General features: G+C 48.1%; 110 protein-coding genes and 5 tRNA genes (1 of these 115 running past the window's edge). 69 read left to right on the forward strand and 46 right to left on the reverse strand.

Features of this window, described 5'->3' with window-relative positions; translation table 11 throughout:
• Positions 1-61: 61 nt before the first annotated feature.
• The 8 genes from fadE to cmoA form a co-directional block, all read right to left on the reverse strand.
• Positions 62-2,551 (reverse strand): acyl-CoA dehydrogenase FadE, encoded by a 2,490-nt coding sequence (gene fadE, locus B2X65_RS06495; protein ID WP_290611389.1) that lies wholly within the window; start codon positions 2,549-2,551, stop codon positions 62-64.
• 263 nt (positions 2,552-2,814) lie between these two features.
• Positions 2,815-3,576, reverse strand: coding sequence for a DUF3108 domain-containing protein (locus B2X65_RS06500; RefSeq protein WP_290611390.1), 762 nt, complete (start codon positions 3,574-3,576; stop codon positions 2,815-2,817).
• On the reverse strand, positions 3,560-4,210 hold the full coding sequence (purN, locus tag B2X65_RS06505; protein WP_290611392.1) for a phosphoribosylglycinamide formyltransferase: 651 nt from the start codon (positions 4,208-4,210) through the stop codon (positions 3,560-3,562). The genes B2X65_RS06500 and purN overlap by 17 nt, the downstream gene beginning before the upstream one ends.
• Positions 4,211-4,217: 7 nt before the next feature.
• Positions 4,218-5,261, reverse strand: a complete 1,044-nt coding sequence (purM, locus tag B2X65_RS06510; protein WP_290611393.1) for a phosphoribosylformylglycinamidine cyclo-ligase — start codon at positions 5,259-5,261, stop codon at positions 4,218-4,220.
• Between the two features lie 75 nt (positions 5,262-5,336).
• Complete coding sequence (locus tag B2X65_RS06515; protein WP_290611394.1) at positions 5,337-5,744, reverse strand: hypothetical protein; 408 nt, start codon at positions 5,742-5,744, stop codon at positions 5,337-5,339.
• An 8-nt stretch (positions 5,745-5,752) separates the two neighbouring features.
• Positions 5,753-6,640, reverse strand: a complete 888-nt coding sequence (locus B2X65_RS06520) for a LysR family transcriptional regulator (protein ID WP_290611396.1) — start codon at positions 6,638-6,640, stop codon at positions 5,753-5,755.
• Positions 6,641-6,663: 23 nt separating this feature from the next.
• Positions 6,664-7,629 carry a tRNA 5-methoxyuridine(34)/uridine 5-oxyacetic acid(34) synthase CmoB gene (cmoB, locus tag B2X65_RS06525; RefSeq protein ID WP_290611397.1) on the reverse strand — a complete coding sequence of 322 codons (966 nt, stop codon included), beginning with the start codon at positions 7,627-7,629 and terminating at the stop codon, positions 6,664-6,666.
• Between the two features lie 32 nt (positions 7,630-7,661).
• The gene (gene cmoA, locus B2X65_RS06530) at positions 7,662-8,387 is read right to left on the reverse strand and encodes a carboxy-S-adenosyl-L-methionine synthase CmoA (protein WP_290611399.1); all 726 of its coding nucleotides are present in this window, start codon (positions 8,385-8,387) and stop codon (positions 7,662-7,664) included.
• A 196-nt stretch (positions 8,388-8,583) separates the two neighbouring features.
• On the opposite strand from cmoA, the gene B2X65_RS06535 reads away from it, so the two are divergent.
• The 19 genes from B2X65_RS06535 to B2X65_RS06625 all read left to right on the forward strand — a co-directional run bounded on the left by B2X65_RS06535 (position 8,584) and on the right by B2X65_RS06625 (position 24,149).
• Positions 8,584-11,406 (forward strand): transporter substrate-binding domain-containing protein, encoded by a 2,823-nt coding sequence (locus tag B2X65_RS06535; protein WP_290611401.1) that lies wholly within the window; start codon positions 8,584-8,586, stop codon positions 11,404-11,406.
• A gap of 83 nt (positions 11,407-11,489) precedes the next feature.
• On the forward strand, positions 11,490-13,268 hold the full coding sequence (gene aspS, locus B2X65_RS06540; RefSeq protein WP_290611403.1) for an aspartate--tRNA ligase: 1,779 nt from the start codon (positions 11,490-11,492) through the stop codon (positions 13,266-13,268).
• A 109-nt stretch (positions 13,269-13,377) separates the two neighbouring features.
• Positions 13,378-14,124 carry a YebC/PmpR family DNA-binding transcriptional regulator gene (locus B2X65_RS06545; protein ID WP_290611405.1) on the forward strand — a complete coding sequence of 249 codons (747 nt, stop codon included), beginning with the start codon at positions 13,378-13,380 and terminating at the stop codon, positions 14,122-14,124.
• On the forward strand, positions 14,124-14,645 hold the full coding sequence (gene ruvC, locus B2X65_RS06550) for a crossover junction endodeoxyribonuclease RuvC (RefSeq protein WP_290611407.1): 522 nt from the start codon (positions 14,124-14,126) through the stop codon (positions 14,643-14,645). Before B2X65_RS06545 ends, ruvC begins: the two co-directional genes overlap by 1 nt.
• Positions 14,646-14,722: 77 nt before the next feature.
• Positions 14,723-15,340, forward strand: coding sequence for a Holliday junction branch migration protein RuvA (gene ruvA / locus B2X65_RS06555; RefSeq protein ID WP_290611409.1), 618 nt, complete (start codon positions 14,723-14,725; stop codon positions 15,338-15,340).
• 5 nt (positions 15,341-15,345) lie between these two features.
• Positions 15,346-16,356 carry a Holliday junction branch migration DNA helicase RuvB gene (gene ruvB, locus B2X65_RS06560; protein ID WP_290611410.1) on the forward strand — a complete coding sequence of 337 codons (1,011 nt, stop codon included), beginning with the start codon at positions 15,346-15,348 and terminating at the stop codon, positions 16,354-16,356.
• Between the two features lie 753 nt (positions 16,357-17,109).
• Positions 17,110-17,520, forward strand: coding sequence for a tol-pal system-associated acyl-CoA thioesterase (ybgC, locus tag B2X65_RS06565; protein WP_290611411.1), 411 nt, complete (start codon positions 17,110-17,112; stop codon positions 17,518-17,520).
• A gap of 1 nt (position 17,521) precedes the next feature.
• The gene (tolQ, locus tag B2X65_RS06570) at positions 17,522-18,196 is read left to right on the forward strand and encodes a protein TolQ (protein ID WP_414631412.1); all 675 of its coding nucleotides are present in this window, start codon (positions 17,522-17,524) and stop codon (positions 18,194-18,196) included.
• Entirely contained in the window at positions 18,196-18,621 is a 426-nt protein-coding gene (gene tolR, locus B2X65_RS06575) for a protein TolR (protein ID WP_097110104.1), read from the forward strand. Before tolQ ends, tolR begins: the two co-directional genes overlap by 1 nt.
• Positions 18,611-19,558, forward strand: a complete 948-nt coding sequence (tolA, locus tag B2X65_RS06580; protein ID WP_290611414.1) for a cell envelope integrity protein TolA — start codon at positions 18,611-18,613, stop codon at positions 19,556-19,558. The genes tolR and tolA overlap by 11 nt, the downstream gene beginning before the upstream one ends.
• On the forward strand, positions 19,558-20,907 hold the full coding sequence (gene tolB, locus B2X65_RS06585) for a Tol-Pal system beta propeller repeat protein TolB (RefSeq protein ID WP_290611415.1): 1,350 nt from the start codon (positions 19,558-19,560) through the stop codon (positions 20,905-20,907). Before tolA ends, tolB begins: the two co-directional genes overlap by 1 nt.
• A gap of 35 nt (positions 20,908-20,942) precedes the next feature.
• Complete coding sequence (gene pal / locus B2X65_RS06590) at positions 20,943-21,470, forward strand: peptidoglycan-associated lipoprotein Pal (RefSeq protein WP_290611416.1); 528 nt, start codon at positions 20,943-20,945, stop codon at positions 21,468-21,470.
• Positions 21,471-21,493: 23 nt separating this feature from the next.
• Complete coding sequence (ybgF, locus tag B2X65_RS06595) at positions 21,494-22,288, forward strand: tol-pal system protein YbgF (RefSeq protein WP_290611417.1); 795 nt, start codon at positions 21,494-21,496, stop codon at positions 22,286-22,288.
• A 139-nt stretch (positions 22,289-22,427) separates the two neighbouring features.
• Positions 22,428-22,503 (forward strand) — tRNA-Lys (locus B2X65_RS06600).
• A gap of 25 nt (positions 22,504-22,528) precedes the next feature.
• Positions 22,529-22,604, forward strand: a tRNA-Lys gene (locus tag B2X65_RS06605).
• Between the two features lie 17 nt (positions 22,605-22,621).
• Positions 22,622-22,697, forward strand: a tRNA-Lys gene (locus B2X65_RS06610).
• Positions 22,698-22,718: 21 nt separating this feature from the next.
• Positions 22,719-22,794, forward strand: a tRNA-Lys gene (locus B2X65_RS06615).
• 80 nt (positions 22,795-22,874) lie between these two features.
• The gene (gene nadA, locus B2X65_RS06620; RefSeq protein ID WP_290611418.1) at positions 22,875-23,933 is read left to right on the forward strand and encodes a quinolinate synthase NadA; all 1,059 of its coding nucleotides are present in this window, start codon (positions 22,875-22,877) and stop codon (positions 23,931-23,933) included.
• A gap of 126 nt (positions 23,934-24,059) precedes the next feature.
• Positions 24,060-24,149, forward strand: a tRNA-Ser gene (locus tag B2X65_RS06625).
• A gap of 163 nt (positions 24,150-24,312) precedes the next feature.
• Here B2X65_RS06625 and B2X65_RS06630 read toward each other — a convergent pair.
• Positions 24,313-25,260, reverse strand: coding sequence for a hypothetical protein (locus B2X65_RS06630; protein ID WP_290611420.1), 948 nt, complete (start codon positions 25,258-25,260; stop codon positions 24,313-24,315).
• A 590-nt stretch (positions 25,261-25,850) separates the two neighbouring features.
• Between B2X65_RS06630 and B2X65_RS06635 the strand changes: the two genes are divergently transcribed.
• From B2X65_RS06635 to B2X65_RS06645, 3 genes are all read left to right on the forward strand, one after another.
• Positions 25,851-26,255: a hypothetical protein gene (locus B2X65_RS06635; RefSeq protein WP_290611421.1), complete on the forward strand. Its 405-nt coding sequence runs from the start codon at positions 25,851-25,853 to the stop codon at positions 26,253-26,255.
• Positions 26,256-26,325: 70 nt separating this feature from the next.
• Positions 26,326-26,781: a hypothetical protein gene (locus tag B2X65_RS06640; protein WP_290611423.1), complete on the forward strand. Its 456-nt coding sequence runs from the start codon at positions 26,326-26,328 to the stop codon at positions 26,779-26,781.
• A 244-nt stretch (positions 26,782-27,025) separates the two neighbouring features.
• Positions 27,026-27,622, forward strand: coding sequence for a hypothetical protein (locus B2X65_RS06645; protein WP_290611424.1), 597 nt, complete (start codon positions 27,026-27,028; stop codon positions 27,620-27,622).
• A gap of 159 nt (positions 27,623-27,781) precedes the next feature.
• On the opposite strand, the gene B2X65_RS06650 is transcribed toward B2X65_RS06645, so the two are convergent.
• The 6 genes from B2X65_RS06650 to B2X65_RS06675 form a co-directional block, all read right to left on the reverse strand.
• A complete protein-coding gene (locus tag B2X65_RS06650; RefSeq protein ID WP_290611425.1) occupies positions 27,782-28,807 on the reverse strand; it encodes an AAA family ATPase in 1,026 nt (341 codons plus the stop codon).
• Between the two features lie 345 nt (positions 28,808-29,152).
• Positions 29,153-29,347 carry a helix-turn-helix transcriptional regulator gene (locus tag B2X65_RS06655; RefSeq protein WP_290611426.1) on the reverse strand — a complete coding sequence of 65 codons (195 nt, stop codon included), beginning with the start codon at positions 29,345-29,347 and terminating at the stop codon, positions 29,153-29,155.
• 93 nt (positions 29,348-29,440) lie between these two features.
• Positions 29,441-30,103 carry a hypothetical protein gene (locus B2X65_RS06660; RefSeq protein WP_290611428.1) on the reverse strand — a complete coding sequence of 221 codons (663 nt, stop codon included), beginning with the start codon at positions 30,101-30,103 and terminating at the stop codon, positions 29,441-29,443.
• The gene (locus tag B2X65_RS06665; RefSeq protein ID WP_290611430.1) at positions 30,104-31,345 is read right to left on the reverse strand and encodes a tyrosine-type recombinase/integrase; all 1,242 of its coding nucleotides are present in this window, start codon (positions 31,343-31,345) and stop codon (positions 30,104-30,106) included.
• A 385-nt stretch (positions 31,346-31,730) separates the two neighbouring features.
• Entirely contained in the window at positions 31,731-31,982 is a 252-nt protein-coding gene (locus tag B2X65_RS06670; RefSeq protein ID WP_290611431.1) for a hypothetical protein, read from the reverse strand.
• A gap of 197 nt (positions 31,983-32,179) precedes the next feature.
• Positions 32,180-32,509 (reverse strand): hypothetical protein, encoded by a 330-nt coding sequence (locus tag B2X65_RS06675; RefSeq protein WP_290611432.1) that lies wholly within the window; start codon positions 32,507-32,509, stop codon positions 32,180-32,182.
• Between the two features lie 120 nt (positions 32,510-32,629).
• Between B2X65_RS06675 and B2X65_RS06680 the strand changes: the two genes are divergently transcribed.
• The 5 genes from B2X65_RS06680 to bdpA all read left to right on the forward strand — a co-directional run bounded on the left by B2X65_RS06680 (position 32,630) and on the right by bdpA (position 36,183).
• The gene (locus B2X65_RS06680; protein ID WP_290611433.1) at positions 32,630-32,938 is read left to right on the forward strand and encodes a hypothetical protein; all 309 of its coding nucleotides are present in this window, start codon (positions 32,630-32,632) and stop codon (positions 32,936-32,938) included.
• Between the two features lie 115 nt (positions 32,939-33,053).
• On the forward strand, positions 33,054-33,425 hold the full coding sequence (locus tag B2X65_RS06685) for a hypothetical protein (protein WP_290611435.1): 372 nt from the start codon (positions 33,054-33,056) through the stop codon (positions 33,423-33,425).
• Between the two features lie 2 nt (positions 33,426-33,427).
• Entirely contained in the window at positions 33,428-34,036 is a 609-nt protein-coding gene (locus B2X65_RS06690) for a hypothetical protein (RefSeq protein ID WP_290611436.1), read from the forward strand.
• Between the two features lie 260 nt (positions 34,037-34,296).
• Positions 34,297-34,584: a ferritin-like domain-containing protein gene (locus B2X65_RS06695; protein WP_290611437.1), complete on the forward strand. Its 288-nt coding sequence runs from the start codon at positions 34,297-34,299 to the stop codon at positions 34,582-34,584.
• A 105-nt stretch (positions 34,585-34,689) separates the two neighbouring features.
• Positions 34,690-36,183 (forward strand): BAR domain-like protein A BdpA, encoded by a 1,494-nt coding sequence (gene bdpA, locus B2X65_RS06700; RefSeq protein ID WP_290611439.1) that lies wholly within the window; start codon positions 34,690-34,692, stop codon positions 36,181-36,183.
• Between the two features lie 94 nt (positions 36,184-36,277).
• On the opposite strand, the gene B2X65_RS06705 is transcribed toward bdpA, so the two are convergent.
• Both B2X65_RS06705 and B2X65_RS06710 read right to left on the reverse strand, forming a co-directional pair.
• Entirely contained in the window at positions 36,278-37,228 is a 951-nt protein-coding gene (locus tag B2X65_RS06705) for a tetratricopeptide repeat protein (RefSeq protein WP_290611441.1), read from the reverse strand.
• Positions 37,229-37,310: 82 nt separating this feature from the next.
• Positions 37,311-38,279: a tetratricopeptide repeat protein gene (locus B2X65_RS06710; RefSeq protein WP_290611442.1), complete on the reverse strand. Its 969-nt coding sequence runs from the start codon at positions 38,277-38,279 to the stop codon at positions 37,311-37,313.
• Between the two features lie 308 nt (positions 38,280-38,587).
• On the opposite strand from B2X65_RS06710, the gene B2X65_RS06715 reads away from it, so the two are divergent.
• Together B2X65_RS06715 and B2X65_RS06720 are read left to right on the forward strand one after the other, a co-directional pair.
• Positions 38,588-38,779 (forward strand): hypothetical protein, encoded by a 192-nt coding sequence (locus tag B2X65_RS06715; RefSeq protein ID WP_290611443.1) that lies wholly within the window; start codon positions 38,588-38,590, stop codon positions 38,777-38,779.
• Between the two features lie 87 nt (positions 38,780-38,866).
• On the forward strand, positions 38,867-39,574 hold the full coding sequence (locus B2X65_RS06720) for a DUF445 domain-containing protein (RefSeq protein ID WP_290611444.1): 708 nt from the start codon (positions 38,867-38,869) through the stop codon (positions 39,572-39,574).
• Between the two features lie 46 nt (positions 39,575-39,620).
• On the opposite strand, the gene B2X65_RS06725 is transcribed toward B2X65_RS06720, so the two are convergent.
• Entirely contained in the window at positions 39,621-40,871 is a 1,251-nt protein-coding gene (locus B2X65_RS06725) for a dipeptidase (RefSeq protein WP_290611447.1), read from the reverse strand.
• Between the two features lie 111 nt (positions 40,872-40,982).
• Here B2X65_RS06725 and B2X65_RS06730 point away from each other — a divergent pair, with 111 nt between their 5' ends.
• Both B2X65_RS06730 and B2X65_RS06735 read left to right on the forward strand, forming a co-directional pair.
• The gene (locus B2X65_RS06730; protein ID WP_290611682.1) at positions 40,983-41,342 is read left to right on the forward strand and encodes a cytochrome b562; all 360 of its coding nucleotides are present in this window, start codon (positions 40,983-40,985) and stop codon (positions 41,340-41,342) included.
• Between the two features lie 96 nt (positions 41,343-41,438).
• Positions 41,439-43,628, forward strand: a complete 2,190-nt coding sequence (locus B2X65_RS06735; protein WP_290611448.1) for a M3 family metallopeptidase — start codon at positions 41,439-41,441, stop codon at positions 43,626-43,628.
• 71 nt (positions 43,629-43,699) lie between these two features.
• Here B2X65_RS06735 and B2X65_RS06740 read toward each other — a convergent pair whose 3' ends face one another.
• Entirely contained in the window at positions 43,700-44,410 is a 711-nt protein-coding gene (locus B2X65_RS06740) for a YebC/PmpR family DNA-binding transcriptional regulator (RefSeq protein ID WP_290611450.1), read from the reverse strand.
• A gap of 221 nt (positions 44,411-44,631) precedes the next feature.
• Here B2X65_RS06740 and B2X65_RS06745 point away from each other — a divergent pair, with 221 nt between their 5' ends.
• Together B2X65_RS06745 and B2X65_RS06750 are read left to right on the forward strand one after the other, a co-directional pair.
• Positions 44,632-45,225, forward strand: a complete 594-nt coding sequence (locus tag B2X65_RS06745) for an HAD family hydrolase (RefSeq protein WP_290611452.1) — start codon at positions 44,632-44,634, stop codon at positions 45,223-45,225.
• Between the two features lie 91 nt (positions 45,226-45,316).
• Complete coding sequence (locus tag B2X65_RS06750; RefSeq protein ID WP_290611454.1) at positions 45,317-46,306, forward strand: GGDEF domain-containing protein; 990 nt, start codon at positions 45,317-45,319, stop codon at positions 46,304-46,306.
• Here B2X65_RS06750 and B2X65_RS06755 read toward each other — a convergent pair.
• The gene (locus tag B2X65_RS06755) at positions 46,303-49,371 is read right to left on the reverse strand and encodes a transglycosylase domain-containing protein (RefSeq protein WP_290611455.1); all 3,069 of its coding nucleotides are present in this window, start codon (positions 49,369-49,371) and stop codon (positions 46,303-46,305) included. The genes B2X65_RS06750 and B2X65_RS06755 overlap by 4 nt on opposite strands.
• 9 nt (positions 49,372-49,380) lie before the next feature.
• Complete coding sequence (hemH, locus tag B2X65_RS06760) at positions 49,381-50,466, reverse strand: ferrochelatase (RefSeq protein WP_290611456.1); 1,086 nt, start codon at positions 50,464-50,466, stop codon at positions 49,381-49,383.
• 173 nt (positions 50,467-50,639) lie between these two features.
• Between hemH and B2X65_RS06765 the strand changes: the two genes are divergently transcribed.
• Complete coding sequence (locus B2X65_RS06765) at positions 50,640-51,122, forward strand: hypothetical protein (protein WP_290611458.1); 483 nt, start codon at positions 50,640-50,642, stop codon at positions 51,120-51,122.
• Positions 51,115-52,275, forward strand: coding sequence for a PQQ-dependent sugar dehydrogenase (locus tag B2X65_RS06770; protein ID WP_290611459.1), 1,161 nt, complete (start codon positions 51,115-51,117; stop codon positions 52,273-52,275). The genes B2X65_RS06765 and B2X65_RS06770 overlap by 8 nt, the downstream gene beginning before the upstream one ends.
• A 63-nt stretch (positions 52,276-52,338) precedes the next feature.
• Here the strand turns inward: B2X65_RS06770 and B2X65_RS06775 are convergent, their stop codons facing one another.
• The 8 genes from B2X65_RS06775 to B2X65_RS06810 all read right to left on the reverse strand — a co-directional run bounded on the left by B2X65_RS06775 (position 52,339) and on the right by B2X65_RS06810 (position 60,225).
• Entirely contained in the window at positions 52,339-52,818 is a 480-nt protein-coding gene (locus B2X65_RS06775; RefSeq protein WP_290611460.1) for an FKBP-type peptidyl-prolyl cis-trans isomerase, read from the reverse strand.
• Between the two features lie 137 nt (positions 52,819-52,955).
• On the reverse strand, positions 52,956-53,756 hold the full coding sequence (trpA, locus tag B2X65_RS06780; protein ID WP_290611462.1) for a tryptophan synthase subunit alpha: 801 nt from the start codon (positions 53,754-53,756) through the stop codon (positions 52,956-52,958).
• On the reverse strand, positions 53,757-55,007 hold the full coding sequence (trpB, locus tag B2X65_RS06785; RefSeq protein WP_290611463.1) for a tryptophan synthase subunit beta: 1,251 nt from the start codon (positions 55,005-55,007) through the stop codon (positions 53,757-53,759).
• Positions 55,004-56,512 carry a bifunctional indole-3-glycerol-phosphate synthase TrpC/phosphoribosylanthranilate isomerase TrpF gene (gene trpCF / locus B2X65_RS06790; RefSeq protein WP_290611464.1) on the reverse strand — a complete coding sequence of 503 codons (1,509 nt, stop codon included), beginning with the start codon at positions 56,510-56,512 and terminating at the stop codon, positions 55,004-55,006. Before trpCF ends, trpB begins: the two co-directional genes overlap by 4 nt.
• On the reverse strand, positions 56,505-57,584 hold the full coding sequence (trpD, locus tag B2X65_RS06795; protein ID WP_290611466.1) for an anthranilate phosphoribosyltransferase: 1,080 nt from the start codon (positions 57,582-57,584) through the stop codon (positions 56,505-56,507). The genes trpCF and trpD overlap by 8 nt, the downstream gene beginning before the upstream one ends.
• Positions 57,581-58,174, reverse strand: a complete 594-nt coding sequence (locus B2X65_RS06800) for an aminodeoxychorismate/anthranilate synthase component II (RefSeq protein WP_290611468.1) — start codon at positions 58,172-58,174, stop codon at positions 57,581-57,583. Before B2X65_RS06800 ends, trpD begins: the two co-directional genes overlap by 4 nt.
• A 24-nt stretch (positions 58,175-58,198) precedes the next feature.
• A complete protein-coding gene (locus B2X65_RS06805) occupies positions 58,199-59,785 on the reverse strand; it encodes an anthranilate synthase component 1 (protein ID WP_290611469.1) in 1,587 nt (528 codons plus the stop codon).
• A gap of 260 nt (positions 59,786-60,045) precedes the next feature.
• Entirely contained in the window at positions 60,046-60,225 is a 180-nt protein-coding gene (locus B2X65_RS06810) for a DUF6435 family protein (RefSeq protein ID WP_290611470.1), read from the reverse strand.
• Positions 60,226-60,359: 134 nt separating this feature from the next.
• Here B2X65_RS06810 and rnm point away from each other — a divergent pair, with 134 nt between their 5' ends.
• The 6 genes from rnm (at position 60,360) to B2X65_RS06840 (ending at position 65,635) form a co-directional block, all read left to right on the forward strand.
• Positions 60,360-61,196, forward strand: a complete 837-nt coding sequence (gene rnm, locus B2X65_RS06815; protein WP_290611471.1) for an RNase RNM — start codon at positions 60,360-60,362, stop codon at positions 61,194-61,196.
• 144 nt (positions 61,197-61,340) lie between these two features.
• A complete protein-coding gene (locus B2X65_RS06820; RefSeq protein ID WP_290611472.1) occupies positions 61,341-61,961 on the forward strand; it encodes an L-threonylcarbamoyladenylate synthase in 621 nt (206 codons plus the stop codon).
• A gap of 6 nt (positions 61,962-61,967) precedes the next feature.
• On the forward strand, positions 61,968-62,789 hold the full coding sequence (locus B2X65_RS06825) for a segregation and condensation protein A (RefSeq protein WP_290611474.1): 822 nt from the start codon (positions 61,968-61,970) through the stop codon (positions 62,787-62,789).
• Positions 62,789-63,373, forward strand: a complete 585-nt coding sequence (gene scpB / locus B2X65_RS06830; protein ID WP_290611476.1) for an SMC-Scp complex subunit ScpB — start codon at positions 62,789-62,791, stop codon at positions 63,371-63,373. The genes B2X65_RS06825 and scpB overlap by 1 nt, the downstream gene beginning before the upstream one ends.
• Positions 63,373-64,353, forward strand: coding sequence for a 23S rRNA pseudouridine(2605) synthase RluB (rluB, locus tag B2X65_RS06835; protein ID WP_290611478.1), 981 nt, complete (start codon positions 63,373-63,375; stop codon positions 64,351-64,353). The genes scpB and rluB overlap by 1 nt, the downstream gene beginning before the upstream one ends.
• 187 nt (positions 64,354-64,540) lie before the next feature.
• Entirely contained in the window at positions 64,541-65,635 is a 1,095-nt protein-coding gene (locus B2X65_RS06840) for a WD40/YVTN/BNR-like repeat-containing protein (RefSeq protein ID WP_290611479.1), read from the forward strand.
• Between the two features lie 14 nt (positions 65,636-65,649).
• Here the strand turns inward: B2X65_RS06840 and galE are convergent, their stop codons facing one another.
• Entirely contained in the window at positions 65,650-66,666 is a 1,017-nt protein-coding gene (gene galE, locus B2X65_RS06845; RefSeq protein WP_290611480.1) for a UDP-glucose 4-epimerase GalE, read from the reverse strand.
• A gap of 71 nt (positions 66,667-66,737) precedes the next feature.
• Positions 66,738-67,037, reverse strand: coding sequence for a YciI family protein (locus tag B2X65_RS06850; RefSeq protein WP_290611481.1), 300 nt, complete (start codon positions 67,035-67,037; stop codon positions 66,738-66,740).
• Between the two features lie 207 nt (positions 67,038-67,244).
• Between B2X65_RS06850 and B2X65_RS06855 the strand changes: the two genes are divergently transcribed.
• Positions 67,245-68,684 (forward strand): sodium-dependent transporter, encoded by a 1,440-nt coding sequence (locus B2X65_RS06855; protein ID WP_290611484.1) that lies wholly within the window; start codon positions 67,245-67,247, stop codon positions 68,682-68,684.
• A gap of 74 nt (positions 68,685-68,758) precedes the next feature.
• Here B2X65_RS06855 and B2X65_RS06860 read toward each other — a convergent pair whose 3' ends face one another.
• The 3 genes from B2X65_RS06860 to B2X65_RS06870 all read right to left on the reverse strand — a co-directional run bounded on the left by B2X65_RS06860 (position 68,759) and on the right by B2X65_RS06870 (position 72,699).
• Positions 68,759-69,082, reverse strand: a complete 324-nt coding sequence (locus tag B2X65_RS06860) for a DUF6170 family protein (protein ID WP_290611485.1) — start codon at positions 69,080-69,082, stop codon at positions 68,759-68,761.
• Between the two features lie 94 nt (positions 69,083-69,176).
• On the reverse strand, positions 69,177-71,096 hold the full coding sequence (locus B2X65_RS06865; RefSeq protein WP_290611487.1) for a propionyl-CoA synthetase: 1,920 nt from the start codon (positions 71,094-71,096) through the stop codon (positions 69,177-69,179).
• A 67-nt stretch (positions 71,097-71,163) separates the two neighbouring features.
• Entirely contained in the window at positions 71,164-72,699 is a 1,536-nt protein-coding gene (locus B2X65_RS06870; RefSeq protein WP_290611489.1) for a bifunctional GNAT family N-acetyltransferase/carbon-nitrogen hydrolase family protein, read from the reverse strand.
• Between the two features lie 147 nt (positions 72,700-72,846).
• Here B2X65_RS06870 and B2X65_RS06875 point away from each other — a divergent pair, with 147 nt between their 5' ends.
• The 8 genes from B2X65_RS06875 to B2X65_RS06910 are packed head-to-tail and all read left to right on the forward strand — an operon-like array spanning position 72,847 to position 79,662.
• Positions 72,847-73,350 carry a Na+/H+ antiporter subunit E gene (locus B2X65_RS06875; RefSeq protein ID WP_290611491.1) on the forward strand — a complete coding sequence of 168 codons (504 nt, stop codon included), beginning with the start codon at positions 72,847-72,849 and terminating at the stop codon, positions 73,348-73,350.
• Positions 73,347-73,622, forward strand: coding sequence for a monovalent cation/H+ antiporter complex subunit F (locus B2X65_RS06880; RefSeq protein WP_290611493.1), 276 nt, complete (start codon positions 73,347-73,349; stop codon positions 73,620-73,622). The genes B2X65_RS06875 and B2X65_RS06880 overlap by 4 nt, the downstream gene beginning before the upstream one ends.
• A 23-nt stretch (positions 73,623-73,645) precedes the next feature.
• On the forward strand, positions 73,646-73,930 hold the full coding sequence (locus tag B2X65_RS06885) for a cation:proton antiporter (RefSeq protein WP_290611683.1): 285 nt from the start codon (positions 73,646-73,648) through the stop codon (positions 73,928-73,930).
• Entirely contained in the window at positions 73,927-74,886 is a 960-nt protein-coding gene (locus B2X65_RS06890) for a Na(+)/H(+) antiporter subunit B (RefSeq protein ID WP_290611494.1), read from the forward strand. The genes B2X65_RS06885 and B2X65_RS06890 overlap by 4 nt, the downstream gene beginning before the upstream one ends.
• A complete protein-coding gene (locus tag B2X65_RS06895; protein ID WP_290611495.1) occupies positions 74,879-75,205 on the forward strand; it encodes an NADH-quinone oxidoreductase subunit K in 327 nt (108 codons plus the stop codon). Before B2X65_RS06890 ends, B2X65_RS06895 begins: the two co-directional genes overlap by 8 nt.
• A complete protein-coding gene (locus tag B2X65_RS06900; RefSeq protein WP_290611497.1) occupies positions 75,202-76,620 on the forward strand; it encodes a complex I subunit 5 family protein in 1,419 nt (472 codons plus the stop codon). Before B2X65_RS06895 ends, B2X65_RS06900 begins: the two co-directional genes overlap by 4 nt.
• The gene (locus B2X65_RS06905; RefSeq protein WP_290611499.1) at positions 76,617-78,125 is read left to right on the forward strand and encodes a complex I subunit 5 family protein; all 1,509 of its coding nucleotides are present in this window, start codon (positions 76,617-76,619) and stop codon (positions 78,123-78,125) included. The genes B2X65_RS06900 and B2X65_RS06905 overlap by 4 nt, the downstream gene beginning before the upstream one ends.
• On the forward strand, positions 78,118-79,662 hold the full coding sequence (locus tag B2X65_RS06910; RefSeq protein WP_290611501.1) for a proton-conducting transporter membrane subunit: 1,545 nt from the start codon (positions 78,118-78,120) through the stop codon (positions 79,660-79,662). The genes B2X65_RS06905 and B2X65_RS06910 overlap by 8 nt, the downstream gene beginning before the upstream one ends.
• A 15-nt stretch (positions 79,663-79,677) precedes the next feature.
• On the opposite strand, the gene B2X65_RS06915 is transcribed toward B2X65_RS06910, so the two are convergent.
• Positions 79,678-81,768, reverse strand: coding sequence for a tetratricopeptide repeat-containing diguanylate cyclase (locus B2X65_RS06915; protein WP_290611503.1), 2,091 nt, complete (start codon positions 81,766-81,768; stop codon positions 79,678-79,680).
• A 200-nt stretch (positions 81,769-81,968) separates the two neighbouring features.
• On the opposite strand from B2X65_RS06915, the gene B2X65_RS06920 reads away from it, so the two are divergent.
• Positions 81,969-83,264, forward strand: coding sequence for a hemolysin family protein (locus B2X65_RS06920; protein ID WP_290611504.1), 1,296 nt, complete (start codon positions 81,969-81,971; stop codon positions 83,262-83,264).
• A gap of 51 nt (positions 83,265-83,315) precedes the next feature.
• Here the strand turns inward: B2X65_RS06920 and B2X65_RS06925 are convergent, their stop codons facing one another.
• A complete protein-coding gene (locus B2X65_RS06925) occupies positions 83,316-83,990 on the reverse strand; it encodes a DUF5610 domain-containing protein (protein WP_290611506.1) in 675 nt (224 codons plus the stop codon).
• 210 nt (positions 83,991-84,200) lie between these two features.
• On the opposite strand from B2X65_RS06925, the gene B2X65_RS06930 reads away from it, so the two are divergent.
• Positions 84,201-85,757 carry a peptide MFS transporter gene (locus B2X65_RS06930; protein WP_290611507.1) on the forward strand — a complete coding sequence of 519 codons (1,557 nt, stop codon included), beginning with the start codon at positions 84,201-84,203 and terminating at the stop codon, positions 85,755-85,757.
• An 83-nt stretch (positions 85,758-85,840) separates the two neighbouring features.
• Here B2X65_RS06930 and dinF read toward each other — a convergent pair whose 3' ends face one another.
• Positions 85,841-87,205, reverse strand: coding sequence for an MATE family efflux transporter DinF (dinF, locus tag B2X65_RS06935; protein WP_290611509.1), 1,365 nt, complete (start codon positions 87,203-87,205; stop codon positions 85,841-85,843).
• A 164-nt stretch (positions 87,206-87,369) separates the two neighbouring features.
• On the opposite strand from dinF, the gene B2X65_RS06940 reads away from it, so the two are divergent.
• From B2X65_RS06940 to B2X65_RS06955, 4 genes are all read left to right on the forward strand, one after another.
• A complete protein-coding gene (locus tag B2X65_RS06940) occupies positions 87,370-88,545 on the forward strand; it encodes an MFS transporter (RefSeq protein WP_290611510.1) in 1,176 nt (391 codons plus the stop codon).
• 88 nt (positions 88,546-88,633) lie between these two features.
• A complete protein-coding gene (locus B2X65_RS06945; protein WP_290611511.1) occupies positions 88,634-89,155 on the forward strand; it encodes an RNA polymerase sigma factor in 522 nt (173 codons plus the stop codon).
• Complete coding sequence (locus B2X65_RS06950; protein WP_290611513.1) at positions 89,148-89,690, forward strand: hypothetical protein; 543 nt, start codon at positions 89,148-89,150, stop codon at positions 89,688-89,690. Before B2X65_RS06945 ends, B2X65_RS06950 begins: the two co-directional genes overlap by 8 nt.
• 9 nt (positions 89,691-89,699) lie before the next feature.
• Positions 89,700-90,674, forward strand: a complete 975-nt coding sequence (locus B2X65_RS06955) for a DUF4097 family beta strand repeat-containing protein (RefSeq protein WP_290611515.1) — start codon at positions 89,700-89,702, stop codon at positions 90,672-90,674.
• Between the two features lie 55 nt (positions 90,675-90,729).
• On the opposite strand, the gene B2X65_RS06960 is transcribed toward B2X65_RS06955, so the two are convergent.
• The 3 genes from B2X65_RS06960 to B2X65_RS06970 form a co-directional block, all read right to left on the reverse strand.
• A complete protein-coding gene (locus B2X65_RS06960; protein ID WP_290611516.1) occupies positions 90,730-91,494 on the reverse strand; it encodes a pseudouridine synthase in 765 nt (254 codons plus the stop codon).
• A 166-nt stretch (positions 91,495-91,660) separates the two neighbouring features.
• Complete coding sequence (locus B2X65_RS06965) at positions 91,661-92,338, reverse strand: DUF4136 domain-containing protein (protein ID WP_290611517.1); 678 nt, start codon at positions 92,336-92,338, stop codon at positions 91,661-91,663.
• Between the two features lie 121 nt (positions 92,339-92,459).
• Positions 92,460-93,941, reverse strand: coding sequence for an OmpP1/FadL family transporter (locus B2X65_RS06970; protein ID WP_290611518.1), 1,482 nt, complete (start codon positions 93,939-93,941; stop codon positions 92,460-92,462).
• A 318-nt stretch (positions 93,942-94,259) separates the two neighbouring features.
• Between B2X65_RS06970 and B2X65_RS06975 the strand changes: the two genes are divergently transcribed.
• The 7 genes from B2X65_RS06975 to B2X65_RS07005 all read left to right on the forward strand — a co-directional run bounded on the left by B2X65_RS06975 (position 94,260) and on the right by B2X65_RS07005 (position 104,268).
• Positions 94,260-95,315, forward strand: a complete 1,056-nt coding sequence (locus tag B2X65_RS06975; protein ID WP_290611519.1) for an efflux RND transporter periplasmic adaptor subunit — start codon at positions 94,260-94,262, stop codon at positions 95,313-95,315.
• A 76-nt stretch (positions 95,316-95,391) separates the two neighbouring features.
• Positions 95,392-98,667, forward strand: coding sequence for an efflux RND transporter permease subunit (locus B2X65_RS06980; RefSeq protein WP_290611520.1), 3,276 nt, complete (start codon positions 95,392-95,394; stop codon positions 98,665-98,667).
• Positions 98,664-101,747 (forward strand): efflux RND transporter permease subunit, encoded by a 3,084-nt coding sequence (locus B2X65_RS06985; protein WP_290611521.1) that lies wholly within the window; start codon positions 98,664-98,666, stop codon positions 101,745-101,747. The genes B2X65_RS06980 and B2X65_RS06985 overlap by 4 nt, the downstream gene beginning before the upstream one ends.
• A 249-nt stretch (positions 101,748-101,996) precedes the next feature.
• The gene (locus B2X65_RS06990) at positions 101,997-102,557 is read left to right on the forward strand and encodes a TMEM165/GDT1 family protein (RefSeq protein ID WP_290611522.1); all 561 of its coding nucleotides are present in this window, start codon (positions 101,997-101,999) and stop codon (positions 102,555-102,557) included.
• 125 nt (positions 102,558-102,682) lie between these two features.
• Complete coding sequence (locus B2X65_RS06995; RefSeq protein ID WP_290611524.1) at positions 102,683-103,276, forward strand: hypothetical protein; 594 nt, start codon at positions 102,683-102,685, stop codon at positions 103,274-103,276.
• 34 nt (positions 103,277-103,310) lie between these two features.
• Positions 103,311-103,787, forward strand: a complete 477-nt coding sequence (locus B2X65_RS07000; RefSeq protein ID WP_290611526.1) for an NYN domain-containing protein — start codon at positions 103,311-103,313, stop codon at positions 103,785-103,787.
• A gap of 115 nt (positions 103,788-103,902) precedes the next feature.
• Positions 103,903-104,268 carry a DUF1622 domain-containing protein gene (locus tag B2X65_RS07005; RefSeq protein WP_290611528.1) on the forward strand — a complete coding sequence of 122 codons (366 nt, stop codon included), beginning with the start codon at positions 103,903-103,905 and terminating at the stop codon, positions 104,266-104,268.
• 101 nt (positions 104,269-104,369) lie between these two features.
• Here the strand turns inward: B2X65_RS07005 and B2X65_RS07010 are convergent, their stop codons facing one another.
• The 3 genes from B2X65_RS07010 to B2X65_RS07020 all read right to left on the reverse strand — a co-directional run bounded on the left by B2X65_RS07010 (position 104,370) and on the right by B2X65_RS07020 (position 107,711).
• Positions 104,370-105,542, reverse strand: a complete 1,173-nt coding sequence (locus B2X65_RS07010) for a lipase family protein (protein ID WP_290611530.1) — start codon at positions 105,540-105,542, stop codon at positions 104,370-104,372.
• An 18-nt stretch (positions 105,543-105,560) separates the two neighbouring features.
• The gene (locus B2X65_RS07015; protein ID WP_290611532.1) at positions 105,561-106,103 is read right to left on the reverse strand and encodes a carboxypeptidase-like regulatory domain-containing protein; all 543 of its coding nucleotides are present in this window, start codon (positions 106,101-106,103) and stop codon (positions 105,561-105,563) included.
• A gap of 111 nt (positions 106,104-106,214) precedes the next feature.
• The gene (locus tag B2X65_RS07020; RefSeq protein WP_290611534.1) at positions 106,215-107,711 is read right to left on the reverse strand and encodes a diguanylate cyclase; all 1,497 of its coding nucleotides are present in this window, start codon (positions 107,709-107,711) and stop codon (positions 106,215-106,217) included.
• Positions 107,712-107,901: 190 nt separating this feature from the next.
• Here B2X65_RS07020 and B2X65_RS07025 point away from each other — a divergent pair, with 190 nt between their 5' ends.
• Positions 107,902-108,675 carry an esterase/lipase family protein gene (locus tag B2X65_RS07025; RefSeq protein ID WP_290611536.1) on the forward strand — a complete coding sequence of 258 codons (774 nt, stop codon included), beginning with the start codon at positions 107,902-107,904 and terminating at the stop codon, positions 108,673-108,675.
• A gap of 231 nt (positions 108,676-108,906) precedes the next feature.
• Entirely contained in the window at positions 108,907-109,146 is a 240-nt protein-coding gene (locus B2X65_RS07030) for a hypothetical protein (RefSeq protein WP_290611538.1), read from the forward strand.
• A 24-nt stretch (positions 109,147-109,170) separates the two neighbouring features.
• Here the strand turns inward: B2X65_RS07030 and B2X65_RS07035 are convergent, their stop codons facing one another.
• Together B2X65_RS07035 and B2X65_RS07040 are read right to left on the reverse strand one after the other, a co-directional pair.
• The gene (locus B2X65_RS07035; protein WP_290611539.1) at positions 109,171-109,509 is read right to left on the reverse strand and encodes a YajD family HNH nuclease; all 339 of its coding nucleotides are present in this window, start codon (positions 109,507-109,509) and stop codon (positions 109,171-109,173) included.
• 33 nt (positions 109,510-109,542) lie between these two features.
• Positions 109,543-110,223 carry a glutathione S-transferase family protein gene (locus tag B2X65_RS07040; RefSeq protein WP_290611540.1) on the reverse strand — a complete coding sequence of 227 codons (681 nt, stop codon included), beginning with the start codon at positions 110,221-110,223 and terminating at the stop codon, positions 109,543-109,545.
• 176 nt (positions 110,224-110,399) lie between these two features.
• Between B2X65_RS07040 and B2X65_RS07045 the strand changes: the two genes are divergently transcribed.
• Together B2X65_RS07045 and B2X65_RS07050 are read left to right on the forward strand one after the other, a co-directional pair.
• Positions 110,400-111,035: an NAD(P)-binding oxidoreductase gene (locus B2X65_RS07045; RefSeq protein WP_290611541.1), complete on the forward strand. Its 636-nt coding sequence runs from the start codon at positions 110,400-110,402 to the stop codon at positions 111,033-111,035.
• 267 nt (positions 111,036-111,302) lie between these two features.
• A complete protein-coding gene (locus B2X65_RS07050; protein ID WP_290611543.1) occupies positions 111,303-113,147 on the forward strand; it encodes a M2 family metallopeptidase in 1,845 nt (614 codons plus the stop codon).
• 144 nt (positions 113,148-113,291) lie between these two features.
• Here B2X65_RS07050 and rhlP read toward each other — a convergent pair whose 3' ends face one another.
• The gene (gene rhlP / locus B2X65_RS07055) at positions 113,292-114,149 is read right to left on the reverse strand and encodes a rhombotarget lipoprotein (protein WP_290611545.1); all 858 of its coding nucleotides are present in this window, start codon (positions 114,147-114,149) and stop codon (positions 113,292-113,294) included.
• 128 nt (positions 114,150-114,277) lie between these two features.
• Here rhlP and B2X65_RS07060 point away from each other — a divergent pair, with 128 nt between their 5' ends.
• Together B2X65_RS07060 and B2X65_RS07065 are read left to right on the forward strand one after the other, a co-directional pair.
• A complete protein-coding gene (locus B2X65_RS07060) occupies positions 114,278-115,021 on the forward strand; it encodes a helix-turn-helix domain-containing protein (protein ID WP_290611546.1) in 744 nt (247 codons plus the stop codon).
• Positions 115,022-115,117: 96 nt separating this feature from the next.
• Positions 115,118-115,343, forward strand: partial view of a matrixin family metalloprotease gene (locus B2X65_RS07065; RefSeq protein ID WP_290611548.1) — the start only. Its footprint extends 692 nt past the window's final position; only the first 226 of its 918 coding nucleotides appear in the window; it begins with the start codon at positions 115,118-115,120; the stop codon falls past the right edge of the window.

Genomic DNA, 115,343 nt, shown 5'->3' on the forward strand with positions numbered 1-115,343 from the left:
GGTCAGCTTAACTGACCGGCATTAGCCAATTGGCAGGTTTTTTATTTTGTTTAAGCTAGCTTTACGCTGCTTTGGTTTTTTTGCTTTGTTGTTCATTCAATGCGTCAGCACCGTTAGGTTGCTGGGTCAGACTGTTGTCAGCAGCCAGATATTCCGGCTCAAAGTCATCAACATTAATCACAAATAACCGGCCTTCTTCTGCTAAGCGTAGTTTAGCCGCTTCGTCCTGGCTGATAACACCAAGTTCCAGTCCCAGGTCAGCGACTTCATGCAAGCGATAAAATGGCAGACGTTTGTTGGCAGCTTTGCTGACTTTATCGAACAGCGGTTCAGCGGCCAGAATGTCCAGCAGCACCTGTTCAACCCGACCTAACTGGTTACCTGGCTCGTTGGTCAGATATAAATGCAGACCCAAGCGAGAACGCGCTTCACAAGGGGTTTGCATAATACGGGCAACCTGGTGCTCCACTTTGTCTGAGGCTTTGCGCAAGGTGCGACCCCAGGGGAATACCACTCGCTTTAACACTACACCCACGGCACGGTTAGGGAAGTTATCAAATAACTCGTCTAACGCCAGCTGAGCTTTTGCCAGATTATCTTCACAGGCCCACTGTACCAGTGGTAAATCCTGCACTTGCCGGCCTTCATCGTTAAAGCGCTTTAACACTGCTGAGGTTAAATACAACATACTTAAAATATCACCCAGGCGGGCTGAAATACGCTCGCGGCGTTTTAAATCGCCACCCAGAGTGGCCATCGCCACATCTGACATCAGTGCCATAGCAGCGCTAAAGCGGTTCATCTGCTTATAGTATTTCGCCGTGGCATCATTGTAAGGCGCATGACTGAACATGCCGCCGGTTAACGACAACCAGAAGGTCCGGAAGAAATTACTGATAGCAAAACCGATATGACCAAACACTGCTTTATCAAAGGCCGTTACTGCGGCGCCTTCGTCTTCCATTTGCGCAGCTTGTAATTCAGCCAGTACGTAAGGGTGACAACGGATGGCGCCCTGACCGTAGATAATCATATTGCGGGTTAATATATTGGCACCTTCAACGGTAATTGCTACCGGCGCACCCTGATAACCGCGGGCCAGGTAGTTATTCGGGCCCATACATATGCCTTTACCGCCATGCACGTCCATCGCGTCGTTAATTGCGGTGCGCATCCGCTCGGTCATATGGTATTTGGTGATGGCTGAAATGACTGACGGCTTCTCGCCTAAATCGATAGCACCCACCGACATGGTTGTCGAGGCGTCCGCCATATAGGCATAGCCACCAATTCGGGCCATCGCCTCTTCCACGCCTTCCATTTTACCGATAGGCAATTTGAACTGACGACGAATACGGGCATAAGCGCCGGTAGCCATTGCTGCCGCTTTAATGCCACCTGTGCTGTTAGAGGGCAGGGTAATCGCCCGGCCTACTGATAAACACTCGACCAGCATTTTCCAGCCCTGACCGACCATAGGTGCGCCACCGATGATGTAGTCAAGTGGTACAAAAATATCATCGCCCTGCGTCGGCCCATTCTGAAACGGCACATTCAACGGGAAATGACGACGGCCAATTTTAACGCCAGGCGTGTTTGCCGGGATCAGGGCACAGGTAATACCCAGCTCTTCTTTATCACCCAGCAATTTTTCCGGGTCATATAATTTGAATGCCAGACCTAATACCGTAGCAATAGGCGCCAGGGTAATATAACGTTTATTCCAGGTAAGACGCATACCCAGTACTTCTTTACCTTGCCATTGCCCCTTAGTTACGATACCAAAATCAGGGATCGCACCGGCATCCGAGCCTGCTTCCGGGCTGGTCAGCGCAAAACAAGGAACGTCGAGGCCTTTGGCCAGACGTGGTAAGTAATGATTTTTCTGATCGTCAGTACCATAGTGCTGCAACAGCTCGCCGGGGCCTAATGAGTTAGGTACGCCAACGATGCTCGATAGCATCATGCTTTTGCTGGTCAGCTTTTGCAGAACGCAAGACTGAGCATAAGCAGAGAATTCGAGACCACCATATTTCTTCGCAATAATCATTGCAAAGAAGCCTTTAGTTTTCAGATAATCGTAAACTTCAGGTGATAAATCAGCACGTTCATGGGTGCTGTGCCAGTCATCAACCATGGCCAGCAATTCTTCAACCGGGCCGTCCATGAAAGCTTGCTCTTCAGCACTTAAACGTGGCTTAGGGAAGTTATGCATTTTATGCCAGTCGGGGTTACCACGAAACAAGTCGGCTTCCCACCAGGTGGTACCCGCGTCAATAGCTTCTTTTTCGGTCGTCGACATTTCCGGCATTATCTTGCGATACAAGCCCAACACCGGTTTGGTTATGTATTGCTGACGGACACTGGCAATATTTAATGGCAAGGCCACAATTAGAAACAGTAACCAGGCAAAAGTGCCGATGGTGTCGGTCAGGCTGCCTACGACCAACAACGCTGCAATAGCGGCGGTAAACATGGTTAGGCTGGCGCGATAATACGCTAACACACCGATTGCCACGACAATGGCAACTATGAGAAAAAACACGTTCATTGTTAACTCCTGATAAGAGGTCAGACCACTAGCATTAAAGCTTAGATGGCTTTGGAAAAAGTTGCAAGCAAAATCCGGTATTTCCTGCTGCAATTCTTTACACATTCTATTTAACATGACTAACTACGGTCAGACAGGGTTTGCTGGCTCAGTATGGTTGTCATTCAGACATTGGAATAGTGTAGCTTAATGCAGACAGTTGGCAGCGCCAGCGGGTGCTGAATATGTAGCAACGCTGGCGCGATAAGGCTTGGAGATGGTATTTACTGCGGGGCGATAAACTCGAGCTTGTGCAGTTGCACGTCAAATTGTTCAACATTATCTTCGCCACGCCACAAACGTACCAGCATATAATCAAGTTCTGGTGCTACCCAGGCGTAAACTTGTTTTTCCGGATCGTCCATTCTGGCGATGCGTAAGGTATGCACTGTGCCGTAGGGCAAGGCTAAAGGTTCCTCCATCACCACCTTATAGTGGTAGGTTTTACTGTTGCCGTTGCGATTTAACACGTCATAAAAGAATTCTGTTTTACCGGCCCGCAGGTCGAGCACAAGTTGTTGATGATAGCTTAAAGGATCCAGCCAGTTATCTTGCCAGCTGTCGGCTTTAAGTTCTTTTGACTTGCCCACCAGCAATTGCTCTTTTACCGGATCCAGATGTAACTCATAATGGCGGCTGGGGCCGGAACCCTGACGTTTCATCACATAATTAAGCGGTTGAATTTGCTGGTTCTCTACCACAAACTCACTGGTTTCCTGCCGTTTATCACTGAAAATCAGCCAGCTTATATCGCTGCTGTAGCCCATTTGATAGCGATCGTTACTAAATTTAAGGTAGCGGTTAGCCTCGCCATGATTTTTGCCGGCACGGTACACCAGATAATCGGCGCTGAAAAGACGGAATTGGCCAGCCTGATCAGCAGTGGCTGAAGTTGGGGGAGTCTGAGCGTACGTTAGTCCGGAATGTGTTAGCAGGCTGGTAAACAGTAATGACGCCAGCAGGCGCCATTTAAAATTCGTCCTCATCGTTCGCATATCCTTGTTCCGACAATACATTATTATCTAACCATGCCTTATCGCCGCGTTGTTGTAAACGGTTTTGACAGAACCAGCGGATAACCAGGGGATATAGCTGATGTTCCTGCTCGTGCACCCGTGCCGCGATAGTAATGGCGTCATCTTCAGGAAATACCGGCACCTTCGCTTGCAAAATAACCGGACCACCATCCAGCTGCTCCGTGACAAAATGCACACTGCAGCCGTGTTCGCGGTCACCGGCATCAATTGCGCGCTGGTGTGTATTCAATCCCTGATACTTCGGCAATAAAGACGGATGAATGTTCAATAATTTTCCAGCATAGTGGCTGACAAAGCCTGCAGTGAGGATCCGCATAAAGCCGGCAAGCACCACTAAATCAGCCTGGTAACTGTCTATTAAGGTAATTAATTCTTTATCGTATGCATCACGGCTGGCAAAGTTTTTATGGCTTAGCGCATGGTTTGCAATGCCAGCGTCAGCTGCCCGTTGTAACCCGTAAACCCCGATTTTGTTAGATATTACTGCCGTTACCTGGCCAGCAATAAAACCGCTGGCACAGGCATCAATGACGGCTTGTAAATTAGATCCATTGCCTGAAATCAGTACTACTATCGATTTCATTGTTGGCCTATTCGTTGATAATCACGAGTTCTTCACCGGTAGCCGCGTCCTGAATTTCACCCAGGTGCCATGCCGTTTCGCCTGCCGCTGTTAAGCTGGCCAGCGCCTGCTCCAGTTGTGCAGCGGGCACGACCAGCATCATACCGACCCCACAGTTAAAGGTACGATACATTTCATGGCGGCTGATATTGCCTTGTTGCTGTAACCAGTTAAAAATGGCGGGCCACTGCCAGCTGTTACCGTTGATGACGGCTTTGGTATTCTCAGGTAAAACCCGTGGGATATTTTCCCAGAAACCACCCCCGGTAATATGGCACAGCGCATGTACCGGCATCTCTTTAATTAACGCCAGCAGGTTTTTCACGTAAATGCGGGTTGGCTCCAGCAAATGATCCGCCAGACTTTTTCCTTCCAACAGGGTATCAGCCGATTGACCGCTCACTTCCAGCACTTTACGCACCAGGGAAAAGCCATTTGAATGAGGCCCTGATGATGCCAGCGCAATAAGCTGATTACCGGCTTTAACTTTGCTGCCATCAATAATGTCGGCTTTTTCTACAACGCCAACACAAAAGCCGGCAATGTCATAATCGTCGCCATGATACATGCCTGGCATTTCGGCAGTTTCACCACCTACCAGGGCGCAACCTGATTGCACGCATCCTTCGGCAATGCCAGCGACTACAGCCGAAGCGGTGTTAACGTCCAGTTTGCCTGTTGCGTAATAATCAAGGAAAAACAGCGGTTCTGCGCCTTGCACGACCAAATCGTTTACGCACATGGCAACCAGGTCGATGCCGACACCATCATGTCGTTTTAAATCCATGGCCAAGCGCAGTTTAGTGCCAACACCGTCGGTTCCGGATACTAAAACCGGTTCTTTATAACCTGCCGGAATTTGACATAAGGCGCCAAAACCCCCTAAGCCTCCCATGACTTCCGGACGGGTGGTACGTTTAACTGCACCTTTAATCCGTTCTACCAGGGCGTTGCCGGCATCTATATCAACTCCGGCGTCTTTGTAGCTTAAAGATGTATTGTGCTCGCTCACGGCTTTCCTCGATTGGCTGTATTGGTTGGCTTAATCGGCGCGTATTTTACCTGTATAATGGCGCAGACAAAAGCATTACTGCATTACATTTGCAGCAGCTTGTTTTACGTAGTTAGCCATCAGAATAGAATTGTCCTGGGTGATCTTATGGTAACATACTGAAGCAAATGGAAATTCTCTGTCTGATAACTGAACTGAAATATAAGGTGCTGACGGATCTGCGGTATTGTTGTGCCAGCTACCACCGTAATTAGCGATAAATACTTCACCAATATAAGCGCCAATAATATTTGTTAAGGTAAATATTAGCTCTGATGAATGACTTTGCTGCTGCTGATGCTGATGTAACGTTGATAACACAGTATCAATGTCTTTAAGGCTGGCCAGCGTAAAATCCAGCGTCAGTTTATGCTCCTCTGCAATATAGGCTACTGCATCGCGGGACGCTTCTTGCATTAGCTTCGATATATCAACACTTTGCATAATAATCCTTATTTAAGATGTTCAGCCAGAATTAACTGGCGTAATTGTTTGCTGCCGGGGCCTAATGTTTCTTCCTGAGGTGTTAACAATGACATAGGGGCCAGACGCTCTGAACTGTTACTCAGCTGTATTTGCACCAGGTCACCCTTCGCCAGAGCCGAGGCCACCGTAAAGTCAGGCAGCCAGCAAAACCCCAGACCCAGTTGCAAAATTTCAATGGCCTCATTGAAGTTATCGACCGTCCAGCGTTGTTCAGCTTTTAACCAGCCGATATTTTCCAGTGGTTTTTGGGCGGTATCCCGGATAACAATCTGTAAATACTGGCTTAGCTGATTTTGATCTAATCGAAGCTGATTTGCCAGTTCATGTCCGGCACCCACCACGGCAATAAAACGGCTGACATATAAAGGTTCGCTCAGATAACCTTTAGGCACAACACCGGCGATAACTAAATCCGCTTTTTTCTGAACAATAATTTCACTGGTGCCGGTTAAAACGGTATCTATAATTTGTACTCTGCTACCACGGCTTAATGGGTAAAATGTTTGTAAGGCACGGTATAAAAAGTGCTTGGGGTAGGCCAGTTCTACCGCAATCCTGATTTCCGGTTCCCAGCCTTGCTCGATATTATCGGCCAGTAGCTCGAGATCTTCAATTTGCTGGGTCAGCACCCTTGAACGGCGCAACATCACTTCGCCAGCATCGGTAAGCTGTGCTTTGCGACCGATGACCTCCAGCAGTTCTACCCCCAATTGAGACTGCAGTTTGGAGACTGCATGATTAAGTGAAGACTGGCTTTTATTCAATAATTCAGCGGCCTGCGCATAACCACCGGCATCGACAACTGCCTGCAAAATGCGCCATTGTTCCAGAGTTGATCGAGGGCGGTAGGGCATATAAAGCCGGGTCCTGTAGCAAATTAAACAGTGGCAATAATCACGGCACGTTGTGGCGCCGGATAACCTTCAATGGTTTTACTATGGTCAGTCGGGTCAAGAAAATCAATTAAACTTTCATTTTCCATCCACGGGGTTGCTCGCTGTTCTTCCAGCGTAGTCGTATTTAAATCAACTACTTTCGGGTTTTTAAAGCCAAGCCGGCTTAGCCAGTGACACAACGCCAGGGTGCTTGGAATAAACCAAACATTGCGCATTTTGGCGTACCGCTCGCCCGGCACCAGCACCGTATTTTCGTCACCTGTTACTACCAGGGTTTCCAGGATCAGTTCGCCGCCAGGGCGCAATTGTTGTTTTAACTGTTGCAGAAAGTCCAGTGGTGAGCGCCGATGGTATAGAACACCCATTGAAAATACCGTATCAAACTGGGCCAGGGGGGGCATATCATCAATGCCGACCGGGATCAGATGTACTTCCGGGTCCGGATTAAAATGCTTAATAGCCTGAAACTGGCTGTAAAACAGCTGAGATGGGTCAATACCTACCACAAAATTGGCACCTTCACCGCGCATCCGCCAAAGGTGATAGCCACTGCCGCAACCTACATCGAGCACATAGCGCCCCTGCAACGGGCTGATATGCGGCAACACCCGGTTCCATTTAAAATCTGAGCGCCACTCAGTGTCAATCTCAATACCATGAATAGAAAATGGCCCTTTGCGCCAGGGCTTAAGTTGTTGTAATAAATAGCGGATCCGCTCCGCTTCACCGGCATTGATGTCGGCCGCCGAGCCAAATTGCACGGCGGTGCTAAGCTCACACGTGCTAACGGTTGTCGCTGGCAAGTGGCCAACGACTTTTTGCCACTGTTTAAAATCACCGTGCAGTGCATGTTTCTGCCACTGTGCTAATTGGGCTGGCAGGGTTTGCAGCCAGTTATGCAGCTTATTCGTTGCTAACTTAGCGTAGAACGGAGTGAAGTCGAGCATGACATATTCCTGTAAATATCGGCCTGTTGTCGTTATTTGACCGCGAGCATAGAGCAAAAATTAAAACACTGAAACCACAAGCTTTGCTCGCTAAATCCCGCTTGTTGCAGCCGTTGCTGATGTTGCGCCAGGGTGTCGGGTTTCATCACGTTTTCCAGCGCGGAGCGTTTCTGGCTTATCTCCAGCTCGCTATAACCATTGGCACGTTTGAAATCCAGATGCAAATCCACTAACAGGCTGTTAGTGGCGTTACTGTGGGCGATAAACTTTTCTGACAAAATGAGTACGCCACCGGGTTTTAAGCCCTGATAAATTTTAGTTATCAATGCATCACGATCCTCGGGTGCCAGAAATTGCAGGGTGAAGTTAATGACCACCACGGCTGCATCTTGGATTGAAATATCGCGAATATCGGCAAGTTCAAGACTAACCGGAACCTCAGAGCGAAATGCCAGTAAATGCCGTTCACAACGCTCCAGCATGGCTTTGCTGTTGTCGACCGCAATCAGCCTGGCGCCAGCAACGGTAATATTCCGGCGCATTGCCAGACTTGCCGTACCGAGTGAGCACCCCAAATCATAAAAATTACTTGCTGGTTGCTGATAGCGGGCAGTTAATTTGCCGATGGTTTGAATAATCGTCTGATAACCAGGAATAGAACGCTGAATCATGTCAGGAAAGACCTCAGCGACCTGATCATCAAACCGGAAATCCTGGATCTGAGCCAGAGGCTCGGCGTAAATATGATCTTTTTGCATAGACAAAAGTACCGGTGCTGCGCGGGGTAAACTACTAAAGCGCGATAATAATAAGTAGGTAGTTTACCTGAATTGTTACAGGCCGCCAAAAGCAAACTGCACTGCCAGATTAAATGATGTTATGCCTGGTGGCACTGCTTGACCCAGACCGGCAGTAAGGGTACAACACTACTATTTGAACGAGCAGTTTAAACACATGATCAGACGTTTATTGCGCTTTGCTGCCGTATTGCTGTTGTGTTTTATAAGCAGTGCTGGCGTTAGTGCTGAACCCGACAGGTTAACTGTGGCGCTAAGCAATGACACCTACCCCTATATGTTTGTTAATGAAGAAGGTCAACCTGACGGCCTGATCGTTGACTACTGGCGAATTATTGCCAAACAACAGCAAATAGAAATTGATTTTGTGATGGCAGACTGGCCAGCAACTGTGGCGTTGTTAAACGCCGGTAAAGTCGATTTTCATGGCGGCATGGGGTACACAGAGCAACGTTCTGTCGCCTATCAGTTACACAGTCTTAATATCACCATCTATAGTAATATCTTCGTTCACCGGGATTTGCTTAATGTAGTAACACTTGCCGACTTAACACCGTACGCGATTGGTGTATTAGAAAATTCCAGTCATGTACCCACCCTCGAAAGACAACTGCCAGAAGCTCCACTGCGCATTTTTAATACGGCAACGCAAGTATATGACGCGGCGTTAGCAGGACAGTTAAAAGCCTTCGCTAGTCTTGACCGGCTACCACCGCGGTATAGTAAGTATGAAGAGCTCAACAAACAATTTCCGCTTTATAAAAAAATTCCGTTGCAGGCAATAGATTTAGTTTTCGGCGTGCCACTTGATTCACCCTACGCCAGCCTACTTAAAGATTATACTGAGGCGGTATCTTTAGATACGCTGAACGAGCTGGAGCGCAAATGGTTGGGCTTTGCAGCAGCTAAAGATGATACATTATTACTGGGTCTGGCTATATCTAACCCTCCTTTTATGAACGTTTCCTCCCAGGGCGAGCCAACGGGTTTACTGGTTGATCTGTGGCGGCTTTGGTCGGAAAAAACCGGTATTAGTGTGGCTTTTGTGCCGGATAACTCATTAAACAGCCTAACCAGTCTGGCAAACCGGCGGACCGACGCTCATATCGGTTTTCCGGATATTGATGATCTTAACCCTCAGCTGACAAAGGCATATCACATTTATAGTTTCAGCTCCGTTTATTACAAGTTAAAAAAGAGTACGCAACAACCGCTAAGCAGCGACAGTGAAGCCAGGGTGGGGATTTTTTCATTCGCAACCTATCTCGATGAATTACAACAACAATATCCCAAAGTAGTCTTCAGTCGCTATTCAAGTTTAGAAAGCATTACCAATGCGGTGATAACCGGTGAAATTGACGGTTTTTTTGGCGCTGGAGCCGTGCTGGATTTCAGGCTCAGGCAGTTAAATTTGTGGGATGATTTTGTCGTAGCGCCGACCACGCAGTTTTATGCACCCTTATATGTATTGGTGCATAACGACAACACTAAGCTTGCCGCAAAAATTAGCGACGGTTTTAATCAAATTAGCTTAAATGAATTAGAGCAAGTGGAACAAAAATGGATTGCTGCAACCGAACTGCGTTACTTCAGCAGTTTTAAAAGCAATATACCGTTACATTCAGATGAGCGTCAGTGGCTGAAACAGCATAGCCTGCTGCGGGTTGGGCTTATCAGCAATTGGCCACCAATGGAGTTTGTTGATGACGATGGCAATATTGCTGGCGTCAGTCATGAAGTGTTGCAATTGCTGTCGCAGCGCCTGAACATAAATTTCGACCTGCGTGTTTATGACAATTTTGAGACTATTTTAAGTGATTTAGAAAACGGCAAACTGGATTTAGTAACAAATGTCGTTCCGAAACCCGAGCGACTTTCTTACGCCCACTTTACGGAGCCATTCTGGTCAGTAAAGTGGGCGGCGATTGGTCTTATAAACGGCGAGAACATTGATAGCATCCGGCAACTTAGTGGCAAACGAGTAGCCGTTTTTAAAGATTATCAATTGGCGCAGCAATTAACAGATCTGGCTAATAATGTTGACGTCGTTCGGATTAGCAGCGTTAAAGACGGTATTCGTATGCTGCAGGGAAATCAGGTTGATTTTGTGCTGGAAACATTAGAGGCAGGCAGCCGGGCACTGACTGAATCAAGTTTAGTTAATTTGCGCATGCAAGTAATTGATGATGTGCCCGATTACCCTTCGCTGATAGCGGTTCGCAAAGATTATCAGCCACTTGTCACCATTTTGAACAAAGGACTGCGCAGCATAAGTGAAGCCGAACGCAACGAAATTTACCAGCATTGGTTCGATTTTGAAATTACCCAAGGGATAGATAGCAAACGGGTACAGCAGATAATATGGCAGGTGGTGGCAGTAACCCTGGTATTTTTAACTCTGTTTACTATTTGGAATTTATTTTTACGCCGGGAAGTCAACCTGCGCCGGGAGGCCGAAGAAAAAATGCGGCATATGGCCACCCATGATGATTTAACCGGGTTGCCGAACCGCAGCTTACTAAAAGAGCGGATTGATCAGGCGCTGGAACAACATAGCCGTCACAACGAAATTTTAGCGGTACTATTTATCGATCTTGATGGCTTTAAAGACGTTAATGACCAATATGGTCATGACGCGGGGGATGAGTTATTACTGAAACTTGCCGGGGTCATGGATAGCTGTGTACGAAAAAGTGATACGGTAGCGCGTTTTGGCGGCGATGAATTTGTCGTGTTGCTGACCGCGCTATTGCATCGTGATGATGCCGCTATTGTGGCAGAGAAAATTGTGTTTCAGCTAAGTCAGCCGCTGCAGCTGTCTTTTGCGCAGGTTAAAGTGGGCGCCAGCATTGGTATCGCCACTTACCCCCACGATGCCACCGATAGCAGTGCACTGTTAAAAGAAGCCGATAAACAAATGTATCTTGCCAAGCAGCAAGGTAAGAACGGCTACAGTTTCACCGAACGAGAGTTTTCGTGAACGGGCAGTGACATTAAGCGCCATTTCTATATAATTGGCGGTCATTTTACAGCAGCTGACCAACGAGATATAAGGAAGGGTTAATGCGTAGCCATTACTGCGGTTTTTTAAATGCCCAACAAGCAGGGCAACAGGTTTCATTGTGTGGCTGGGTTAACCGGCGCCGGGATCTCGGTGGCGTTATTTTTATCGATTTGCGTGACCGTGAAGGTATGGTTCAGGTTATTTGTGATCCGGATTTAACGGAACTGTTTGATCTGGCCTACACCCTTAGAAATGAGTTTTGTATTCAGGTTACCGGCGAGGTGCGACTGCGCCCTGCATCACAAATTAATGCCGACATGGCAACCGGTGAAGTTGAAGTTTATGCCAGTGGCTTAACGATACTGAATAAAGCGGCGCCACTGCCGCTGGACTTTAATCACGACAACAGTGAAGAGCAGCGTCTTAAATACCGTTACCTGGATTTACGCCGGCCCGTGATGAGCGAACGGTTAAAGTTTCGGGCCAAAGTGACCAGTTTTGTGCGTAACTTTATGGATGGTAATGGCTTTTTAGACGTTGAAACACCCATCCTGACTAAAGCGACGCCAGAAGGCGCCCGCGATTATCTGGTGCCAAGCCGCACTCACAAAGGTCAGTTTTTTGCCCTGCCGCAGTCACCACAATTGTTTAAACAATTGCTGATGATGTCTGGCCTTGATCGATACTATCAAATCGTCAAATGTTTCCGCGATGAAGATTTGCGGGCAGACCGCCAGCCAGAGTTTACTCAGATTGATATTGAAACCTCGTTTATGAGTGCTGAGCAAGTGATGGCAGTGACTGAACAAATGGTTCACCAGTTATTTTTACAGTTACTGGACGTCGATCTTGGCGATTTTCCGCAGATGACCTTCCATGAGGCCATGCGGTTATATGGCTCCGACAAACCGGATTTACGTAATCCTATGCAGTTTGTCGATATTGCCGATCTGGTGAAACAGGTTGAGTTTAACGTGTTTTCCGGCCCGGCAAATGATCCAAAAGGACGGGTCGTGGCGCTAAAAGTGCCTGCGGCTGCCGATAAAATATCGCGCAAAGACATTGATAACTACACCAGCTTTGTCGGCATATACGGTGCTAAGGGCCTGGCCTGGATGAAAGTGAATGATGTCAGTGCCGGCATTGATGGCGTGCAATCGCCGGTAGCGAAATTTTTAACTGCCGACATTGTCAGCAGTATTTTGCAGCGCACGGCGGCTGTAAACGGCGACATGATTTTCTTTGGTGCTGCCAGTTATAAAGTGGTGTGTGAAGCCATGGGCGCATTGCGGCTGAAACTGGGCGACGATTTAGGCATAACGGTGCCAGGCTGGAAGCCACTGTGGGTTGTCGATTTCCCCATGTTCGAAGAGAACGACGATGGCAGCCATACCGCAGTGCATCATCCGTTTACGTCACCGCTGGATACCGCTGGCTTTTTAGCGACCCCAGAAGCGCAACTTGATCATACTAATTTATTATCAAACGCTTATGATATGGTACTAAATGGTACGGAATTGGGTGGCGGCTCTGTTCGTATCCACAGCGCTGAGGTGCAGGCCAAAGTATTTAAATTACTGGGTATCAGTGACGAAGAGGCCACTGAAAAGTTTGGTTTCTTGTTGGAAGCCTTAAAGTTCGGGGCACCACCGCATGCAGGTTTGGCATTTGGTTTAGACAGACTGGTGATGCTGATGACCGGCGCAACGTCAATTCGCGACGTGATGGCTTTTCCGAAAACAGCGACGGCAGCCTGCCCGCTGACAGATGCACCCGGTGAAGCTAATAGTGCGCAACTGGCCGAGTTAAGCATTCAGGTTATCAGCAAAGCGCAATAGCAGCATATTGGTGCTGTACAGATCGTTTCGAGTAGATATTCCCGGTAAGTTGTAATCCTGCTCCGGCAAATGCCGGCGCAGGGTGGTTACCTAAAGCGAGGAGTGAAATATGGCCGGCCATAGTAAATGGGCGAACATGAAGCATCGCAAAGCCCGCCAGGATGCTAAAAAAAGTAAAATATTCACCAAAATTATTCGTGAGCTTACCGTTTCAGCCCGTAGCAATCCTGATATCAGTGCAAACCCGCGGCTACGTCTGGCAGTAGATAAAGCGCTGTCAGAAAATATGACCAGAGACACTATTGATCGGGCGATCAAGCGCGGTGCCGGGGCAACAGAGGGTGAGAATTACGAAGAGTTAGTATACGAAGGCTACGGCCCGAATGGTGTTGCCATTATCGTTGAAACGATGACCGACAATAACAAACGGACAGTAGCTGATGTGCGCAACGCCTTTACCAAAAATGGTGGCAATCTGGGTACTTCAGGCTCGGTCAGTTATTTATTTGCTCGACGCGGAGTGCTGTTGTTCGCGCCCGGAGTCGACGAGGATGCATTGCTCGATGTCGCCCTGGAAGCTGGCGCTGAAGATGTACAAAACCATGAGGATGGTAGTACCGAGGTATTTACCAGCCCTGAACATTACAACGATATTAAAGATTGCCTGGCGGCTGCCGGTTTTACCGCAGATAATGCCGAAATAGATATGATTCCTTCTATTCGTGCCCAGGTTGATACAGACAATGTTGGCCGGTTTTTTAAATTGATTGATATGCTCGAAGACTCTGACGATGTACAGAATGTGTATCACAACGCTGATATTAATGACGATTTACTGAACGAGCACAGTGCGTAGTGAACATTATTCTGGGGATTGACCCCGGCAGTCGTCTTACCGGCTATGGTGTAGTGCGCCAGCAAGGCAACAAATTTGTCTATATGGCCAGTGGTTGTATCAGGCTGGGAACTGATGAACTGCCAGAGCGTTTAATACGGATTTTCAACGGAATTTCCGAGATCATTACCCAAACTCAGCCGACCATATTTGCTATTGAACAGGTATTTATGGCCCGTAATCCCGATTCTGCACTAAAGCTTGGCCAGGCTCGTGGTGCGGCTATTGTTGCAGCTAAACATGCCGGGCTTGAGGTTTATGAGTACTCAGCAAGGCAGGTAAAACAGGCGGTAGTAGGAACTGGCGCGGCTGATAAAGCGCAGGTGCAGCATATGGTTCGCTCGTTGTTGCAACTTAGCGCCAGCCCGCAGGCTGATGCTGCCGATGCTCTTGCTGTCGCGCTATGCCATGGTCATACTCAGCAAAGCTTGGTAGCATTAGCTGGCCAGGCACGGAAAACCGTGCGCCGCCGCTTGCGTTGAAGCCCGCTGGCTTAAGCTGGCGCATACCAATATATGTCACCATTAAAATTTAACACAATAAGAAGAAGCGCTGCCTGATGATTGGACGTTTACAAGGTGTACTACTGGAAAAGCAGGCTCCTGATATTTTGCTTGACGTTGCAGGCGTTGGCTATGAAGTACAATTGCCCATGACCAGCTTCTACCAGCTGCCTGAACCGGGAGAGCAGGTGATTATCTTTACCCATTTTGTGGTGCGTGAAGATGCTCAGCTGCTTTATGGCTTTATTACCAGTACCGAGCGTAGTTTGTTTCGTCAGCTGATAAAAGCCAACGGTGTCGGTCCGAAACTGGCCCTGACAATTTTGTCAGGAATGACGGCTCAGCAGTTTGTCCATTGTGTGTTGCACGACGAAATCAGTACCCTGGTAAAATTGCCCGGGGTGGGTAAAAAAACCGCCGAGCGGTTAGTGATAGAAATGCGCGACCGCTTAAAAGATTGGGGCGCAAGCAGCACGCCGGTTACGGATCGGTTGACGCTGAATGCCGATGAGGCAATTTTTGCGCCGCCGGCCAGTGCAGAGCAAGATGCGTTAAGTGCTTTGCTTGGGCTGGGATACAGTCAGGCTCAGGCCAGTAAAGCGGTAAAATTAGTTAAACGCGCCGACATGAGCAGTGAGCAACTGATCATGGCTGCCCTAAAAAGTATGGTATAGCCAGGATGATTGAAGCTGATCGAATGATCCAGGGCACTGCGACCCGCGAAGATGAAGTAATTGACCGGGCCATCCGGCCGAAAACCCTGGCCGATTACACCGGACAGCAACATGTTCGTGAACAAATGGCTATTTTTATAGAAGCGGCCAGAGGCCGTGGCGATCCGCTGGACCATTTATTAATTTTTGGGCCGCCTGGCCTGGGTAAAACTACCCTGGCAATGATTGTTGCCAATGAAATGGGGGTGAATATTAAAAGCACCTCCGGTCCGGTACTGGAAAAGGCCGGAGACTTAGCGGCACTGCTTACCAATCTTGAACAAAATGATGTGTTGTTTATCGATGAGATACATCGTTTAAGCCCGGTGGTAGAAGAGATCTTATATCCGGCGATGGAAGATTATCAGCTGGATATTATGATAGGTGAGGGCCCGGCGGCCCGCTCTATAAAGCTGGAACTGCCGCCTTTTACTCTGATAGGCGCCACCACCCGCGCCGGCGCGCTGACCTCGCCGCTACGTGACCGTTTTGGTATTGTGCAGCGGCTGGAGTTTTATAAAGTGGATGAGCTAAGCGACATTATTCAGCGCTCAGCACACTACCTGAATTTAACCCTGGATAAAGAAGCTGCGACGGAAATTGCCCGTCGCTCCCGCGGAACCCCCCGGATTGCCAACCGTCTGCTGCGCCGGGTACGGGATTATGCTCAGGTTAAATCAGACGGCACTGTGTCGGTGGCCGTAGCCGCGCAAGCGCTGCAAATGGTCGATGTGGATGCAGAAGGTTTTGATTATATGGATCGCAAGCTGATCCTGGCCATTATCGATAAATTTATGGGCGGGCCGGTCGGTCTTGATAACCTGGCAGCGGCAATTGGTGAAGAAAAAGAAACCATAGAAGATGTGCTCGAGCCCTTTTTAATCCAGCAGGGCTTTATTCAGCGCACTCCCCGTGGCCGTATCGCCTCGCCCCGTGCCTATCAGCACTTTGGCTTTGACTTACCCAAACCAGAATGAAAATAAGGCGGCAAGTGAGCGCAGCCAACACCGCTGTAGTGCCAAATCGGACCTAGGGTATTCGCTAACGAGTTGGTGCTGCAGCTAGGCGGCAAATTAAATTGCAATACGAGCATAGTCGACTATGTGAGTGTTGCAGTTTAATGCAGCCAACAACGCTGCAGTGCCAACTAGGACGCGAATAAAAAAAAAGCCCGCTCAAGGGAGCGGGCAAAGTTGAAGTCGTGCTTCAATAAATCCAGGGAACATGTTTGAAACAGCAGCAAAACTAATCTTAGCCATCAGTCATACCACTTACGTGAACTTTACTAAACAGGGTAACCCTCTTACCTTGTCTTTGCGCTAGCTCTGAACACAGGGCGTATGTTAAAGACTTCGAGTAATTACTTCAAACGAGAAAAATTAGCGCCATGGTATTAGTTAAACTAATGTGATGCGGTTAAACTGTTGTGCGTTAATTAACCGGTTAATTTGCAGGGAGTGAAAGAAGGCCTTTATTCATGTGCGATTAAGTTTCAATGTGGATGATAGCTCGGATTACTTTTTGTAGTTGTTCATCGCAGTTTCGGCCTTTTTTATGCTAAAACCAAGCCTGGGTAAAGGTTTGAACTTAAATGTGCTGACACAGTCTGCTTTTTGAACAGAATACAAGTGGTAGTTATAAATAAATATAGTTGCATTGGAAGCTTGCCAGCCATTGAGTTTACCGTGCTGGCTAATTATCATACGCGGCAAAATAAGATGTGGTTATAAATGGCAGATAACAGCTTCACCTGGCCGGTACGGGTATATTATGAAGACACCGATGCGGGTGGTATTGTTTATTACGCGAATTATCTGAAGTTTTTTGAAAGGGCTCGCACAGAATGGTTACGGGCGCTGGGTATTGAACAAGACATATTATTGTCAAATAATATCGGTTTTGTTGTTACGCAGGTTTTAATGAATAACAAAAAAAGTGCAGGGTTTAATGAATTATTGACGGTTTCCAGTCAAATCAGTACCTTAAAGTCTGCTAGTATCATTTTTTCCCAGCAAATTTATAATGCTTCGGCCCAGTTAGTGTGTCAGGCTGAAATTAAAGTTGCCTGCATTGACCAGCAGGCTATGAAAGCCCGGCCAATGCCGGCCGAAATTGCAGAGGTGTTAACGCGTGTCAGGTGAAATTTCCATTCTTCATTTATTACTCGATGCCAGTATCGTAGTGCAGATAGTAATGCTTATTCTGGTAGGGATGTCAGTTGCCTCCTGGAGTATGATTTTTAAACGGAAAAACGTACTGCAAGCCGCGCTGGCCGACGCCAAGAGATTTGAAGATAAATTCTGGTCGGGTGTCGATTTATCAAAGCTGTACGCTGAGGTGAGTGCCCGGCAGAGTAATAGTGGCTTAGAGGCATTGTTTAAAGCCGGTTTTAAAGAGTTTGCCAGGTTACATAAAAGCAGCCGGCAACAGCCTGCGGCGGTGATGGAAGGTGCACAGCGCGCGATGCGCGTGGGCTTGTCCCGTGAAGTAGAACGTCTGGAGACTAATTTACCTTTCCTGGCGACCGTGGGTTCTATCAGCCCCTACATTGGCTTGTTTGGAACGGTATGGGGCATTATGAATTCTTTTATCGCCTTAGGTGCAGTGCAGCAGGCGACCCTGGCGATGGTCGCACCCGGTATTGCCGAAGCGCTTATTGCAACAGCGATCGGTCTGTTTGCGGCAATACCGGCAGTTATTGCTTATAACAAATTCTCGCATCAGGTTGAGTTACTGGAAAGCAGCTATGTAAACTTTGTCGAAGAGTTCTCTAATATTTTGCACCGCCAGGCGGTTAACAGTAACGAGGCAGCCTGATGTACGTTCGCAAAAAGCGGCGAATGATGGCCGAGATAAATGTCGTGCCGTACATTGATGTTATGTTGGTGCTGCTGGTGATTTTTATGGTTACAACCCCATTGATTACCCAGGGGGTAAAAGTTGAACTGCCAAAATCTGCAGCAGAGCCCATTGCGCAAATGACGGAAGGCAAAACGCCATTAGTGGCTACGGTAGACAGTGACGGTTTATATTATTTTGAGAAAGATGGTAACCAACAAGGCCCTTTTACCTCAGCAGAGCTGCAGGTTGAAGTGGCGAGCTGGCTGACGATAGAACCCGGCACTCAGGTTATTGTTAAAGGTGATAAAGCGGTAAGTTACGAAGCGGTGATACGTTTAATTAATGTTTTAAAAAATGCTGGTGCGCCGGCAGTAGGTTTAATGACTGACAATGAAGTTTGATAAGCTTAAGCCAGCCCTCACTCCGTCGTTAGCAAAATCTGTGGCCTTACATGTCGCAATTTTGTTGCTGCTGATTTTTGGAGCCAGTATTAGTTTTAAGCGCAAAACGGTCGAGCTTTCTATCAGCGCTGAGCAGGCGGTTGAGAGCAACCCGGCGCCGGTAGAGGCCGTGGCAATTGATCGGAAGCAACTAGAGCAGCGGGTCGCCGAACTTCAGAAAAACCGCGATGACGCTAAACAAGCAGAAGAAGATCGGATTGCGGCGCTGGAACGCAGAGCTAAACAGGCTGAGCGTGACCGGGCGGCAGAAGAGCAACGCTTAAAGCGGGTAGCAGAAGAGAAGCGACAGGCAGACGAAGCGGCACGTAAATCAAAAGCGGCAGCGGCTGAAGCGCAAAAGCAGCAACAGGCCGAAACCGCAAAAGCCAAGCAAGCTGAAGAAGCTCGCAAGGCGCGCGAGGCAGAGCAGAAAAAAGCTGAAGCCGCAGCGAAAGCTGCTGAAGAGCGGCGTAAGCTAGCGGAAGAAGAAGCCGCTAAGGCCCAGGCCGAGCGTGAGCGCAAGGCGCGTGAGGCAAAAGAGCAGGCCGAGCGGGAACGGCAAATACAGGAACAGCTTGCAAACGAGGCAGAGGCAAGGCGCCAGGCCCGTGCTCAGCAAGCCGTTACTGAAGTGCAGCGCTATACCGCGATGATCCGTGATGCGATACAACGTAACTTATTGGTAGATGAAAACATGCGTGGAAAATCAGCCAGGATTAATATCCGGCTGGCAACCAGCGGCTTTGTAACCGACGTGCGCTATGTTAGTGGCGACCGGCAGGTAGCAGACGCAGCAATTCGAGCAGTGAACCGGGCAGGAACCTTGCCGGTATCTACTGATCCTGATGTTTATAATCAACTGAAAGATATAACTTTAACGGTGGCACCAGAATTTTAATGATGATGAATGTACTGAAAAAAACGCTTATTCTTACCCTGTTACTGGTACCGGGATTAGCCCGCGCATCTTTAGAGATAGTGATTACCGAGGGTATTGACTCTGCCAGACCAATCGCAATTCTGCCGTTTAGTTTTAATGGCACCACCCGGCCTACTGAGAATCTGGCTGAGATTGTCTCTGCCGATTTAATGCGCAGCGGCAAGTTTAGCCCGCTGGCCAGAATTAAAATGCCGCAACAACCGAATAAAGCCAGCGACATTAACTTTGCCGCCTGGGCGAAAGAGGGGGTTGAGGCCATTGTAGTAGGGCAGATCAATGAAATTGGCATCGACCGTTATACGGTTAGTTTTGAACTGGTTGATGTGCTTAAAGGTAACAGTGGTCCCAGTTCACAAATGCTCAACGCCGGTAAGCTGGTCACCAGCAACGAACATATTCTGGATAGCCGTGAAACGACGATTAATGGTGGTCAGTTTCGCCAATATGCGCACCGGATCAGCGATATTGTTTATGAGAAACTGACCGGTGAACGCGGTGCATTTTTAACTAAAATTGCTTATGTACTGGTCCAGCCGGATACCGAGTTTCCTTACCAGTTGGTGGTAGCGGATTATGATGGCGTAAACGAGCAAATATTGCTGCGCTCTAAAGAGCCGTTAATGTCACCCAGTTGGTCACCTGATGGCACCAAACTGGCTTATGTAACCTTTGAACGGCGTCAGGCTCAGATATTTATACAAGATATATACAGTGGCCGGCGTACGGTAGTCAGCACCTTCCCGGGCATTAATGGCGCGCCGGTGTGGTCACCCGATGGTGAAAGCTTAGCCCTGGTGCTGTCTAAGGATGGAAACCCGGAAATCTATACCTTAAATATTGCCAGCAAGGCGTTACGTCGTGTGACTAATCAACGCGCTATCGATACCGAACCAAGCTGGTCACCGGATGGCAACGAGTTAGTGTTCAGCTCGGACAGAGGTGGCAATCCGCAACTTTATAGCGTAAATTTAGTAACGGGTACCACCAGAAGGTTAACGTTTGAAGGTGAGATGAACCTGGCGGGCTCTTATACCCCTGATGGTAGCACTATTGTAATGGTGAACCGGATGCAGGGGCAGTACCATATTGCAAAAATGGATCGGCAAAGCCGTTTCCTGCAGGTATTAACCAAGACCAATCTGGATGAGTCTCCCAGTATTGCGCCAAATGGTTCGATGATTATATACAGCACTATGCACGGTTCGTCGCAGGTGTTGGCACTGGTTTCAATGGATGGACGCTTTAAAGCCCGACTGCCGGCGATCAATGGACAGGTCAAATCGCCGGCCTGGTCACCTTTTTTATAAAACAAAAACGTGGTTAACTTACTAAGGACAACAAAATGAACGTAAACAAAGTGTTAAAGGCTTTATTAATCGCAGTTCCTGTGATGACATTAGCCGCCTGTAGCTCAACGTCATCAACTTCTGCTGACGATGGCCTTAACTCAGGAGTTGCTGAACCTGTTGAAACTGTACAGGTTGAAACGGCAGAGCCAGTAATGAGCCCGGCTGAGCAAATGCGTCAGAAACTTGAAGCGTTGCGTCAGGAAAACACTATTTATTTCGACTTTGACCGCGCGACAGTGCGTCCAGAGTTTGTAGAAGTATTACAAGCACATGGCACTTTTTTACGTGCTAACCCAAGCGTTCGCGTGACTATCGAAGGTCATTCAGATGAGCGTGGAACGCCAGAATACAACATCGCACTTGGCGAGCGTCGTGCACAGGCTGTCCAGTCTTATTTACAGAACCTGGGTGTGTCAGCTGGTCAATTATCTACCGTTAGCTACGGTGAAGAGAAGCCAGTAGACAGATCACGTTCTGAAACCGGTTTTGCTAAAAACCGTCGCGCAGTATTGGTGTACTAATAAAATAATTAATATGAGTGATCATGACAGTAAATAAAACACTGTGGGTTGCTCTGTCCTTAGTGAGTACCGGTGCCTGGGCTAACCCGGCACCGGTTACTGAGCTGGGCAGAAATATCACAACAAATCAGCAACTCGCCAGTCCCGCCTCTGGTACTCTGGAGCAACGTCTGGCTACCTTAGAAAGGGTGGTAGAAGCCCGGGCTCAGGGGCAGCTGCAAATGCAGCAGCAACTGAATCTATTGCTTGAAGAAGTAAGTCAGCTGCGTGGTGTTACCGAAACACACACCTATCAACTGGATGAAATGCTGCAACGGCAACGCGATTTATACCAGGAAATTGATCGTCGGGTAGGGGCTTTGCAAACCAGCAACGCAGCTCAGCAGCCCGCGGTTAGTAGCGACGTTAATAACGTTCCCACCGTTTCTTACTCTTCCAATATGTCAGAAAACGATGCTTACGACAAAGCCGTGAATATGGTATTGAAAGATCGGCGATATGACGCTGCTATCCCCGAATTTGAAGCCTTTTTACAGAATTACCCTAATTCAGGTTATGCGCCTAATGCGCATTACTGGCTTGGCCAGCTGTTGTTTAATAATAATGAGCTTGGCAAAGCAAAAACCCATTTTGAACGCGTAGTGGCTAACTTCAGTACATCTAACAAAGTACCGGACGCGTTATTAAAGCTGGGTCAGCTGGCAGAGCGCGAAAATAATAACGATGCTGCGCTACGTTTTTACCGGCAATTAACCAAAGACCATGCCTCAGCAACGTCTGCCAGGTTAGCTCAGGAACGCATAGATATCCTGAAATAAACGCGACAAGCCAACCATCAGGTTGGCTTTGTTGTTTCATATCGCCGACTTTTTGTGCAGTCAGGCCATGATGGCGGCCTTTTTGACAATTTTCGGTTGCACTAACGCCGTAAATCAGTAAGATATGCGTCCGCGGTTAGGGTCGTTAGCTCAGTTGGTAGAGCAGTTGACTTTTAATCAATTGGTCGCTGGTTCGAATCCAGCACGACCCACCAAACCGCACAAACAGTACATTGAAGTGGGTCGTTAGCTCAGTTGGTAGAGCAGTTGACTTTTAATCAATTGGTCGCTGGTTCGAATCCAGCACGACCCACCACTTCATGCACCCTGTTTGGGTCGTTAGCTCAGTTGGTAGAGCAGTTGACTTTTAATCAATTGGTCGCTGGTTCGAATCCAGCACGACCCACCATTTATTTCGTCGCACCTGTTTGGGTCGTTAGCTCAGTTGGTAGAGCAGTTGACTTTTAATCAATTGGTCGCTGGTTCGAATCCAGCACGACCCACCAAACACTCCCCCTATAAATACTGTTATTGCTCGCCTGCCAAGTGTATAATATGCCCCTTTTTACGCAACCGGTCAGGTGTTATGACGCAGTCGATGTATTTTAGTGAACAGGATTTCAGTTTCCCAAGAAAGCCTGCAACACTGTCTGCAGATGAAAAACGTGCATACAAAACCCGTATTAAAACCTTGCTGCAGCAAAAGAATGCGGTATTAGTTGCGCATTACTATACCGACCCGGAAATTCAGGCCCTGGCTGAAGAAACCGGCGGCTGTGTCTCAGACTCGTTAGAAATGGCACGCTTTGGTAATGAGCACCCGGCACAGACGTTAATTGTCGCCGGGGTGAAGTTTATGGGCGAAACCGCAAAAATTCTGACCCCGAATAAAACGGTATTAATGCCGACGCTGGAAGCCACTTGTTCTCTGGATTTGGGCTGTCCGGCCGAGCCGTTCTCGGCGTTTTGTGACGCGCACCCTGACCGCGTGGTAGTGGTGTACGCCAATACCTCGGCTGCGGTAAAAGCACGGGCTGACTGGGTGGTAACCTCTTCAATCGCACTGGATGTTGTTGACTATTTAGATAGCCAGGGTAAGAAAATCCTGTGGGGCCCCGATAAACACCTGGGTGCCTATGTGCAGAAGCAAACCGGCGCCGACATGTTGTTATGGGATGCTGCCTGTATTGTCCACGACGAATTTAAAGCCAATGCGCTGGTCGAGCTGAAAAAGCAGTATCCAGAAGCTGCTGTACTGGTGCATCCGGAGTCACCCGACAGTGTGGTGCAGTTAGCAGACGCGGTAGGCTCAACCAGTCAGTTAATTAAAGCCAGCCAAACCTTGCCTAACAGCACCTTTATTGTGGCAACCGACAAGGGCATTTTTTATAAAATGCAGCAACAAATGCCAGACCGTACCTTTATCGAGGCCCCAACGGGCGGTAACGGCGCCACCTGTCGCAGCTGTGCACATTGCCCCTGGATGGCAATGAACGGCTTAAAAGCGATTGAGGACGCGTTAAACGATGCTAATGGCCATGAAATCTTTGTCGACGATGCACTTCGCGAAAAAGCCTTAGTGCCACTTAACCGCATGCTGGGTTTCGCAAAAGAGCTAAAAATGCAGGTAAAAGGCAACGCCTAAGCCAAAAGCTCAGGTTAAAGTAACACCGGCTGCTTAAAAAGCAGCCATAAAAAAGCAGTTACGTATATAACAGTTGCAGCGCAGTGCGAATTTCCCTAGTATAGCCGCGCTTGCAACGCAAGTTCCGGAGAGATGGCTGAGTGGCTGAAGGCGCACGCCTGGAAAGTGTGTTTAGGTTAACCCCTAACGAGGGTTCGAATCCCTCTCTCTCCGCCACATTATTTGAAAAAGACCTTGATTTTAAAGGTCTTTTTTATTTTTAGCCGTTTGAAGGCCGTCAATGAAACCGTCATTTGTCGTTGCTGCGGCCAATCTTAATAGTTTAGGGTTGGCAGATTGAAGGGGTAGGTCGGTAGTTGTAGGTTAAAGCGTTTTCTAACTAACTTCCCAAAAGAAATCCTATTGCTCCAGTTACAATCGGCACTATCGCTAAGAAAATTTTCGTCTTAACGTCCAAAGACTTCAAGTTATGCTCTCGGTCAGCTTTACTCTCTTCTTTAGCTATGCGTCTTCTTTCCTTTTCAAATTCTAGAGCTCTTTTTGCCGTATTTTCACTGATGCCTTTTGCATGTATTCGCGGAAGAATGGGTTGTTCATCAGTCAACCAGACATGTAAATGGAGATCATCAATATTCTGCACTTGCCGAGCTAATTGAGCAATCAAGAGTTTTTCTTTCTTTGTATTATCGAAATTTAATTCGTTTGTTACCATGTCGTGGTAACAGTCATATCCAAGTGTTATTATTTTATCTAAGTGCTCCAATTTCAGGGTCGCGAGACAATGAAAAACGTGAGCACAGTAAGCATCTCTCGTAGCTTTTTCAAAGTCATTACTCTTATAGGCTCTATGAGCTTCACCATAGCTTGACGATTGATAAAGTTTCAATAAGTAGTATTCGCTCTCTTTCTTTAAAATGCGACTACATTCTTCGGAATCATCTGGATTGAAAAGATCTAGGTGGTTGATCCATTCAAGCTCACTTAATTCTGTGTCTAGTAACTTTTCTTGTTCAATTAGGAATTCAAGGAAAGACTCTTTCTCTTTCGGAATTTCTGGACCTCGGAACAAGTCCTTGATAAATCCTTTGAGACCAAACTCGGTCAATCGCCCATCTCTAGGGTCTAAAGATATTTTTATTGAACCAGCAGGAAAATGTAATTTGTTTCCCTTTTCTACCATTAATCCGCCACCTTCTCCCCAACTTTCAAAGAAGATTATTTTATCGCAGTTTGATCGATTACATTTTTTACTTTGATGAATGTTTAATAGAGGTGTAAGACTCCAGCCGCACTGATCACAAAATTTCGACTCTGAAACATCTTCCAATATTTTGCTCCTTGCTTACCTTTGAAACCCCTTTAAATCGCCTTGAAATCGTTTAAAGGGATATATTGAATGATGTAGCTTAAAACCCAATTGGATGCCTTACAAGCGATTTAATGCGTGCTGGTGAAGGTTGGGTCACTAAGGCTACATCATCGAGCTCGACACTTACGTTTAGTGGTGGGGGGGGTAAAATAATTTCACAAAATTTGTAGTTGAGAGGGGGGGAGCCTTTGCTGGAACATCAACAAGACTGAGAGTACTGCCGTTATGCGTCATTAAACCAAATTTAAAAAACCTGACATAGCCTATAGGCTTGCTGTACCTAAATATTGCTGATTATTAAAAGTTAGTATATCTTCATCTCTAAATCGTTCTGTCTAATACAGATCATGCTGTTTATTAAGTACGGCTACCATATCGTAAAGCACTAGGTAATTTTTTATTTGCTGTTAGCTTATAGGTTAGCTGCATGTACAGGGACGCCGCCGAATGAAACACAAGATATCCCTAGACCTGTGAGCGCAGCGAACAGGGATGGGGCCAGTGTCTTGTGCTGAGTGAGGTGGAAATTTTATTTAATAAGGGTTTATTTGAATCTAGGGCTACTATGGTTTTGTGTAGTTGTAATAATTGCAATTTCAGCAGCAAATGGTGCGAGCGCAGCCGCTGAAGCATCAGTACCAGCAATACTTTTTGCATCAATAGTAACTGCAATTACTTTAGCGGTTCGAGGAACTAAAACTGCGAAGTTTAAAATTAAAAATGTATTGGATGCACGAAGTGAGAGTGAAAAAAATAATAAATTTTTAAGTGAAAGATTTTACGCTCAAATAGCTCAGGAAATGGCTTCAGGGTTTTTAATTGACGGTTTAATGGCCAGAGCTGTTGCTGAGGCTTATGGTGATAAAGAAAAAGCCAGTGCATACTACATTCGTTATCGGTTGGCTCAGCTAATGGAAAGCATAGCTGAAGGTAATTCGCAACGTAACGTTTAAAAAATTACATTAATATCTATTTCTTGATTTCAAGAATTGAAATTTCATATCAATTTATTGGTTTAATTAAATGAAAAAATTTATTTTGTACATTTTTTTTATTTTTTTTAGTTTCTTTGTGTCATCAAATCAAGATGCTTTTAACGCCTCATCACTAAGCGAAAAAGAAAAGAGTCTTTTGTGGTTTGTTGAAGATGTTTTAATAAAGGACAACTCAAAGAGACTACCAGCAGCGCTTAGTGACGATTTAAAGCTGGTGGGCATGAGTTCTCATGTTGACGGAAAAAATATATTTCTTGTTAGCGATTTAGTACTTAACGCGCAAAAGGAAAATTTTCAAATGTCAGTAGAAGAGTTTTATAGTGTAATGAGAGAGCAACTTATCATAGCATTTTGTTCACAGATAAAACAAAAAGAATATATTTTTGAGGGTTTTTCTAAGGTAGGAAATATTAATCGCTATTATGACTCTGCTCAAGAGTTTTTCGTTGAAATAAAGATTGGTTTGAATAACTGCACTTTATGAGTGATTTAAAACAGTCAAAACTTAATTTTATGGAAACCAATAAATTAATATTTCTTCATGAGCGCAGCTTGTCTTAGTTTTTTACAAAATCGACATTACACTGATTTTATTTAAGTTATTCAAAGCTGAAAATTATCTTGCTGAGTAATACTTAAATTTTAATTTGATAGAGTGTTGCCTAATTATTTTTAATTCGAATGTTATGTGGTGCTTTTTTACTGTAGTAAACAAGGAAGATAAAGGGATGAAAAAAACAATATCGATTTTAAGTTTAATAGTTTTGTCTGGATGCCAACAAGAAAATAGCAGCTTCGATGTAAAAGAAGTAGGAAATGCGACTTATTTGATAAATAAAAAAAGCGGTGAGTTGTCGGTTGTTGAAAATGGCAATGTAATTGCATTGCAAGAGTACAAGCTACCCGAAAAAAATAAGCTGTCTTTATCTGGTGATTTTGATGAAAAAATTCATTTTGAATTAAAAACAAAATTTATCTTCGATCGAATTTACTACAAACTTATACTAAAGGGATATTCATCAAAAGAACTAAATGATCAAGGGCTTTACATTGATAAAATCGAAGATTTTAATTGGTTTGTTAACGAAATCAAGAATAACGAATATGATCAAATTTCTATACAGTTAACTGATAGTGATGGTTTCACATTAAAAGAGGAAGAAATATATTTAGCTAAAAATTATGTTCGATTTAGTGATAAGGAACATGGGATAACAGGCTTTCAATACGAAGGTAGTTTTTTTATTAATCCTCTAATATTAAATGATGTCACATCATTACGTTATACCTATATGATTAACTCCCTTAAAAAAGCACCTGAGTAGATATTGATAACATTATTTAAATAAAACTAACGCCTGCGTGGTCTTCAATACTTCTAGCGAGAATAAAGTTTGCGTTATGATTTTAGAAGGCTCTAGGTTTAAGTGCGAGTTCGTACATACATCAGCCCCCTTAAAAGGGGGGCTGTATGTATGGGGCGGTTACGCAAGTACTATATAATCGTCCGCCGTGATTATTAGCTTTTCGTTAAGTAATTTATTGATAGCTCGTTTGTATGTCGATTGCTGGCTACTTGGTTTCGGTATATCAATTCTCAAAACTGAGTAGGCTTCTGTTCTCAAAACACTTTCCAAAACACCTTTTTTACCGTTAAGTGATGGATTAGTTTGAATTGTCGCTGATGGTAAAGATTGTCCTTTTGAATTTATCATGTCCTTCAGTATATCTAAAATCTGGTCGCTTCTGGACGATTTAGTTGAGCCTAATGTAGTTAATTCAAGAAATGCAGATTCAACACTGCCGGACACTGAATTAACTGTCAATGGTGATAAGACAAACTGCATTGAGTCTGGTTTTTCAAACTCTTTCATTTTTTTGCAAGTAAGTTCAACACCATGTTCCTTAGCCTTAAGTTGATACTCACTATCGAGTGATGCTCTTATAGCAGAACTACCTCTGCTATGGCCTTTGTCACCATGCCCCGAGTGATGTATGCAAAGTACTGCTGCATTGGTCTTTGTCTTAATATAATCAAGATTCTTGATGAACAAACCAATATCTTTAGATGAGTTTTCGTCACCATCACCTAAGTTGCGATGCAATGTATCAACAACAATCAGCACTGGTCGAATGGAAAGATCATTAATCTCTTTTAATACTTCACCAACAGAATCTGCGCTAATAATTTCAGCTGGTTTTGATGATACATAAATGCCTTGTTGGTTCATGCTGTACTTAGACTCAAGCGCTGTGAAGCGCTTCTGAATCCCACTGAATCCTTCACCAGCAAGGTATATCACATCACCTTTAAATGTGCAGTTCCCATACCAGTCAAGGCCATTGCTAATGCAAAAGGCCAATTCCATAGCAAGAAAGGATTTATACGTTCCTGGCTCACCGAACACCATGTTTAAACTGCCTTTCTCTAAAAAGTTCTCAACTAACCAGTTTACTTGGTACACCTGTGACATGATTGTTGATAGGGGGGTTAAGATCAGTTTATTCATCAGACCACCCCACTAGAGTGTAAAATGCTGTACGTTTTTTAAGAACTCCAAAGTTATCAACGCATGGTTTCTCAACTTTGGTTATGTCAGCGCCCAGACTTTTAAGTTGTCCGATTATCTGAGAGGGATTTCTGATACTTTTCGACAAGATATCGTAGGTACTGACTGATTTGTTGTTAATCAGTAACTGATAAACCTTTGTTTGCTGTACAGTTAAAGTAATTTGCATAAACAATTCCTTATATATTATTAAGGTTTGCCAGCAAAATGCGGGAAGAGCTATACTGTGATTGCTCAGAAAACAGAAGAACCCATACCGCTTTTAGTTGGCTGTGTGGGTTTTTTTTATTTTCTGTTTGCAACTCTGCTGCTAATCCAGTCATTCACCTCTGAAAGAAGCCAAGCTGAAGCTGTGCCACCTTCAACCAGTTTTACTCGTTTCGGGAAATTGCCTGAATTTGAAAGTTGATAAAGATAGCTTTTTGATAAGCCAGTTAAGTTAATTACTTCACGGATTCTGATTAAACGATTATCTGACATTGGGTTACTCCTCTAATACTGGACAGAGCAAAGGATAAAGGCCAATGTTGAGTACTAAAACCAATACAACCAGTAATACTGGTTGTGAGTAAATTACTGGTTTTTTAAAGATTTTTTGAAGTGGTTTAGGGTTTTAGTGTAAAAGTTTTCTATTATTTTATCAGAATCGCTAAAATCGAAATCAGCAGGACTGATCTGCGACCATTCTCGCCAATAATGGCGGTGTGTCCATTTAAGTTTATGGTAGTGATTATCTACATCTGCTATAGAGTTTAAACTTAGTTGCTTCTGTTGATCTTCATACCACTGTGTCGCTGTAATTAATTGTCGTTCAGGTTTCTTTAGTTTGGGAGCTTTTGGTTGGCTTGATTGCACAGTATTACTTCCATCAAGCAAGCTAATGGTTAAATGTCTTACTACATAGCCAAATATAGATTCTTTAATAAAATGAAGAATTTTACCATTTTCATTTACAGCATACTGAATGGTTAAGTCAGTATCAATTTGTTTATAGGGTAAGTCAGCTAAAGTGATAAATAGTTTAGTACCTTTAGGTATTGTTATTGGATTAGCATTAGTTAAGCTTGAGTGATTGTTTAATTCTTTAATGTTGTAATTATTTACTACAGTAACTTCTAATTCAGTAGTGGTAGTGAAACAAAGAGTATCTTTGTTGCTCACAATCTTAGCTAACTCAAGTTGTAGATACGTAACAATATTATCTACATTAGCATTTGCCTTAATTAGTGGTTTCAATTAAGTTCCTCTTAACTGCTCTAAGTAATCCGCCCATGCCTGCATCATCTCTTTCCGTTTTTCCATCAACTGTGCTTTGTTGTAGGTCGCTCTGATCCGGTCTTTGTTCATATGAGCTAACTGTAACTCGATTACGTCAGGATCAAAGCCAAGTTCATTTAAGAAGGTACTGGCAGTATGCCTGAAACCATGTGAAGTCATAAAGCCTGAACCATAGGGTTTATTGGTTTCAGGGTTAATAATCCGCTGTAACGCGCTATTGGTTGTACTTTCACTTATTGGCTTGTTATTAATACTTCTGGCAGCAATAAAAACATACTCTAAGTGGCCTGTAACGGGCTTTAACTCTTCTAATAGCTTTATCGCCTGGCTGGCTAGTGGTACTTGCAATGGCTTTCTGGTTTTAAGTTGGGAAGCAGGTAAGTCGATCATCTGATTGTCAAAATCAATGTACTCCCATTTTAAAAACCTTATGTTGTGAGGTCTTAAAAACAGTAACGGCATCAGCTTAAGTGCCTGTGTAACGACAAAGTCTTGCCTTTGGCTTGGTTGGTGTATTTGTTTAATCAGATAACTTAGCTCTTCTGGTTTGGTTATGTGGGCAAAGTTCTTTTTAGCCAGTTTATCAGGCGCAGGTAATAGCTCTGCCAGATTTGCCGCAGGATTGTTTTCAACTAAACCAAGGATAAGAATATCGTTATAGATTTGCCTTAATACGCCAGCTAGTCGTCTTGCTGTCTCTTTTGCACCTCGTTGGCTAACTTTCATTATTATCTTTAATAAGTCAGCGGTACTGTAATCATCAACTGGTTTTTTATCTAAGTCGGGTAATAAGTTTTTCTGGATACGCTGAACAAGATCATCTTCAGTAGTTTTAGCTAAATTTTTACGCTTTAACCATTGGGTCATGTAGTAACTGAACCGTTTAGTTTCTTTTTCTTGGCTTACTCTGCGCTCTTCCTTGATAGTAATTGGCGCTATACCTTTTGCTACCATTTCGCGGGCTTTACGGTGTTCTTCTCTGGCGTCTTTAAGTGAGAACTCGGGATACGAACCAATGGTGTAAGTACCACGTTCACCATTAAGACGATAATCGTATTTAAAGCACTTATAGCCAGTTGGTTTTATTTGCAGGTATAAACCACCACCATCGGTTAGCTTATACATTTTGTCTTTTGGTTTAGCATTGGTTACAGCGGTATGAGTTAGAGCCATCCTGAAAATCCTTTTGCGAACCGTCAACGGAACCGTCAATTTGTAAGGTTAGTATAACTCGGCATGGACTGCCTTGGAAATATATTATATAAATAACAGTGATTTATATTATATTTATGGATTGCTTCAGACGCTATGAATCATAGTTCTACGCTCTCTCTCTCCGCCAATTAAATGAAAAAGGCCCACGCCAAAAGCGTGGGCCTTTTTCATTTAAGCGTCGAGACGAGGTCTTGACGAGAACCCTTTGGTTCGACAAATTCGCCGGGAGCGAGTTTGGACGCACTTTAGTGCGGCCCGCAGGGCCAGCGCCATGGATGGTGCTGGCAATCCCGACTCTCGGCCTACTGCATGGGCCTTTTTCATTTAAGCGTCGAGATGAGGATTTGGTTCGAACCCTTAGTTCGACAACTTACTTACCTTTCTTGCCGGTGTTATCCACCACAATCTTCACCCGCTCATGCGGCATATATTCTTCCGGTTCATCAGGAAAGGCTTCGGCATCGGTATTAGTCATACTCTCGATGCTACCAGACAAAACACCGAATTCATCTTCTAACTCGGGTACATTCTCCAATTCTTTAAAACGTTTGGCGATATAGTCGCCAAGCCATTTATCAAATTCTGGTGTACCAGGTTCTGGTCTGTCTGTTTGCTTTTTCATATCAGGTCCTTAGTGCAAAAGTCACTTTTGCCACCAACGTATAAATAGCCAAGTGACTCATAATGTGACCTAACTTTATTATTAATCGGGTTCATAATTCGGACTTGTTGCGCTCCTATGCTAATAGCATAGGCTTCTGCCGCGATTACAGTTAATTGCGCCGTATTTCCTGTTAGAGGCGTCTTCTCCGGAGAAGATTAAATCATATCCAGTCGCAGTTTTCCTGCGCCCCAGGTTGGCCGGCCCAACGATGCGCTACACAACATGCTATGAAACCAAATCGCCAGCTCAAAACGCTTAGGGTAAATGGCGGCATAGCGGCTGGTCCATTGTGGCCAGGACCACATTACTCGGCGATTAGGGTGGGTTTCCCACCTCGATAATTGCGCTATGGTTCTACCGGTAATATCTTCAAGTTTTACTGATTCCTGCAAACGTAAGGGCATCTTTGATACTGCCTGCGCGCGGCTTTGCTCCCTTAACTGAGCATAAGTAATATCGGCTAACTGGTGGCTTGGCTGCTTCATATTGCATCCTTGTAATTTAAAGTTAAAAAATAGTAACTTTTAAGGGGGCGCCGAGCAAGTAGAAACTTAAGCACAATGGTTAGCAAATAATGGCTAATCATCATACAGATATGTGTACACATGAATAAAAAAAGCCTGAGTGAGCGCGATATATGCTCCAAGTTTATTAGCCAGGCACTTGTAAATGCGGGACGGGACATGCGTAAACAAGTCCGTGGAGAGGTCGGTTTTACGGATGGACGTATTTATGTCAAAGGCAATCTAACCACCCTTGGTAAATGTAAGCGCGCTGACTACAGTCTTTGTTACAAACCTAATGTCCCAGTAACAATTATCGAAGCAGAGATTAATAACCATTCTGTAATAGCGGTATTCAGTTGCTGCTTTTCAGGCAGTAAAAATTTCACTGGCAATGCTAGCAACTTCTGAAACATGAACTATATTCAGAACGAAGCAAGGTGGTACCTAAAATAGGTATATGTACTATAGCTAAAGTCTGTGCTGCTTAAAGTAAAAATGTTTAATCTTCTTTGGAGTATTCATTTTGGAAAAGCTGGAAGAATATTTGAACAACATTATCTATAGGCAAGAACAACTGGCCAAAACCATGTTGATTTTAGTTGTTTCAATGGTTGTTGTAGCAGCTTTATTTCTAGTAATTATTTTAACTAGTTACGATGATCATAGTTTTGTTGGTTCGCTTGCAGTCTCCATTTCTGGTTTCATTGTTTCAGTGTTATTGGTCGGCGTTTTTGTAATTATTCGCATTCATTGCTGTATGAATGGTTGTGATTTAATAAAGGTAAGACTGTCGCAAGGAGGACTTATAGCCGCAGAGAAGGCTTTAAATAGCACGTGTTGTATCAAAGATTTTCCTATTGAAAAAATTAAAACGTTAATACCATCTGGAAAATGATTATGGATAAAGAAGCGCTCGCGAATGAATTAAATAGGGTCCAGGAACGTGATAAAAGACACCTTAAAATATTAATAGTTGGCTTGTCACTTCTAACTTTTTTTGGGTTTTTTACCGTAGCGTTGCTGATGGATTCTTTGAAAAGTAGATATGAAGCTAAGTTTGAGGATTTTGAGATAAAAACAGAAAATATAACAAGCAATATGTATACACAACTCGATGTACAGAAGAAAGCGTTTAATGAAATGATTGAGTTGAGAGATGAGATCTTAGATAAATTAAATATGGATGTGAGAACTGTAAGTCAAATGAGCAAAGAGGAAATTGATGAGCTTTGGCTAACAGCATATGTGAAGAGCACTAACAATCGTAAAGATATTATCGAGATGACTGACCAGGTTGCAGATATGTCTAGTACTATTAAAGAGTTAAAAATATCCTTAGCGCATTTTGAGCAAACCATGGAAAGAGTTAGTGTGCTAGAGATAGACGCAGAGAACGGTGAAAAAGATCTAAATGGAATTGAAGGAAAATTACAGCAATTGATAGATCGAATTACAGCGTTTGAAAATAAATTAGAGCAAAATCTAGTCGTACAAAAAGCTGAATAACAGAGTGGGTTTTGGCTGCCGTTACAAACTTTGTTTTGACGTTCGACCCGTTACAGCATCAAACAAGCCTTTCAGTTCAGACATAGAAACTCCTCTGCTGAACCACACCAATCTAGCTCTGAATGATGACATACGTAATACGCCTGTTATTTAAGATGCGTTTTCGGGATTAAAAGTAACATTTAGCTGCAAGCAGGCAGGCGGGGCGCATTGCTGTCATCTACACTAAGATTTTTAATGTACTACAAGTAGGAATATTTATGGCAAACGAAGGCTACCATGAACCTATAGCAGAACTTACTGCTGAAACGCGCGACATGCACCGGGCTATTACCTCCTTAATGGAAGAGCTTGAAGCGGTTGATTGGTATAATCAGCGGGTGGATGCCTGTAAGGATGAAAATCTGAAAAAGATTCTTATTCATAACCGGGATGAGGAAAAAGAGCATGCCGCCATGGTGCTGGAATGGATAAGACGAAAAGATCCGCACTTTGATAAACAATTAAAAGACTATTTATTTACCGATAAACCGATTGCCCATAAATAATCCTTGCTCAGCCCTCTTCCGCTTATCAGGGGGCTGCTGGTAAACTAGCCACACTGCCAAAAACTGCCATCCGGTGGTTTATCTGTTTTTCTATCTGAGGTTCGCATGCGTAAGGTATTTGCGTTGTTGCTTGCTGTCTGGTTGCCTGTGGTTTCAACACAGGCCGCTATTGTGTTCAGTGACGGGTTTGAAAACAGTGATGGTGAGCAATGGCATCAACTAGGTGAATGCCGGGCATTGCTTGGCGTGCCGCGTTCGGGCGAGTTAGCGTTGCGCTGTAAGCCGGGCAACAGTGTCATGTTCAGCAAAGAGGCCATAGGTGAGATGGGCGTGCTGGAGCTGTGGCTGCGGCCGGAAACGACAACCACATCCTACCGTATTCATGTCATGGTATCCGATTTACCCTCCGTTAATGCGCTGTGGCAGCCGGTTGCGCTGATAGAACATTCCGCAGGGGATGTTAGTTTTAAGGCGCATCGGGTATCAATAGATGAACCGGCTAAACGTTACCTGCGACTTGATATTGAAGTGCTCAGTGGTGCCCTGGATCTTGACGATGTTATGGTGGAACGCATTATGCTGGCGACCGCTTTACAGAAGAATGAACAGCGTATTGTCAGCGGTATACTGGATAAATTGCGCGAAGATCAGAACATTGCCGTGCAGGCCGAGTCGTTCCGCACCCTGGGCGCAAATTATGCAGCTCAGCTGGATTTGCAACGGCAATATCTGGAGTATGCCAATGCGTTGCATTCTGGTATTGCGCTGGCTTTGGCCGGGTCTGAGCGTAACAGAATGTCTAACCCTATGGCCTATGCCAGTTTTCGCAGTATTGTCACCGATGCCAGACGGGTGACCACGCCATTGCAACAAGCGCGGCTGAACTCCATGTTAAAGCCCTTTGGCGACCTGGTTACCGCCAGTTTAAATGTGGTGAGTGCCGGTGCTTACTCTGCCTTTGCCGAGCCCTTTAAGTCATTTCTGGCCTCCAGTTTTGATAAAAGTAACTACAATGATGCCGGTTTAAGCCGGGCTGATCGTAAGTTCGCGGAGCATAACGGCCTGAAAATTTATCAGGATGCAGAGCGTTTTTTGGCAGAACTGGAAAAAGAACTAACCCAGGTCGTGGCGCTGGATAATGAACTGATTAATATTCAGAAGAGTGTTGATCGTTTTCGCCTTGAGCTGGATAAACAGCTAAGGGCGACCTTACAACATGCCAGCATGGCGCGTTCGCAGGAAACGGTAAGCCGGGCCCTTAGCAAGGATGAGGTTGCTCGCAAAAAGTTGATGGATGAGGTAGCTGGCAATATTACCCTGACCGCCAATAGCTATCTGCATGAGGGCAACAATACCGAGCTGATTCGTTTTGTCCTGAAAACGTCAGAACAGCTGGAACAAACCCAGAGTTATAAGGACCAGTTTAATCAAATCACTTCAGCGGTGTTGACCTACTATGATCGCTTTGAGCGTTCAGTACACCCCAGCCAGAATCCGTTTTCCGATGCTGCTGATAAGCAAATCTGGGAAAATCATGCTCTGAAGGCCCGTAATTATTTGCAGCAATCAAAAGAGTCGTTTAATCGCGCCTATCTTTAGCGGGAGTGCAAGAAACCTGCAGTAATCGCTCACTTTGCCAGTTAAATGAAAAGGCCCATGCAATTGCATGGGCCTTTTTTATAAAGATTTAAATTTATTTACCCATTAACTCACCGACCGTTGTGGCACCAAATGCGGTATCTGTTTTGCGATCAAACGCGACGCTGCACACTGCCGTGCCACGACCACAGATATTGCCAGGAATACGCGAGCCGGTATTACCCTGATAATAGATATTTAGCGATTTCAGCTGAGCCACAATATTGCCCAGCTCAGAGCTGGCATCGAACTGCTCGCCCTTGACTTCAATGACTTCAATATCATCAATTTTCTTCAGGTTTGCCAGTACCGGTTGCACCACCGCGACCAGCTCTGGCTCGGGTTGCTGGGTGACTTGCTCTAGCGCATTAATAATTTCATTTAAGCGCACTCTGGAATCTGCATAGCCTTTTAACGCCAGATTTTTGTACAGAAAGCCTGCGCGGGCCAAATCAGATTCAACGCCAACGCCGCTGACCAACAACTGGGCCAGTAAATATTGGCCAGGCTTGTAGTACTGCTCGTTTGCCTGCTCAAGCAGGACGACAGCTTCTTTATCCGCCTGTGGGGTATCTTTTGCCAGCAATAATTTAGCTTTATCTGTTAACGCCGGGCCAAACTCTACTTTGGCTGCCCGGTCCAGTAGTTCGTCCGCTTTGCCAATATCCTGCTCAAATATAAAACCGTGACGTAACCAGACTGACATCTGGTGCATCCCCATGGGCTCGCGCCAGCGTACCGCCTGTTTAATATGACGGCGGGCTTTTTTAACATCCTTTTCAACACCCTCGCCTGTAGCATAAGCTACTGCGACCACGGTTGCCGCTTCGCCACTGCCATAATGTGCCAGCCTTTCCAGTTTTTTAAAATCAGACTGGCAAAGGGCGCTGTCGCAGAAATCGGTGTTCTGAGCTGCGGTATCCTGATCTGCGGTAACAGTAAAAGCCGGCACTATCAACAAGGTGCCCGTTACAGCAACTACTAAGCCGATCCTGTTTAATTGCATGGTCATTATTCCTTAATAAGTGTTGTAGTATCAACATGCAGATGAGGGTTCAACCTGCCTCTGCGTTAAAATTTAAAACCTGCTAATAGGACGATCTAAACTGGTCAGTGCTAAAGGTAAATACGCTGCTACGCTCCAGCAAGCCATCCATCGTATCGTCTACAGAGTTGCTGCAGCTTGCAACGCTCCTGCCACATAGTACTCCCGGTATACGGCTACCCGTTTGGTTTTTGGTATAAAGATTCAGAGAGTCGAGTTGAGTAACGATATAACTGAATTCAGATTTAACACTAAATTGCTTACCCTGTACTTTAAACACTTCAATATCATTAATTTGCTTTAAATCTGTCAGCAGCGGTTGCACCCGGGCTACCAGTTCACGATCGGTTTTGTCTTCGGCAGCACGTTGAGTGGTTTGCTCCAGTGCGGTAATGATCTGATCCAGTTGCTGTCTGGAGTCAGCGTAGCCTTTAAGCGCCAGGTTTTTATAAAGACGGGCGGCGCGGGCTAAATCAGATTCCACCGCAACGCCACTAACCAGCAACTGCGCCAGCAGGTATTGCCCTGGGCTGTAGTATTGCTGATTGGCCTGCTCCAGCAGGGCTATCGCTTCTTTATCTGCTTGCGGGGTGTTTTTGGTCAGCAGCAATTTAGCTTTATCGGTTAACGCCGGACCAAACGCTAACCGGACTGCCCGGTCCAGCAATATATCAGCGCGTTTGATGTCTTGTTCAAAGACAAAGCCCTGGCGTAACCAGACTGACATCTGATGGATGCCCATCGGCTCACGCCAGCGTACGGCCTGTTTAATTTGTTGACGGGCTTTGTCTATATCCTGTTCAACACCTTCCGCGGTGGCATAAGCAACGGCAACGATAGTGGCAGCCTCACCGCTACCATAACGTGCCATCTCTTCCAGCTTTTTAAATTCTGACTGGCAGCTGGCGCTTTCGCAAAAGCTGGTATGTTGATCAGCTGCAATAGTGGCGAAGGGCGACAACAGTAAGGTACTACCGATGGTGACTAGTAATGCAATTTTGGTCATTTTCATTATTCTTCGTTCCTATTCTGAGCCCTTGGCAAACCTTATTACAGCGATGGTAAGAAGGGAAGCATTTCCTGCAAAGGTTAAACGTTGCTCCGGTAAAATATCGTTGTTAATGATAAGACGCGCCTTCGCGTTAAAATGTGACAAAAAAGCAGTTATACAATAATTATTATTTCACAATTCAGCTTAAACTCAGTTTGGACAACCTAAGCTTAGCCTGTATTTGCGGTGTAGAAGGTTAATACGCTAGTTAGAAGCTTAGCTGGTATAAAACCGACTGGCCGCGGTTTTGAGTAATGCAGGAGTCTGACATGAGTGTTTCTAAGCAAAGTGAAGTAGTGCAACAACCGTTTTTTTATCCGCAGCGTCAAATTGTTGATTTAACTCAACAGGAGCGAAAAGCGTTAAGCCTGGTGTGGAACCCTAATAGTAATGATGCCAGAGCGGCATCCCAGCGGGAGGATAATGAAACCTCGCATTGCGCGGTGCTGGGTTATAACTGATATTTAGCGTCGCTTTACTTGCCTGGAACTGACTGGCTGATTAGAATCGGCGTCTTGCAGTTTTAACCCGCTAGTCAGAGACCAGGCATGAATAAAAATTATATTACCAACGGCGTCGCCGCGCTAATTGTAGCTGCTGGCTGGTTTTGGCAACAGCCATTGCTGCTCAGCGTAGGCTTGTTTGCTTTGTCAGGTGCCCTGACCAACTGGCTGGCCGTGCATATGTTGTTTGAAAAGGTACCACTGTTATACGGCTCGGGGGTGATACCGGCCCGCTTTACCGAGTTTAAAGCCGGTATTTATCAGCTGGTGATGACTCAGTTTTTTAGCAAGGACAATATAGAGCGCTTTATCAGCGACAGACAACACGCCGAAAGCCCCTCGTTTGATTTTCAACCGGTGATAGCTAATACCGACTTAACGCCTGCCTTCGATTCCCTGCTAAAAGTGGTCGAACAGTCGTCGTTTGGCAATATGCTTAATATGTTTGGCGGCAGCGCGGCCTTATTGCCGTTAAAAGAGCCGTTTATTGCCCGGTTAAAAGACGCCCTTACTGACATATCCCGCAGCGAGGCGTTCGAGCAACTCGTTATAGCCCAGCTTGATCAACCTGAGCAGTTGCAAAATATCCGCAGCCAGGTAGAGACTATCGTGCAGCAACGTCTGGCAGAATTAACGCCTGAGCTGGTAAAAGAGATTATTCAGCAGATGATCCGCCAGCATTTAGGCTGGTTAGTGGTCTGGGGCGGGGTATTCGGCGGTGTAATTGGCTTACTGGTCGCTTTTATTCCTTAAGCATTAAGCAGCCAGTGCCCCGCTGTGGCACTGGCTGACGCGTTACTTACTGTGCTGCGGTTTTAGCGTTTACTTTTTGGGTAGCCGCATAGGCTTCTACTTCGCGCCATACCCGCAACAGGTTGCCCGATAAAATTTTATCAATGTCTTGCTTGCTGTAACCGCGTTCAAGCAAACCCTGGATCAGGTTAGGGTAAGTAGCGACATCTTTTAAGCCAATTGGCAAAGAGTCACCCACACCATCGTAGTCTGAACCAATACCAACATAATCAATGCCGATCAGTTTGACCACATGGTCGATATGATCAAGTACCGTCTCTAAGGTGGCAAACGGGTAGGGGTTTTTCTTACGAAACGCAATTTCAAAAGCGTCGTCATCAGCCACCCCAGCCTGTTTAGCTGCCGCTTTACGCAGCGCGCCATACTGGTTTGCCATGGCAGTAACAAAGGATGAGCCAAAATTAATTTGTACCACGCCACCATTTTTTGCCAGCGCCCTTAGCATATCGTCGTCCATATTGCGCTCAAAACCGGGGGTATAGCTTCGAAGTGAGGAGTGAGAGGCAATTACCGGCACCTTGCTCAAACTGACAACCTGATAAAACGCGTCATCAGAGACATGTGAAATATCAATCATCATGCCGATGTTATTCATCGCCACCACTAATTCTTTACCGAACGGGCTTAAGCCCTGCCAGCGCCGGCGTAAATCATAGCTGGAGTCTGAAATATGGTTGCTCTCGGAATGGGCCAGGGTAATATAGCGAATACCGCGTTGATAGAAATGCTGCAAATTTGCCAGATCACCACCAATAGGCGTACCGTTCTCCATGCCAAGTGCCAATGATATTTTTTCACTGCCAAACTGGTTTTGTACATCGGCAGTCGTATAAGCCATGGCGAACTTATCCGGTGCCCGGCCAACCAGGGCTTCCATACTGTCAATCAGCTGGTTTGCCAACTGATAACCACCGCCGGTGCGCTCATAGGATGCCGGAATGTAAATTGACATAAAGGGCGCATTTAAGCCGCCGGTACGCGCCCGCGGATAATCGAACTCGCCACGTTTGGTTGCCTGACTTACATCTTCCCAGTCTTTGTACAAGCGGTAGGGTACGTCGATATGGGTATCAATAATAATACTCTGCCGGGCAATCTGTTGGGCCTGCTGCTCTATGGTTATGGTATTACCGGTAGCCTGCAAAGCAGGCGTGTCGACGCTGCTGCAGCCGGTTAATCCGGCGCTGAGCAGGGCGCTGGCTAGCATTGAACGTGAAAATGAGAGGCGGGTTTTCATTATGGGGTCCTTGTTAATAAAACGGCTGGCCATAATATGCTATGCTACGCCCTGAAAATCCAGCCCGGAGTTGTCCTGATGTTAAGCCGCCTGATATGTTGCCTTTTTATAATGTTATCTCTGTCAGTAACAGCCAGCAATAATGTCGATCTGGAAGCTACCATGAAAAACATGGGGCTAGCATTAAAGCAGGCCAGAGAGGCAGCGACCCCGTACGCCGCAAAACCTTATGTGGTGCAGCTGACAGAGCTGACTGCACAGGCAAAAACCGCCCGGTTTCCTGACGATAAAGCACAAACCTATCTGGAGGGACTGAATAAAGTACAGTTAACCTTACAGAGCGCCCTGCTTGCGGCTGATGCCGGCAACAATGAAAAACTGCAACTGGCACTGGCAGAAGTAGAGCAGTTGCGCCGTTATTACCATAAACAACGTAAAGTCAGCTTTTGGCAGCTGTTATTTGGTAAATAACATCGGGATCCGGTATAACCGTCGCGGTTAAATCGGTTTTTTGCTCTGCGCTACCCTTACGCTACACCTTATAAAAACGATAAAATGGAGATGTGAATGAAAGCACTACCTTTTTTACTTAGCACCACACTATTATCCGTGAGCTTGTTAGGTTGCAGCGACCCTGCTCCGACTGATGCCAAAAAATCATCAACAGCAACTGCTGTTGAGCAGGCGATTACGGTTAAGCAGGATAACCCGTTATTACAAAGCTGGACCGGGCCTTACCAGGGCGTTCCGGCTTTTGACCAGATGCAGTTAGCGGACTTAAAACCGGCTCTAGAGCAGGGCATGGCCGCTCATCTGGCTGACATTGACAAGATTACCGCTAATCCGGATGCGCCAACGTTTGACAATACCATTGTGGCACTGGAAGGCGTGGGCAAAGAGCTGGATCGGGTGTTTACCTATTACGGCATCTGGAGTTCGAATAAGTCTTCTGAAGATTTCCGGGCTATTCAACGGGAAATGGCGCCGAAATTATCTGAATTCTCGTCAAAAATCACGCAGAACGAAGCGCTGTTTAACCGCATTGCTGCGGTGTATAACTCTGAGCAAATGCAGTCACTCACCCCTGAGCAGCAGCGTTTAACCACACTGGTTTATCTGGGTTTTGCTAATAATGGCGCCACCTTAAATGCTGAACAAAAACAGCGCTACGCGGCGATAAACCTGCGTTTATCTCAGTTGTATACGCAGTTCTCCAATAACATTCTGGCCGATGAAGAAAACTACGCCTTGTATCTGAGCAAAGAACAACTGGGCGGTTTGCCAGAGTCTTTAGTTAATGCAGCGGCTGCTGCGGCTACCAGCCGTGGTAAAGAGGGCATGTATGCGATCACCAACACCCGCTCTTCCATGGACCCGTTTTTAACCTACTCGACGGAGCGTGAGTTACGTCAGCAAGTGTGGAACACCTATTACAGCCGTGGTGATAATAATGATGCTCAGGATAACAATGCCCTGATTACTGAAATTCTGGCGCTGCGGGATGAACGGGTTGGCCTGTTAGGCTTTGATAACTATGCTACCTGGCGGTTACAGGACCGAATGGCGAAATCGCCTGATCGCGCCATGAACTTAATGATGTCGGTATGGCCGGCTGCTATTGCAAGGGTGCAGGAAGAAGTCGCCGATATGCAGGCATTAGCGACACAGCAAGGGGCAGATATTACCATTGAGCCCTGGGATTATCGGTTTTATGCCGAGCAGGTACGTAAAGCAAAATATGATTTAAATTCAGATGAAGTAAAACAATACCTGCAACTGGATAAACTGCGTGAAGCGATGTTTTATGTTGCCGGACGGTTATTTAACTTCAACTTTACTGCGGTCGCCGAGGGTAGTGTGCCGGTGTTTCATGAAGACGTTAAAGTCTGGGAAGTAACCGATAAAACCAGCGGCGAACATATTGGCTTGTGGTATCTGGATCCCTTTGCCCGCTCTGGCAAACGCTCTGGCGCCTGGGCCACCAGCTATCGTGGCTACAGCAATTATGACGGTGAGAAAAACGTACTGTCGTCAAATAACTCCAACTTTATGAAAAGTGCACCCGGTAAGCCAGTGCTGATTTCATGGGACGACGCTGAAACGTATTTCCATGAGTTTGGCCATGCTTTGCACGCATTATCTTCCAGTGTTACCTATCCGACGTTAAATGGTGGGGTGCGTGACTATACCGAGTTTCAGTCGCAGTTACTCGAGCGCTGGTTGTTAACCGATGAAGTGATTAATCAGTTTTTGGTGCATCACGAAACGGGTGAGCCTATGCCAGCTGAGCTGGTGACTAAAATTAAAAAAGCGGCGACATTTAACGAAGGTTTTAAAACCACGGAATATCTGGCGTCGGCCATTATTGATCTGAAGCTGCATATGCTGGATGACCCTAAAGGTATTGATCCGGATGCGTTTGAGCGCGATACCTTAACTGCCATGGGTATGCCGGGTGAGTTAGTCATGCGCCACCGCACGCCGCAATTTGGCCATGTGTTTTCAGGCGAAGGTTATGCGGCAGCTTACTATGGTTATATGTGGGCTGAAGTGCTGACCTCAGATGCCGCTGAGGCCTTTGCTGAGGCACCGGGCGGCTTCTATGATAAAGACGTGGCAGCCAGGCTGGTTGAGCATTTGTTCAGTGTGCGTAATGCGGTTGATCCAGAAGAAGCGTACCGGGCATTTCGTGGCCGTGACGCCAAAATTGAAGCGCTAATGCGCGATCGGGGCTTTCCACTGCCTCCCGCCAAGTAACTAAGCGGTAATAATGAAAAAGGGCACTTCGGTGCCCTTTTTCATATCAGAAACTAAAGCCTTTAAACGCTTTAGCCTGCCAGGCCGACGTAAACGTTCTGCACGTCATCATCAGCATCAATCGCATCGAGAAACGCCTCTACTTCAGCGCGCTGCTCGTCGTTTAAACTTACCGGGTTGTTGGCACGGTACACCAGTTTGGCGGTTAGTACGTTGTAGCCAAATTCTGGCAGTGCTTTGGCCACCATATCTAAGTCAGTGGCTTCGGTTAAAAATACTACTTCGTTTTCTTCGCTATCATCCGATGTTTCAAAATCCTGGGCACCGGCTTCAATGGCGGCCAGCTCGATATCGGCATCGCTGCTGGTAGCTTCTGCTTCAATCTGGCCTAAGTGTTTAAAGTCCCAGGATACCGCGCCAGAGGTAGCCAGCTGACCTTTGCGGAATAATTGGCGGATACTTTGCGCACTGCGGTTTTTATTGTCGGTTAAGCACTCAACAATAACCGGTACCTGATGCGGCGCAAAACCTTCATACACCACGGTTTCATAGTTAGCGGGGCCATCCAGTAAACCAGCGCCTTTTTTGATGGCCCGCTCCAGGGTATCTTTAGGCATTGAAGCTTTTTTTGCGGTTTCAATGGCTGAGCGTAACTTGGAATTCATATCGGGATCGGCGCCATTGCGCGCAGCAACCGCGATTTCTTTTGCCAGCTTGGTAAAAATACGGCCCTTGGCGTTTGCCGCATCTTGTTTATGTTTGGCTTTCCATTGTGCGCCCATCGTCGCGCTCCTGTATTGTAAGTAGTAAATCGAACAGGGCGCTAGTCTAGCCAATTGCAGGGTTTTATAGCAAGCTTAAGCAGGCTAATCCGCAATTCAATTTTAGCGCGTTACAAATATACCCCAGAGAACCAAACTAAATGTGCAGCAAAAACGTTTAATCCCGGGCATCACGCTATGGCAAATATTATTACGATTATCAGACAGCAGGCAGGGCAAGTATGGCAGTAACTCCTATTAAAGCAGTGGTGTTTGACTTAGACGGCACCCTGGTCGACTCCAGGCTGGATTTTGCGGCGATGTGCAACGATATCGGCTGGCCTGTCGGCACGCCACTGCTGGAGCAACTGGCAACGGTAAGCTGTCTGGATGAAAAAGCACGGGTTGAGCAGATTATTCATCAACATGAACTGGCGGGTGCTGACGCGGCCAGTTGGATCCCCGGCGCCCTGGAAAGTCTGCAGCAGTTAACTGAACAAGGCTGGCCGCTAGCCATTCTGACCCGCAATATGCGCAGCGCCACCAAGCGGGTAATAGATCGTTTGCAGATACCAATAAGCCTGGTGCTAACCCGGGAAGACTGTGCGGCCAAGCCCGATCCTGCTGGCTTGCAGTTAATTGCAACAGAACTACAGATAAGCTGCGCTGAAATTTTATATGTCGGAGACTACTTGTTTGATTTACAGGTGGCGGCAAATGCCGGCAGTTTATCTTGTTTGTACTTAAATGGTCTTAACCAACAATTTGCAGCACAGGCCGATTATCAGATAGACCATTTTGATCAGTTGCCAGCGCTGGTCAGCAAATTACGTTAACATTGTTGCTGGCTAATTCAGCTATTTAGTTGCAATTGCGTCCCTAAAGCCCCTATATTAGCGCCATAATAAAAAAATAGGATAGAGCGGTTTGCTGGCACGGTTAAAGAGTAATTTTTACCTGGCAATGTTAAGTCTGGTGGGACTACTGATTGCTGCTTTTTTAACGCCATATGGTCTGTACCGTTTGTTCACTGGCAATATCGTGGTCGGTGCTACTGATCTTGTTATGGTGTTGGTAAGCAGTTGCTGCGTGCTTTTTGCCTGGCGCACAAATAATACTAAAGGCCCTGGCCTGATTATGGCCATGGTGTTTTGTATTGGCGCCATTCTGGTTTGTATTAGCCTGGGGACCGACGGCGTTTTCTGGTTATACCCTTTTATTGTTTTTATTTTTTTCTTAGTCTCGCCAATTAAAGCTTTGGTGATGCTGTTGTTGTCACTTTCGGTACTTGTTGCAGCTGCACTTATTAATCCTGGGCATATATTCGACAGTATTTTTCAGTTGGTCTCTTTTACCGTAACCTGCTTTATTACCAGCTTATTCGCTTATATGTTTGCCTACCGCACCCAGACACAGCGCGAAGCCTTAAAGGTGTTAGCTACAACTGACAGTCTAACCGGCGCTGCCAATCGAAGAACGTTAGATGAAGCATTGATTAGCGCCATTACTCAGCATAAAAAAAGTGGTACTGAGTTTGGTTTGATGCTGCTGGATCTCGATTTTTTCAAAGAGGTTAATGATAATTACGGTCATAAAACCGGTGACAATGTGCTGACAGAACTGGTGCCTATTTTGAAAAAAATGGTGCGCCAGCATGATGCGGTGTATCGCTTTGGCGGCGAAGAGTTTGTCGTGTTGCTTGCAGATATCAAACAAGCTGATTTACATAAACTGGCCGATAAAATAAGACTGGGTGTGAACCAACATCTTAGTTTGCCCGATAGTAAAAAGTTAACGACCTCTATTGGCATTGCGCTGTTGCAAGATGACGAGAGTTGGGAAAGCTGGTTACACCGGGCAGATCTCGCCTTGTATCAGGCTAAGCACCAAGGCCGTAATAAAGTCGTTGCTGGCTAGCGACACCAGGTGTCGCTAGCCAAATAGGGCTTAAGAACAGGCGCTAAACTGTTCATAACCTGCAGCGGTAGTGCTGATGTGAAACTAAATTGTGCCGCCTTAGCCTCCGGTACATAGGCGGTGAGTACACCAAAGTGTTTATCCCCCAGATAGAAAACAAAGGTTGCGGTGCGATTAACTGCCTTAGAGCTGACCTGTTGGCCTTTGGTATTGAGCTGTACCAGCCGGTTATCCCCTGTGCCGGTTTTTCCGCCTATCATTGTAGTGTCCGTGGCGTAACTATTGTTTAGCCGCCGGCCAGTACCATCACTTACTACCTGTTGCAATGCACGCCTTACTGCTAATGCCACTTCCGGTTCTATCACTTGCTGATCTTGCGATGGCTGGCGTCTGAACTGGGTATAGTAGGGGGTATTATTAGCAAACGACAACGCATCAATGCGGACGGTGGGAAGCCTTTTGCCGTTATTAAGAATAATACCCATCAGTTCGGCCAGTGCTGCCGGCCGATCTCCTGAACTGCCCAGAGCAGTGGCAAGGGAGGGGACCAAGTAATCAAAAGGATATCCCAAACGTTGCCAGCGGTGGTGCAAATCCCAAAATGCTTCTATTTCCAGCATATTGCGAATGCGATTATCCCGGGCACTACGAAAACGGGTTTTAAACAGCCACTGATATACCTCTTGTCTTGTATCGCTGCTATCGGCAATGGCCATTTTTAACGTCGCCTCAGGCGTTGCGTGTAAATAGCTCAGCAGCCAAAGCTCCAACGGGTGGCTGCGGGATAAGTACGCCCGATCAGGTAAATTAAACGTACTATGCCGGTACTTCGCATAGAGCTGCAACAAGTCGGCGTTGCCTGTGCTATTGCCAAACTGTTGTTGCATCATGCTGATAAATTGCTCCGCTGTAGCCTCTGGTTGCATCGTTAAAAAAGCCACGGCCAGTCGTTCAGGTGTCTGTCTGCTGCTGGCAATATAAAGCTGCAGTCGCTGCTCTGTGGTTTTTTGATGATATTTTTGCCAGAAGCGGCGGATAAAGGTCGTGCCTTCGCGGTCTGCAAAACGTCGTAAATACTGGTCGCGTTGCGGGTTGGTGTCATCTGCCAGCAGCTGATAGCTGCTGTTTTCACCATGATAGATACTGTAGTTAACAATATCCTGCAGCAGCCGCACAAAAGGCAGATTGATAGATTGTTGCAGCGCTTCAGCCACGGTGGGCTTCATCACATTTTCTTCTTTACGAAAGTTGTTAAATGCATGCAAGCCTCCGCCGGTAAGGAAGCTTTCTTGTGGATCAGCACTGTAGCGCCGCTCTAATGCCTGCTGCAGCATAGTATCAAGCCTGACACCCGGGTTATCAATTAGAAAGGCTACTGACCAGGCGGTCAGATTATCCTGCGGCGCAATATTGATAAACTGTAAGGTGTCTGTCGGCTCTTCACTATAAAGCCGGTGTAGCTCTGCGATTATCTCCAGATAACTTATCAGCACGCGCAGTTTTGCAGTAGAACCTAGTTCCAGTTTACTGGCATCGTTCAAATCAAAGGGTTGGTCAGTGGTGTCGGTTTGTACCCTTACTTTATTGCCGCTGTCGGTGGCCTGATACAGCGTAAAACTGTATTTAACCTGATGTTGTTGCCCCGGTTGCAATAAGCGCTCGGCAAATAGTCCGGCTTGTTCTGCAGTATCAAAATCATTGAGCTGACGTAATTGCTTACTAACATCACGTTGCAACTGACTGTGTAATGTGGTCTGGCTACTTAAATCAAGTCGGTCCAGTTGATACAGGTTTTGATTAAGTAACTGACTGAGTCGGGTACGCACCATGGTCACGGCTTTAAAATCGTCACCCCTTGCTGTCATTGGGGCTGGCTTGCCGTTAAAATGTAGCGGCTGTTTAATGGCTTTGCTGGCCAGCGCATCGGGCAGCAGCGCTTGCTGGCGCATCAGATTCAGATGGCTGTTTACCAGTTGCTCCAGATTATTGCGCCCCTGCAGCAGATAATATGAGGGTCTGCGCTGCGCTATTATCAGCGCTAATACCTGTTTTAACGCCAGTGCCTGCTCTTCGCTATAGGGCTCAGCCATTTTTAACAGTTGATTAACCCGGGATGGCTCTGCCCCAAACCAGGCAAATAACCCTTCTCCTATGCCATTAACTTCACCATAAGTAGCAGTTGCCGCCAACGGAACCGTGTTGATATAGTCCAGCACTATTTTTTGCCGGCTTTGCCGTGTATCAACACCGTGCTGGTATGCCCGGACACTGGCTGACACCAGCTGCCGTGTTTTTTCAGCGATGTCTGAGGTTAAGCCCTGCGGGCTGTGACGGTATTTCTCCAGCTGGGTTGCCAGTGTACTGCCGCCTGCAGCATTAGCAGGGATGCCGACTGCCCGTTGCAACTGCGACCATAAAGCCGCGCCAAGCCTTGGGAAATTGATTACCGGGTTGGCATGAGGATGGGTTGGCGTCAGCAAAGTCCGATCTTCAACAAATAGCAAACTTTGTACCAGTAGCGGTGCAATATTCTGCAAGCTGTCAAACTGAAATGCCGGCGCTTTGCTCTGGTACATCAGCTGCTGTTGGCAACTTTGAATACTTAGTCCAGCGTGATTTTTTTCGGTATAAGGTGGCGAGAAACCATTATTTACATAGCGAAGCAGGTCCTCAGAAAACTGACTTTGTTCGGTAATAGCAAAACCTGAGTTTTGCAGTTTGCTGCTCCATACCGGGATTCCAGAATAGCCAAATCGTTGATCGAAAGGCCCTGCTGATGGAAAACGGATTTGAGTTGATGGGCCAGGTTTTACCTGATAAGTCAGTTTGGCTGCGTACCAATGCCACAATGTTGATTGATAAAAATGGCCGCGGCTTTCCTGATAAAGCGCCACTACTAGCAGCAGCACCAACAGTACTAACAGCCAGGGTAAGTAATGCACTGGCGGTGACGGTGGCGCGATAGATGGCTTCTCGCGCACGTTATCAAATTTTATCCGGTCATATGACGGTCTAGCATTCAGCGTTGGCTCAATTCTATGCGACTGGCCCTGTGGTTCACTCATACTAACCGTTTAGTCCCCATATTTTTCTTGTCGAAGGGCAGACGCCCGGGTTGCCCGCTCCGGGTCGGCTGTTACCTGCCAACCCTGTAAATTCTGATCAATTAACCGATAAAGTGCGGCAATATGCGCTGGTCGGTCGTTTAATGCGCTGATGTACTGATATTGCTCGCCGCCTGCTTCCATAAAGTATTCATGGTTTTCTTCGCCAATTTCTTCAATGGTTTCCAGACAATCTGCAGCAAAACCCGGGCAAAAAATCTGCACCGATTTAACGCCCTGGCCGGGCAGGGCTTTTAAGGTTTCGTCGGTGTAGGGTTTTAGCCATTCCTCACGACCAAAGCGCGACTGAAAGGTAGTCATATATTGCTCTTTAGTCAGCCCCAGGGCCTCTGCTATTAAGCGGGAGGTTTTGTAACATTCGCAGTGGTACGGGTCACCGTTTAATAAATAGCGTTTGGGAATGCCATGGTAAGAAAACATCAGCTTGTCGCTACGGCCATGTTCGTTCCAATGCTCTTTTATTCGCTCTGCGCAAGCGGCAATAAAACCGGCATCGTCATGATAGTGCGAAATAAAGCGCAGGTCTGGTAGCCAGCGGCGTCGGGTGAAATCGTTAGCGAGCTCATCAAAGGTAGAGCCCGACGTTGATGCTGAGTACTGCGGATATAGCGGCAATACCAGAATTTTACGTACGCCCTGAGAAAACATCTTGTCCAATACTGAGCTGAAAGACGGGTTGCCATAGCGCATGGCAAAATCGACCACGACATCATCTCTGCCATCTTTTGCAAACTGGCTGGCGATGGCTTCTGCTTGTGCTCTGGTGTGGAACAGCAAAGGCGAGCCTTGCTCGGTAAAAACGGTGGCATAAGCTTTGGCTGAGCGCCGTGGCCTGATCCGTAAAATAACGCCATTTAAAATAAGCCACCAAAGCAGACGTGGAACCTCCACCACCCTCGGGTCAGATAAGAATTGTTTTAAATACCGCTTTAATGCTTTTGGTGTCGGCGCATCGGGTGTGCCCAAATTGGTTATAAGTACTCCGATTTTATCCGGGCTGCTGTGCTGGTAATTCGGGTTGTTAATAAAAGCCATAATGGTCACTTTCAGATACTGAAATAAAGAGTCTGGCGATACGCAACAGACCACAGATTGGTTTGGTTAAGGTGGTTGTAATGGTAGCAGTTTCAGATAATGAAAAATATTGAAAAAACGTGCTATGGTACTGAATTAATATCTCAACTTTAATGTCTCTACAGCGGCACACTATGAAACCTTCGCGACCCACTTTTGCTCGTAAAGTCCTGGCCTACATTATTGCCCTGATTATTGCTGCCGCCCTTTGCAGTCTCGTGCAAAGCCAGTTTAATTTAATGGCGATAGCCTCCCTGGTTGAACAGGTATCGCTTAGCGACTGGCTGTATACCCTGTGGTTTGATTTGCAGTCGTTTGCACCGACAATGTTAGTTATTCTGGCACCAGTGCTGTTACTGTCGTTAATTGTCAGTCGTTTATTACGGCCTTTAATCAGGATAAATGTGCTATGGCTGGCCGTGACAATCACGGGAGTTGCTCTGCTGCTGGCATTAAGTGTAATTAACACCTTGGCGCCAATGCCAACTTTAATTGCTGCCAGTCGCGGGGTTGCCGGCAGCCTGGCGCTGGCTTTATCTGCTGCGGCCGGCGCCGCCATATATGTCAGTTTAACGCGTAACAGCTTAACGTGTAATAGTGAGGCCAAAAATGGATAAGCTAATCAGAGATTCTGTGTTGTTAGCCATGATGCTAGTAACCACAGTGCTATCGGCTCCTGTGTTATCGACAACAGCGCTGTCGACAACAGTGCAATCAGCAAAAGTGCAGGTGTTGCCTTATCAGGTTGCTATCGTGGCTGAGGATCTGAATTATCCCTGGGCGCTGGCGTTTATGGCAGACGGCAGTTATTTAGTTACTGAACGTACCGGTAAGTTAAAACACCTGGCTGCGGATGGTACTTTACTTGCTGAGGTAGCGCCGGCCTTGCCGGATTTATACGTCGCGGCGCAGGGTGGATTACTGGAAGTCTTGTTACCTGCTGCGTTTAGCCAGAACCAGCAGCTGCTACTAAGTTATGTTTGTGGTAACGATAAGGCCAACACGCTTTGCCTGGCATCTGCCCGCTGGCAGCAGGGGCAGTTAACCGATATTCAGCAGATTTTTATGGCCAAACCGTATCGGCAGGGGGCAGCACATTATGGTGGACGCATGGTGCAGCTGCCGGATACCACTGTTTTATTGACCCTGGGCGATGGCTTTGATTATCGGGAGCAGGCGCAAAACCCTGCTAACCATTTGGGAAAAATAATCAGGTTGCAGCCAGATGGCAGTATTCCGTCAGACAATCCCTTTGTCGGCCAGGCCGGCTTTGCCAGTGAAATTTATAGTATGGGCCATCGCAATGTGCAGGGGATCGTCTGGGATAACTCCGCTAACAGGGTTTACAGCCACGAGCATGGTCCACGCGGCGGCGATGAGCTGAATATTATTCAGCCGGGTAAAAACTTTGGCTGGCCGGTGGCCACCCGTGGTATTGATTATACCGGCGCCAGAGTATCGCCGTTCCGGCAGTACCCGGGCATGCAGGAACCGATCTGGCATTGGAGCCCGTCAATTGCACCTGCGGGTATGACGCTTTATCAGGGCAGCTTATTTGCCGATTGGCAGGGCGATTTGTTTGTGACGGCACTGGCAGGTAAAGCGTTGCATCATTTGCAAATTAAAGAGGGCAAGGTAGTTGCGGAGCAGAAACTGCTGACTGAACGAAACCAGAGGCTGCGGGATGTTCGTACCGGCCCGGATGGCGCCTTGTATCTGCTGACCGACAGCGACAAAGGCCAATTACTGCGCCTTAGCCCGCAACCATAGTCCGCAACCATAGCCCGCAACCTGAGCATAAAAACAGCGCTCAGGTGCAGTACAGGGGCTGAATTAGTGCTGATGGCCACCTTCGCCATGGGCATGGCCATGAGCGATTTCTTCTGTGGTAGCCGGGCGCACGTTTAATATTTCAACTTTAAAGGTGAGAGTTTTACCGGCGAGCGGGTGGTTAACGTCAATCTGTGCTTTAAACATTCCGACTTTTACCACGGTAACCTGACGCTGGCCTTCTTCGGTCTGGATCCAGGCTTTCATGCCGGCCTTCCACTTTTTGGCGCCATGCAGGTATTTTACCTGAATGTCCTGAATCGCATTGGTTTGTACTTCGCCATAGGCGTCGGCCGGTGCCAGAGTCAGCTCCAGCGTGTCGCCTGCGGCCTTACCTTCTAAGGCGGCTTCTAACTTCGGCAACATTTGCTGCTGTCCATGCATATAAAGTAAGGGTGCACTGCCTTTAGAGCTTTCCAGCTCACCAGTTTCATCGCTTAGGGAATAGTGAAACTGGACTACGGCGTTTTCGCTGATATTCATTGCGTTATTCTTTTCAATAAAAGGAGTGAGGGCGGCATTATAACGACTTGGCAGCCAAAACCGAAGTAGCTAACTTAAATTCCCCGCTGTAGCGGCGGAATAACCACCGGTAGCGGGGAGGTGTGTGTTACAAATGACTAGCTGGCGGCTTTCATTTGCTCAATAAAGGTTTTCAGCTCGCTAAGCAGTTTATCGGGCTGCTCAAGATTTTGCTCCAGAATTTTTACAATAGCCGAGCCGCAAATAGCACCGGCAGCACCGCTTGCTATGGCATCGGTAACCTGAGCCGGGGTTGAAATACCAAAGCCCAATAGCGGCGGCGCCGGATTGTACGCTTTAATCCGGGCAATTAACTCAGCGGTGGGCATTGCGGCCTTGGTTTCTGCGCCGGTGACGCCGGCGCGGCTGAGCAGATAAGTATAGCCCCGGCCATAAGACGCAATAGCGCGCAGGTCATCGTCATCCACGTTTGGTGGCACGATGTAGATAGGCGCAATATTATGGGCCATGGCGGCCTGGCGAAACATTTTACTCTCATGCAGCGGCACATCGGCAATCAGTACCGAGTCAACCCCGGCAGCGGCTGCCTGGCTGTAAAAGGTATCTAAACCCCTGGCCATCACCAGATTAGAATACAGCAATAAACCAATTGGGATATCCGCATTATATTCCCGGATTTTGCGGATAATCTCAAAGCTGATACCCGGGGTAACGCCGGCTTTCATCGCCCGCAGATTGGCGTTCTGAATTGTCGGGCCATCTGCTATCGGATCTGAGAACGGAATACCCAGCTCCAGTGCATCGGCACCGCCGTCAATTAAGGTTTTAATGATCTCAAACGATAACTCCGGGCCAGGGTCGCCCACGGTAACGAAGGGCACAAAAGCGCCGCGTTTTTGCTCTGATAATCTGGCAAACATCTGTTGATAACGTTGCATTTAGTGCGCTCCCTTCTTGCTAGTCGTGGCATCGTCTGCTGTTGCTTGTTCGGTAGCCTGCTCGGCTGCTTGCTCGGTAAGAATGCTATGCACATGGCTTAAGTCTTTGTCGCCACGACCCGATAAATTAACCAACAACACCATCGGTTCCGTTGCCTCGGCGGCCATTTTAAGAGCATGTGCCAGCGCATGCGAGCTCTCCAGTGCCGGGATAATCCCTTCTGCCATGGCTAAATGCTGAAAAGCGGCAAGCGCTTCATCGTCATTTATTGCAACATACTCAGCGCGGCCAGTTTGTTGTAAATGGGTGTGCTGTGGGCCAACCGCCGGATAATCGAGGCCAGCAGATACCGAATAAGACTCTTCAATCTGACCGTCACTGGTTTGCATAATCGCGGTAAAGGCACCGTGTAAAATGCCGTAGCTGCCGGTACTTAAAGCGGCTCCATGCTGGTGGGTATTAATGCCTTTGCCGCCCGGCTCAACGCCAATCAGCCTTACTCCGTCTTCTTTAATAAAGTCCGCGAAAATACCAATAGCGTTCGAGCCGCCGCCAACACAGGCAATAACGGCATCAGGTAATTTGCCTTCGGCTTTAAGGATTTGCTGTTTCGACTCTTCACCAATCATTTTCTGAAATTCCCGTACTATAGTCGGGAATGGGTGCGGGCCGGCCGCGGTACCCAGCATATAATGGCTGGTGTCATAACTTGCAGACCAGTCGCGCATGGCTTCGTTAACCGCATCTTTTAAGGTGCCTGAGCCGGCTGTAACCGGAATAACGGTGGCACCCATCAGCTTCATCCTAAACACGTTTGGTTGCTGGCGCTCAATGTCTTTGGCACCCATGTAAATCCGGCACTTTAAACCCAGTAACGCACAGGCTAAAGCAGTGGCAACGCCATGTTGGCCGGCACCGGTTTCGGCAATAACTTCTTTTTTACCCATCCGCTTGGTTAGCAATGCCTGGCCCAGTACCTGGTTGGTTTTATGGGCGCCGCCATGCAGTAAGTCTTCCCGTTTCATATAAATTTTCACCAACGGGTTAGGTGACAAATTACGACACAGGGTTAGCGGGGTCGGCCGGCCGGCATATTCTGTTAGCAACTGCTGAAATTCAGCATCAAATGCCGGGTCCTGCAGCGCATCAACAAAGGCTTGTTCCAGTTGCTTTAGCGCAGGCACCAGCAGTTGCGGCACAAACATGCCACCGTACTGGCCAAAATAAGGGTTTAATTTAAGCTCGCTCATAATACTTCTCTCTGCGTTGTCTGCGTTGTCTGCTCAGTCTTCTTCGAGTGGTTAGCCTGCTCAGAAGAGGGGGCGCCCCGGTACTGGAACGCGCGTATCGCGGTAAAAGCCGCTTGTATTTTAGTGCTGTCTTTTATGCCTAGCGCACTTTCCAGGCCTGAATTCATATCTAAGCCCGCCACGGGCAGGGTAAGCGCTTCGCTCACATTGACTGGCGTTAAGCCACCAGCCAGCATTACCGGCAAATCCGTCAGTGTATCCAGCGGTTGGCGTAACAACTGCCAGTTAAATACCTGACCACTGCCACCGTGTGCTGCCGGGTGATAGGCATCCAGCAATAACCGGTCTGCCAGTTTAGTAAAATCCGGCAAGGTATCGGCCACCCGATACGCTTTCCAAATCTGACAGCCAACCGGCAAGGCAGCGCGCAGTGCCGTAATGTCCTGGTCGGTTTCACTGCCATGCAATTGCACGGCATGTAACTTAAGCTTATGCGCCAGAATGGCAATATCGCTAAGCTGCGCATCAACAAATACCCCGACAAAGTGAAGCGGCGCGGCCTTTATCAGCTCGCTGGCCTGTTCGGGGTTAATGCAGCGCCTGGAAGCGGGCGCAAAAATAAGACCACCATAATAGGCACCCGCGGCATAAGCCGCTTTAACGTCTTCTGCCCGGGTCAGACCGCATACTTTATGCTCACCAATAATAAGTTTGCGGGCAGCTGAGGCTAAATCCGTTTCCGCCATTAGCGAACTGCCCACTAAAAACGCATCGGCAACCGGTTGTAAATAACGAATTTGCTGATTGGTATAAATACCCGATTCTGATACCACCGTAACCCCTTCCGGGATCAGCTTTGCAAGCAGAAAACTGGTATCAAGATCCGTGCTAAGGTCTCGCAGGTTGCGGTTATTTATGCCAATTAAGTTAGCACCAAGCGACACCGCACGACGGGTTTCGGCTTCATTGCTTACTTCAGTCAGCACTGTCATATGCAGCTTGCTGGCAAGTTCAGCCAGCGGCCGGTATGCCTCGTCGCTTAATACCGATAACATCAGTAATACGGCATCGGCACCTTTTAGCCGCCCCAGATAAACCTGATAAGGGTCAATAATAAAGTCTTTATGCAGTAATGGCTTAGCGCTTAGCTGGCGCATCTTCGCCAGGTTCTGATAACTGCCCTGAAAGAAATGTTCATCTGTCAGTACCGATATGCAATCGGCGTAGGTGTTATAGATCTGGCTAATTTCGGTTAAATCAAAATTCTGTCTGATCAAGCCTTTAGAAGGAGAGCCTTTTTTACATTCCAGAATAAAACGGCTACCAGGTTGCTTAAGTGCGGCCAAAAAGTCGTTGCTACTGGGCGTAACCGCTGCAATAAACTGCTCAAGCGGCGTTGCTTTCTTTAACAGCGCTACTTCTGCTTTTTTATGCTCAATAATTTTGGCCAGTACACCGGTTAACTGGTCGCTGGTCAACGGTTCGCTAATTAGCTGTTCAGCCATGGCTCAACTCCGTGAAAGTTTGCAAGGTTTGCATTGCTTTACCTGCGGCCAGGCATTCGAGCACTGCCCGGGTATTCGTAATAAGATTATCGCCAAGCCCGGCAATTTTCAGCATGGCCGCGACATTCATTGCGACCGCCTCGTTATGAGCGCGTTGCCCGCTACCATTAAGAATTGCCAGAGTAGCCGCCGCATTCTCTGAGGGCATGCCGCCTGCCAGGCTGCTTAAGGGTTGTTCAGTTAAACCAAAATCGGTGGGGCTTAGCGTAAACTCGGTTATTTCGCCGTCTTTAAGCTGGCAAACATTCGTTTTGCCATGCAGCGCTATTTCGTCACAACCGCTGCCATGCACCACCCAGGCTGCTTTGGTGCCTAATTGCTGCAAGGCTTCTGCCATTACCCGGCACAGCGCCGGATCATACACCCCTAACAGCTGAAAATCAGGTGCCGCCGGGTTCACCAGCGGTCCCAGCAAGTTAAACAGCGTACGGCTTTTTAACGCCTGGCGCACGGGCATCGCGTGTTTAATACCGGCATGGTACAAGGGCGCAAATAAAAAGCTGCAATTGCTTTGCTTAAGCGTGTTGGCAGCTTGCTCTGGCGATTGCTGAATATTAATACCCAGTTGCTCCAGTAAATCGGCTGAGCCTGAGCTGGATGACACACTACGATTGCCATGTTTAACCACCGGCAAGCCCATACAGGCCCCGACAATGGCTGCGGTTGTTGAAATATTAATGGTGTTGCTGCCATCACCACCGGTGCCACAGCAATCAATGCTGCCGGCGACTTTGCCTGGAAAAGGCGTTGCAGCCTGGCGCAGCGCTTTGGCAGCACCAGCGATTTCATCAGCAGTTTCACCACGCATTTTAAGCGCAACCAATAACGCCGTAAGCAACACTGGCGTTACGTCACCGGCCACTACCGCGCTAAAAAAGTCAGTGCTCTGGCGCTGGCTTAGCAGTTCGCCAGATAGTGCCTGTTGCACCAATTTCAGCAATGCTGTCTGCTTGTTTTCCTGGGTGTGTTGCTGCGTGTGTTGCTGCGCAAGGGCCTGTTGTTGGCTGCTCATGCGTCACTCCTTAATAAATAACGAATACTTTGTTGCAGTAATGGCTTGCCCAACGTGGTCAGGATAGACTCCGGGTGAAACTGAAAGCCCAGCATCCGTTGTTGTTCATGAATAATGGCCATCGGGATATGCCGGTCCATACCGATACACGTTAGCGCATTGGGTAACTCCGTTGCCATCAGGGAATGATAACGGGCGACTGAAAACGGATTGGGCAGACCGGCAAACACCGGGTGCGGCGCGACATGAATACTGGCAGTTTTGCCATGCACGGTTTCGCCGGCACGGCCAACAATACCGCCATAATGCTCGGTAATGGCCTGATGGCCGAGACAAATTCCCAATACCGGATAAATGCCCGCTACCTGCTTTAATAATGCAGGCATAGAGCCGGCATCGGATGGCGCGCCGGGCCCGGGGGAGAGTACCAGGATTACCGGGCCAGTTTCCTGCTGCATTTTCTGAAAAATGTACTCTGCAGGCACGGTATTGCGGTATAGCTTAATGGCGTACCCCAGCTGGGCAAATTCATCAACCAGGTTGTAGGTAAAGGAGTCGATATTGTCGAGTAAATACAGGGTGGTTATCATGCTTTGCTGCTCCTTGCTCACCGGTTAATGTCCTGATGCCATGATGGCGCTGATCACGGCTTGTGCTTTGTTACGGGTTTCTTCAGTTTCCAGTTCGGCTACCGAATCAAATACCACGCCGGCGCCAGCCTGAATATAGGCTTTTTCATTGGCAACATAGGCTGAACGGATAACGATACAACTGTCAAAGTCACCATTGCCGGTTAAATAACCCACGGCGCCGCCATAACTGCCCCGGCGCTGCTGTTCTACCTGGCGGATAAGCTCTGCCGCTTTCACTTTCGGTGCGCCGACTAAGGTGCCCATATTCATGCAGGCCTGATACGCATGCAGGGCATCCAGCTCTGGTTTAAGAGTGCCGATAACCCGGGAGACCAGATGCATCACATACGAGTAGCGATCGACTTTCAGCAGCTCTTTGACATAGCGGCTGCCCGCTACACTGATCCGGGCCACATCATTGCGGGCTAAATCTACCAGCATTAAATGTTCGGCTTTTTCTTTTTCGTCCTGGCGCAGCTCCAGTTCTATGCGGCTGTCTAAATCGCGGTCGATGCTGCCATCCGTTTTAAAACCACGCCGGCGGGTGCCGGCAATCGGGTATATTTCAACCTGACGGTTGCTGGCGGTAAATTTCAGCGCAGACTCAGGTGATGCACCGAATAGCTGAAAAGCCGGGTCTTTTAAATAAAACATGTAAGGGCTGGGATTCAGCTGCTTCAATTTGGCATAGGCCGCCATGGGGTTGGGACACGGCAGACTGAAGCAACGAGATGGCACCACCTGAAACACGTCGCCACTGACAATGTGCTCTTTAAGTGCTTCTACTTGCTGACTGAATTTCGCATCACTGATATCGACCTGTAACTGGCTGTCATCGCCTGGTTTTCCTGCAGTTAGTGGCTTGGCGGCCGCCAGGCGGTGCTTTAACTGTTCCAGTCGTTTGCCGATGACAAAATAGGTGGCCGGGGCATGTTCACCACAAAACACATTGCCAATCAGCTGACTTTGCTGGCGTTGATGATCCAGCACCAGCACAGTTTCTGCCAGATAAAACAGATAATCCGGACACTGGTTATTGCCGTTGCCCACCTCAGGCAGCTGCTCGACATTGGCGACCATGTCATAGCCAATAACCCCTGCCAGCATAATCGAAAAGTCTGGCTCATCGCTTTCAGTGGCATTGTGGCTGGTCAGCTGGTGTTGTATTACCCTTAACACCGAGAACGGGTTAGGCTGAACGAGCCGGCTAACTTCGTCCAGCAAGGGGTCGGGCTGACTGAAATTCAGGGTGAGTGCTGTATTGCTTTGGCTTACACGGGCCAGGTCTTTCAGCTTATTTGCTAAAAACGGCAGTAAGGTGGCGCCGTTCTGACTCAGTGCGGTGACATTCACCTGCATGCCATTACATTCAATGCGCAGCGCAGCATCAATCAGCATCAGGCTTTTCAGATTATCTTTACTGTCAATTTCGGCTGATTCAAGCAGCACCGCACCGTTGCTGTCGGTGCTTAAGCTGGCAAAACTGGCCAGGGCATCGCTCTGGTATGGCACCGGCATGGTGATGCTGGCTACTTCGCCTTGCTGGTCGGTAATATGGCTGAAAATCATATCGTTAGTCTCTTAAAATGAAAAAACCCGCTTCTTATCAGGAAACGGGCTTACGTAATTAAAGCGAATACAACGCCTACACACGCCCGCAGGGTATGTGCCACCACCAGTTAGTCAGGTTAAAGGCTGCTGTATTTGACATAAAATTTAATCAACGGTTATTACAATAATATGGGCACATAAAACCGCGATTTTTGTTGCGGGTCAAGTGCTGTTTTGTTCTAAGCTAGAAATAAAAGCGTATAAGCGGCCAGAAGGCCCTATTTCGCGGCAGTTTGCTTTAGCTCAGTTAGCTGTTGCCAGATCTTTTCGCTCTGCTCGGTTAAATCAGCATACAAGCGCATATCACCATTACGCTGGGCATGCATGGCCTGCTCCAGTTTACTGTCGTAGGCTTTACGCAATTTTTTTTCAGGGTTGGGTTTTAAAAAGCCGAACATGCTATTGCCTCACTGTGTTTTATGTTGTTGAGCATTACGCGCAGTTTGCGGTTCTGGTTCAAACTGGCCTAACGGCTGATGCTTTGCCAAACGGCGGGCCTGTGCGACAATAGCGGCATGAAACTGAGGTGCCGATGAAATTTGATTTACATAGCCATACCCATTGCTCTGACGGCGTATTGTCGCCAGCCGAACTGGTGCTGCGTGCGATAGAGCGGGGCGTGGATGCGCTAGCCATTACTGACCATGATACGGTAGCCGGGCTAACGCCTGCCAGAGCGGCAATCAGCGAACACCAGTTGCCGCTGCAGCTGGTTAATGGGGTGGAGATATCCACCCGCTGGCAACAGCTGGAAATTCATATTGTTGGCTTGAATATAAACCCAGACTGCCCGTTGTTTTTAAGTCGGCTGGCATCGCAACAGCAAAGACGGCTGGAGCGGGCAGAAGAAATGGCGCGGCGCCTGGAAAAAAGCCAGATCCCGGATGTAATGCCCGCGGTATTGGCACTGGCCAATGGTGCCGCGATAACCCGAACTCATTTTGCCCGCCATCTGGTTAATATTGGTAAAGCCAGCTCGATTAATAATGTGTTTAAAAAGTATCTGGGTCGCGGCAAAACCGGTTATGTGCCGAGCAATTGGGTGGAGATGGCTGACGCGGTAAAATGGATCCACGATGCCGGCGGCGTTGCTGTGCTGGCGCATCCGTTAAAGTACCAGCTAACCACAAAATGGGTAAAGCGGCTGGCTGAGCAGTTTGCCGCAGCGGGCGGTGATGCGATAGAAATTATTTCACCGCAGCAAACCCCGGTGCAAAAGCGCGAGCTGTGGGCGTTATGTCAGTTACATGGCTTAACAGCATCAGTAGGTTCAGATTTTCATCAGCAAACCAGCTGGAATGATCTTGGAAAAAACCTATATTTAACAGACGATGTTACGCCGGTCTGGCACAACTGGTCTCTTAACTGAGCGACAAGGTAGCTAAGTGAAAAAGCGACTAAGCGAAAAGTTAACTAAGCTTGCAAAGAACATTTTTCACCCGAGCCTGGTTTACCTAACGTAATAATAAAATTAAAGCTGCCTGGCAGTTAACTAATGACAGAAGAACATATAATGAGCCAATTTTTTCATATTCACCCCGAGAATCCGCAACAGCGTTTGCTGAAACAAGCGGTGCAAATTATTAAGCAGGGCGGTGTAGTGGTTTACCCCACTGACAGTGGTTATGCACTGGGTTGTCATGTTGGTGACAAAAGTGCCATGGACAAAATTACCCAGATACGTCAGATCAGCGGTGATCACCACTTTACGCTGATGTGCCGTGATTTATCAGAGTTATCGGTGTATGCCAAAGTAGAAAATACTGCGTTTCGGTTAATTAAAAATAATACGCCCGGTGCCTATACCTTTATTCTTCGCGGCACCAAAGAAGTGCCACGACGCCTGTTAAATGACAAGAAAAAGACCATTGGCCTTCGGATCCCGGAAAATAAAATTGCCCTGGCATTGCTTGAAGAGTTGGGCGAGCCTTTGTTATCAACCAGCTTAATTTTACCAGGCCAGCAATTCGCAGAGGCCGATCCGGACGATATGCGGGCCCAGTTAGAACGTCAGGTCGATTTAATTATGCACGGCGGGGTCATTGGTGAAGACCCGACTACGGTGGTCGATTTATCCGAAGAGGGCGCGACTGTGCTGCGTGAAGGCCGTGGTGATCCCACGCCATTTAAGTAAGCGAAAATGAGCACACCACCCGGCATTTTAACCATTCAGCAGCCGTTGCCGCTGGCGTTTGTGCGTGGCGAGGCGGTGCATCAGCGGCCAGATGATTTATATATTCCGCCCGATGCGCTGGAAGTGATGCTGGATGCCTTCGAAGGGCCATTAGATTTTCTACTGTATCTTATTCGTAAGCATAAATTTGATATTGTCGATTTGCCGGTTAATGAAATTACCCTGCAATATATGGAATATATTGATTTAATGCAGGGGCTTAACTTCGAATTGGCTGCCGAATATCTGGTGATGGCGGCCATGTTAGCAGAAATAAAATCACGTTTACTGCTACCAAAACATACCCAGCACGACGATGATGAACATGATCCACGGGCTGAGCTTATTCGCCGCTTGCAGGAATATGAAATTTATAAACAGGCCGCCAGCGAGCTGGATAGTCTGCCACGTGACGAGCGTGATTACTTTACGGCCAGGGCGGCACTTGCTGATAATTTCAGCCCTTTGGTTATTTTGCCTGAGGTTGAACTGAGCGAACTGGTGATGGCGTTAAAAAGCATTATGCAGCGCGCCAAAGATTTTCAGCACCATCATATAAAACGCGAGCATTTATCTACCCGTGAACGCATGAGCCGGATTTTAGATTTGTTACAACAGCGCCAGGGTTATCTGCTGTTTGAAGATTGTTTTGAATATAGCGAAGGGCGCGAGGGCGTAGTGGTGAGTTTTCTGGCGATACTGGAGCTGACCAAGGAAAAAATGGTAGAGCTTACTCAGGTTGAGGCGTATGGCCAGATCCACGTCAAACTTGCCCTGGAGCAAAGCTGATGGCCCAGAAAATAAATGATATTCAACTGCTGCAATTAATTGAGGCAGCTATTTTTGCCAGTGAGCAGGCGCTGAGTGTGGCTGAGCTGCAAGCATCGGTGCTGCAACGTTTTACTGTCAGCAAAAGCCGGATTGATGCTACAATTCGCCAATTACAACACGACTACAGCGCCCGCGGCATTATGCTGCTAGAAACTGCCTCTGGTTTTCGCTTTCAAACCCGGCCTGAACTTAGTGATGATTTAGCCCAGTTGTGGCCCGAGCGCTCTGCCCGCTATTCCCGGGCGGTGCTGGAAACACTGGCACTTATTGCTTATAAACAGCCGTTAACCCGGGGTGAAATTGAAGAAGTACGGGGCGTGACGGTGAGTAGCCAGATTATGCGAACCTTACTTGACCGTGGCTGGGTAAAAGTGGTTGGCCATAAAGAGGTACCGGGCCGTCCGGGTTTATATGCGACCACCGCAGTGTTTTTAGATTATTTTGGCTTAAAAAGCCTCAGCGATTTGCCGCCCTTGCCGGAGTTTACCGAGCTGACGGCTGATCTTCTTCCCACCGTCGAGATGACAGGAGAGTTACACTAATGAGTGATAAAAACAGCAGCGAAAAACTGCAAAAAGTATTAGCCCGTGCTGGCGTAGGTTCACGCCGCGAAATGGAAGAGTGGATTAGCAAAGGCCGGGTGACCGTTGACGGTAAACCGGCCAGCCTCGGGGATCGGGTAATCACTAGTCAAGCCGTGCGAGTTGATGGTCATCCGGTGCAACTGGCCAGTGAAGAGCAACAAATTTGCCGGGTACTGGCGTACCATAAGCCGGAAGGCGAAATATGTTCGCGTACTGATCCAGAAGGCAGGCCCACGGTATTTTCCCGCTTACCCACCATTAAAGGGGCACGTTGGATTGCCATTGGCCGGCTGGATATCAACACCTCAGGCTTATTGCTGTTTACCACCGACGGTGAGCTGGCCAACCGCTTAATGCATCCTAAATTTGAAGTAGAACGTGAATACGCCGTGCGGGTATTTGGCGACATTAACGATGCCATGATCCAGCGCCTGCGCACCGGGGTTGAATTAGAAGACGGCAAAGCCAACTTTAAGAAAATTAAAGCGTTGCCAGGTGAGGGGATTAACCGCTGGTTCCATGTGGTGCTAACTGAAGGCCGTAACCGTGAAGTTCGCCGGATGTGGGAGTCTCAGGGTGCGGTAGTCAGCCGGCTGATCCGGGTACGGTATGGTGATTTGCTATTGCCCAAACATATACCGGCCGGCGGCTATGCCGAGTATCCGCTGGATGAAGTGAATTATCTGCGTAAGTTAGTTCACTTAGGCGCGGAAGAGCAAACCATGGTAAAAAGCGAAGACCGAACTGAACGGCGTCGTCGCTTAGCCAGCATGAAGCGGGCGGTGCGCAAACATCAAATTGCAGAAAAAACGCCAGCCAAAAAAGCCGAGCCAAAACCAAAACCTGCCGCCAAACCACAACGCGCCCCGGCCAGCAAAGGTAAATCACCCCAGCGCCAGCCTACCAACAAAAAACCTACCCGGCAGGGCCAAAGCTGAGCATTAACCCTCGCTTGACGTGACACCAAGGCGCCCAGGCGCCTTTTTGATGTGTTGGTTTTGGCGATTAGGGCATTTTAACTTCTGCGGATGGCGTTTGGGTAAAATAACCGTTAACTTTTAATTACAAAACAGGGTGGGGAATTGGGCTACAGTGGGTCAACTGATAGCGAAAAGGGAGTAGGGAATGACAGTCAGACGGTTTCTTTTCGGGTGTGGCCTGACTGCCTGTGCAGTGTTGATGTCGGCCTGTGGCGGCAGCAGCACGCCGGTGCAGCAGCCAGCGCCACCGCCGGTTTCGCCTGCGCCGCCAGTGACCTTAACCTTTCAGGGGTTGGACGGTTATACCATTAACGAGTTGTATCAGCACAGTGGGGTATTGCTGGCCGCCAGTGATAATGGCGTGCATCGCCAGACCAGCAGCGGTAGCTGGAGTGCCGCGGGCCTTTACGGATACGACGTGATGGCAATGAGTTTGCTTACTGAGCAGCACTGGCTGGCATCGACCGTTAAAACCAAGCAGGATGGTTTTCCCGGCTATTTATTATTTGAAAGTTTTAATGGCGGCAGTGACTGGCATCAGGTTGATTACCAGTTTGGCCAGGCAGGCGAAAATGAAGCAATATTCGCCATGATGTTTGATGAGGCTGCGCAACTGGTTTATGCCACCGGCATTGATGTGCTGGCCAGTTCCAGCGATATGGGGCAAACCTGGAAGGCAGTACATGGTGATTTTGGTGGTTTTGGCCAGCCCAAAACGGCATTAACGCAATCGGCTGACGGCAATACTATCTGGTATGGCGGCCAGGGGGCGATTGAAAATGGCGTATTTTATCAATATAACGTTGCCAGCAACGATGCGGTGCTGCACACCGATTTATTTCCTAACCCCAGCTCGATAAAGGCCATTCGCTATGCACCCGATGATCCGCAAACCGTGTATGTCAGCGCTGAAGGGGGTATTGTCCGCAGCACAGATCATGGCCAGAGCTGGCAAGCTGTGCTGGGCAATGTCAATTTCCGATTCTATTTTGATTTGATAATCGACCCTGATGCGCCAGAGCGAATTTATACCGCGGGCTGGGCCAAAAACTTTACTGAGCCACAGCCGCTTATTGTTGAGTGGACAGAGGATGCAGGACAAACCTGGCAGCAGTATCAGTATCCAGAAAACGATTTCTTTGGTGGGGTGCGCAGTATGATCCTGGTGGAAGAAAATCAGCAGCAGGTTATCTATTTTGGCTTATATAAAGGCGGCATCGTTCGCATGCCGCTGCCTTAAACAACATGGGAAGGTTAGCTACTGTAACCGTTCGGGTTCTGGCTTTGCCAGCGCCAACTGTCGCGTACCATATCGTCCAGGGTTTTTTCTGCCTGCCAGCCCAGTAAGCTTAGCGCTTTATCGGGTTTGGCGTAGCAACTGGCAATATCACCCGGCCGGCGCGGCGCTATCTGATAAGGAACGGCCACCTGGTTTATTGCACTAAACGTCTTAACCATATCTAACACGCTATAGCCTGTGCCGGTGCCCAGATTAATCGCTTCGATACCCTGATGTGTTTCAAGGTATTGCAGTGCTTTCAGATGGCCAGCGGCTAAATCGGAAACGTGGATATAATCACGTACGCCGGTGCCATCATGGGTAGGGTAGTCGTCACCAAAAACACTAAGTTTTGGCCGTTGGCCCACCGCAACCTGAGCGATAAACGGCATTAAGTTATTGGGAATACCGTTTGGATCTTCCCCTATCTGGCCACTGCTATCGGCGCCCACCGGATTAAAATAACGCAGCAGAGTAATTCCCCAGTCCGGTTCGGCTTTTACTAAATCTTCCAGGATCAGCTCAATCATCAATTTGCTCTGGCCATAAGGGTTGGTGGCCGAGCGCGGCGCGGATTCAGCAATAGGCACTGTTTTCGCATCGCCGTAAACGGTAGCCGAAGAGCTGAAGACCAGCTTTTTGACGTTGAACTCTCGCATTACCCGGCATAACGTTACCGTACCTGCCACATTATTATCGTAATAATGCAATGGCATCTCGGTTGATTCGCCCACCGCTTTTAAACCGGCAAAGTGCACCACGGCGCTTATCTTATGCTGGCGGAATACTTCCCGAAGTGCCGCTTCATCACGAATATCGCCGCTAAGGGTAGTGATGTTGCCAGCAGCCAGCTGCGTCACTCGTTCCAGTGCGCTGGTAGAGCTGTTACTGTAATTATCAAAACTGATAACCGGATAGCCTGCCCGCAGCAGGGCAAGTGCAGTGTGGCTGCCAATATAGCCGGCACCGCCGGTAAGTAGAATGTGGGTCATGACCATCCTTGCTCAATTGCTAACATATAAATGATAAGTGATGCTATTAATTTGCCTCGAAAAACCTTTTTTCAGGGTAAGACTTTCTTAAAAGGTTTTACCGTTGATTTTACATAAACGCCGGCGGCTAAATAGGGATCATTGTCAGCCCAGTGTTGTGCTTGCTCAAGTGAGGTAAATTCTGCGACCACCAGCGAACCGGTGAAGCCGGCGCCGCCAGGCTCATTGCTATCTATCGCCGGCAGTGGCCCGGCTAACAACAGACGGCCTTGCTCGTTTAGATCATGCAGCCTTGCTAAATGCGCTGGCCGGGTTGCCAGCCGGTTTTCCAGACTATTCGCCGCATCTTCAGAGTAAATCATATAGAACATGGTAAAACTCCATGGGTTGTATTCGGCGAAAGATAACAGATCTGCCGGTTAAAACCAATTGATGTCAGCCGTGAGTTACACTGCTTTAAGTATTGTTTACAGGTCGGGCTAGGATTTGCTGCAGCCTGCTGTTAGCATGCTGTGCGAACATAATAAAAATACTAAAACAACAATTCTAATAAAAAGAGTCAGGGAGTCCGCAATCCAATGAAACGTGAACAATTCAGCTCCAGTCTGGGGTTTATTCTGGCGGCCGCAGGTTCGGCCGTGGGTATCGGTAACCTGGTCGCTTTTCCGGTAATGGCCAGTAAAAACGGCGGTGCCGCTTTTTTAATTATTTATGCCTTTTTTGTGTTCTTCATCTGTTTACCGGTAATGCTGGCCGAAATGAGCCTGGGCCGGCATACCCGGCAAAACCCGTTGGGTGCTTATACTGAAATTGGCCAGAACCGGGCCTGGCGCACCGTGGGCTGGCTTAGCGTAATTACGCCCTTTATGATTGGGGTGTTTTACCTGGTGATTACCGTCTGGATAGCAGGCTATCTGGGTAAAGCGATAATAGGCCAGCTTGATCAATTGGCCGATCCTGCCGGTTTTGATGTATTTACCAACAGCAACGAGCTGTTTATTTATATGGCACTGGTGGTAGGCCTGACTTTTTTAATTTTACAGGGAGGGGTTAAAAAAGGTATTGAAAAAGCCACTACGGTGCTAATGCCATTGCTGTTTGTGATGTTGATAGCGCTGGTTATTTATGTGCTTACGCTGGATAACGCCATGCTGGGGGTTAAATTCTTCCTGATCCCGGATTTTACTAAAATAAACGGTAATGTATTAAACGGCGCCCTAGCGCAGGCTTTCTTCTCGTTGTCGCTGGCTATGGGTATTCTGATCACCTATGGCTCGTATATTCAGAAGAACAATAACATTGTCTCTGCCGGTAAAATGGTGGCTGCGTTATCGTTACTGGTTGCTTGCTGTTCAGGCTTACTGATCTTACCCGCGGCGTTTTCGTTTAATCCGAATATTGAAATCAGCGAGTTATCAGAGTCGAGCATTGGCATGATTTTTATGTTCCTGCCGAAAATCTTCTTAGCGCTGCAGGCCGATATTGGTTATTTCGGTGCGTCCTTTATTGCCTCGTTTTTCTTCCTGTTGGTGTTTTTTGCGGCCATGACATCCCTGGTATCAATTATTGAAGTACCGGTTGCCAGTATTATGGATGGCAAAGGCTTAAGCCGGCGCAAGGCATTGTATTCCCTGGGTGCTGCCATGATCGTGCTGGCCATTATCAGTGCACTGTCGTTTGGCCGTGTTGACTGGCTGAGTAATATCCTAAGTTATGGTGGCAATACTAAATCGTTCTTTGCACTGATTTACGACATGTTTTACGAGACGATTTTGCCGCTAAACGGCTTATTGTTGTGTTTGTTTGTCATTTACCGCTGGAAAAAACAAAACCTGGATGCCGAAATGAGTCAGGGTAACGCCAGCTTTGCCGGCTCGTTTTTACAAAAATACGTTAACTTTTCCCTCGGTACCTTTATCCCGGTGATCCTGACGATTATCTTCGTCAATACCGTATCAACCATCTATTTTGGCCATAACATGCTGACCATATTCTTCGAGCAGATTGGCTTTAATTAAGCTAAGCCTGATGGCTTTAGTAAAGAAAGAACCCGCATGATGCGGGTTCTTTTTTATGCGGCTGAGAATAGCAATTAGTCGTCAGCTTGCGTGTTATTTTCTGGTGCAAATAACTGGCGGCGGACAGTACTAAACCGGCTTTGACACAAGGCAAAAGTAATGGGGCGGCTAATAAGCAGGTATAGCGGTGCTATTAGCAGGGCATAGCCAAGCATGGCCCAGCCATCGGCGCGGGCAGCCAGGATAAACAGAAAGAAAATAATCACCAGTTTCAGGGTATTTAAGGCGACTTTAGTCGGCGCGGGTAGCTTGTCGGCAGTGGCACGTATCACTTCCATCCGCTGGCCAAAATTAAGGCCCTGCAATTCCGGAATGTTATTGCTGTTAAAATACAACATGGCTTGTCCTTATGGCAAAAAACGGCCGCATTAGCGGCAGGCCGTCATTATAACCATTATTACAGGCAAAACCCATTTTGCGATCAGCTGTTTTTCAGCTACCGCTTTGTGCAACAGGGTGAGTTAATATTAAACCACGCGCTGTCATACAACTGGCAATTTCGGTCAGACTTGCCGGATCGTCAATGGTCGAGGGCACTACATAGGCTTCGCCATCGGCAATTTGCCTGAGTAACTTACGCAGTATTTTACCGGAACGGGTTTTGGGTAAGCGTGGCACAATTAACGCCTGTTTAAAGCATGCCAGGGCGCCAATTTGCTCACGCACCAATTGCACCAGTTCGTTTTGCAGTTGCTGCTCAGTAATGGTTACCCCGTTTTTCAGCAAGATAAAGCCAACGGGTTGCTGGCCTTTTAACGGATCGGCCAGACCAATAACACAGCATTCCGCAACGGCCGGGTGGCTGGCAACAATCTCTTCCATTTCACCGGTCGATAAGCGATGCCCTGCGACATTAATCACATCATCGGTGCGTCCCATCACAAATAAATAGCCGTCGTCGTCCAGGTAGCCGCCATCGCCACTGGCATAATAGCCGGGAAATTGTCGCAGATAACCGGCAGTAAAGCGCTCCGGGTTCTGCCAGATGGTGGTTAAGCAACCTGGGGGTAACGGCAGCTTAATGGCAATATTGCCCTGCTGATTAGCGGGTACGGGCTGGCCGTCATGGTCAAGAATTACCACCTGATAGCCGGGCACTGGCACGGTCGCTGAGCCGGGTTTAGTGGCGAGCAACTCGATGCCGGCTAAATTGGCACAGATAGCCCAGCCCGTTTCGGTTTGCCACCAATGATCAATGACCGGTTTGCCGCTGTGCTTCACGGTCCAGTCATAGGTTGGAGGGTCTAACCGTTCACCGGCCATATAAATGCGCTCAAGCGCGCTCAAATCATAGTGCTGGAGGAGTATCGCGTCCGGGTCTTCTTTACGAATAGCCCGAAACGCAGTAGGGGCGGCGAACAGCGCTTTTACGTTGTATTCTGCGCAAACCCGCCAGAACGCACCGGCATCGGGGGTATACACCGGTTTTCCTTCATACAGCACGCTGGTACACCCGGCAAGCAATGGCCCGTAAACAATGTAGGAATGTCCCACTACCCAGCCAACATCTGATGCTGCCCAGAACACATCGCCGGGTCCCATGCCATAAATGGCTTGCATACTGTAATGCAGCGCAACAGCATGGCCGCCATTGTCTCTAACCACGCCTTTGGGTTTGCCGGTAGTACCAGAGGTATAAAGAATGTACAGCGGATCAGTGCTTTTTACCGGCACGCAGGCTGCTGGTTCAGCGCCTTGCAGGAGTTGTTGCCAGTCGAAATCACGGCCTTCCTGCAACGGGGCTGCAAGTTCAGGCCTTTGGCAGATAATGCAACTGTCGGGCTGATGAGTCGCCAGCTGCAGAGCGTTATCCAGCAATGGTTTGTAGGCAATGACCCGGTTAACCTCAATACCGCACGAGGCAGAAACAATAACCTTTGGACTGGCATCATCTATTCGCACGGCCAGCTCATGGGCAGCAAAGCCACCGAATACCACAGAATGCACTGCGCCCAGGCGTGCAACTGCCAGCATGGCGATAACGGCCTGAGGGATCATTGGCATATAAATCACCACCCGATCGCCTTTAGCGACGCCTTTGGCCTTTAATACGCCAGCAAATAAGGCTACCTGGTCGGTGAGCTGCTGATAGCTAAACTGTTGCTTAGTGTTGGTTACCGGTGAGTCATAAATCAGGGCGATTTGCTCACCACGACCTTGCTCAACATGATAATCAAGTGCCAGATAGGCCGTGTTCAGTTCGCCATCAGCAAACCATTGGTACTGATCGCCTTTGATATGCAAAATTTGGCCGGGCGCCCGGTACCAGGCCAGGCGGTTAGCTTTCTCGGCCCAGAATTGCTGCGGTTGCTGGCTGGCTGCCTGATATTCGGTTTGATAGGTCATGCGCATAATCCTTGTGGCTGCGGTTTTTAATTACATTACAGAAAAACCGCAGCGTTGCCACTTAGACTTATGGCTAGTCGGGTAGCAGATTAAGCCAGTTTACTTGATATAGATCATGCCGGCGGTCTTTCAGGTTAGTCACCGAGCCTTCGTTACGAATTTGCTTTAAGCGGTCTAAATCCAAATCAGAGAACATCATCATCTCGGTATTGGGGGTGGTTTCAGTCATTACCGCATCATGCGGGAACGCGAAATCGGATGGGGAGAATACGGCCGACTGGGCGTATTGCACATCGAGATTATCGACCTGGGGCAGGTTACCGCAGCTACCGCAAATGACCACATAACATTCATTCTCAATGGCTCTGGCCATGGCACAATGTTTTACCCGCAAAAAGCCATTTTTGGTATCAGTCCAGAACGGTACAAATAACACGTCCATATCCTGCTGCGCTAACAGCCTGCTTAGCTCCGGGAATTCAACATCGTAACAAATAAGAATACCCACCCGGCCGGCATCGGTTTCAAATACCTGTAGCTTGTTACCGCCTTCAATGACCCAGTCCCGCCGTTCGTGCGGCGTAATATGAATTTTACTCTGACAATCTATGGTGCCATCGCGCCGGCATAAAAAGCTGACATTGTAGAGGGTATCACCTTCCTGGACTGGCATTGAGCCGGTAATGATATTGATGTTGTAGCTTACCGCCATATCAGACATCGCGGCTTTAAACTGCTCGGTGAAACCGGCTAAAAAGCGAATGGCCGCAGTCTGGTTCGATTTGTCCGGACATAGCCCCATCAATGCGGCGTTAAAAAACTCCGGAAACAGGGCAAAATCACTTTGATAATCGGCCAGGGCATCCACAAAGTATTCTACCTGTTGCAGTACCTGCTCAACAGATGACACTTCGCGCATCTGCCATTGCACTGCACCAATGCGGATTTGGCTTTTGCGGCTGTGGAGTGCGTCGTGCACTGGCTCGTAGAAAATGTTGTTCCACTCCAATAACGTGGCATACCCCTGAGAGCTTTCATCTTCTGGCAGATATTTTTTCAGCAGACGTTTTAACTGAAAGTCATTGGATAACTGAAAGCTTAATATCGGGTCATAAATTTCCCGGCACTTTACGGCTTCCAGATACTCGGCAGCCGACATCTCGTTGCTGTGCTGCTGATAATTAGGAATACGGCCGCCCGCTAAAATGGCGCGCAGGTTTAACTGGCGGGAAAGATCTTTGCGGGCATCATACAGTCGCCTGCCCAGCCGGTAGCCGCGGTAATCGGGGTGGATCATCAAATCGAGGCCATACAGCGCATCACCGGTTTTGTCATGCAAAATGGTTTCGCGTTTACCAATTAAATCGTCATAGGTATGGGGGTTACTGAAGCGGTCATAGTTAACCTGAACGGTTAATGCCAGACCAATAATATCATCATGATCGATCAGGCAAATCTGGCCTTCAGCAAAGTCTTTTATCAACTTATCAATGGTGTGTTTTGGCCATGCACCACCAATATCATGATACACCCGGTCCATCAGTTGCTGCACCTGAGGATAATCTTCGGGCGTTAAGTGGCGGATCTTTAAGTGCAGATCGTCGCGCATAATTAAGGCTCCTGTTGCTTGGAATCGAACGTGAGGTTGTAAAACCATATCACCAAATCAGCAGCGGGTAAAAGTCGGGCTGATTTGAGTTTTTATATTTTCTTCAATAGTATAAATGGCGTTGCTGGCTAAATGGAGCTTTAGGCTATGTTATTCCGACAATTGGCTTCTATGTCAATGTTCAGCCTTCTGGCCGCGCTCTGCTGGGGCGCGTTAACAGAAAATCAGGGATGGTGGTTTTTCCTGCCACTATGCGCTTTGCTGTTAATCTGGCGACATTACGCCAGGCTATCCCTTCCGGGAGTGCGGTTGGCGGCAGTACCAGGCTTTGTGGTGTTTTTTGTCAAACAAGTGGTGCTGGGTGCTTTTGATGTTGGCTGGCGGGCACTTGGGCCCAAATCAAAATGCTCACCCGACTGGCGCCGTTACCCGGTGCGCTTATCGGACCCGGCCAGCCAGCGTTTGTTAGCCAGTTTAATCAGCGTATTACCCGGTACGTGCAGTGCCCAAATTGAATCACACCCGCAGCGCAACCAATTGCTGTTACATGTGCTTGACCGGCATGACGACTGGCAAACCGGGGTTGCTGCACTGGAATTACAGCTTGCCGGGCTGTTGACGGCGGAAAGCTCGGTTGGGGGCAGCCGATGACAATCTTTGCCGGGGCACTGCTGCTAACGATGTTGCTTGGCTTATGGCGGGTGATACAAGGGCCGGCGTTACTGGACCGCTTACTGGCCGTGCAATTATTTGGTACTACCGGCGTGGCTTTATGCCTGGTGCTGGCCCTGGTGCTGGAGCAGCCAGCGCTGCGTGATGTGGCATTAGTACTGGCAATACTGGCGGCTGCCGCGCCAGCTGCACTGGTGCAACGCCTGAAAAACACTGCTGCCAAACTGGCAGATGCTCCAGAGGACGTGTAATGAACAGCGCCGGCGAGCTTAGTGTGTTTAGTACCATCATCAGTAGCCTGCTGCTGGGGATCGGTTTATTGTTTTTTGTTGCTGGCAGCATCGGCATGCTGCGTTTTCCTGATAGTTTCAGCCGGCTGCATGCGGTGACGAAAGCAGATTCACTTGGCCTGGGGGCGGTCATTGCGGGCTTAATGTTTTACAGTAGCTGGTGGCAAAATCTGTTAATGCTGTTTATCTGGTTGCTGGTAATGGCCTCTGGCGCGGTGTCTTGCCAGTTACTGGCCCGTTTTTGTAAAGCAAAGCAGGATAAGGCATGAGTTTGTTGCTATTTGATACCTTACTCTGCGGTTTGTTATTAGCGTTAGCTTTGGCCAGTATGTTGAGCAGGCAGTTAAGCCATGCAGTTATTTTATATATTGCTTTTGGCCTGTTAATGGCCCTGGCCTGGGCCAGGCTTGCGGCACCTGATTTGGCGCTGGCCGAAGCTGCTATTGGTGCGGGTTTAACCGGTGCCTTATGTTTTACAGCACTGGCGCGCCAAGGCAAGCTGCCACTCAGCCCGCAAGTAAGCTGGCAGCAACGCGGCTGGCCTGTTTTATTCGTATTGCTAATGCTGAGCGGTTTGCTGCTGGCGTTGCTGCAACTTCCGGCCAGCCCCGGACCTTTGCCCGCTCTGGTATTACAGGAGTTGGCCGACAGTGGCGTTAGCCATCCGGTAACGGCGGTATTACTAAATTTTCGTTCCTGGGATACCGTGCTGGAGTTGCTGGTGTTACTACTGGCCTTGCTGGGCACCTTGCAGGTTGCGCCAGTGCCAGTGCGACAAAATAGCTGGGCACTGGGCCGCAGCTGGAGTCAGCTACTGGCGCCGCCGATCATTTTGCTGGCGGGCTATATATTGTGGGCCGGCGCCAGCCAGCCAGGCGGGGCTTTTCAGGCCGGTGCGCTGCTGGCAGCAGGTGCAGTAGTACTGAAATTAAACAGGCAGCTTAACTGGTTAGCCTGGCGCAATATCTGGGTCAGGTTTTTTGCGGTTGCCGGGCTGGGTGTATTTGTTATCGTGGCATTGGCGGCCTGGTTGCTGCCGGGGCTGGCGGCGGAGCCGATCTGGCTGCGCTGGCCGCCTGAGCATGCCAAATACATTATTTTGCTGATAGAGGTTTTTGCCACACTGGCCATTGCTATCACTTTGACCTTACTGGTGGTTGCTGAACAGCCTGCAACACCGATTAGCCTGGAAAGACCAGATACGGCAGGGGGCAGTGATGACTGAACTCAGTGGTTCGCTTCTGCTGTTTTTGATTACTGCTGCCAGCCTGGTGGCGGCGGGGGTTTATGGTTTTATCATCGGCCCTGAACCGCTACGCCGGATCCTGGCTTTAAATATCATCAGTGCCGGTATTTTTATGTTAATGGTGGTATTGGCTTATCGCGGATACGATGGTGAAGCCACTGCTGATCCGGTACTGCAGGCGCTGGTGCTTACTGGCCTGGTAGTGGCGGTAAGTGCTACAGCTTTTGGGCTGACACTGCTTGCCAGGCTGAAACCCTCGTCGTCTGAAATCTCCGCGCCAGAGGAGCCAGAGCAATGATAATCATGTTGCTGGTTTTGCCGCTGTTAAGCGCGTTGCTGATGTTGCTCTGGCCCAGAGTTGCACCGCTGCTGGCGTTGTTTTCGGCGTCCTCTTCCAGCTTGCTGGCACTGCAGCTGTTAGTGCAGGTTACTGAGCATGGCAGTCGTTCCTGGCTGTTGGCTGGTTGGCCCTCTGGGCTGGCTATTGCCTGGCAAGCCGACACATTAAGCTGCCTGCTGATTTTACTCACTACCGTATTACAACTATTAGTAGGCTTTTATGCTTTTGCCACCCGAAACCGGGATAAGTTAAGCCAGGGCTTTTGGCCGCTTAGTAGTTTATTACAAGTAAGTTTAACTGCGCTGTGGTTATCACGAGACTTATTTAACCTTTACGTTTGTCTGGAATTACTGGGGCTGGTTGCGGTAGCGCTGGTCAGCTTGTCGGGTCGTAGCGCGATGAAGCCGGCGCTGAACTATTTGCTATTATCGCTATTTGGTTCACTCTGCTATTTGCTGGGGGTGGTGCTGCTTTACGGTAGGTACGGTTTGCTGGATATTGCCGGCTTAGCCAGTCAGTGGCAGGCAGATTGGCTGAGTAACAGCGCCTTATTGCTGATGAGTCTGGGGTTAATGTTAAAGGCTGCCCTTTGGCCACTGCATGCCTGGTTGCCCGCTGCTCATGCGGCGGCTCCTGCACCGGTAAGTGCGTTATTATCAGCGTTAGTAGTGAAAGGGCCGTTATTTATTCTCAGTTTGCTCTGGCTGCAGCTGGCCAGTGTGCAGCAGGCGCAGGCGATTGCGCCACTGTTTGCCGCTGCGGGTCTTGCTGCCTTGCTGTTTGGAGGCTGGTCTGCTTTGCGCACGCCTTTTGCTAAAAATCTGGTGGCTTATTCTACCGTCGCACAATTAGGCTACGTTACGCTGGCATTAGGGCTGATGTTAAAGTTTGACCAACCGCTGATTTTTGCGGCGTTATGGCTGTTTGTGCTGGCCCATGCGCTGGCCAAAGCCGCCTGTTTCCTTGCCGTCGGTGAAATGAGTGCCACGCTCGGTGGTAAGCGGCTTACCACGCTAAAGGGTGCCAGTCAGACTATGCCGTTGGCCATGTTTGCCTTTGCCGTGGCGGGGGGCAGTTTAATAGGCTTGCCGCCAAGTGGTGGCTTTGTGGCCAAATGGGCGTTGCTGCAGGGCTTATGGTTGCAAGGTGAACTGTTGTTCTGGCCATTAGCGTTGGTGCTTGCCACGTTATTATCGGCCGCTTATGTGTTCAGGGTGGTGGTAGTTGCCTTTGATCGCGCTGATCCGGTTTCGCCTGATTTTTCGCCGCAACTGATCCCGCAATGGCTGGCATTGCTGCCCGCCTTAGCGGTGTGGGCTATGGCACTATTTAGCGAAACCTTAATGCAGTTACTTCGACTGGAAGCGCTATGAGTGCGTTCTGGCTTACCTACTTACCGGTAGCGATTATTTTAAGTTCGCTGCTGCCGGGCTTAATTATTTTTACCCTGAAAGAGCAGCAGGTAAAACTTCGGATAAGCCTGAATTTGCTGGGTGTGACGGTAAAGCTGGTCCTGGTGCTGATCATGTGGCAAGCCGTAAAGGCCGGTGATATTTTTTATTTTAGTCTGCCTTTTCTGCCAGGCGCTGATTTGGTGCTGCAAGGTGATGCCTTATCGCTGCTGTTTGTGGTGTTGTCTTCGGTGCTATGGCTGGCGACCACTGTTTACGCCATTGGTTACCTGGAAAACTCGCCGCTAAGGTCACGGTTTTTTGGCTATTTCAGTTTATGTGTCAGTGCCACAGTGGGCCTGGCATTGTCAGGTAATCTCGTCAGCTTTTTACTGTTTTACGAGTTGCTGACCCTGGCAACCTTTCCTCTGGTGGTGCACCGCGGTACGCCGCAATCTTTAGCTGCAGGGCGGCGCTATCTGGCTTATACCTTAAGTGGTGGTGTATTACTGCTAACGGGGATAGCTCTGCTGCATTCCGTAGTGCAAAGCCCGCAGTTTATACCCGGTGGTTATGTCAGTGCCGCGGTGTCTGAGCATGCAGGGCTGTTAACCCTGGCTTTTGCGCTGATGATAGGTGGGCTGGGTGTCAAAGCCGCGCTATTACCCCTGCATGGCTGGCTACCACAGGCTATGGTAGCCCCGGCACCGGTCAGTGCATTATTGCATGCGGTTGCAGTAGTAAAGGCCGGCGCCTTTGGCATTATAAGACTGGTTTATGATGTATTTGGGGTGGACGGCATGCAGCAGCTGCAGCTGGCGCAGCCACTGATGTTATTAGCGGCAGCCACTATTTTATTTGGCTCCTGGCGTGCCTTAGCGCAACAGGACATTAAACGACGCCTTGCTTATTCGACAATTAGTCAGGTGTCGTATATTACCGTTGGTGTGGCGATGCTAGGGCCACTCGCTGCAGTTGGTGGGCTGGTACATCTGGTGCACCAGGGGGTGATGAAAATTACCTTGTTTTTCTGTGCCGGTAATTATGCTGAAACCCTTGGCGTGCATAAGATCCGTGAACTTAATGGCGCGGGCAGAAGGATGCCGCTGACCTCAGCTGCTTTTACATTGGCGGCGCTGGGGATGATTGGCATTCCACCCACTGCCGGTTTTATCAGTAAATGGTATTTGGGGCTGGGGGCGGTAGCGACAGATAATAGCCTGATGTTAATGGTGTTTGTGCTATCGGGCTTATTAAACGCCGGCTATTTTTTACCGATTGTTTATCGCTTATGGTTTTTACCTCAACGTGGTAGCTGGCCTAAAGAGCAGCGTTTATCAGCCACTCTGGAAACGCACTGGATGCTGTTGCTGCCTATGCTGTTTACCGCAGTGTTAATTATTCTGATGGGGCTATTTGCCAGCACCGGGGTAAGCCCGCTTAGCTGGGCGCAGCTGATTGTTGAGCGGGAGTTCAGCTATGATTGATTTATCTAGCTGGCTCTGGCCCGGGGCTGGTCTGGGTCTGTTAACAGAATTACAGCAGGTATGGTGGTATTTTACCCTCAGTTTATGGTGTGTTGCCGGGATTTTCAGCCTGTCCTTTATGGCTCAGTCGGCGCATAAAGGCCGCTACTGGTTGTTTTTCAGCTTAAGTTTCGCCGGTAATATGTTGCTGATTGGCGCGCTCGATGCCATCAGTTTTTATATCGGCTTTAGCATAATGAGTTTATCGGCTTATGGTTTGGTGGTTGATAGCGGTAGCAAGGCGGCGCGCCGGGCAGGACGTCTGTATTTGCAGTTAGCGATTCTGGGTGAGCTGCTGCTGTTTGCCGCCTTGATACTGCGGGCCAGTGCGGCCGGCGGCCAATACGACTGGCAGAGTTGGCAACAGGTACCCTTGGATCATCTGACGATTCTACTGACAATACTGGGCTTAGGGCTAAAAGCCGGCTTCTGGCCACTGCATATCTGGTTGCCGCAAGCGCATCCGGCAGCGCCGGCGCCCGCCAGTGCCGTACTGTCAGGGGCAATGATTAAAGCCGGTATTCTGGGGCTTATTGTATTTTTGCCCTCTGGCGACCCTCAGCTTCAACACTGGATCCCCTATATGGTAACGCTGGGGTTTATCTCAGCCGTATTTGGTGTGCTGGCCAGTTTGTTGTATCGCCAGCCCAAAGTGATTCTGGCTTATTCGTCCGTTAGTCAGGTTGGTTATATTGTGGTGTTGGTGGCACTGGCCTGGACTGCTGATGCTGTGGCAGTATTGCCAGTGCTGATAGCTTACGCTGCACACCATGCGTTTGCCAAAGGGGCATTATTTTTATATGCCGGAATTAATGCTAAGCAGCGTTTACCGGATTACTGGCAACTGTTGTACTGGGGCCCGGCATTGGCCTTAATGGCGGTGCCGTTAAGCGGTGGTGCGGCAATTAAAACCGGCCTGAAAAGTTTGCTCAGCAGCGACGTGGTACCGGGCTGGTTGAACGGTGAGGTCCTGACCAGTTTATTGTCGCTAGGGGCAATTTTAACCGCCCTGTTGTTTTTACATCTTGCGGTGGCCTTGCAGCGCCAACAACGGGAATATCAGCATACAGCAGATCCGGGATTGGCATTGTACTGGCAGGGAGCCTGTCTTGTATTATTGTTATTGATACTGATCTGGTTACCCTGGTACTGGCAGCCGATGTTGCAGCTAAGCCAACACACGCTGGCCTGGTCAAAAATATGGGGATTAAGCTGGCCACTATTGGCGGCGGTAGGGATATTTATGCTGGGGCGTTGGCAGCAATGGCGTTTGCCAGCACGGTATTATGATCGCAACAGCCCGGTTTTGGCATGGTCGCTCAGGTTAAAGCGGCTCTATCAGCCGCAACGGCAGTGGCAGGCGCCCGTGTTTAAGTTTAACTGGCGAGGCATTGAACGCGCCTGTAACCGAACCGCAACAGGTTCCGTGGTGGGATCCAGTGCATTAGTGGTGCTGGTGCTATTGGTGCTGATTACGTTTTGGCAGTACTTCGCTTAGCAAATCAGTTCAGCGTTAGCCGGCTAAAGCAGGCCCTTTTATGGTGATGTAATCCACCATATTTTGGCGGATAGCGCCTTGTAAGTCATTGGTCAGCGGTTGGCGGGCCGCGTTGTAATCGCAACGTAAACCGGTAATGGCATACACCTGATTACGACCATTTACTTTACCTAAATACAGCGCCATATCGGCAATTTGCAACGCCCGCTCCCAGTTCAGGTCGGTTTCATCAACCCCGGCAAAGGGCAGGTGAATAAAGCCGCCACTGGCACTGACCGGAATGAGTTTACCGTCACATGCTACCGGTTCGGCGGCAATCACATCCAGTATTCGCTGACAAAAGCCGGAAACCTGTTCGGGTGCAATATGTTCCAGATATAATAGAAACTCTTCACCGCCCCAGCGGATCACCAAGTCTTCATCGCGGCACACTCTGGTTAAACGGGCACTCAGTTCGGTTAATACTTCATCGCCGGCCGCATGACCGTAGTTATCATTAATCTTTTTAAAGTAATCAATATCTAACAATAAAAAGCCGTTGGCATTTGGACCTGAGTCAGTTTGCCGCCGACCATACTTTTCCCGGCGCTGCATTTGTTCCTGTAAGGCCCGTCGATTATATAAACCCGTCAAAGGGTCCCGTAATGACTGAAACTCAAGTTGCTTGTTGGCTTCACGTAATTTGCGATTAGACAGGCGCACTTTACGATACAGCTGATACAACATTACCGCGGCAAAAATAAGCACTAAAGTAAATAACGCGGTGATCTGTTGCTGCAATTTCTGGTTATCCAGCAACTGTGCTTTTAAATCGTTTTCCTGCTCCAAAATGGTAATTAATTGGCTTTTTGCCTTGGTGTCGTAGCGGCTTTGCAATTCCGCGACGCTTTTCTCCCGCTCACTGGTCAGGATCTCGGCGCGTAATTCAAGCTGTTGCTGCAAGGTTTCTGCTTGTAACTGGTACTCGCCGGCAGCGGCATAGGCTTTTGCCAGCCATTGCAGCATGGGTTCGTACTGGGCTTTGGTATCGTTTTCTTTAAAATACTCCAGTGCAACCAGCATTTGCTCTAGACCACGTTGATGCTCGCCCTGCATGACATCGATATAGCCGAGGTTATAGGCCATTATCTGCACGTTAAATTCATCATTCAGCGCTTTTGCCTGTTCGGAGGCGGCCTGCAATACCGCTCTGGCTTCTTCATATTTTTGTTGTTCGATGTAAATTGAGCCCAGATTATTTTCAAACGTCAGCTCAATATTGGGCCGGTCAACGGCTTTGGCCGCGGCAACACCCAGTTGATTAACCGTTACCGCACCGTTTAAATCGTCCTGCTCAGCCAGAATAACGCCCAACATCAGGTACAGGTCAGGCAAAAATTGCGGATACTGATATTTTTTGGCCGCTGCAATCAGCTCTTCGGTCAGCAGCTTAGCTTCCGGCCACTTTTTTAAATCAGCATATACCTGGGCGATAAAATAATTTAAATTGGCGCGACGTCGCAGAGTGAACTGGTCATCTGTGCCAATAATCGCATCAAGCGCATCAGTATAGTGTTGCAGTGCCTGCTCAAACTGGTTGTCAGCTTTGAACAAACCGCCCAGCATGGCATTGGCGAAATATTGCACCCGAGGTACGCTGGCGCTTTGCACAATTAGCTGTAGCCGGTCTGCTTTAAGGATCGCTGCAGATAACTGGCGTTGATATAGCAAAAACTCTATTTCGGTGGCGTAAATTTCACTAAGGATATCCGGATTATCCGTCTCGCCAGTTAAAGCCAATAATTCGGCCAGCAGCGCATCTGCCGCGGCTTGCTGTTGTAAATACAGCAGGCTAGTAGCCTGGTAAGACATTAACCGGACTTTACTGGCAAGAGCGATGTTTTCTGTGGGATTAACATAGTAACGTTGGTATAGCTCAGCTAAAAAAGCATCGGCTGCAGAGACGTCGTCTCTTAGCGTTACCAGATATTGGTCCAGCTGCTGCTCCAGCGATGTGGTTGCTTGTTCCTGCGCGGCAACGGGGCATAGGTTCGAACATAATACGCATAACCACAAGCCCAGCAAACACCAGCGTTGCAAGGAACCAATAGCTGAAAACTGGGGCATTCGGCACTTCCGGATAACTGTAAAGTAGCTTGAAGATAGCGTATTTTGCAAACAAATACAGCTATAAAAACCATAGAATTGTTGTAGTCTGGCGAATATTTTCAGTTGCTTAGGGTTATTAGCAGCTGATTAAAGCTATACTAACAACCGTGATATGTGTGCCAGGCAAAATGGTTTGCCCTGAGTTTGTTGGAAGTGTTATGAGTACCCTTGAGTATCTGTTTGTGATGTTGCTACTGGTCGCGGCCAGTTCATTTTTTTCGGTCTCTGAAATTGCCCTGGCGGCATCGCGGAAAATGCGTTTAAGGCTGATGGCCAGCGAGGGAGATGTTAGCGCTGAAAAAGTGCTGATGCTGCAGGAACACCCGGGTAACTTTTTTACCGTAGTGCAAATTGGGTTAAATGCCGTCGCCATCCTGGGCGGTATTCTGGGTGAGTCAGCATTTACGCCTTATTTTGCCTCACTAATAGGGTTATTTACCCATGCCAGCTGGGTTTCTGCTGCTGCTTTTGGTTTGTCTGTATTCTTTGTTACTTCACTGTTTATCTTGTTTGCAGACCTGATGCCAAAGCGACTGGCGATGATTGCGCCAGAGAAAATAGCAGTAAAAATTGTCCGGCCAATGTTGCTGCTTATTGTTTTATTGAAACCTTTTGTCTGGTTGTTTAATGGCCTGGCCAATTTGTTTTTTAGTTTATTTAATGTGCCGACCATGCGAAAAGACGATATTACGCCTGATGATATTATGGCGATGATGGATGCGGGGGCACAGGCTGGCGTGTTGCAGCAACATGAACATCAGTTGCTGGAAAACGTATTTGATATGGAGTCGCGCACGGTAACCTCAGCCATGACGGCCCGGGAAAGCCTTATCTTCTTTACTAACAACGAATCGCAAGACAACATTAAAGCCAAAATTGCCGAGCATCCGCATGCCAAATTTATAGTCTGTGATGAAGTACTGGATCGGGTGGTAGGGTATGTCGATACCCGTGATATTTTAATGCAGGTGTTGCATGACCAGCCTATTTCGCTGAAAAAAGAAGGCATAGTGCGCTCGCCGCTTATTATTCCCGACACGTTGTCGCTGTATGAAGCGCTGGAGCATTTTAAATCGACCGGGGTAGATTTTGCGATCATCATGAATGAATATGCGTTGGTGGTCGGGATTATTACCTTAAAAGATGTGATGAGCATTGTGATGGGGGAGTTGGTTAGCTCAGAAGAAGAACAAATTGTGAAACGTGATGCCAATTCCTGGTTGGTGGAAGGCCTGACCCCGTTAGCTGATGTCATGCGGGTGCTGGATATTGATAGTTTTCCTAACCCGGAAAACTACGAGACGATTGCTGGGTTTATGATGTTTATTCTGCGAAAAATACCTAAGCGCACCGATTTTGTGTTACACGGCGGCTATAAGTTTGAAGTGGTCGATATTGACAGCTATAAAATCGACCAGCTGCTGGTAACCCGGATTGATCATATCGATAGTTAAGGCGCCGAAAAAAACGGGCACCGCCGCTGCTTACAGCTAATGACAAACAATTTATTGAAGACTGGTTTTGTTTGCATCGGCCGGGTTGATTGGCGCAGCCGTTTCAGCAGCACGCTGATCAGCCAGCTCCAGCATTTTTTGCCGGAATGTTTCCAGACCACTCATGACTTTGGCGTAGGTTTGATCAACCCCTTCGCTAATTTCACCCTCATAAACTTTCAGTCCTTTTAAAATATCTTTGGCATCGGCAAAACCCTTTTCAATCCCACCGCCAATAATTTTTAAAAAGCTGTCCAGTTGCTCTTCCTCTGAGCGATCCGGGTTCAGTTCTTTATAGCGGCTGTAAAAGCCGCTGACAAAAGCGACAATTCGCTCGGCGGTAGCGTCCGGAGAAGTATCTACGCCTGCGTCATATACCTTTTGTGCGGCGTTTTCGCCCAATACCGGTTCCAGTTCAGCGTTAATGCCTTCCAGTGCTGTTTTGTAAAGCAAACTCAAAGAGTCGTTATTACTGCTTAGCGACACCCGCTCGTTTGCGCGCAAGATAGCAACATTCTGCGCCTGCTTCGCTTTAGCCACATCGCTTTCAACGCCTTTGCCTTCAGCCTGACGGGTCGTGTCGCTTTTGGTTGCCTGATTGTTCTGCGACGCTGTCGTTGACGGCGCATTGGTATTTGCCACGTTGCTTTTAGCCACGTTGCTTGGTGAGTTCGGAGTAATTGCCATGGTAATCACCTCTTTTGGTCAGCCGGTGCTGATAAATAAATTATAGCTTAACGAGGGTATCGGCTGCTGCACATCCGAACTTTAGTTTTTTTCTTTTTAAAGACTAAACAGCAGCGTGCTAATGACATCTGGCGCTGACATCTGCATAATCGGATAAGCTTCACCAGATTATAAAGTGAAGCAGATAATTCTAATATTACTGGGGATCCCATGACTGCTATTAGCAACCCTGCTGACTTGTCGGCTAATCAGCCACAGTTTCTCGGCCATCCGGTCGGACTCTATGTCTGCTTTCTCACTGAAATGTGGGAACGTTTTTCATTTTACGGCATGAAATATCTGCTGTTGTTATATTTAACCAAGTATCACTTATTCAGCGATGCCGGTGGCCTGGACGTATTGGGCAGCTATGCCGGCTTAGTGTATGCCATGCCGGTAATTGGCGGTATGCTGGCTGACCGTTATTTAGGCATGCGAAAGGCCGTAACCTTCGGGGCCATTTTGTTATGCCTGGGGCATCTGGGTTTAGCCTATGAAGGCTTTCAGGCGTACGTTGAAAACGGCGTCGTGGTGCAAGACACCGGCGCTATTCAGGTGTTTTACTTTTCTCTGGCGCTGATTATTATGGGCGTTGGTTTTTTAAAGCCTAATATCTCTACCATCGTTGGGCAGTTGTATGGCCAGGGCGATGCGCGGCGTGATTCCGGTTTTACTATCTTTTACATGGGCATTAACACCGGCTCTTTTATTGCCACGTTACTGGTGACTTATATTGGTGAAGTGTACGGCTGGGGCTGGGGTTTTGGTCTGGCCGGTATTGGTATGGTGCTGGGTTTGATCGTATTTCTGGCAGGCCAGAAATATCTTTATGGCTATGCTGAACCCTCAGATCCGGTGTTGTTAAAACAAAAAGTTTTTGCCTTTATTGACCGTGAGTGGCTGATATATCTGGCAACTTTGCCTGCGCTGTTTGTGGTGTGGCAACTGGTCCAATACAATCCTGTGGTGCATAGCGTGTTACTGGGAATGTCCTTTATTGTACTGGGCGGCATCATCTGGTTTATGGTGACGCAATGCACCAAAGTAGAACGCGACCGGATGATGGTATTGATTGTACTGACCTTTTCTACCGTGGTGTTCTGGGCCTTGTTCGAACAGTCAGCATCGTCGATGACGCTTTATGCAGACAGGGTGATGGACCGTAATGTATTTGGTTTTGAGACCACCGCAGGCCAGTACGGCGCCTTAAACCCGCTGTTTATTATCACACTGGCACCATTATTTGCCTGGTTGTGGATAGCGCTGGGTCGCCGTAATCTGGAACCCAGTACCCCGGTTAAATTTGCCCTGGGCATTATGCAGGCTGGTTTAGGCTTCGGTGCACTGGTGTTAGGTGCGCAGTTTCCAAATGAAGCGGGCATGGTTGGCGCAGGCTGGATGGTCCTGGCGTATATGCTACATACCATGGGTGAATTATGTTTATCGCCGGTTGGTTTATCAGCGGTCACGAAACTGGCCGTGCATAAAGTCGTTGGGGTTATGATGGGTGCCTGGTTCCTGGCAACCGCCTACTCAGAACTACTGGCAACACAATTGGCTAAACTGGCGGCTATTGACACCCCAAGTGGTGAAGTCGCTGATGTTGGCGAGGCTCTGGCCAGTTACACCGAGTTGTTCAGCTTCCTGATGTATGTGGGTATTGGTATTGGTATATTTATGCTGGTGATCAGCCCCTTGCTGAAGAAACGGATGCACGGTGTAAATTAGGCTTGTTAAGAGCAAACTTACACGGGGAAATTGTACCCGGGTAAAGGTGATATCAACGAATAAAGGGGCGCACTGAGCGCCCCTTATCGTTTAGCGGGTCTGGGTATATCGGCTGATGCACAAATAAGCGTTTTATTGTGCCATTGCCACCACAGCACGGCGGCTAAACTGACGCTGCGCAGCGCCATAAATAGCGAAAGCGCTGCCCAAAGCGCATGGTTTTGCCAGCTTTGCAGCAGGTAAAAACTGCCGGCAAAACCCAGCAGGGCAATAATCATACTATTACGCAGGGTTTTACCCTGGGTTGCACCAATAAATACGCCATCCAGAAAATAGGCCCAGCACGCCAGTAACGGTAGCAGTATCATCCAGCCCAGATACAAGGCTGCCTGTTGTTTTACCTCCGGGATCGATGTCAGTAAGCCAACAAAATGGTTGCCAAACACACCATAGCCGCCACTAAACAGCATTGCCAATAGTAAACACCATAACGCCAGAATGCCCAGGGTGTTACCCAGCAGGGCGCTATCATTCGCGCCAATGGCTTTGCCAACCAGGCTCTCAGCGGCATAGGCCAGACCGTCCATAGCATAGGATACCAGCATTAAAAAGCTCAGCAGTACCGCATTGGCAGCTACGGTGTTATCGCCATAAGCCGCGCCCTGAAAGGCAATAAACACAAACACGCTTTGCAGGCATAAACTACGCAGAAAAATGTCCCGGTTTAGTCCGAACAGACGCTTCAACCCAGCCAGCCTCGTCAGTTGATTGTGCATGGCCTGAAATAGCGTTTTAAAAGAAAGGCTGCGCAGTAACAAGCTGCAGCCCAGCAGCAGGCCGGCATAATCGGCAATAACAGACGCTGCGGCAATGCCCGCGACCTGCGAGCCAAAGCCCAGCACAAACAACAGGTCGAGCAGTATATTTACCAGGTTGGTCACCACTAACATCCACATGGGGTAACGGGCATTTTGCCGGCCTAAAAACCAGCCCATCAGCACCAGGTTAATTAAGGTTGCCGGTGCGCTCCAGATCCTGATGCCAAAATACAGCTGTGCCTGCTGGTTCACCTCATTGCTGGCATCACTAAAGCTAAACGCCAGTTCGGCCAGTGGCCATTGCAATAATAACAACAGTAATGCCAGCAGCAGCGCCACTAACAGGCTTTGGCTTAAACAGTTTAGCTGGCCCTCGCTGTTATTCGCACCATACGCCTGAGCCGTTAAACCGGTGGTGCTCATCCGTAAAAAGCCCAGCAGAAAAAATAGCAGGCTGATTAAACTTGAACCGAGTGCAACACCGCCCAGATACCAGGCATGCTCAAGATGACCGCTAACGGCCGTATCTACCAGAGCCAGTAACGGCACCGATAAATTCGATAGCACCATGGGCAGGGCAATGGCGGCGACTTTTTTTTGCAGTGGAGCGTTCAGAAATAGCGATAGCAAATAAGGTACCTGCAACAATGGGCTATGGCGCTATGATACACGGCTTGCAACCTGCTCGAAACTGCCAGGTAAAGTCGCTATACTGCAGTTTTGTTAGTGCCGAATGCTTTGTATGGCACCTATGCTGTTTATTGTTGGGATGCGGTTTATGAATAAGTCTGGCTGTGATCCAGTATAAATCAGCTGCTTTTTATCAAAGTTGTTTCGCGCTGTGTCTGGCAGCTGTGGTGGTATTTGCCAATCTGCACTTACTGCAGCCATTATTACCTCAGCTAAGCCGCGAATTTCAGCTCAGCCCGCTGCAGGTCAGCCTTAGCTATACCGTCGCTACGTTTTGTCTTGGAATATCCTTGTTGGTGTATGCCTCATTGTCCGATGCCTGGGGCCGTAAGACCCTGTTATTGCTAACCTTATCAGGCGTAACATTAAGCACTCTGGCACTGACTCAGGTAGAAAGCTTTACCGCACTGGTATGTTGGCGGGCTATTCAGGGCATTTGCCTCGGTGGTTTACCGGCCATAGCAATCGCCTGGATGGGCGAAGAGTATTCGACACCGGCCCTCGTTACGGCGGTGGGTTACTACATCAGTGCCAATTCTCTGGGCGGTATCGGCGGCCGTTTGCTGGCGGGTAGCCTGGCTGATATCGGTCACTGGCAGTGGGTGTTCTGGCCCATGGCTGGTTTAAGTGCGCTAAGTTGTTATTTTATCTGGCGTTACCTGCCGGTATCTGTGCGGTTTGCCCCGCAGCCTTTTCGGTTGCGCCAGGCGCTGCAAAATCATGCTTTTCATTTATGCCAGCCAACGTTATTGCTGACTTACCTGATTGGTGGCCTGAATTTTCTGGTGTTTTTAAACCAGTACACTTTTATCGGTTTTGTACTGGCAGCGCCGCCTTATCTGCTTAGCAGTAGTTTGCTAGGCTTACTGTTTATTACGTATTTAACCGGCACCATAGGCTCAGCATTGTCGGCTAAAATTGCCAAACGCATCTCAGTGCCACTGGCCATGGCATTGGGTATTGTCCTGATGCTGCTGGGTAGCCTGCTTACCTTACATGGCCAGTTATTTGTTATTGTCAGCGGCTTTTTTGTCAGTGCCTTTGGTTTTTTTCTGTGTCATTCACTGGCCAGTAGCTGGGTAAACCAGCATGCCACCCGCGCCAAGGCCAGTGCCAGTGCGCTTTATCTGGTGTTTTACTATGTGGGTGCCAGCATTGGTGGTCTTTACCTGCAGCCGTTCTGGCAGGCTTTAGGTTGGCCTGGTGTCGTGCTGGCGTCACTACTGATGTACGGCGTTACTCTGATGCTGGCGCTATGGTTGTGGTTGCGCAGTCGCTGAATTTTTTTTCGCCCCATTTAAACCATTCTTGTTATCTGATCGACTAACCAATTACTACTTATCTGATTCAGCCAGCTAAAGGGCATTTATGGCAACGGAGATTGCAGCGGCAATCACAGCAGCACAACATGGCGATACGCAGGCATTTTATCGTATATACCAGCAGTTTATTGGCCGGGTATATGCGATTTGCTGGCGGCTTTTGGCGAATAAACAACAGGCAGAGGATGCCAGTCAGGAAGTGTTTATCAAGGTATGGCAACAGTTGCCGGCGTTTCGTAGTGGCAGCAGTTTTGCTACCTGGCTGCATAGTGTGGCGACCCATACCGCGGTCGATCACTGGCGCCAGCAGAAAAACCTGCGCTTAACTGACAGTAGTGACCAACTTGAACTGGCAGAGCCAACCGTTGGTTGTAGCGGTGATACAGCAACCCTCGAGCAGGCTATATTGCGTTTACCGGCGCAGGCGAGGGCAGTATTTGTGTTGTTTGCACTGGAAGGTTATCTGCATCAGGAAATCGCTGGCTTGCTGGGTATTGCTGAGGGTAGCAGCAAAGCACAGTATCACCGGGCCAGACAATTGTTACAGGAGTGGTTAGCAGATGAATGAGCAACAATTTGAACAGTCGCTGCAGCGGTTGGAAAAAGAGCTGCAACCAACACGGGACCTGTGGCCTGATATTGCCACCCGGCTTGCGCAAACCAGCCAGCACCAGTCTGTGGACGTTTTTGTAGCAGAGGTATCAGCAGCAAAGGCATCGGCAGCGAAGGAAGACCGATTCTGGCTAACGCATTGGGTAGGCGCCGCCGCATTGTTGCTGGTGGCATTAATTGGCTGGCAAATGGCGGTAATGCCGACGCCGGGGCAACCTACCGCAAACGCTGCCAGTGCAGAGTTGCTGCTGTTGCAGGTATACGAGCAGCAAAAAGCCCGGCAACTGGCACAGGTAGTGGCTATCGCCGAGGGTTTTGACAACTGGCAGCAGCAACTTGTTATTTGGGATCAGGCCATCGCTCAGGTGCGCCGGGCCTTGCAATTTTATCCGGATGAACCGCAGCTGTTAGCGCAGTTGCAACAGTTATATCAGCAACAGCTTCGCTATATTCAGCAAGCCACGTTGCAACACCCTTTAATAACCCGTTAGGAGAAGATCATGCAAAAAATAAAAACTCAGTGGCTTGGTGGCCTGGCTAGCATAATACTTTTAGCAGCCAGTCAACTGGCGCTGGCTGACTCACGTGAAGTGGTCAATGAAAGTCGCAGTGTTTCTGCCAACGAAAAAATTTATATCGAAGTCATGAGCGGTGAAATTACCATTAGCGCGGCGGCTGGCAATACGTTTAGTGTCAGCGGAAAGCTGGACGAAAAAGCCACGGGCTATGAGTTTGACAGTAAAGATGGCTTTAGTCGTTTTGAAATGAAAATGCCGCGTCAGGTAAACTATAGCGCTAAAGATAAAACCAATATGGCGGAGCTGCATATTGAGGTGCCGATTGGCAGCAACGTTGAGTTTAAAGGCGTAAATGGCAATGTGAGTGTGAGCGGTATTCACGGCAGCAGTGACATTGGTACCGTTAATGGCCAGATAGTAGCCAGTGATTTACGTAGCAGCGTTAAGCTCAGCACCGTTAACGGCAAAATGAGAGTTAAAGACGTAGCGGGCAAGGTGGAACTAAGCTCAGTTAACGGTAAAATTACCGACGAGGGCTCAATGGGCCGGGTAAGCTATGAAGTGGTGAACGGTAAGGTTGACGCCAATAGCCAGGCAGAGGAAGTTAACATCAGTACCGTCAACGGCGATGCCACACTTACTCTTAATGGCACAAAAACGGTGAAACTTAGCACGGTAAATGGCCAGGTTGAGGCAGCGCTGCGTGGAGTAACCAACCCGCAGATCACAGGTAGCAGTGTCAGTGGAGATATTGAACTCACGCTTGAAAGCATTGCCAGCGTCCGGGTTGAAGTTAAAGCCTCGGCCGGCGGTAGCATTGACAACAAGTTAAGTAACGACAAAGCTACTAAAGCGAAATACGGCCCGTCACGCAGCCTGCAGTTTACCCTGGGTAGCGGTGATGGCAGTGTTGAGCTGACAACAGTAAGTGGCGATATAAAGCTGGAGAAGCGGTAACCCGTCAAGCTAATTCTCGGTTACCACTTTATCAAAAGGCCGCAATTGCGGCCTTTTATGTGATATCTGAAGAGTAAGTATTGTTAGTGGTGTTTAGATTTTGCATTGCCAGGATTTCGACCGCATTTAGCTGACGATGCTGCCCTATAGCCAACTCATTAAGCAGTAAGTTGCCGATCGCGGTGCGTTGTAAGGCGCTAACCCGGTAACCCAGCGCTTTGCACATATAACGAATTTGCCGGTGCAGGCCCTGGGTCAGCACAATTTCAAATTGCTGTGGCCCGCGCGCTGCTACCTGGCAGGGGCGCGACTGATAGTGGTTCTGACCCAGCTGCCAGCTTACCCCTGTCGCCATTTGCCGGATAAAATCTGTAGTTATTACTTTATCCGTTGCCACTAAATAGGTTTTATTATGGTAGTAATCGGGGTGCAGTAAACGCTGACACAATTTACCATCGTTAGTTAGTAGCAATAAGCCGCTGGAGTCTTTATCCAGCCGGCCTACGGCAAATAAACGCTGAGGCAAGGTTTTTAATATTTGGTATAAACTTGTCGGATCATCGGGCCGGTTGTTGCAGTCAATGCCTACCGGTTTGTGGAACATCAGGTAACAACGTGCAGGCACATCAGTTAATAGAGTGTCGTCAATCTTAATGGTATCTGTACCGCAGACCAGGTCGATATGAGACGCAGGACGACCGTTCAGGCTTACTCTGTTATCGCTGATAAGCCGGCTGGCGGCACGGCGCGAACAATAACCGCTGTGTGCTATCCATTTAGCCAGCCGCAGGCTTTCAGAGTGTTGGGTTACATCATTCATAAAGCGTTGAACAACCCTTAATCTTATACAATTGCAGTGATATCACGCGGTAATGTCATAATACTGCCATTAAGTGCTGCCATAATTTGCCTTGTTACACCTTCCTTCCTGGATATTACTCACTGCATGGTGAAGGGAGCTTTTGCTCCCGGTTTTTTCTGTGAGATTAGTTTTCCTGCTCAGCCAGACGGGTAGGATAGCGCTGATAAATTAGTTGAACAGCATCAGTTATCGCTTGTTGCGGCTGTGCCATAGCTTTTTGAGTTAGCCGGCCATCTACCAGACCTTGCCAGACCAGGCGTTGCTCTTTAGCATCAATCACATCGATGGTAACGGTACCCACTTTATATTCGTTTTTTTCCAGTTGGTTGCCAAACAAGGGGATACCAAACATAAAACTACTGCTTCTGCCGTAGTAACCGTAACCGGCATTAATTGAAAAGGGTGAGCTTCGCACATCAGTGCGGGTTTCTACATTGGTCATATAGTTAACCAGCAACTGCGGGTTTTGCTCAGTGTATTGATACCCTAATGCTGCCATTTCAGCATTTATTGCAGTTTTGAAATGCTGATCCAGTAAGGTGGTATAGGCTTTAGCCTCGGTATCGGCGGCTTTCACTTCTGCTGCCAAGGGTTCAGTACCGGTTGATTGCTGTTGCACATCGGTAGCCGCTTTTTCTTCCGGATCTGGCTGGTAAAAGCCATAGGTTTGATATTGCTGAAAATTGACATTTCGATCGTAATCTACCGTAGCTTGTCGTGAACTGGAACAAGCACTAAGCCCCAGTAACAGGGCCGCGGCAAGGCTGCCAAAACGAACCAGCGTATTGTTAATAATTGCCATAGTTACCTCTTATCAGCGAATATTGGCTTATCCCAGATGGTTGAGTTTATAGTAACTATGACTCAACACTAAACAATAAGTTTGGTTAAATTTAGTGGCAGCCTCGGTTAACGGTTAGCTGTTAAAAACGGTAATTAAACTGCACAGCCAGTAATTGTCCTTTGTTGCTGTACTGCCCCTGATAACCACTGTCATACAGTGGCTCATCTTGAACATTATACTCACGCTCGCTTACTGTTACGTCACCGGTAAATAAATAGCCATAAGCCATATCAATGCTTAACTGCTGATTGAGCTGCCAGTTGGCGCCAACCGTGACCCATAGCCGATCATCTGTCGGGATCCGGGCGGTTTTGTGGCTTGGCGCTATTGGGTTTTCATCGAAGGCGGCACCGGTTTTCAGGGTTAAATCTGCGTTGTAGACATAGCTTACGCCCAGCGCAGCAGACCAGCTGTTTTGCCACTGCTGCGGAATATAGCCAATATAGCCCGGGCTATTCAGATTTGGAGGTCGCTGGGTATTTAACGAAATACTGGGGGTAAGGTCAGTACTTACAATATCAATGCTGTCAAACTCACTCCACTGCGTCCAGGCAATGCTTAGCTGCACCGATAACGCCGCTGAAATTTGCTGATCCAGACTAAAGGCAGCGCTGGCCGGGGTAGTCAGTGCCAGCTGACTGGCTTCGACCAGCTGACCGTTTGCCGCCAGTTTACCGGTGCTTAAATCAATTGCTGGCAGGTTAGGCGCCACTACCAGGTAATTCGGATTACCGGTAACACTGGCACCGGTTATTGGGGTATTGGTGATAACCGAGTCGCCTTGCAGGTTATAACGCACAGCAGAATGCCAGGTCAACGCCAGCCGGGTGCCTGCGACAGGCTCACCATGAATACCTAAAGTATAGCCAAAGGCAATATCATCACCAGCCACTTCATAATGGCTGTTGCAGTAGGCATCGTTATATACGGCAGCACCAAACATCGCGTTAGTGGTGGCCTCACCTAGCTCACATAAACCACTATGGTCTTTATATTTTGATAAGGTGCCTTGTGCATGATTAATTGAAATACCAGCGCCAACTGACCATTGCTCATTCAGCTTAAAACCGATTGCCGGCTGCAGGCTTAACACCTGGATGGCGGTTTCGTCGGCAAAGTAGCGGCCAACAAAGTCGTTGTCGTAATCAGATGACAGGCCAAACGGTACATAAAAGCCAATACCCCAGCTTAACTGCTCTGAGACCTTGTCAGCATAAAATACAAAAGGCACCAGTTCATTTAAACTATTTGCCCCCTCTGTTCGTCCAATAACAGACTGACCATTAGCACTTTGCGCGCGGGCATCCCGATAATTGGTTTTGGCGTTAATCAGGTTAAGGCCCGCAGATAATTGCGCGCCATTAGCGGCAGTCAGCCTGGTTAATGCGGCCGGATTAGAATAGACCAGACTGGCATCGCTGATTTGGGCGCCGCGGCCAGCGTAGGCATTACCCATACTGCTAACCGATTGTTCAAACAGTTTGTAGCCTTCTGCAGAAACACCGGTGCTGCAAAGAGCCAGTGTTACCGCAATAAAAAGGCGGTTTTTTGGTAAAGTCATGTGCTTACTCCGTTACTAACGTTTCAGTATTATAGAGAGGTCGGACCTTAGAGTATATGCACTACCTCTCGTATGTTGGGCCATTTACCGCAATAATTTACAACTTTTCGCTAAATTTTAGTGTAACTCGCTAACTGGTAGCATCTAAGAACAATCAGTTACAAAGTAAATATGTTTAACTGATTGAATAACAATATAAAAAATATAAAATTCAGTCTGGCATAGCCTCTGCATTAGGTGCTACCAGTAGCAATAACATATTTGATAATGTCGCCAGGATAGATTCTGACGATAAGTGCAAAACAAGGACCTTATAAAATGAAAACGTTATCTCTGGTTGTGGCAGTGTTGAGCTCGGCAGTATTTTTGAGTGGTTGTAATCAGGCCAATAGCAGCAGCAACAGTGACACCGCAGAAGTGGTTGCGATACCGGTTGAAGCAGCGCTGGCGCGCCCGGGAGAAATTAGTAGTAGTTACCATACTAATACCACCCTGGAAGCACGTGCTGAGACCGACGTCATCAGTAAAAGCAGTGGTATTGTAGAGCAGGTGCTGGTGGAAGAGGGCGACTATGTTAAGGCCGGTCAGTTGCTGGCCTTGCTGGAAAACGAACGGCAGCGGTTTATGCTGGCTAAAGAGCAAGCCGAACTCAGCCGCTTGGACAGTGAGTTAAAGCGCATGGCTGAAATGTACCAACGCCAGTTAATCAGCACCGATGTTTATGAAAAGTTGCGTTGGCAACATGATGCAACAAAAGCCGCTGTCGACTTAGCTGAATTAAGCGTACGCGAAACTGAAATTCGTGCCCCGATTGCCGGTGTAGTGTCGCGCCGCTACGTCAAAGTGGGTGAGCTTATCAGCCAGATGGCGCCGCAGTCGTTATTTCACCTGGTAGCCAATAGTGAGCTTGAAGCCGTCGTGCATATTCCTGAGCAGCAACTGGCGCAGGCTAAAGCGGGCCAGGCTGCTATTTTGCGCTTTTCAGGCATGTTACCGGTGCAGGCGAATATCAGTCGTATATCACCGGTAGTGGATGCGCAATCTGGTACGGTTCGCACCACGTTAATTATCGATAATAAGAACGGTGAGCTGCGTCCCGGCATGTTTGCTCAGGTTGAACTGAAATTTGACGTAAAAACGGACGCGTTGCTGGTGCCTAAACGGGCTATTATCACTATTGATAACCAACATAGCGTCTATGTAGTGGATAGCGAGGATAAAGTCAGCCGTAAAGCAGTTCATCTTGGTTACAGCTCAGATAAAACGGTTGAAATTCTTGACGGTATCACTACGGGCGAGCAGGTTGTGGTCGCAGGACAGGGCGCGCTGAAAGATCAAAGCCTGGTAAAAGTAGTTACCACTCGCGAGTTTTAACCCCCCTAAGCCCGGCTCTGCCGGGCTTTTTACTACAGTAATGAACGAAAAATAAGAAAATACTGAAAAGGAATTAATGATGAAACTGGTTGATGTAGCGGTAGCGCGCCCGGTCACAATATGGATGTTTACCTTTGGCATCCTGTTATTTGGTTTGGTGTCAGCAGGGCGCCTGGCGGTAAATTTGCTTCCCGATCTTTCGTATCCCAGCTTAACCATTCGCACCGAATATCTGGGCGCGGCGCCTGTTGAAGTAGAACAACTGGTCAGTAAGCCGATAGAAGAAGCACTAGGTATTGTTAAAGGGGTGCACAAGGTGCAATCGGTGTCACGCTCTGGCCGCTCCGATGTGGTGCTGGAGTTTGACTGGGGCACCGATATGGATTTGGCCATGCTGGAGGTGCGGGAAAAACTGGATGTACTGCTGCTACCGCTGGATATTGAAAAGCCCCTGCTACTGCGCTTTAACCCTAATTTAGACCCTGTGGTACGCCTGGCATTGAGCCGCGAAGGCGGCATCAATTCTGAACGGGAATTAGTAACGCTACGCACTTACGCTGAAGAGGATTTACGTCGTAAGCTCGAAGCCATGCCAGGGATTGCCGCGGTGCGACCTGATGGTGGCTTAAATCAGGAAATTCAGGTATTGGTCGACCCGAATAGGCTCAGTCAGTTGCAACTTGATATCGGGCTAATCAGTAGCCGGCTGGCAGAGGAGAACATTAATTTAGCCGGTGGCCGACTGGAAACGCCGGGTTACGATTTTCTGGTACGCACCATTAACCAGTTTGCTGACTTATCGGCGATTGAAAACCTGTATCTGGCCAACGTTGGTACGTCACAAATACGTTTAAAAGATGTCGCCACGGTCGTCGATGCGTTTGCCGACAGAAAAAGTGTTACCTACGTTAATGGTGCTGAAGCCATTGAAGTGGCCATTTATAAAGAAGGCGACGCCAACATTGTTAAGGTCGCTGAATCCTTGCTGACCCAGTTGCCCGCCCTGCGTAAAGGGTTACCTCAGGATTATAGTCTGACCCTGGTATACGATCAGTCAGCTTTTATTAAACAAGCCATCAGTGAAGTGAAATCGGCCGGTATTGTTGGTGGCTTACTGGCTATGCTGGTGCTGTATTTATTTTTGCGCAATGTTTGGGCCACTGTGATTATTTCCGTGTCCATCCCGGTGTCGATTATTGCCACCTTTAACCTGATGTACGGTCAGGGTATTACTTTAAACATGATGAGCCTGGGCGGTATCGCGCTGGCTGTAGGCCTGTTGGTCGATAATGCCATTGTGGTACTTGAAAACATTGCCAGGCATAAAGAGCAGGGCAAATCTGCGCAAGAAGCGGCCAGAGCCGGTACTGGTGAAGTTGCCATGGCTATCACTGCCTCGACCCTGACCACCGTTGCGGTGTTCTTTCCACTGGTGTTTGTTGAGGGCATCGCCGGCCAGCTTTTTAAAGATCAGGCGCTTACTGTAACCTTTGCTTTGTTGGTGTCGCTCATTGTGGCGTTGACCCTTATTCCGACCATGGCGGCCCGTCAGCGGACAATGATAACGCCCGGCGATGCTCAGCCGGAAGCAGCAAGGGTTAAGGGCAGTCGCTGGTATCATAAAGTTGGCCGCATCCTGTTATGGGTGCCCAAAATGATTGGTAAAGGTCTGTATTATTTTATGCTTGGCGTGTTAAGCCTGCTTACCTTGTTCTGGCGCGCTGTCAGCCGGGTATTGGGTTTGTTATTTAAACCACTACTTTATGTCGTAAAAACAGGTCTGGACGCGCTTACCCGTGGCTACCGGCGTTTACTCAGCGGCGCGTTGCAGACCAAAGCGCTAACCATAGGCTGTACGTTAATTATTGCCGCCCTGTGTTACAGCTTGCTACCACGACTTGGCGCAGATGTTATTCCTGAGCTGGCTCAGGGCGAATTTTACGTTGAAGTTCAGTTGCCTATTGGCAGTGCTATTGAACAAACCGATGCGGTGGTAAAGGAGCTGGCAGCCATTGCGGCGCCACTGGCCGGGGTTGCCCGCAGTTATGGCCAGGTAGGGACGGGTGCGCAAATGACAGTAGACCCGTCCATTGGTGGCAGCCACTGGGGCCGGCTGAATATTGTTATGCAGCCTGGCAGTGACGAGCAGGCAGAGCAGCAGGTAACTGAACAGCTGCGCCAGCATATTGCCGGTATGGCCGGGGTAAAAGCCCGCTTTGATCGCCCTGAATTGTTTAGTTTTGCCACGCCGCTGGAAATTGAACTGACCGGTTTTGAGCTGGCAGAATTAAAGCAAGCTGCGGATCAACTGGTCAGCAGTCTGGCTGCAGAACCACGTTTTACCGATGTTAAAACCAGCTTACGCCCCGGCCAACCTGAAATAACCCTGTACTTTGATCACGCCAGGTTAGCGCAACTTGGCATGACAGCCCAGCAGGTTGCAAAACGGGTTGCGGTATATGTGGGCGGGGAGGTCGCTGGCCAGTATTCGGTTAATGACCGGAAAATTGATATCCGGGTACGGTTAGCAGAGGAGTACCGCCAAACTGAGCAGCAACTTGCGTCACTTATTATTAACCCCGGCAGCGCGCAACCCTTACCTTTGTCTGCGGTGGCAGATATTCGTCGTGAACTGGGCCCCAGTGAAATTACCCGGGTTGCCCAGCAGCGGGTAGCGATTGTCAGTGCTAATCTGGCTTTTGGTGACTTAGAACAAGCTACTGCCAGCGCGCGCGAAATTGTTGCGCAGCAAAGCCTGCCATTTGGTGTTGGTGTGGTTGTCGCGGGACAGAGTGAAGAGATGCAGCGCGCATACAGCTCGTTAACCATGGCGTTATTGCTGGCGGTGTTTCTGGTTTATTTAGTGATGGCATCGCAGTTTGAAAATCTGCTGCAACCCTTATTAATCCTGTTTACCGTGCCACTGGCCGGTGCCGGCGCTATTCTCGGCTTATGGTTAACCGATACCCGCTTATCCGTCATCGTGTTTATTGGCCTGATTATGCTGGCCGGTATTGTGGTGAATAATGCCATTGTGCTGATAGACCGGATTAATCAGTTACGCCAGGGTGGCATGGCGCTGACTGAGGCCATCATTGAAGGGGGGGCCAGTCGTCTGCGGCCGGTACTAATGACCACGCTGACCACGGTACTGGGTTTATTACCAATGGCATTAGGCGGTGGCGATGGTAGCGAAATACGTGCACCGATGGCGGTTACCGTTATATTTGGTTTGATCTTATCTACCCTGTTAACCCTGGTGTTTATACCGGTGTTATATGGCTTATTCAGCCGGGCGCAACAGGCTCCAGACTCTGCTATGGCCAATAGCAACGCACAGGAGGCGGTATGACTGAAAAACCGTTAGCCATTACCCGGCTGGCGTTACGCCGCCCGGTAACGATCACCATGCTGTTTATTTCGCTGTTGCTATTTGGCGGCCTGGCAAGCCGCTTATTACCGCTGGAGATGTTTCCGGGTATTGATATACCACAGCTGTACGTCAATGTGCCTTACAATAATGCCAGTCCGGCAGAGGTAGAGCGGCTTATTACCCGGCCACTAGAAGAAGCACTGGCGACAGTGAGCGGTATTAAACAGATGCGCAGTTTTTCCAATGAAAACTCGGGCGAAGTGTCGCTGGAGTTTAACTGGAGCGAAAACATCGGCAGCAAAAGCCTGGAAGTGCGCGAGCGGATTGATACCGTTCGACACTTATTGCCGGATGATGTTGAGCGGGTATTGGTATTCCAGTTTAATACCGACGATATGCCGATTTTCCAGCTGCGCATTTCTTCTGAGCGTGATCTGGCCATGGCCTACGATTTGCTTGAGCAGCAAATAAAGCGGCCACTGGAACGGGTGCAGGGCGTTTCTAAAGTAGAATTATATGGCGTGGAAAAGCGCCAGGTTATTATCCGGCTGGATCCGGATAAGTTAAAAGCGCTGAATGTAGATGCCAATGCCCTTCTGGCACAGCTTCGGGGCAGTAACTTTGCCCTGACGGCAGGCGAGCTTCGCAATGCTGAGCAGAGTGTGCTGGTTAAGCCGCTCGGCGAGTATCGTGAATTGGCTGAGATAGAGCAGCTGCCGGTCAGGCCGGGGTTAATGTTACGGGATGTCGCCAGCATTGCAATGGAGCTGCCAAAGCGGCAAGACGGCCGGCATTTAAATCAGACCTATGCTGTTGGCATGAACGTGTTTAAAGAGTCAGGAGCCAACCTGGTTGAGGTAGCCAACGCCGCAATGGCGGTGGTGAAAGCGGCGGATGACAACCCGGCATTTAATGGCATCGATTTGTATGTAATGGACGATGTGGCTGATGGTGTCACCACCTCACTAAAAGACTTGCTGATGGCCGGTGCGATTGGCGCCTTGCTCTCTTTCGTGGTGTTATATTTATTTTTGCGTCATTTAACCACCACCCTGGTGGTTGTATTATCGGTACCGAGTGCCATTGTGATTGCGCTGGGAGCCATGTACTTTATGGGCTACAGCTTAAATATACTCAGCATGATGGGGCTAATGCTGGCCATCGGGATGCTGGTCGACAATGCAGTGGTGGTTACCGAAAGTATCTTCCGCGAGCGGGCAGCTGGCGGTGATGTGCGCGCGGCAACCGAGCGCGGGGTGCGCCGGGTAAGCCTGGCGGTGCTGGCGGGCACTGCGACCACTGCAATTGTATTTTTGCCCAATATTATTGGTCAAAAAATGCAGCTGACTATCTTTTTAGAGCATGTGGCCATCGCCATTTGTTTATGCTTAGCCATCTCGCTGGTAATGGCATTAAGTTTAATTCCGCTACTTACCACCAAATTAACGGTATTACCGGTTACTGATACAAAAGGTAGCAAGCTTGACCGTCTGTATAAACGCAGCCTGCAACTGGTAATGAACTGGCCGAAACTCTCTACGTTAGCGGCATTGCTGGTGTTGGCCAGTATCGCTGTGCCATTAGGCTCTATAGGCTCAGACGATGGCGATAATGGTGACAATGGCCGGTTGTTTATTAACTATCAAATTCAGGGCAATTACAGCCTGGAAGAAGTACAGGCGGAAGTGACTCAGATGGAGGCTTACCTGTATAGCCGCCAGGACGAATTCCATATTGAATCGGTGTACAGTTATTATACGGCGGGCTATGCCATGTCGACCGTGTTGTTAAAAGAAAAACCGCCACTTAGCCTGGAACAGTTAAAAGACAAAATCCGCATTAACTGGCCGCCATTAGTGCGGGCAAGACCAATCTTTGGCTGGGGCGGGGGCGGCGGTATGCAGCTGCATTTGCTGGGTAATTCTACCGAAGTGTTGATGGAATTGTCTGAGATGTTAGTCCCTATGCTGCAGGCATTACCCAGCCTGGAGGATGTCACCTCAGCGCTTAGTGATGATCAACAGGAAGTGCAAATAATTCTGAACCACCAGCAGCTTGAACGCTATAGCATTAGTGCACAGCAGGTCGCTCAGAACGTCTCACTGGCCTTACGCGGCGTTAATTTACGTACCTTTCGCAGCCCCGAGCAGGGCGAGTTGCTGCTGCGGCTGATTTATGATGAAAAAATCAGTCACTCACTGGCCGAATTACAACAACTGCCGGTAACCGAAGCAGACGGCGTAGCCATTACGCTGGCGCAGTTAGCTGAACTTAGGACAGTGCCACGGCTATCAACTATTCGCCGCTTTGACCGCGCCACAGGTATTGCTATTCAGATGAACCCGGCAAAAGATTCCGATATGGATAAAGCCCGGGCAGACATTGAACAGTTGATGAAAAGTGTCGCTCTGCCAGAGGGATATCGCTGGTCGTTTCGTGGTAGCTTTCAGCGCCAGGATGAAGAGCAGCAGGTCATGATGGTGAATATGTTGCTGGCGGTTGCAATGATCTACATTGTGATGGCTGCACTGTTTGAATCTTTGCTGCTGCCCACGGCGGTTATTGGCTCGCTGCTGTTCTCATTAGTTGGGGTATTCTGGACCTTCCTGCTCACCGGAACCGGCATGGGAGTGATGGGGATGATTGGCATGCTGGTGCTAATGGGCATAGTGGTTAACAACGGCATTGTGCTGGTGGATAGGATTAATCAGGATCGGGAATTGTTTCCGAGTCAGGATTTAAAAATCACTATTATTCATGCCTGCGAAGCACGGTTAAAACCGATATTAATGACCGTTTCAACTACGGTGCTGGGCTTGTTGCCATTGGCGATGGGCGGCACCCAGATCGGCGGTGGCGGCCCAAGTTATGCGCCGATGGCGATTGCGATTATTGGTGGGTTATTGTTCTCGACCCTGACCAGCTTGCTATTAGTACCCTTAACTTACTATGGTCTGCTGAAACTGCGCAGCGCCTGCGGTCGACTGGTCGGGCGCAGCAAAAAGTTAACGGACAAAGTACTACTTGCGGCCAAACCTGAGCATTCACCCCCAGGTTAATTTTGAGTTGCACAGGGCGGGTAGAGTTCGTACAATGCCCGCCGTCCTTAGGGGAGTAATCGGCCCGGTAATGTGATGCAGTTCGATATGCAATGCAAAATTATCAGGCGATCTGGTCAACATACTTGTGCCACCTGCACATGGCCTGATCATAATTGATGAGACTTAAGACATAGCGCCGGCCCATAGCGGGAGTCGGTGTTATGTCTTTTGTTTTTTGCTGCTAAAAGCATCCCGCCGAGAGTTGTAATGGACGCCTTATTTTCCTCATTTACTGCCGTTGCTATTGCCGAGATTGGTGATAAAACCCAACTACTGTCGTTATTTCTGGCAGCACGCTTTCGGGCGAAAGGGGCGATTATCGCCGGTATTCTGGTCGCAACCCTGTTAAACCATGCCGCTTCTGCCTGGCTTGGCGTCTGGTTGGCCCAGTTTATTACGCCTGCTGTTGGCCCCTGGCTACTGGGCGGCTCGTTTATCGTGGTTGGGCTCTGGTTATTAATTCCTGATAAAGATGACAGTAACGAAACGGGCCTATTGAAATACGGGGCTTTTGCCGCCAGTTGTATTTTATTTTTTCTGGCAGAAATTGGTGATAAAACGCAGATTGCCACCGTTATTCTGGCTGCTACCTTTGAACAGAGCGTGTGGCTGGTTATCTGGGGCACTACACTTGGCATGCTGGCGGCCAATGTGCCCGTGGTCTATGCCGGTAGCTGGTTACTGCAAAAAGTATCCCTGGACTGGGCCAGAAGGATAGCCTGTGCCGTGTTTATTTTGTTGGGTCTGACAACCATTATTGCTGCCTGAAGCGGTTTTGACGTTAAAGTGTATCAGCCTGGGTTCAGCAATGATCCGTTGTTATAGGACTTACACCACCGCTCAAAGCACCTGAGCCTGAGCTGCAGGCTGATGCTTAACATGGAAAAATAATTATGAAATCAATACGTTCTGGATTGCGGCTAAGCATACTCGGTTTACTGGTAATGCTACCGGCCTTCACTCCGGTTATTGCGCAGGCCGATACCGTGCTAACAGAACAAAACCTGAACCGGCTGGAAGCCGCATTACCAAAACTGGCAAAAATTCAGCAGGATGATGTCGCTTCACTGCACAAGGTTAGGTTACAGCGCCATTGTGACTGGCCGCGCCATGCCACTGAAGTACGGGCGCAGCAACAGGGCAAGAGCTATCTGGCAGAGGTTGATAAAATACTGGCCGAGCATAAGCTAAGCCCGCCATTATTTATGGAGCTGACCGCAAAAGGAAGCTGGCCATTGCTGCAATCTCTGCAGCCGGTGTTGTCGGTTACCCGGCAAACATTACCTTTTTTACCACAAACCCAGCGCCAGCAAGCCGAGCAACTGCTGGCCCAAACAGATAATATGACCCAGGTAGTTGAGCCTTGTTTAAGCGAGGCGGATACTAAGGCGCTGCGTCAGCATCAGCAGCGGTTAATCAACCTTGCCAGCAAATTACCGGGCAGTTTTTTACCTGCGCAACCGGGTTTCGCAGTACGAGCTGAATAAGCTGTAAACCAGCAAAGGCTTTTAAAGGAGCAGGATGAGCAACGTAACCATTTTGGTTGATGTGCAAAATATTTATTACACCAGCCGCCAGGCTTTTGGAAAAAGCTTTGACTACAATGCATTCTGGGCCGAGGTTACCGCCGGGCGCAACGTCGACAAGGCCATTGCCTATGCGATAGATCGCGGTGATGAAAAGCAACGCCAGTTTCAGAATATTTTGCGGGCTATCGGCTTTGAAGTGAAACTAAAGCCCTTTATCCAGCGGGCCGATGGCTCCGCAAAAGGTGACTGGGATGTCGGGATTACCCTTGATGCTATTGAGTATGGCCAGCACAGCGATGTGCTGGTACTGGCATCCGGCGACGGTGATTTTGCGTTACTGGCAGAGCGGCTAATCAGTAAATACCAAACAGAAGTGGAAGTGTACGGTGTACCCAGCCTGACTGCCCAGGCTCTGGTCAATGCGGCCAGCCGGTTTGTGCCCATTGGCCCACAGTTGTTGTTAGGTTAGTTAAGGTAAATTCCTGAAGCAATCCCTTCGGTTATAACTGTCACCTAAGATAAGCTATGCTTTAGGCTGGCGACTTAATTGCAGCAATGCTAACGGAGGTATTTTGGCACAAGGGATGACAGGATTACTGGGTAACTGGCCGGAGTGGTGTGCTGTTGCCATCGAAATGCTCGGTATCGGGATTATTACTGTTATAGCGGTGTATTCGCTTGTACACGGCATGATCAGGCTATTGAAAGGCGATTCACCACGGTCTATTCAGCAGGAGATCAGACAGCGGCTGGGCCGCGGTATCTTGCTGGGGCTGGAGTTTCTTATCGCCGCCGATATTATCCATACTGTTGCAGTTGAACTGACCTTTACTACGGTGGGGGTGCTGGCGCTGGTGGTACTGATCCGGACCTTTCTGAGTTTTACCCTGGAAGTTGAATTAACCGGCAAGTGGCCCTGGCAACTGCGGCGCTCAGAGACCGCTGAATAATCAGCGGTCTTATAAACTGTCTGTTACCCAGGCCCGATAACCTGACGGCTAAGTTACTGGCCCGGGCAACAAGCGCGCTATCTGGCAGGGCAGTTTTGAGCTTACATTATACTGCTGACGGCATCTCTTGCGCTGCGGTACAGCGCGGCAAAGGTTTTGTCAAAAACCCAGCGAATAAAATTAAACGTCAGGTTTGTAACGGTAGTAACTGCCTGACGGGCAAACGCCAGCATATGGCCCAGCAGGCCACGGGTTTGCCCGGCAAAATCAACTGACGCTTTGGCAATGCTCTCTAAAGAGCGCGCCAGCAAATCGTAGAAAGTAAGCCCGGTACCAATCGTCGCCTGCGCCATCACTGCGGTGTAATAACCGGCATCCTTTAATAACGTAATCAGTGCCGCACTGATTTTGTCTGCCCAATAAGTAGAAAATGAGGCCTGATGACGGTTCTCGTAGGTTAAACGAACCCGGGCAAAATGCTGGGCAGAGCGCTGGTTAAGCGCTTGCCAACTGCGACTGTTAGCGGTATTCAGGTATCCGGGGGATTTATGCTCAGCCATACCATGGGCGGCGACACTGATCCCTGAACCACTATCCAGCCGGTATTCAGTGCCCTCAAAAGGAGCATGTACAAAAGGCCATAATGGGATCATTGGCACCGGATCGGCGCCATGAGTGCAGCGGTAAATTGCGTTTAGTGTAGCCGTATGTTTTTTTGAAAAGGCGTGCATGCCAACTCTTGGCGCCCCAAAGGTATACAGGTTAACATTACATTTAAACCGGTTTTTCAGCCAGTCGGCTGTGAGTGAGGCAAGGGCGCCCCCCAGACTGTGGCCAACACAGTGCACGGTGGTAGAGCCATTTCCGGCCAGCATCGGCGCCATAATTTTCTCCAGCGCTGCTTGTAACGAGCCAAAGGTTTTATTAAAACCGGCATGCACCGCCGTGCCGTTGCCGCCGCCAGTGACGCCGATATTGCCATTGGTTAGCCAGTCGCGATTTATATGGGTGCCGCGGATGGTCACCACATAGTCGTTAGAAAACTGATTTATACCTTTGCCCACTAAAGCAAAGCCGGTGGTTTTATTAAAAAGACTGAACAACGAGCCACCTGATACGCCTTTGACCGGGCCTTGTGATAAATCGAAACTGAAGCAGTTTTTGGCTTCAAAACTCCCAAGGTTCAAGCGGTATATTCCTGATGCCGAGGGGCGTTCAATCTGGTAAGCAATTTCTGCCAGTTCGGCCGCTAGCCGGGGCGTAAGTGTAGACATAGTAGCTTCCTTGTGCCGTTACAATGGTTGCGATTTTCCGTCTGCCCAGCGGCAAATGCTAAAGGTACTATGCGGAAAGTCAGGGTTTTCAACGTTAGGGAATACCTGTTCCTGTTCGTCATTGCTCAGTTCACAATTTAATGCTGCCAGACGCTGCACTATGGCTTGCTGAGGCTTTATGCTGGATGTTGTTAAGTACCACAGCAGATAAGTCTGTTGCTGATGATGAACCACGATAACCTGGCGGGTCCGTAATTCCTGTAAGGTACCGGGCTTACTTGAGCGAATGGTTTTTGCCGGGAAGCTAAAGTTACCGTTATCATCGCTGCGGGTGGTATCAACATATTCCTGATCGTAATGAAGCTCGCGCGATACCCTGACGCCAGCAAGAGGCATTCCGTCCATTAGCACGGTACCCTGTATTGCAGGCGACAAATGCACGTCATGTTTTTTTAACCAGTCAAACATATCTGCCATAACCTGTTGGGAGAAAAATAATGAAATCAGCAATATCAACAACATTGCCGCTAGTGACGTCGGCTTTCGCCAGACATTAACCATGGAGACTGCACTTTAGCCAAAATTGACGTTGCTAAAATATATCAAATAATAAATATATGTAAATACAATATTTTAATTTGGTTTGGATTTTAGGTGAGAGCTGTTTCAGGATCACGCCAGGCAGATCTGGTTTCTACCATTCTGTTTGGCCTGATAAAGGGCTCTGTCGGCACGTTCAAAGCATTTCAGCAAGTTTTCAGCAGTGTGTTGTTCCGCAACGCCAAAACTACAACTTAGCCTGATATCGCAGTGAAAAACATATTTTGTCAGCGCCAGAGCGATCCGCTGACAAAGCGCCTGGGCTTCCGCCGCTGTTGTTTTCGGGCATAAAATAACAAATTCCTCGCCGCCCCAGCGGGTAACCTGATCATGCTCACGCACCTTGTCTAACAAGATTTTTGCCAGTTCCTGTAAAATGGCGTCACCGACACTATGGCCATGATTGTCATTAATGTCTTTAAAGAAATCGATATCAATAACGATTAAGCTCAGTACATCCTTCGCCTGGGCCGATCGACGCTGAACATGCTGCATCGTTTTGTCAAAGTGATTGCGATTATAAAGTTTGGTCAAGGGGTCATGATTGGATAGAAATTCCAATTCAGTTATCGCGGATTCTAATTTATGTTGTGATTGCTCTAAGAGCTGATTTTTTTCCTGTAATTTAAGGTAGAAAGAACGGCTGCGATAATTCCATAATGTCAGTAGTAAAATAATGGCGATTGCGACTCCGGCAACCTGCCATAGCAATTGGTAGTTAACGACATCAATAACTTCAATCCGCGTCCACTTCTGGTAAATGTCGATATGCTCTTGTTCCGTGATATTTGCCAATGCCTGATTAATTACCGGAATAACAGCCCGGGCACTACTGACAACGCCAAACCTGAGTTCATCTTCCAGCCCGACCCAGCCCGCTACTTTTAAGTGGTAAAGTGATTCCTGGCGGATTTGATTGTTAATAGAGTACAACGAACCAATAAAGAGATCGGCGTCACCTTCAGCAACGGCTTGCAGCCCTGCGGGCTCATTGTCCACTAACACTAACGGCGTTTCTGGATAATAACGTTTTACATATTCGCTTAACCGGTAGCCTTCGGGCACGGCCAGTGAGCGGGTGCCGATATTTTCAATACTTTGTAAAAAAGGTTGTTCTTTTAAGGAAACCAGCACATTGGGTGAGCGAAAATAGACGTCTGAGAAGTGCAGATAAGTTTCGCGTTCTGCCGAACGATTCAGCATTGGCGATAACTGACATTTCCCGTTTTGCAAATACTGCAGGGACTCCAGCCAGGATGTTGTGGGTACTAACTGAAACTGCAAGCCGGTTTTCTGGCTTATTAAACTTACATAATCAGCTGAGATGCCAATATGCTCGCCATCCTGAATAGATTCATATGGCATCCAGTCCGGATCGACACAATACGTTAGCAACTGCTCTGAAGTGGCTGCTTGATCAGCATGTGTAGCAACAGAAAACAGGCCAGACCACACTAATAAACAGGCGCTTAGCACTATGTTCTTCAGTGTCTCAACTTTGTATCTTAACTGACGCTTTGCCATACAACGTTCTGTTTGCGCGACTATTAGAATATTTTTTACTGCCATTTATAAAGCCGTTTGCTGCGGACACTACCGCGATAGAACCAACTGTCATGAGTTGATAGTAATGTTACTGAATGATAGTAGCGCCAAATTGGCAAAAGCGCGAACAGGAGCAACAACTGTCGCGTGACAACTATGCCGTGGTGCAGTAGCCTTGCCTGATAACAGAAACAGTCAAAAGTAACGGTACGCGATGCGCACAATACTGGCTTTAATAGCTTTAATGATATCTGGTTACAGCGCAGGCTCAGATTGCGTTGTACTGCTGCATGGTCTGGCCCGCTCAGCTTCAGCGATGGAGACAATGGAGCAGGCATTAACCGACGCCGGCTATTTTACGGTTAATGTTGATTATCCTTCTCGCCAGCATGCTGTTGAACAACTGGCTCCAATGGCAATTGCACCCGCATTGGCAAAGTGCCGGGCTGAGCACAGCCCGGCAATCCATTTTGTCACCCACTCTATGGGGGGGATTTTGCTGCGGCAATATACTAAAGACCATCAGATAGCCGAGTTGGGCAGGGTTGTGATGATGGGCCCGCCGAATCAGGGCAGTCAGGTGGTCGATAATTTAAAAGATGTACCGGGTTTTGAAGCGTTTAATGGCCCGGCAGGTATGCAGCTTGGTACGGGTGAACAGGATTTACCGAGGCAATTAGGTCCGGTTACTTTTGAATTAGGTATTATTGCCGGCACCCGCTCAATCAACCTGCTGCTATCAAACTACCTGCCAAACCCGGATGATGGCAAAGTATCGCTGGAAAACACCAAAGTAGCCGGAATGTGCGCGCTGGTCAGCGTAAACGTATCACATCCGTTCCTGATGAAAAGACAAAAGGTCATTAGCCAGGTATTGCACTTTTTGCAGTACGGTAAATTTAGCGGTGATAACGCCGCACACTTCGTCTGCCCGGCACAGTTAACATCGACGTTAGCCCGCAATGTACCGGATTATATTCCAAAGTAGTTTGGCTGCTTTAATGTTGATCTGCCCGCTTGTTGAAACTGCTTTGTCTTATTTAATTGCGTTGTTATACCGTTTGTCAGAAAACTAAACCGTTTGTCTGTACTGTCTGTAAAACTGCAATAAAAGTTTTGTATGCTGGTGCCGGCTAATTTTTCATCAAGTCATGCGGGGTTGATAACAAGCTGTTCAACCTGAAAGAATGTTCGTCTTATCATTAAAAGTGAGTACCTAATGGAAACTGCTGTGATTGAGAGACGCCAGTCGACTAGGGAAATGCAACCGTTCTGGGATGAACTTAATCTGGCACAAAAATTTTCGGTGGCCGAACTGCAACGTTTTGGTTATGAACTATCTTTCGTGCGTCACGCTACTTCTGGCAGTTTGGCAGTGTTAAGAGCTGGTAATAAGTTTGCAGCCATCAATCAGGAAGGGGTGATTGATACCGCACCTGACATCGTCATACGTCACTAAACACTCATTGGCCGTTGCCAATGGTTACTTTGATTTGTTTAGTAACGCTTTAAGGTCGGCAAACGGGTTATGGGTGGCTGCTTCGACTTTCTGCTCGGTGGTGCTGCCATACATGACAAACTCGTGGAATTTATTGTGCTCGTTGTCATGACAATAAATGCATAGTAATTCCCAATTACTACCATCGCTTGGGTTATTACTATGGTTGTGATCGACATGATGTACGGTTAGTTCGCGCAAATTGGAATGAACAAACTCACGCGCGCAGCGACCACATACCCACGGGTACATTTTTAACGCTTTGTCACGATAGCCCTGTTCCTGCTGCTGATAAGCCTGGGCGCCATTATTGTTTTTACTCATTTTATCCTGCTTTAATTGTGGTTATTTCGTTGTTTAGCTCTGTCGGTAATCTTCGACTATGCTGCCATACAGGCCCATTTCTGCTTCATGACCAGGCTCACGCCAGCTTTCCAGTAATGCCGCATTATACCAGGCTTGCATCGCTGGTAACTCAAGTAGCAGCTCGACATAGGCCATGGCATTGTTACTTAATTTTAAGTCAAAGCTTTGCACCCGAAATGCCACTGGCGCAAAGAAGGCATCAACCGCGGTAAAAGAGGTGCCTGTCAGGAAAGGCCCGCCAAACTGATTTAACCCTTGCTGCCATAGCTCGTCAAGTCGTGCGAGATCTTTTGTCAGTGCCGCTGGTGGATTTTTTAATTGCACTCTTGCGCCACAGTTCATCGTGCAGACACTTCGCAGCGTACCAAAACCAGCATGCATTTCACTGGCTGCGCAACGGGCATAATTACGTGCCTGTGAATTTGCTGGCCATACACCGACATGACGCTCTGCCAGGTACTCAATTATGGCTAAAGACTCCCAAACTACATTATCACCATCATGCAAACACGGCACGGTTGCGGTAGGTGAAAACTGACGAAAGTTTTCATAATTATCCAGCTGAAATTGTTGTAATTTTTCGTCGAAAGGAATGCTTAATTGTTGCATCAGCAACCAGGGACGGAGTGACCAGGAAGAATAATTTTTATTGGCGATAAACAATTGATACACAGGCACCTCCTTGGCTTAAGTTACTCAAGATTACGCTGGTTGTGCTGTTGCTTCAAGCGTGCTATTTCGTTTAGTCGCCAATCAAATGCCGTAAAGATTAATATTTTCCCTTTAAAAGTGCCCCAACGATCCCAAGTTCTTACTGAGCTATAATCAAGTTTAATTAGGAGTGAAAGATGAAACAGACACTCATTATCGGTGCCAGCGGCCAGATAGGTAAAATGGCTACGATACTGTTGCTCGACGCGAAGCAGCACGTTAAAGCGCTGGTTCGTGACAAAACTAAATTAAGTGATATTACTAACGAGCGGCTGGCAATTACCGAGCAGAACCTGGAAGGTGAGTTTGGGGATGCATTTGCCGGCTGCGATCAGGTGATTTTTGTCGCAGGGTCTGGCGGTGACACCGGCACAGATAAAACCATGCTTATCGATTTATGGGCCGCAGCCAAGGCTGCGCGATATGCCAAAGCGCATCAACTGCAACACTTCATTATGATTAGCTCAATCGGGGCTGATGATCCAGAAGCCGTTGAAGGTGATATGAAACCCTATATTGTTGCCAAACATCTTGCCGATCAGCAGCTTATTAACAGTGGCGTACCTTATACTATTATACGGCCCGGCAGACTGACTGACGACGACGCTTCCCTGAAAATCTCTACAGTCAGGCCCGAGGATAATATCAAACTTAAAATCAGCCGGGAAAACGTGGCCCACGTGTTGTTGCATGTTGCAACCAAAGCAGAACCACACAACCAAATTATTGAGATATTTGACGGTGAGCAGCCGATTGAAACTGTGCTGAATTAACTGTTGGCGGTATGCGCTGGTAACACGCCATGGCAGCCAGGCGGAAAAATTGCTTAAGGTTATAAAGTAGCGTAAATATGCTGACAGGTGGCGGCCTTTTCGTGCCTTGCTGGACGATACCAGTAGCCAGTAAGAAAGGCCGACTATACTTACTAATAGCGTAACGAAAGGCTAGGGGCGAAGCCAAAGATATGCCTATACTAACTCGGAAAATGTGGATAAAAACAATAACCCGCCATCGGGATAGCAGGCAACAAAAGGTGCATTATGAAAACGCTATTTAAACTCTCACTCACCGCCGCTTTAGTCAGCTCAGCGCTGTTGCTCAGTGGCTGTGGCAACGACAACACCCCGCAACAAACGTCAGTTGCGGTCGAACAAAAAACACTGACCGAAGCTGATGCTAAGGAATTTCTGGCCGAGGCAGAGCAAAAGCTAATCGCGCTTTATCTGGAAGCAAACCGGGCTGAATGGATTTATGCCAACTTTATTACTGAAGATACCGCCTCTCTGGCAGCCGACGTAAATGAAAAGCTTACCCTAGCGATGGTTAACCTGGCAAACGAAGCCGCCCGCTTTGATAAGGTTCAGCTGTCTGCTGAAGACCGGCGCAAATTAGACAAACTGAAACTGGCATTAACTTTACCTGCGCCACAAGATCCGGAAAAAACGGCTGAGATGGCCAAAATTGTGGCGGAGCTTGGCGGTATGTATGGCAAAGGCAAATATTGTAAAGCCGATAGCAGCTGCTTATCACTAGGTGAGATGTCTAGCATTATGGCTAACAGCCGCGACTATGATGAATTGCTGGAAATGTGGCAGGGCTGGCGCGAAATAAGCAAACCAATGCGACCGTTATATCAGCGGTTAATTGAGTTAACGAATGAAGGTGCCAAAGAGCTCGGTTATGCCGATACCGGCGCAATGTGGCGTTCAAAATACGATATGCCTGCCGATGAGTTCGCTAACGAGCTGGATAGGCTATGGGGCCAGGTTAAGCCATTGTACGAATCATTGCATTGTCATGTGCGCAGTAAATTGTCAGAGCAATATGGTGTCGATAAAGTCCCGCTGGATAAACCTATTCCTGCCCATTTATTAGGCAATATGTGGGCGCAAAGCTGGGGTAACATTTATGAGTTGGTCGCGCCCAAAGATGCTGACCCGGGTTACGATGTGTCAACGCTGCTGGCCACCCATAATTATGACGAAATAAAAATGGTAAAAGGGGCTGAAGGGTTCTTTACTTCATTAGGGTTTGAACCATTGCCTGAGACATTTTATCAGCGCTCATTGTTTGTAAAGCCGGCCGATCGCGATGTCGAATGCCATGCTTCAGCGTGGGACTTAGATGCCAAAGACGACTTGCGGATTAAAATGTGTATTCAGCGCACCGGTGAGGAGTTCTCGGTTATTCACCACGAGTTAGGGCATAACTTTTATCAGCGCGCCTATAAACACCAGCCGGTCTATTTTCAGGAAAGTGCAAATGATGGCTTTCATGAGGCCATCGGCGATACCATCGCGCTGTCTGTTACCCCGGACTATTTAAAACAGATTGGTTTGCTGGAAAATGTGCCTGATGAGTCCAAAGACATAGGTTTACTATTAAAAATGGCGATGGATAAAATTGCGTTTGTTCCCTTTGGCTTGCTGGTAGATAAGTGGCGCTGGCAGGTATTTAATGGCGAAATTACCCCAGAGCAATATAACGAAGCCTGGTGGCAGCTGCGGGAGAAATATCAGGGCATAGCTGCACCGGTGGCGCGCTCAGAAGCGGATTTTGATCCGGGTGCGAAGTACCATGTTCCAGGCAATGTACCTTATACCCGTTATTTCCTGGCGCATATTTTGCAATTCCAGTTTCATAAAGCGTTGTGTGATATCGCGGGCAACGAAGGCGCGGTGCATCGCTGCTCTATTTATAATAGTAAAGCTGCGGGCACCAAGTTAAATGCGATGCTGGAAATGGGCTCCAGTCGGCCCTGGCAGGAAGCATTGGAAGTAGTAACAGGCAAGCCCGAAATGGATGCTACCGCAATACTGGATTATTTTGCGCCTCTTCAAGCGTATTTAGACGAGCAAAATAAAGGCGCCCAATGCGGCTGGTAATTCAGTGTGATTAAAAATTAAAAAACAAATGCTAAAAAAATGGCGCCTTCATCTTTGGTTTGCACATAGCAAGTTCTGAGATGAGGCGCCAACTTTTTGATTTTAAATTACCGGGAGTCGTTGAGTGACTTTCACAACCTTTAGTTAAATTATGCAGGTTTGTTGTTTTCTGGCAATCGCCAGCCCAATCAAACAAAGCGGCAACAGCCAGTGAAATGCACCGCCGGAATGGCCACTCGAACGAACAATTTGGATGTCATCCGGACGCTGTTTCAGGCGCTCTTTAAAACCATTCAGTTCGCTCTCCAGATTAACAATCATCTCGTCGCTGGCTTGCATAAAACCTTGCTTGCTGTCGTGACGTAATTTTTCCTGAAGGTTTACCATTGTTGAACTGCCTTTGATCTGGCTGGTGCCCGGTGCGCGGAAAAGTAACTTTCTGCTTTCTATAGCGTAAACGGCGGTATCCATTAAGGTATTACTATCATTTTTCTGGCCATTAACTAAATAAGCGCCAACCAGGGTTAAGTAACTGAGTGACAATTTACTGTCGTCAGTAAATTGCACCTGATCATAGGACACCAGGGCGATAACATCGATGCCAAACATCGCCCTAAGCTGGTCCAGGTTCGCGAAGCTGCCGCCGCTACTAAGATAAGCAGACGGAATTATTTCAATATGTTCAACAAAAGACTGCTGGCTGAAATGAGTGGCAATGTTTTGCAATATTGCCATTTTATGATTCTCCGTCAGCGTATTAGCCTGCACCTCAACCCAGGGCATAGCATTGCTGTTGCGACTATTGTGGTTTGCCGGCACAAAGGCAATACCCATTCGTAGCGGCAACGTCAGCTTTGGGACACTGGTGGTTACCTGTGGTGCTGCCGAGTCAGGATATAAGTAACTGACGACACTACTGCGACTGCCGGTTTGTTGGGTGGCACAAGCGCTAAGGGTCAGGGTGATAACACACAGTAATACTATTCGGCCATAGTTAAACATGTTGCACTTCCTTGATTGAGTGGTTGAACACCGCAAGCATAGGCGCACTTAGTAAAAAATAGTACCTTATTAATAGAAGTAGCGTATAAATAGGCCTGAGGTATCAATATGTAATACTTTGAGGCGCTATGTCACAAATTGATTTAATGCTGAATTGCTTGAAAAAAGCCCTGAAACAGCGGGGGATAAGTTATGCCCGTGTGGCGTCGCATTTGCAGTTAACGGAGGCCAGTGTCAAGCGGATGTTCTCACTGAAACAAGTCAGCGTGCAGCGGATAGAGCAAGTGTGTCAGCTAATTCAGCTGGATTTAGTCGACTTATTGCAGTTAATGACAGAGCAACAGCAGCGAACAGACCAGCTGAGTTATGAGCAGGAGCAGCAGCTGTCTCAGGACCTGACATTGTTATTGGTGGCGGTATCGGTGCTTAATCGCTGGAGTATGCAGGATATTCTGGACTGGTATAAAATCTCTGAGCATGAATGTATTCAAAAACTTGCGCAACTAGATCGGCTTAAGTTAATAGAGCTGCTGCCAGCTAATAAAATTCGCCTGCGCGTATCCGCTAATTTTGGCTGGTTGGAGAATGGGCCCATTCAGCGTTTTTTTCAGCAAAAAATTGCTCAGGAGTTTTTCAATGCCAGCTTTAATAGTAAAGCCGAAAGTTTGCTGGTACTTAATGGCATGCTCTCAGCGCAAGCTAATGCTGAATTTCAAAAAAAGTTAAAGCGTTTGGCCAACGATTTTAACGAATTAAACCGACAGGATGAAAAATTACCGTTGGCCCAGCGAAATGGGGTAAGCGTGGTGCTGGCGCTACGCGACTGGCGCTTTGGCTTGTTTAAACCGTTACTAAAATCTGATAAAACGTAGCAGTGCGGTAAGATACCAAAGCGCATTTTTCGTAAATAACCGTTACAACAACCCATTTATAAGTGTTCTGCTGATAATCAATATTAGGAAAAAACGATGCTTGCCAGATTAGTGTTTCTAGCCCTGCTGTTAGTGGGTAGTTATTTGCTGCTATCGGCATTAGCAGGTGTTACGCGGTCATCGCCACAAGTGCTGCAACAGCGGGCAGAGCGGGCATTGGCGCAGCAATTGTGTCAAACACCGATACTATGGCGTATTGGTCAACTTGATCCCGCCTTTGCGTTAACGGCAGAGCAAGCCGAGCAGGCTGCACATAATGCTG

The organism is Arsukibacterium sp. UBA3155 (genome assembly GCA_002364615.1).
Classification (GTDB): domain Bacteria; phylum Pseudomonadota; class Gammaproteobacteria; order Enterobacterales; family Alteromonadaceae; genus Alishewanella.

Coding starts and splice junctions, on each gene's coding strand:
- fadE (WP_290611389.1), bottom strand. CDS start 2,551: ATGAACGTGTTTTTTCTCATAGTTGCCATTGTCGTGGCAATCGGTGTG.
- B2X65_RS06500 (WP_290611390.1), bottom strand. CDS start 3,576: ATGAGGACGAATTTTAAATGGCGCCTGCTGGCGTCATTACTGTTTACC.
- purN (WP_290611392.1), bottom strand. CDS start 4,210: ATGAAATCGATAGTAGTACTGATTTCAGGCAATGGATCTAATTTACAA.
- B2X65_RS06515 (WP_290611394.1), bottom strand. CDS start 5,744: ATGCAAAGTGTTGATATATCGAAGCTAATGCAAGAAGCGTCCCGCGAT.
- B2X65_RS06520 (WP_290611396.1), bottom strand. CDS start 6,640: ATGCCCTACCGCCCTCGATCAACTCTGGAACAATGGCGCATTTTGCAG.
- cmoB (WP_290611397.1), bottom strand. CDS start 7,629: ATGCTCGACTTCACTCCGTTCTACGCTAAGTTAGCAACGAATAAGCTG.
- cmoA (WP_290611399.1), bottom strand. CDS start 8,387: ATGCAAAAAGATCATATTTACGCCGAGCCTCTGGCTCAGATCCAGGAT.
- B2X65_RS06535 (WP_290611401.1), top strand. CDS start 8,584: ATGATCAGACGTTTATTGCGCTTTGCTGCCGTATTGCTGTTGTGTTTT.
- aspS (WP_290611403.1), top strand. CDS start 11,490: ATGCGTAGCCATTACTGCGGTTTTTTAAATGCCCAACAAGCAGGGCAA.
- B2X65_RS06545 (WP_290611405.1), top strand. CDS start 13,378: ATGGCCGGCCATAGTAAATGGGCGAACATGAAGCATCGCAAAGCCCGC.
- ruvA (WP_290611409.1), top strand. CDS start 14,723: ATGATTGGACGTTTACAAGGTGTACTACTGGAAAAGCAGGCTCCTGAT.
- ruvB (WP_290611410.1), top strand. CDS start 15,346: ATGATTGAAGCTGATCGAATGATCCAGGGCACTGCGACCCGCGAAGAT.
- ybgC (WP_290611411.1), top strand. CDS start 17,110: ATGGCAGATAACAGCTTCACCTGGCCGGTACGGGTATATTATGAAGAC.
- tolR (WP_097110104.1), top strand. CDS start 18,196: ATGTACGTTCGCAAAAAGCGGCGAATGATGGCCGAGATAAATGTCGTG.
- tolA (WP_290611414.1), top strand. CDS start 18,611: ATGAAGTTTGATAAGCTTAAGCCAGCCCTCACTCCGTCGTTAGCAAAA.
- tolB (WP_290611415.1), top strand. CDS start 19,558: ATGATGATGAATGTACTGAAAAAAACGCTTATTCTTACCCTGTTACTG.
- pal (WP_290611416.1), top strand. CDS start 20,943: ATGAACGTAAACAAAGTGTTAAAGGCTTTATTAATCGCAGTTCCTGTG.
- ybgF (WP_290611417.1), top strand. CDS start 21,494: ATGACAGTAAATAAAACACTGTGGGTTGCTCTGTCCTTAGTGAGTACC.
- nadA (WP_290611418.1), top strand. CDS start 22,875: ATGACGCAGTCGATGTATTTTAGTGAACAGGATTTCAGTTTCCCAAGA.
- B2X65_RS06640 (WP_290611423.1), top strand. CDS start 26,326: ATGAAAAAATTTATTTTGTACATTTTTTTTATTTTTTTTAGTTTCTTT.
- B2X65_RS06645 (WP_290611424.1), top strand. CDS start 27,026: ATGAAAAAAACAATATCGATTTTAAGTTTAATAGTTTTGTCTGGATGC.
- B2X65_RS06650 (WP_290611425.1), bottom strand. CDS start 28,807: ATGAATAAACTGATCTTAACCCCCCTATCAACAATCATGTCACAGGTG.
- B2X65_RS06655 (WP_290611426.1), bottom strand. CDS start 29,347: ATGTCAGATAATCGTTTAATCAGAATCCGTGAAGTAATTAACTTAACT.
- B2X65_RS06670 (WP_290611431.1), bottom strand. CDS start 31,982: ATGAAAAAGCAAACAGACAGACCAGAACCTGGTACACCAGAATTTGAT.
- B2X65_RS06675 (WP_290611432.1), bottom strand. CDS start 32,509: ATGAAGCAGCCAAGCCACCAGTTAGCCGATATTACTTATGCTCAGTTA.
- B2X65_RS06680 (WP_290611433.1), top strand. CDS start 32,630: ATGAATAAAAAAAGCCTGAGTGAGCGCGATATATGCTCCAAGTTTATT.
- B2X65_RS06690 (WP_290611436.1), top strand. CDS start 33,428: ATGGATAAAGAAGCGCTCGCGAATGAATTAAATAGGGTCCAGGAACGT.
- B2X65_RS06695 (WP_290611437.1), top strand. CDS start 34,297: ATGGCAAACGAAGGCTACCATGAACCTATAGCAGAACTTACTGCTGAA.
- bdpA (WP_290611439.1), top strand. CDS start 34,690: ATGCGTAAGGTATTTGCGTTGTTGCTTGCTGTCTGGTTGCCTGTGGTT.
- B2X65_RS06705 (WP_290611441.1), bottom strand. CDS start 37,228: ATGCAATTAAACAGGATCGGCTTAGTAGTTGCTGTAACGGGCACCTTG.
- B2X65_RS06710 (WP_290611442.1), bottom strand. CDS start 38,279: ATGAAAATGACCAAAATTGCATTACTAGTCACCATCGGTAGTACCTTA.
- B2X65_RS06715 (WP_290611443.1), top strand. CDS start 38,588: ATGAGTGTTTCTAAGCAAAGTGAAGTAGTGCAACAACCGTTTTTTTAT.
- B2X65_RS06720 (WP_290611444.1), top strand. CDS start 38,867: ATGAATAAAAATTATATTACCAACGGCGTCGCCGCGCTAATTGTAGCT.
- B2X65_RS06725 (WP_290611447.1), bottom strand. CDS start 40,871: ATGAAAACCCGCCTCTCATTTTCACGTTCAATGCTAGCCAGCGCCCTG.
- B2X65_RS06730 (WP_290611682.1), top strand. CDS start 40,983: ATGTTATCTCTGTCAGTAACAGCCAGCAATAATGTCGATCTGGAAGCT.
- B2X65_RS06735 (WP_290611448.1), top strand. CDS start 41,439: ATGAAAGCACTACCTTTTTTACTTAGCACCACACTATTATCCGTGAGC.
- B2X65_RS06740 (WP_290611450.1), bottom strand. CDS start 44,410: ATGGGCGCACAATGGAAAGCCAAACATAAACAAGATGCGGCAAACGCC.
- B2X65_RS06745 (WP_290611452.1), top strand. CDS start 44,632: ATGGCAGTAACTCCTATTAAAGCAGTGGTGTTTGACTTAGACGGCACC.
- B2X65_RS06755 (WP_290611455.1), bottom strand. CDS start 49,371: ATGAGTGAACCACAGGGCCAGTCGCATAGAATTGAGCCAACGCTGAAT.
- hemH (WP_290611456.1), bottom strand. CDS start 50,466: ATGGCTTTTATTAACAACCCGAATTACCAGCACAGCAGCCCGGATAAA.
- B2X65_RS06765 (WP_290611458.1), top strand. CDS start 50,640: ATGAAACCTTCGCGACCCACTTTTGCTCGTAAAGTCCTGGCCTACATT.
- B2X65_RS06770 (WP_290611459.1), top strand. CDS start 51,115: ATGGATAAGCTAATCAGAGATTCTGTGTTGTTAGCCATGATGCTAGTA.
- B2X65_RS06775 (WP_290611460.1), bottom strand. CDS start 52,818: ATGAATATCAGCGAAAACGCCGTAGTCCAGTTTCACTATTCCCTAAGC.
- trpA (WP_290611462.1), bottom strand. CDS start 53,756: ATGCAACGTTATCAACAGATGTTTGCCAGATTATCAGAGCAAAAACGC.
- trpB (WP_290611463.1), bottom strand. CDS start 55,007: ATGAGCGAGCTTAAATTAAACCCTTATTTTGGCCAGTACGGTGGCATG.
- trpCF (WP_290611464.1), bottom strand. CDS start 56,512: ATGGCTGAACAGCTAATTAGCGAACCGTTGACCAGCGACCAGTTAACC.
- trpD (WP_290611466.1), bottom strand. CDS start 57,584: ATGAGCAGCCAACAACAGGCCCTTGCGCAGCAACACACGCAGCAACAC.
- B2X65_RS06800 (WP_290611468.1), bottom strand. CDS start 58,174: ATGATAACCACCCTGTATTTACTCGACAATATCGACTCCTTTACCTAC.
- B2X65_RS06805 (WP_290611469.1), bottom strand. CDS start 59,785: ATGATTTTCAGCCATATTACCGACCAGCAAGGCGAAGTAGCCAGCATC.
- B2X65_RS06810 (WP_290611470.1), bottom strand. CDS start 60,225: ATGTTCGGCTTTTTAAAACCCAACCCTGAAAAAAAATTGCGTAAAGCC.
- rnm (WP_290611471.1), top strand. CDS start 60,360: ATGAAATTTGATTTACATAGCCATACCCATTGCTCTGACGGCGTATTG.
- B2X65_RS06820 (WP_290611472.1), top strand. CDS start 61,341: ATGAGCCAATTTTTTCATATTCACCCCGAGAATCCGCAACAGCGTTTG.
- B2X65_RS06825 (WP_290611474.1), top strand. CDS start 61,968: ATGAGCACACCACCCGGCATTTTAACCATTCAGCAGCCGTTGCCGCTG.
- scpB (WP_290611476.1), top strand. CDS start 62,789: ATGGCCCAGAAAATAAATGATATTCAACTGCTGCAATTAATTGAGGCA.
- rluB (WP_290611478.1), top strand. CDS start 63,373: ATGAGTGATAAAAACAGCAGCGAAAAACTGCAAAAAGTATTAGCCCGT.
- B2X65_RS06840 (WP_290611479.1), top strand. CDS start 64,541: ATGACAGTCAGACGGTTTCTTTTCGGGTGTGGCCTGACTGCCTGTGCA.
- galE (WP_290611480.1), bottom strand. CDS start 66,666: ATGACCCACATTCTACTTACCGGCGGTGCCGGCTATATTGGCAGCCAC.
- B2X65_RS06850 (WP_290611481.1), bottom strand. CDS start 67,037: ATGTTCTATATGATTTACTCTGAAGATGCGGCGAATAGTCTGGAAAAC.
- B2X65_RS06855 (WP_290611484.1), top strand. CDS start 67,245: ATGAAACGTGAACAATTCAGCTCCAGTCTGGGGTTTATTCTGGCGGCC.
- B2X65_RS06860 (WP_290611485.1), bottom strand. CDS start 69,082: ATGTTGTATTTTAACAGCAATAACATTCCGGAATTGCAGGGCCTTAAT.
- B2X65_RS06865 (WP_290611487.1), bottom strand. CDS start 71,096: ATGCGCATGACCTATCAAACCGAATATCAGGCAGCCAGCCAGCAACCG.
- B2X65_RS06870 (WP_290611489.1), bottom strand. CDS start 72,699: ATGCGCGACGATCTGCACTTAAAGATCCGCCACTTAACGCCCGAAGAT.
- B2X65_RS06875 (WP_290611491.1), top strand. CDS start 72,847: ATGTTATTCCGACAATTGGCTTCTATGTCAATGTTCAGCCTTCTGGCC.
- B2X65_RS06880 (WP_290611493.1), top strand. CDS start 73,347: ATGACAATCTTTGCCGGGGCACTGCTGCTAACGATGTTGCTTGGCTTA.
- B2X65_RS06890 (WP_290611494.1), top strand. CDS start 73,927: ATGAGTTTGTTGCTATTTGATACCTTACTCTGCGGTTTGTTATTAGCG.
- B2X65_RS06895 (WP_290611495.1), top strand. CDS start 74,879: ATGACTGAACTCAGTGGTTCGCTTCTGCTGTTTTTGATTACTGCTGCC.
- B2X65_RS06900 (WP_290611497.1), top strand. CDS start 75,202: ATGATAATCATGTTGCTGGTTTTGCCGCTGTTAAGCGCGTTGCTGATG.
- B2X65_RS06905 (WP_290611499.1), top strand. CDS start 76,617: ATGAGTGCGTTCTGGCTTACCTACTTACCGGTAGCGATTATTTTAAGT.
- B2X65_RS06910 (WP_290611501.1), top strand. CDS start 78,118: ATGATTGATTTATCTAGCTGGCTCTGGCCCGGGGCTGGTCTGGGTCTG.
- B2X65_RS06915 (WP_290611503.1), bottom strand. CDS start 81,768: ATGCCCCAGTTTTCAGCTATTGGTTCCTTGCAACGCTGGTGTTTGCTG.
- B2X65_RS06920 (WP_290611504.1), top strand. CDS start 81,969: ATGAGTACCCTTGAGTATCTGTTTGTGATGTTGCTACTGGTCGCGGCC.
- B2X65_RS06925 (WP_290611506.1), bottom strand. CDS start 83,990: ATGGCAATTACTCCGAACTCACCAAGCAACGTGGCTAAAAGCAACGTG.
- B2X65_RS06930 (WP_290611507.1), top strand. CDS start 84,201: ATGACTGCTATTAGCAACCCTGCTGACTTGTCGGCTAATCAGCCACAG.
- B2X65_RS06945 (WP_290611511.1), top strand. CDS start 88,634: ATGGCAACGGAGATTGCAGCGGCAATCACAGCAGCACAACATGGCGAT.
- B2X65_RS06950 (WP_290611513.1), top strand. CDS start 89,148: ATGAATGAGCAACAATTTGAACAGTCGCTGCAGCGGTTGGAAAAAGAG.
- B2X65_RS06955 (WP_290611515.1), top strand. CDS start 89,700: ATGCAAAAAATAAAAACTCAGTGGCTTGGTGGCCTGGCTAGCATAATA.
- B2X65_RS06960 (WP_290611516.1), bottom strand. CDS start 91,494: ATGAATGATGTAACCCAACACTCTGAAAGCCTGCGGCTGGCTAAATGG.
- B2X65_RS06965 (WP_290611517.1), bottom strand. CDS start 92,338: ATGGCAATTATTAACAATACGCTGGTTCGTTTTGGCAGCCTTGCCGCG.
- B2X65_RS06970 (WP_290611518.1), bottom strand. CDS start 93,941: ATGACTTTACCAAAAAACCGCCTTTTTATTGCGGTAACACTGGCTCTT.
- B2X65_RS06975 (WP_290611519.1), top strand. CDS start 94,260: ATGAAAACGTTATCTCTGGTTGTGGCAGTGTTGAGCTCGGCAGTATTT.
- B2X65_RS06980 (WP_290611520.1), top strand. CDS start 95,392: ATGATGAAACTGGTTGATGTAGCGGTAGCGCGCCCGGTCACAATATGG.
- B2X65_RS06985 (WP_290611521.1), top strand. CDS start 98,664: ATGACTGAAAAACCGTTAGCCATTACCCGGCTGGCGTTACGCCGCCCG.
- B2X65_RS06990 (WP_290611522.1), top strand. CDS start 101,997: ATGGACGCCTTATTTTCCTCATTTACTGCCGTTGCTATTGCCGAGATT.
- B2X65_RS06995 (WP_290611524.1), top strand. CDS start 102,683: ATGAAATCAATACGTTCTGGATTGCGGCTAAGCATACTCGGTTTACTG.
- B2X65_RS07000 (WP_290611526.1), top strand. CDS start 103,311: ATGAGCAACGTAACCATTTTGGTTGATGTGCAAAATATTTATTACACC.
- B2X65_RS07005 (WP_290611528.1), top strand. CDS start 103,903: ATGACAGGATTACTGGGTAACTGGCCGGAGTGGTGTGCTGTTGCCATC.
- B2X65_RS07010 (WP_290611530.1), bottom strand. CDS start 105,542: ATGTCTACACTTACGCCCCGGCTAGCGGCCGAACTGGCAGAAATTGCT.
- B2X65_RS07015 (WP_290611532.1), bottom strand. CDS start 106,103: ATGGTTAATGTCTGGCGAAAGCCGACGTCACTAGCGGCAATGTTGTTG.
- B2X65_RS07020 (WP_290611534.1), bottom strand. CDS start 107,711: ATGGCAGTAAAAAATATTCTAATAGTCGCGCAAACAGAACGTTGTATG.
- B2X65_RS07025 (WP_290611536.1), top strand. CDS start 107,902: ATGCGCACAATACTGGCTTTAATAGCTTTAATGATATCTGGTTACAGC.
- B2X65_RS07030 (WP_290611538.1), top strand. CDS start 108,907: ATGGAAACTGCTGTGATTGAGAGACGCCAGTCGACTAGGGAAATGCAA.
- B2X65_RS07035 (WP_290611539.1), bottom strand. CDS start 109,509: ATGAGTAAAAACAATAATGGCGCCCAGGCTTATCAGCAGCAGGAACAG.
- B2X65_RS07045 (WP_290611541.1), top strand. CDS start 110,400: ATGAAACAGACACTCATTATCGGTGCCAGCGGCCAGATAGGTAAAATG.
- B2X65_RS07050 (WP_290611543.1), top strand. CDS start 111,303: ATGAAAACGCTATTTAAACTCTCACTCACCGCCGCTTTAGTCAGCTCA.
- rhlP (WP_290611545.1), bottom strand. CDS start 114,149: ATGTTTAACTATGGCCGAATAGTATTACTGTGTGTTATCACCCTGACC.
- B2X65_RS07060 (WP_290611546.1), top strand. CDS start 114,278: ATGTCACAAATTGATTTAATGCTGAATTGCTTGAAAAAAGCCCTGAAA.